At 38.7% G+C, this 115,343-nt stretch carries 102 protein-coding genes, 6 tRNA genes and 1 riboswitch (2 of these 109 running past the window's edge); of the genes, 58 read left to right on the top strand and 50 right to left on the bottom strand.

Going from position 1 to position 115,343, the window contains the following annotated elements:
* Window positions 1-491, top strand: the end of a protein-coding gene (locus WA249_RS04220; protein WP_336166604.1) for a glycosyltransferase. 544 nt of this gene lie to the left of the window's left edge; only the last 491 of its 1,035 coding nucleotides appear in the window; its start codon lies beyond the left edge, outside the window; it ends in the stop codon at window positions 489-491.
* Here the strand turns inward: WA249_RS04220 and ghy are convergent.
* A complete protein-coding gene (gene ghy / locus WA249_RS04215) occupies window positions 488-1,378 on the bottom strand; it encodes a glycosyl hydrolase Ghy (protein WP_336166603.1) in 891 nt (296 codons plus the stop codon). The genes WA249_RS04220 and ghy overlap by 4 nt on opposite strands.
* A 68-nt stretch (window positions 1,379-1,446) precedes the next feature.
* On the opposite strand from ghy, the gene WA249_RS04210 reads away from it, so the two are divergent.
* Together WA249_RS04210 and WA249_RS04205 are read left to right on the top strand one after the other, a co-directional pair.
* Window positions 1,447-2,202, top strand: a complete 756-nt coding sequence (locus WA249_RS04210) for a glycosyltransferase family 25 protein (protein WP_252611871.1) — start codon at window positions 1,447-1,449, stop codon at window positions 2,200-2,202.
* Window positions 2,203-2,231: 29 nt separating this feature from the next.
* Entirely contained in the window at window positions 2,232-3,161 is a 930-nt protein-coding gene (locus WA249_RS04205; RefSeq protein WP_336166602.1) for a lipooligosaccharide outer core biosynthesis glycosyltransferase GtrOC6, read from the top strand.
* 39 nt (window positions 3,162-3,200) lie between these two features.
* Here the strand turns inward: WA249_RS04205 and WA249_RS04200 are convergent, their stop codons facing one another.
* A complete protein-coding gene (locus WA249_RS04200; protein WP_004789113.1) occupies window positions 3,201-3,419 on the bottom strand; it encodes a hypothetical protein in 219 nt (72 codons plus the stop codon).
* 201 nt (window positions 3,420-3,620) lie between these two features.
* On the opposite strand from WA249_RS04200, the gene WA249_RS04195 reads away from it, so the two are divergent.
* Window positions 3,621-4,649 carry a stealth conserved region 3 domain-containing protein gene (locus WA249_RS04195; protein ID WP_336166601.1) on the top strand — a complete coding sequence of 343 codons (1,029 nt, stop codon included), beginning with the start codon at window positions 3,621-3,623 and terminating at the stop codon, window positions 4,647-4,649.
* A gap of 66 nt (window positions 4,650-4,715) precedes the next feature.
* Here the strand turns inward: WA249_RS04195 and aspS are convergent, their stop codons facing one another.
* Both aspS and WA249_RS04185 read right to left on the bottom strand, forming a co-directional pair.
* Entirely contained in the window at window positions 4,716-6,500 is a 1,785-nt protein-coding gene (gene aspS, locus WA249_RS04190; RefSeq protein WP_017392427.1) for an aspartate--tRNA ligase, read from the bottom strand.
* 171 nt (window positions 6,501-6,671) lie between these two features.
* The gene (locus WA249_RS04185; RefSeq protein WP_336166600.1) at window positions 6,672-7,436 is read right to left on the bottom strand and encodes a DUF4184 family protein; all 765 of its coding nucleotides are present in this window, start codon (window positions 7,434-7,436) and stop codon (window positions 6,672-6,674) included.
* A 124-nt stretch (window positions 7,437-7,560) separates the two neighbouring features.
* Between WA249_RS04185 and znuD the strand changes: the two genes are divergently transcribed.
* Together znuD and WA249_RS04175 are read left to right on the top strand one after the other, a co-directional pair.
* On the top strand, window positions 7,561-9,573 hold the full coding sequence (znuD, locus tag WA249_RS04180) for a zinc piracy TonB-dependent receptor ZnuD (protein ID WP_336166599.1): 2,013 nt from the start codon (window positions 7,561-7,563) through the stop codon (window positions 9,571-9,573).
* 74 nt (window positions 9,574-9,647) lie between these two features.
* Entirely contained in the window at window positions 9,648-11,111 is a 1,464-nt protein-coding gene (locus tag WA249_RS04175) for a phospholipase D family protein (RefSeq protein WP_336166598.1), read from the top strand.
* 272 nt (window positions 11,112-11,383) lie between these two features.
* Here the strand turns inward: WA249_RS04175 and WA249_RS04170 are convergent, their stop codons facing one another.
* Window positions 11,384-11,830 carry a hypothetical protein gene (locus WA249_RS04170; RefSeq protein ID WP_133971791.1) on the bottom strand — a complete coding sequence of 149 codons (447 nt, stop codon included), beginning with the start codon at window positions 11,828-11,830 and terminating at the stop codon, window positions 11,384-11,386.
* 163 nt (window positions 11,831-11,993) lie between these two features.
* On the opposite strand from WA249_RS04170, the gene WA249_RS04165 reads away from it, so the two are divergent.
* Window positions 11,994-12,365 (top strand): RcnB family protein, encoded by a 372-nt coding sequence (locus tag WA249_RS04165; RefSeq protein ID WP_336166597.1) that lies wholly within the window; start codon window positions 11,994-11,996, stop codon window positions 12,363-12,365.
* Between the two features lie 47 nt (window positions 12,366-12,412).
* Here the strand turns inward: WA249_RS04165 and WA249_RS04160 are convergent, their stop codons facing one another.
* The 4 genes from WA249_RS04160 to WA249_RS04145 all read right to left on the bottom strand — a co-directional run bounded on the left by WA249_RS04160 (window position 12,413) and on the right by WA249_RS04145 (window position 17,435).
* Window positions 12,413-12,895 carry a phosphate-starvation-inducible protein PsiE gene (locus WA249_RS04160; protein ID WP_336166596.1) on the bottom strand — a complete coding sequence of 161 codons (483 nt, stop codon included), beginning with the start codon at window positions 12,893-12,895 and terminating at the stop codon, window positions 12,413-12,415.
* Between the two features lie 121 nt (window positions 12,896-13,016).
* Complete coding sequence (locus WA249_RS04155) at window positions 13,017-14,798, bottom strand: acyl-CoA dehydrogenase C-terminal domain-containing protein (RefSeq protein ID WP_016137205.1); 1,782 nt, start codon at window positions 14,796-14,798, stop codon at window positions 13,017-13,019.
* Window positions 14,799-14,965: 167 nt separating this feature from the next.
* Window positions 14,966-16,768, bottom strand: coding sequence for an acyl-CoA dehydrogenase C-terminal domain-containing protein (locus WA249_RS04150; RefSeq protein WP_336166595.1), 1,803 nt, complete (start codon window positions 16,766-16,768; stop codon window positions 14,966-14,968).
* Window positions 16,769-17,057: 289 nt separating this feature from the next.
* Window positions 17,058-17,435: a hypothetical protein gene (locus WA249_RS04145; protein WP_336166594.1), complete on the bottom strand. Its 378-nt coding sequence runs from the start codon at window positions 17,433-17,435 to the stop codon at window positions 17,058-17,060.
* A 396-nt stretch (window positions 17,436-17,831) separates the two neighbouring features.
* Between WA249_RS04145 and baeS the strand changes: the two genes are divergently transcribed.
* Together baeS and WA249_RS04135 are read left to right on the top strand one after the other, a co-directional pair.
* A complete protein-coding gene (baeS, locus tag WA249_RS04140; protein ID WP_336166593.1) occupies window positions 17,832-19,490 on the top strand; it encodes a sensor histidine kinase efflux regulator BaeS in 1,659 nt (552 codons plus the stop codon).
* Between the two features lie 21 nt (window positions 19,491-19,511).
* Window positions 19,512-20,198 carry a response regulator gene (locus WA249_RS04135; RefSeq protein ID WP_003655179.1) on the top strand — a complete coding sequence of 229 codons (687 nt, stop codon included), beginning with the start codon at window positions 19,512-19,514 and terminating at the stop codon, window positions 20,196-20,198.
* Window positions 20,199-20,269: 71 nt separating this feature from the next.
* Here WA249_RS04135 and WA249_RS04130 read toward each other — a convergent pair whose 3' ends face one another.
* The 3 genes from WA249_RS04130 to WA249_RS04120 form a co-directional block, all read right to left on the bottom strand.
* Entirely contained in the window at window positions 20,270-20,851 is a 582-nt protein-coding gene (locus tag WA249_RS04130) for a L,D-transpeptidase family protein (protein ID WP_336166592.1), read from the bottom strand.
* Window positions 20,852-20,928: 77 nt separating this feature from the next.
* Window positions 20,929-22,371, bottom strand: a complete 1,443-nt coding sequence (locus WA249_RS04125; RefSeq protein ID WP_336166591.1) for a protein adenylyltransferase SelO — start codon at window positions 22,369-22,371, stop codon at window positions 20,929-20,931.
* 99 nt (window positions 22,372-22,470) lie between these two features.
* Entirely contained in the window at window positions 22,471-23,643 is a 1,173-nt protein-coding gene (locus WA249_RS04120) for an acyl-CoA desaturase (protein ID WP_336166590.1), read from the bottom strand.
* Between the two features lie 208 nt (window positions 23,644-23,851).
* On the opposite strand from WA249_RS04120, the gene WA249_RS04115 reads away from it, so the two are divergent.
* Window positions 23,852-24,385 carry an META domain-containing protein gene (locus WA249_RS04115; protein ID WP_336166589.1) on the top strand — a complete coding sequence of 178 codons (534 nt, stop codon included), beginning with the start codon at window positions 23,852-23,854 and terminating at the stop codon, window positions 24,383-24,385.
* A gap of 29 nt (window positions 24,386-24,414) precedes the next feature.
* Here WA249_RS04115 and WA249_RS04110 read toward each other — a convergent pair whose 3' ends face one another.
* From WA249_RS04110 to WA249_RS04100, 3 genes are all read right to left on the bottom strand, one after another.
* Window positions 24,415-25,128 carry a glycerophosphodiester phosphodiesterase gene (locus WA249_RS04110; protein ID WP_336166588.1) on the bottom strand — a complete coding sequence of 238 codons (714 nt, stop codon included), beginning with the start codon at window positions 25,126-25,128 and terminating at the stop codon, window positions 24,415-24,417.
* Between the two features lie 73 nt (window positions 25,129-25,201).
* Window positions 25,202-25,780 (bottom strand): cob(I)yrinic acid a,c-diamide adenosyltransferase, encoded by a 579-nt coding sequence (locus tag WA249_RS04105; protein WP_336166587.1) that lies wholly within the window; start codon window positions 25,778-25,780, stop codon window positions 25,202-25,204.
* A 96-nt stretch (window positions 25,781-25,876) separates the two neighbouring features.
* Window positions 25,877-27,739 carry a TonB-dependent receptor plug domain-containing protein gene (locus WA249_RS04100; protein ID WP_336166586.1) on the bottom strand — a complete coding sequence of 621 codons (1,863 nt, stop codon included), beginning with the start codon at window positions 27,737-27,739 and terminating at the stop codon, window positions 25,877-25,879.
* 36 nt (window positions 27,740-27,775) lie between these two features.
* Window positions 27,776-27,982, bottom strand: a riboswitch (cobalamin riboswitch).
* 126 nt (window positions 27,983-28,108) lie between these two features.
* Between WA249_RS04100 and WA249_RS04095 the strand changes: the two genes are divergently transcribed.
* The 5 genes from WA249_RS04095 (at window position 28,109) to WA249_RS04075 (ending at window position 32,136) form a co-directional block, all read left to right on the top strand.
* Window positions 28,109-28,777 (top strand): phosphoribosylanthranilate isomerase, encoded by a 669-nt coding sequence (locus WA249_RS04095; RefSeq protein WP_336166585.1) that lies wholly within the window; start codon window positions 28,109-28,111, stop codon window positions 28,775-28,777.
* Window positions 28,752-29,981 (top strand): tryptophan synthase subunit beta, encoded by a 1,230-nt coding sequence (gene trpB, locus WA249_RS04090; protein WP_003655197.1) that lies wholly within the window; start codon window positions 28,752-28,754, stop codon window positions 29,979-29,981. Before WA249_RS04095 ends, trpB begins: the two co-directional genes overlap by 26 nt.
* 9 nt (window positions 29,982-29,990) lie before the next feature.
* Window positions 29,991-30,500: a DUF1543 domain-containing protein gene (locus WA249_RS04085; protein WP_336166584.1), complete on the top strand. Its 510-nt coding sequence runs from the start codon at window positions 29,991-29,993 to the stop codon at window positions 30,498-30,500.
* A 152-nt stretch (window positions 30,501-30,652) separates the two neighbouring features.
* Window positions 30,653-30,868 (top strand): hypothetical protein, encoded by a 216-nt coding sequence (locus WA249_RS04080; RefSeq protein WP_336166583.1) that lies wholly within the window; start codon window positions 30,653-30,655, stop codon window positions 30,866-30,868.
* A gap of 272 nt (window positions 30,869-31,140) precedes the next feature.
* Window positions 31,141-32,136 (top strand): DUF2804 domain-containing protein, encoded by a 996-nt coding sequence (locus tag WA249_RS04075; RefSeq protein WP_336166582.1) that lies wholly within the window; start codon window positions 31,141-31,143, stop codon window positions 32,134-32,136.
* Between the two features lie 8 nt (window positions 32,137-32,144).
* Here the strand turns inward: WA249_RS04075 and WA249_RS04070 are convergent, their stop codons facing one another.
* The gene (locus WA249_RS04070; RefSeq protein ID WP_336166581.1) at window positions 32,145-33,020 is read right to left on the bottom strand and encodes a metal-dependent hydrolase; all 876 of its coding nucleotides are present in this window, start codon (window positions 33,018-33,020) and stop codon (window positions 32,145-32,147) included.
* Window positions 33,021-33,141: 121 nt separating this feature from the next.
* Between WA249_RS04070 and WA249_RS04065 the strand changes: the two genes are divergently transcribed.
* The 5 genes from WA249_RS04065 (at window position 33,142) to WA249_RS04045 (ending at window position 38,469) form a co-directional block, all read left to right on the top strand.
* The gene (locus tag WA249_RS04065) at window positions 33,142-34,191 is read left to right on the top strand and encodes an AraC family transcriptional regulator (protein WP_336166580.1); all 1,050 of its coding nucleotides are present in this window, start codon (window positions 33,142-33,144) and stop codon (window positions 34,189-34,191) included.
* Window positions 34,192-34,437: 246 nt separating this feature from the next.
* On the top strand, window positions 34,438-35,241 hold the full coding sequence (trpA, locus tag WA249_RS04060; RefSeq protein WP_004638922.1) for a tryptophan synthase subunit alpha: 804 nt from the start codon (window positions 34,438-34,440) through the stop codon (window positions 35,239-35,241).
* Window positions 35,238-36,134 (top strand): acetyl-CoA carboxylase, carboxyltransferase subunit beta, encoded by an 897-nt coding sequence (accD, locus tag WA249_RS04055; protein WP_336166579.1) that lies wholly within the window; start codon window positions 35,238-35,240, stop codon window positions 36,132-36,134. Before trpA ends, accD begins: the two co-directional genes overlap by 4 nt.
* Complete coding sequence (folC, locus tag WA249_RS04050; protein ID WP_336166578.1) at window positions 36,131-37,417, top strand: bifunctional tetrahydrofolate synthase/dihydrofolate synthase; 1,287 nt, start codon at window positions 36,131-36,133, stop codon at window positions 37,415-37,417. The genes accD and folC overlap by 4 nt, the downstream gene beginning before the upstream one ends.
* The gene (locus tag WA249_RS04045) at window positions 37,408-38,469 is read left to right on the top strand and encodes an SPOR domain-containing protein (protein ID WP_336166577.1); all 1,062 of its coding nucleotides are present in this window, start codon (window positions 37,408-37,410) and stop codon (window positions 38,467-38,469) included. Before folC ends, WA249_RS04045 begins: the two co-directional genes overlap by 10 nt.
* Window positions 38,470-38,497: 28 nt before the next feature.
* Here the strand turns inward: WA249_RS04045 and WA249_RS04040 are convergent, their stop codons facing one another.
* The 3 genes from WA249_RS04040 to WA249_RS04030 all read right to left on the bottom strand — a co-directional run bounded on the left by WA249_RS04040 (window position 38,498) and on the right by WA249_RS04030 (window position 40,874).
* Window positions 38,498-39,076 carry a dual specificity protein phosphatase family protein gene (locus tag WA249_RS04040; protein ID WP_336166576.1) on the bottom strand — a complete coding sequence of 193 codons (579 nt, stop codon included), beginning with the start codon at window positions 39,074-39,076 and terminating at the stop codon, window positions 38,498-38,500.
* Window positions 39,073-39,885 (bottom strand): MBL fold metallo-hydrolase, encoded by an 813-nt coding sequence (locus WA249_RS04035; protein ID WP_336166575.1) that lies wholly within the window; start codon window positions 39,883-39,885, stop codon window positions 39,073-39,075. The genes WA249_RS04040 and WA249_RS04035 overlap by 4 nt, the downstream gene beginning before the upstream one ends.
* Window positions 39,886-40,232: 347 nt before the next feature.
* Window positions 40,233-40,874 (bottom strand): peroxiredoxin, encoded by a 642-nt coding sequence (locus WA249_RS04030; RefSeq protein ID WP_336166574.1) that lies wholly within the window; start codon window positions 40,872-40,874, stop codon window positions 40,233-40,235.
* Window positions 40,875-41,281: 407 nt separating this feature from the next.
* Between WA249_RS04030 and secA the strand changes: the two genes are divergently transcribed.
* Complete coding sequence (secA, locus tag WA249_RS04025) at window positions 41,282-44,002, top strand: preprotein translocase subunit SecA (protein ID WP_336166573.1); 2,721 nt, start codon at window positions 41,282-41,284, stop codon at window positions 44,000-44,002.
* Between the two features lie 132 nt (window positions 44,003-44,134).
* Window positions 44,135-44,578 (top strand): hypothetical protein, encoded by a 444-nt coding sequence (locus tag WA249_RS04020; protein WP_336166572.1) that lies wholly within the window; start codon window positions 44,135-44,137, stop codon window positions 44,576-44,578.
* Between the two features lie 64 nt (window positions 44,579-44,642).
* Here the strand turns inward: WA249_RS04020 and WA249_RS04015 are convergent, their stop codons facing one another.
* Both WA249_RS04015 and trhA read right to left on the bottom strand, forming a co-directional pair.
* A complete protein-coding gene (locus tag WA249_RS04015) occupies window positions 44,643-45,953 on the bottom strand; it encodes an MFS transporter (protein ID WP_336166571.1) in 1,311 nt (436 codons plus the stop codon).
* Between the two features lie 133 nt (window positions 45,954-46,086).
* Entirely contained in the window at window positions 46,087-46,728 is a 642-nt protein-coding gene (gene trhA, locus WA249_RS04010; protein ID WP_336166570.1) for a PAQR family membrane homeostasis protein TrhA, read from the bottom strand.
* A gap of 127 nt (window positions 46,729-46,855) precedes the next feature.
* On the opposite strand from trhA, the gene WA249_RS04005 reads away from it, so the two are divergent.
* Both WA249_RS04005 and WA249_RS04000 read left to right on the top strand, forming a co-directional pair.
* A complete protein-coding gene (locus WA249_RS04005) occupies window positions 46,856-48,067 on the top strand; it encodes a class I SAM-dependent methyltransferase (RefSeq protein WP_336166569.1) in 1,212 nt (403 codons plus the stop codon).
* Window positions 48,068-48,079: 12 nt separating this feature from the next.
* A complete protein-coding gene (locus tag WA249_RS04000) occupies window positions 48,080-48,499 on the top strand; it encodes a GNAT family N-acetyltransferase (RefSeq protein WP_336166568.1) in 420 nt (139 codons plus the stop codon).
* A 29-nt stretch (window positions 48,500-48,528) separates the two neighbouring features.
* On the opposite strand, the gene WA249_RS03995 is transcribed toward WA249_RS04000, so the two are convergent.
* From WA249_RS03995 to WA249_RS03975, 5 genes are all read right to left on the bottom strand, one after another.
* Window positions 48,529-49,389 (bottom strand): patatin-like phospholipase family protein, encoded by an 861-nt coding sequence (locus WA249_RS03995; RefSeq protein WP_336166567.1) that lies wholly within the window; start codon window positions 49,387-49,389, stop codon window positions 48,529-48,531.
* An 11-nt stretch (window positions 49,390-49,400) separates the two neighbouring features.
* The gene (locus tag WA249_RS03990; protein ID WP_336166566.1) at window positions 49,401-49,658 is read right to left on the bottom strand and encodes a hypothetical protein; all 258 of its coding nucleotides are present in this window, start codon (window positions 49,656-49,658) and stop codon (window positions 49,401-49,403) included.
* A gap of 164 nt (window positions 49,659-49,822) precedes the next feature.
* The gene (locus WA249_RS03985) at window positions 49,823-51,958 is read right to left on the bottom strand and encodes a 3-hydroxyacyl-CoA dehydrogenase NAD-binding domain-containing protein (protein ID WP_336166565.1); all 2,136 of its coding nucleotides are present in this window, start codon (window positions 51,956-51,958) and stop codon (window positions 49,823-49,825) included.
* 18 nt (window positions 51,959-51,976) lie between these two features.
* The gene (locus WA249_RS03980; RefSeq protein ID WP_336166564.1) at window positions 51,977-53,182 is read right to left on the bottom strand and encodes an acetyl-CoA C-acetyltransferase; all 1,206 of its coding nucleotides are present in this window, start codon (window positions 53,180-53,182) and stop codon (window positions 51,977-51,979) included.
* A gap of 170 nt (window positions 53,183-53,352) precedes the next feature.
* Window positions 53,353-54,363: an AraC family transcriptional regulator gene (locus WA249_RS03975; protein ID WP_004789200.1), complete on the bottom strand. Its 1,011-nt coding sequence runs from the start codon at window positions 54,361-54,363 to the stop codon at window positions 53,353-53,355.
* A 210-nt stretch (window positions 54,364-54,573) separates the two neighbouring features.
* On the opposite strand from WA249_RS03975, the gene WA249_RS03970 reads away from it, so the two are divergent.
* From WA249_RS03970 to WA249_RS03950, 5 genes are all read left to right on the top strand, one after another.
* Window positions 54,574-55,692, top strand: a complete 1,119-nt coding sequence (locus WA249_RS03970) for a CaiB/BaiF CoA transferase family protein (protein WP_336166563.1) — start codon at window positions 54,574-54,576, stop codon at window positions 55,690-55,692.
* A 155-nt stretch (window positions 55,693-55,847) separates the two neighbouring features.
* Entirely contained in the window at window positions 55,848-57,080 is a 1,233-nt protein-coding gene (locus WA249_RS03965) for a carbohydrate porin (RefSeq protein WP_336166633.1), read from the top strand.
* Between the two features lie 170 nt (window positions 57,081-57,250).
* A complete protein-coding gene (locus WA249_RS03960) occupies window positions 57,251-59,656 on the top strand; it encodes a glucose/quinate/shikimate family membrane-bound PQQ-dependent dehydrogenase (protein WP_336166562.1) in 2,406 nt (801 codons plus the stop codon).
* A gap of 164 nt (window positions 59,657-59,820) precedes the next feature.
* Entirely contained in the window at window positions 59,821-61,464 is a 1,644-nt protein-coding gene (locus WA249_RS03955) for a nitrite/sulfite reductase (protein WP_336166561.1), read from the top strand.
* Complete coding sequence (locus tag WA249_RS03950) at window positions 61,457-61,942, top strand: DUF934 domain-containing protein (protein WP_336166560.1); 486 nt, start codon at window positions 61,457-61,459, stop codon at window positions 61,940-61,942. The genes WA249_RS03955 and WA249_RS03950 overlap by 8 nt, the downstream gene beginning before the upstream one ends.
* A gap of 53 nt (window positions 61,943-61,995) precedes the next feature.
* On the opposite strand, the gene WA249_RS03945 is transcribed toward WA249_RS03950, so the two are convergent.
* The 3 genes from WA249_RS03945 to WA249_RS03935 all read right to left on the bottom strand — a co-directional run bounded on the left by WA249_RS03945 (window position 61,996) and on the right by WA249_RS03935 (window position 64,370).
* A complete protein-coding gene (locus WA249_RS03945) occupies window positions 61,996-62,439 on the bottom strand; it encodes a VOC family protein (protein WP_016137165.1) in 444 nt (147 codons plus the stop codon).
* A gap of 131 nt (window positions 62,440-62,570) precedes the next feature.
* A complete protein-coding gene (locus WA249_RS03940; RefSeq protein ID WP_336166559.1) occupies window positions 62,571-63,746 on the bottom strand; it encodes a thiolase family protein in 1,176 nt (391 codons plus the stop codon).
* A gap of 108 nt (window positions 63,747-63,854) precedes the next feature.
* Window positions 63,855-64,370, bottom strand: a complete 516-nt coding sequence (locus WA249_RS03935; RefSeq protein WP_336166558.1) for a GspH/FimT family protein — start codon at window positions 64,368-64,370, stop codon at window positions 63,855-63,857.
* A gap of 379 nt (window positions 64,371-64,749) precedes the next feature.
* On the opposite strand from WA249_RS03935, the gene omp38 reads away from it, so the two are divergent.
* Window positions 64,750-65,802 carry an outer membrane protein Omp38 gene (gene omp38, locus WA249_RS03930; RefSeq protein WP_336166557.1) on the top strand — a complete coding sequence of 351 codons (1,053 nt, stop codon included), beginning with the start codon at window positions 64,750-64,752 and terminating at the stop codon, window positions 65,800-65,802.
* Window positions 65,803-65,928: 126 nt separating this feature from the next.
* Here the strand turns inward: omp38 and WA249_RS03925 are convergent, their stop codons facing one another.
* The 5 genes from WA249_RS03925 to WA249_RS03905 all read right to left on the bottom strand — a co-directional run bounded on the left by WA249_RS03925 (window position 65,929) and on the right by WA249_RS03905 (window position 71,481).
* Window positions 65,929-66,087, bottom strand: coding sequence for a hypothetical protein (locus WA249_RS03925; RefSeq protein ID WP_005036254.1), 159 nt, complete (start codon window positions 66,085-66,087; stop codon window positions 65,929-65,931).
* Window positions 66,088-66,090: 3 nt separating this feature from the next.
* Window positions 66,091-67,296: an RtcB family protein gene (locus tag WA249_RS03920; RefSeq protein ID WP_336166556.1), complete on the bottom strand. Its 1,206-nt coding sequence runs from the start codon at window positions 67,294-67,296 to the stop codon at window positions 66,091-66,093.
* Between the two features lie 267 nt (window positions 67,297-67,563).
* Window positions 67,564-69,024: an amino acid permease gene (locus tag WA249_RS03915; protein ID WP_336166555.1), complete on the bottom strand. Its 1,461-nt coding sequence runs from the start codon at window positions 69,022-69,024 to the stop codon at window positions 67,564-67,566.
* Between the two features lie 21 nt (window positions 69,025-69,045).
* Window positions 69,046-70,059: a class I SAM-dependent methyltransferase gene (locus WA249_RS03910; protein ID WP_016137159.1), complete on the bottom strand. Its 1,014-nt coding sequence runs from the start codon at window positions 70,057-70,059 to the stop codon at window positions 69,046-69,048.
* 63 nt (window positions 70,060-70,122) lie between these two features.
* Window positions 70,123-71,481: a uracil-xanthine permease family protein gene (locus tag WA249_RS03905; RefSeq protein ID WP_336166554.1), complete on the bottom strand. Its 1,359-nt coding sequence runs from the start codon at window positions 71,479-71,481 to the stop codon at window positions 70,123-70,125.
* A 177-nt stretch (window positions 71,482-71,658) separates the two neighbouring features.
* Here WA249_RS03905 and typA point away from each other — a divergent pair, with 177 nt between their 5' ends.
* The 3 genes from typA to WA249_RS03890 all read left to right on the top strand — a co-directional run bounded on the left by typA (window position 71,659) and on the right by WA249_RS03890 (window position 74,678).
* Entirely contained in the window at window positions 71,659-73,494 is a 1,836-nt protein-coding gene (typA, locus tag WA249_RS03900; RefSeq protein WP_003655262.1) for a translational GTPase TypA, read from the top strand.
* 256 nt (window positions 73,495-73,750) lie between these two features.
* On the top strand, window positions 73,751-74,182 hold the full coding sequence (gene mscL, locus WA249_RS03895; protein WP_016137157.1) for a large conductance mechanosensitive channel protein MscL: 432 nt from the start codon (window positions 73,751-73,753) through the stop codon (window positions 74,180-74,182).
* A 142-nt stretch (window positions 74,183-74,324) separates the two neighbouring features.
* Window positions 74,325-74,678, top strand: coding sequence for a gamma-glutamylcyclotransferase family protein (locus WA249_RS03890; protein WP_336166553.1), 354 nt, complete (start codon window positions 74,325-74,327; stop codon window positions 74,676-74,678).
* A 10-nt stretch (window positions 74,679-74,688) separates the two neighbouring features.
* On the opposite strand, the gene WA249_RS03885 is transcribed toward WA249_RS03890, so the two are convergent.
* Together WA249_RS03885 and mutM are read right to left on the bottom strand one after the other, a co-directional pair.
* Entirely contained in the window at window positions 74,689-74,979 is a 291-nt protein-coding gene (locus WA249_RS03885) for a peptidylprolyl isomerase (RefSeq protein ID WP_005309756.1), read from the bottom strand.
* An 18-nt stretch (window positions 74,980-74,997) separates the two neighbouring features.
* Entirely contained in the window at window positions 74,998-75,822 is an 825-nt protein-coding gene (mutM, locus tag WA249_RS03880) for a bifunctional DNA-formamidopyrimidine glycosylase/DNA-(apurinic or apyrimidinic site) lyase (RefSeq protein ID WP_336166552.1), read from the bottom strand.
* 76 nt (window positions 75,823-75,898) lie between these two features.
* Here mutM and WA249_RS03875 point away from each other — a divergent pair, with 76 nt between their 5' ends.
* The 4 genes from WA249_RS03875 (at window position 75,899) to WA249_RS03860 (ending at window position 80,828) form a co-directional block, all read left to right on the top strand.
* On the top strand, window positions 75,899-76,465 hold the full coding sequence (locus tag WA249_RS03875) for a DNA-3-methyladenine glycosylase (protein ID WP_336166551.1): 567 nt from the start codon (window positions 75,899-75,901) through the stop codon (window positions 76,463-76,465).
* A 134-nt stretch (window positions 76,466-76,599) separates the two neighbouring features.
* Entirely contained in the window at window positions 76,600-78,729 is a 2,130-nt protein-coding gene (locus tag WA249_RS03870; RefSeq protein ID WP_336166550.1) for a TonB-dependent receptor family protein, read from the top strand.
* 9 nt (window positions 78,730-78,738) lie between these two features.
* Complete coding sequence (locus WA249_RS03865) at window positions 78,739-79,848, top strand: NADH:flavin oxidoreductase/NADH oxidase (protein ID WP_336166549.1); 1,110 nt, start codon at window positions 78,739-78,741, stop codon at window positions 79,846-79,848.
* 56 nt (window positions 79,849-79,904) lie between these two features.
* Window positions 79,905-80,828 carry an AEC family transporter gene (locus tag WA249_RS03860; RefSeq protein ID WP_336166548.1) on the top strand — a complete coding sequence of 308 codons (924 nt, stop codon included), beginning with the start codon at window positions 79,905-79,907 and terminating at the stop codon, window positions 80,826-80,828.
* Between the two features lie 32 nt (window positions 80,829-80,860).
* Here WA249_RS03860 and WA249_RS03855 read toward each other — a convergent pair whose 3' ends face one another.
* The 3 genes from WA249_RS03855 to ygfZ all read right to left on the bottom strand — a co-directional run bounded on the left by WA249_RS03855 (window position 80,861) and on the right by ygfZ (window position 83,449).
* Window positions 80,861-81,685, bottom strand: coding sequence for a tetratricopeptide repeat protein (locus WA249_RS03855; RefSeq protein WP_336166547.1), 825 nt, complete (start codon window positions 81,683-81,685; stop codon window positions 80,861-80,863).
* 185 nt (window positions 81,686-81,870) lie between these two features.
* Window positions 81,871-82,581, bottom strand: coding sequence for a DsbC family protein (locus tag WA249_RS03850; RefSeq protein ID WP_336166546.1), 711 nt, complete (start codon window positions 82,579-82,581; stop codon window positions 81,871-81,873).
* Window positions 82,582-82,726: 145 nt separating this feature from the next.
* Window positions 82,727-83,449: a CAF17-like 4Fe-4S cluster assembly/insertion protein YgfZ gene (ygfZ, locus tag WA249_RS03845; RefSeq protein WP_336166545.1), complete on the bottom strand. Its 723-nt coding sequence runs from the start codon at window positions 83,447-83,449 to the stop codon at window positions 82,727-82,729.
* 212 nt (window positions 83,450-83,661) lie between these two features.
* Between ygfZ and WA249_RS03840 the strand changes: the two genes are divergently transcribed.
* The 4 genes from WA249_RS03840 (at window position 83,662) to WA249_RS03825 (ending at window position 85,567) form a co-directional block, all read left to right on the top strand.
* Complete coding sequence (locus WA249_RS03840; RefSeq protein ID WP_174759921.1) at window positions 83,662-84,114, top strand: SRPBCC family protein; 453 nt, start codon at window positions 83,662-83,664, stop codon at window positions 84,112-84,114.
* A gap of 107 nt (window positions 84,115-84,221) precedes the next feature.
* Complete coding sequence (locus tag WA249_RS03835) at window positions 84,222-84,578, top strand: DUF488 domain-containing protein (RefSeq protein ID WP_336166544.1); 357 nt, start codon at window positions 84,222-84,224, stop codon at window positions 84,576-84,578.
* Between the two features lie 92 nt (window positions 84,579-84,670).
* On the top strand, window positions 84,671-85,015 hold the full coding sequence (locus WA249_RS03830; RefSeq protein ID WP_009389494.1) for a zinc ribbon domain-containing protein YjdM: 345 nt from the start codon (window positions 84,671-84,673) through the stop codon (window positions 85,013-85,015).
* A 210-nt stretch (window positions 85,016-85,225) separates the two neighbouring features.
* Window positions 85,226-85,567: a YegP family protein gene (locus WA249_RS03825; RefSeq protein WP_336166543.1), complete on the top strand. Its 342-nt coding sequence runs from the start codon at window positions 85,226-85,228 to the stop codon at window positions 85,565-85,567.
* 239 nt (window positions 85,568-85,806) lie between these two features.
* Here WA249_RS03825 and WA249_RS03820 read toward each other — a convergent pair whose 3' ends face one another.
* The 4 genes from WA249_RS03820 to WA249_RS03805 form a co-directional block, all read right to left on the bottom strand.
* The gene (locus WA249_RS03820; protein ID WP_336166542.1) at window positions 85,807-87,522 is read right to left on the bottom strand and encodes a proline--tRNA ligase; all 1,716 of its coding nucleotides are present in this window, start codon (window positions 87,520-87,522) and stop codon (window positions 85,807-85,809) included.
* A gap of 58 nt (window positions 87,523-87,580) precedes the next feature.
* On the bottom strand, window positions 87,581-90,679 hold the full coding sequence (locus WA249_RS03815; protein WP_336166541.1) for an efflux RND transporter permease subunit: 3,099 nt from the start codon (window positions 90,677-90,679) through the stop codon (window positions 87,581-87,583).
* 15 nt (window positions 90,680-90,694) lie between these two features.
* Entirely contained in the window at window positions 90,695-91,804 is a 1,110-nt protein-coding gene (locus WA249_RS03810; protein WP_336166632.1) for an efflux RND transporter periplasmic adaptor subunit, read from the bottom strand.
* A 69-nt stretch (window positions 91,805-91,873) separates the two neighbouring features.
* Window positions 91,874-92,509: a hypothetical protein gene (locus tag WA249_RS03805; RefSeq protein ID WP_336166540.1), complete on the bottom strand. Its 636-nt coding sequence runs from the start codon at window positions 92,507-92,509 to the stop codon at window positions 91,874-91,876.
* A 286-nt stretch (window positions 92,510-92,795) separates the two neighbouring features.
* Here WA249_RS03805 and pilG point away from each other — a divergent pair, with 286 nt between their 5' ends.
* The 8 genes from pilG to WA249_RS03765 all read left to right on the top strand — a co-directional run bounded on the left by pilG (window position 92,796) and on the right by WA249_RS03765 (window position 103,948).
* A complete protein-coding gene (gene pilG, locus WA249_RS03800) occupies window positions 92,796-93,179 on the top strand; it encodes a twitching motility response regulator PilG (RefSeq protein ID WP_000389061.1) in 384 nt (127 codons plus the stop codon).
* A 23-nt stretch (window positions 93,180-93,202) separates the two neighbouring features.
* Entirely contained in the window at window positions 93,203-93,565 is a 363-nt protein-coding gene (locus WA249_RS03795) for a response regulator (protein WP_336166539.1), read from the top strand.
* 59 nt (window positions 93,566-93,624) lie between these two features.
* On the top strand, window positions 93,625-94,161 hold the full coding sequence (locus WA249_RS03790) for a chemotaxis protein CheW (protein ID WP_282496270.1): 537 nt from the start codon (window positions 93,625-93,627) through the stop codon (window positions 94,159-94,161).
* A 43-nt stretch (window positions 94,162-94,204) separates the two neighbouring features.
* Window positions 94,205-96,286 (top strand): methyl-accepting chemotaxis protein, encoded by a 2,082-nt coding sequence (locus tag WA249_RS03785; protein WP_336166538.1) that lies wholly within the window; start codon window positions 94,205-94,207, stop codon window positions 96,284-96,286.
* Window positions 96,287-96,434: 148 nt separating this feature from the next.
* A complete protein-coding gene (locus WA249_RS03780; RefSeq protein ID WP_336166537.1) occupies window positions 96,435-100,940 on the top strand; it encodes an Hpt domain-containing protein in 4,506 nt (1,501 codons plus the stop codon).
* Complete coding sequence (locus tag WA249_RS03775) at window positions 100,940-101,407, top strand: hypothetical protein (RefSeq protein WP_336166536.1); 468 nt, start codon at window positions 100,940-100,942, stop codon at window positions 101,405-101,407. The genes WA249_RS03780 and WA249_RS03775 overlap by 1 nt, the downstream gene beginning before the upstream one ends.
* Window positions 101,408-101,665: 258 nt before the next feature.
* Complete coding sequence (locus WA249_RS03770) at window positions 101,666-103,057, top strand: coproporphyrinogen-III oxidase family protein (RefSeq protein WP_336166631.1); 1,392 nt, start codon at window positions 101,666-101,668, stop codon at window positions 103,055-103,057.
* A gap of 9 nt (window positions 103,058-103,066) precedes the next feature.
* Window positions 103,067-103,948 (top strand): alpha/beta fold hydrolase, encoded by an 882-nt coding sequence (locus WA249_RS03765; RefSeq protein ID WP_336166535.1) that lies wholly within the window; start codon window positions 103,067-103,069, stop codon window positions 103,946-103,948.
* Between the two features lie 137 nt (window positions 103,949-104,085).
* On the opposite strand, the gene dapE is transcribed toward WA249_RS03765, so the two are convergent.
* The 3 genes from dapE to WA249_RS03750 all read right to left on the bottom strand — a co-directional run bounded on the left by dapE (window position 104,086) and on the right by WA249_RS03750 (window position 106,492).
* A complete protein-coding gene (gene dapE, locus WA249_RS03760; RefSeq protein WP_336166534.1) occupies window positions 104,086-105,219 on the bottom strand; it encodes a succinyl-diaminopimelate desuccinylase in 1,134 nt (377 codons plus the stop codon).
* Between the two features lie 125 nt (window positions 105,220-105,344).
* Window positions 105,345-105,488: an entericidin A/B family lipoprotein gene (locus WA249_RS03755; RefSeq protein WP_199967538.1), complete on the bottom strand. Its 144-nt coding sequence runs from the start codon at window positions 105,486-105,488 to the stop codon at window positions 105,345-105,347.
* A 122-nt stretch (window positions 105,489-105,610) separates the two neighbouring features.
* Window positions 105,611-106,492: a DUF1853 family protein gene (locus tag WA249_RS03750; protein WP_336166533.1), complete on the bottom strand. Its 882-nt coding sequence runs from the start codon at window positions 106,490-106,492 to the stop codon at window positions 105,611-105,613.
* Between the two features lie 103 nt (window positions 106,493-106,595).
* Here WA249_RS03750 and WA249_RS03745 point away from each other — a divergent pair, with 103 nt between their 5' ends.
* From WA249_RS03745 to WA249_RS03705, 9 genes are all read left to right on the top strand, one after another.
* Entirely contained in the window at window positions 106,596-106,955 is a 360-nt protein-coding gene (locus tag WA249_RS03745; protein WP_336166532.1) for a YbaN family protein, read from the top strand.
* Window positions 106,956-107,113: 158 nt separating this feature from the next.
* Window positions 107,114-107,617, top strand: coding sequence for a cell wall-recycling L,D-carboxypeptidase ElsL (gene elsL, locus WA249_RS03740; RefSeq protein WP_336166531.1), 504 nt, complete (start codon window positions 107,114-107,116; stop codon window positions 107,615-107,617).
* 207 nt (window positions 107,618-107,824) lie between these two features.
* A tRNA-Val gene (locus tag WA249_RS03735) sits at window positions 107,825-107,900 on the top strand.
* Window positions 107,901-107,924: 24 nt separating this feature from the next.
* Window positions 107,925-108,001 (top strand) — tRNA-Asp (locus tag WA249_RS03730).
* A 47-nt stretch (window positions 108,002-108,048) separates the two neighbouring features.
* Window positions 108,049-108,125, top strand: a tRNA-Asp gene (locus WA249_RS03725).
* Window positions 108,126-108,212: 87 nt separating this feature from the next.
* Window positions 108,213-108,288 (top strand) — tRNA-Val (locus WA249_RS03720).
* 36 nt (window positions 108,289-108,324) lie between these two features.
* Window positions 108,325-108,401 (top strand) — tRNA-Asp (locus WA249_RS03715).
* A 66-nt stretch (window positions 108,402-108,467) separates the two neighbouring features.
* Window positions 108,468-108,543: transfer RNA gene (locus tag WA249_RS03710), tRNA-Val, on the top strand.
* Between the two features lie 176 nt (window positions 108,544-108,719).
* The gene (locus WA249_RS03705) at window positions 108,720-108,878 is read left to right on the top strand and encodes a hypothetical protein (RefSeq protein ID WP_336166530.1); all 159 of its coding nucleotides are present in this window, start codon (window positions 108,720-108,722) and stop codon (window positions 108,876-108,878) included.
* Between the two features lie 272 nt (window positions 108,879-109,150).
* Here WA249_RS03705 and WA249_RS03700 read toward each other — a convergent pair whose 3' ends face one another.
* From WA249_RS03700 to yccS, 4 genes are all read right to left on the bottom strand, one after another.
* Entirely contained in the window at window positions 109,151-109,936 is a 786-nt protein-coding gene (locus tag WA249_RS03700) for a YdcF family protein (RefSeq protein WP_336166630.1), read from the bottom strand.
* A 116-nt stretch (window positions 109,937-110,052) separates the two neighbouring features.
* On the bottom strand, window positions 110,053-112,635 hold the full coding sequence (locus WA249_RS03695; RefSeq protein WP_336166529.1) for a sulfite reductase flavoprotein subunit alpha: 2,583 nt from the start codon (window positions 112,633-112,635) through the stop codon (window positions 110,053-110,055).
* 155 nt (window positions 112,636-112,790) lie between these two features.
* Complete coding sequence (locus WA249_RS03690; protein WP_336166528.1) at window positions 112,791-113,366, bottom strand: hypothetical protein; 576 nt, start codon at window positions 113,364-113,366, stop codon at window positions 112,791-112,793.
* Window positions 113,367-113,466: 100 nt separating this feature from the next.
* Window positions 113,467-115,343: the 3' portion of a YccS family putative transporter gene (gene yccS / locus WA249_RS03685; protein WP_336166527.1), read on the bottom strand. 298 nt of this gene lie beyond the right edge of the window; 1,877 of the gene's 2,175 nt are visible here — the last part of the coding sequence; its start codon lies beyond the right edge, outside the window; it ends in the stop codon at window positions 113,467-113,469.

Raw genomic sequence — 115,343 nt, 5'->3', positions numbered from 1 at the left:
TTGGACGTCTAGAGCCAGTAAAAAATATCAGTTTACTGATTGAGTCGATGCAACAGATTGATGCCAATTTATGGATTATTGGTGATGGTTCACTTCGAGCAAGTATAGAAAAACAAGTCAGTGAATTAAACATGCAAGATCGGGTCGCTTTTCTTGGGTTTAGAACGGATGCTCGAGATCTGGTGCAATTAGCAGATATCGTGGTTTTGTCATCAGATCGTGAAGGTTTTCCACTTGTTATGGTCGAAGCTTTACAGGCTGATAAAGCAATGGCTTCAACCAAAGTGAACGGTGTGATTGAGTGGTTGCCAGAGCAATATCTGTCACAAATTGGAGATGCGCAAGGTTTAGCAAAAGCGATTAAATGTGCGCTTCAACCTGAGGCTCAAAAAGACTTTAGACCTTTATATGCAAAAGCCAAGGCTGAACTGACTGTACCAGCCATGGCTGAGCAGACGCTTAATATTTATAAAGGCCTGCTGAAAACTTAATTATTTTTTGGCGTAAGGCGGATGGCATCAAGTACCACGAAGTTATCTTCGACATTAATGGTATGGCAACCATCATCAGCCTGATTCCAGTCTGGCAAAACCACTTCTAGTAACTTTTCTTCGTAAGCTGTCGGGCTAAGCTGAGTAATTGCCTTTAATTCGATATTGCCGCCATAACGTTTTAAAGAATCTTGGCTTGGTCGAACCAGTTGGCCTTTATAAATAAAAGGTTTACCCGCCATACGAAACTGCTGACTGCCTCGGCACACTGGGTTCATTGGGTGCTCTTGCCAGTTCGGATTTAAAATATCTTCGGTAAAGAATAGATCTAAACGATCACCAAATTTCTTACAATCACGCCGCGTTGAAGTAAAAAGATACCATAAGCCTTCATGATAAAAAGGTGTGCTGTCGACTGCTTCGATATTTTCAATAAGATTCGAATGCTTTTCCCATTTCAGTGGAAATTCAGCGCATTTCCAAAGCTCAATCGTTTTGTTGGCAGAGGTCTCTGGAATCATGTACCAAGTATCTTTTACTTTAAATATACAAGGATAAGAAAGGTGATAGTCGAGTTTTAAAATAGTCTCAGGTGGTGTGTAGGTGCCATCTTTAAAAACCTCCAAGACTGAAAGAAAACCCACAGGATGTTTGTCATCAACTTCTTCAAAAAAAATGAAATGACGACCATTTTCATAAGCATAAAAGCTATCTGCAAATGTAAACTTTTTAGGGGAGTGGATCTCAAAGAGAGAATCTAATTGCTCAAGTGTTGTAAATGGTTGTTCTAACCAGCCAAAACGCATATACCAATGAGAGTCAAAAGATTTTGCTTTTTTTGCTTGTTGGTATTTGTACCATTTTTTTTGAATCAGGCGATTTAGCATTAAATTTTACACTCGATATAACTATAATTAGATAGACTATCCCTGACTCATTTTAACATTTGAATGAAATGAAAAAATATTTAATCAGTATTGAATCTGCTAATAGTGAACGTTTAAAAAAGTTGTACTCTCAAGCAACATTTTACAAATATCGCGATGAATTTAAGCAGTTTGGGGTAATCGGTAAAAATTTAAGCGTCAGTGAATATTTTCAACAAGGTGTAGCAGGCAAGAAAAAACCGATGACGCCTGGCGAGCTTGGTTGTGCCATGTCTCATATTGCTGCACTAAAAGATTTTTTAAACTCCGATGAAGAATATGCAATTATTTTTGAAGATGATGTGATCGAACGTTTTGAAATTGATTTCCAAGACTTAGAAAAACATATTAGTTCTTTGAATCTAGGTCCGTGCTTTTTCCTAAGCTTGGGCGGTATTCAAATGAAAATATGCAATCGTGTTCGAGGAAAGTTTTTACCCGAAGAGTTGTATAACCAAAAAATTCTAAAAGTTGATTACGACTATCTCGAAAAACTAGCGTATGCGTATGCCTATGTTGTAGATCGTAAAATGGCACAAATGTTGGTTGATTATCATCAGCCGATAAAAATTTATGATCACTGGCAAGACCTTGTTGGACGAGGTGATTTCAGTTTTTATGTCAGCTTTTTATTCGACCACCCAATCATCGAAAATAATGATGCGTTAAGTTATTTAGAAAAGGAAAGAAGTTTAATTACACCTATTTCACAAGATGATGGTGATTTGTTACGTTACCTAAGAGTTAAACTAAAGAAATATATACTTAATAAATATATAATTTAGTCGTTTTTTTAGATTTTCTTACTAATTTTATGACTAAGCAAAAAAATATTATTATCGGGTCAGCAACTGGGTACAGTGCTGATCTCATTTCTTCTTTTGTATATTCTTTGGAAAAGACAGACTTTGATGGCATTTTGACTTTAATTATCTATAAAGAGCAAATGCCAGAGTTTGTTAATGCATTTTCAGATATCAAAAATTTTAAAATTGAATTTAAAGTTTCAACTATTGGGAAATTTAAATCAAAGTCAAAATACTCAGGTATTTATAAGTTTAAGTTTATAAAAAATATTCTTAAAAAAATTATTGGATTAACTGTTAATGAAGCAGTTCCTGATTCAAAAATAAAAGCCCTTAAAATCACAGGCTATCCGCATGTGAGTCGCTTTTTTGAATATAAAGAAGTTGTAGAAAGTCATCCTGATGCTTCACATGTGCTTCTCAGCGATGTGCGAGATGTTTTTTTTCAGGATAATCCGTTTAAGGACCTCGGCAGAGGGCTCTTCGTAGGTATGGAAAATCCAGATTATACGATAGGTACTGAGCAATATAATCAAAAATGGATTATCGATGCATATGGAGATGGTTTTTATAATAGTGCAAAAGATGAGCCGGTTTCGTGCTCAGGCGTCACAATTGGGGATATGAACTCGATTAAAGTCTATATCAATAAAATGATTGAAGAGTTCTGCAAACAGCCATATCAAAAAATGTCTGAAAGAATCTATGATCAGGCAATGCACAATAAACTATTAATTACCAATAATTTAGCTGATGTAACTCGCTGTCAGCCATTTGAGTCTATTATTGTAACTCTTGGATTGTATCCAATAGATCAAATTACGATTAATGACCAAGGTCTTATTATCAATCGTAATCAAAAGATCATTCCTATTGTCCATCAGCATGATAGACATCCGGAATTGATACAGTTATGCGATAACTATATTGGGAAATAAATTTTAGGATTATCTAAATTTGATGAGGGAAAGCGGATATTAATTTTTATCCGCATTTCCTTTTAAAACCATATAAATCAGCGCAACAAAAATAAGCAATGCACCTGCTAAGCTACTTACGCAGAAATAAAGAATACGTTGATTTGTAGTGATGTTAAATAATTCATTTGCAAGGATATAGCGCATGAAAAACCATTGCGCAAGAGAGAATACAATTACGATTAAAGCATGTCGACGTACATCAGGGCGCATTGCCATAATGAATCACCAAGGGAGAAAAAGTAGTGATATTATGCCATTTGCCCACTTTCATCTCAATAGAGTATGAATTAACGAAATTATTTAGAAAAAATAAAAATATGAATGAATTGTGAATTTTTATTAACATTAATCGATAGTAAAATCCCTTTTGTTTACTAATACTTTCATTACCTTGTTGATTTTGGCTTGGGGAGACTAATGCAGCCTATTGATTTTGTACTGATTTGGGTAGACTCAACTGATACTAAATGGCAGCAACAATACATATATTATAAATCTAAAGAAGCAAATTTACAGATGACTGAACTCGTTAATGAGTGCCGTTATCGTGACTGGAATAATCTTCATTACTGGTTTAGATCTGTTGAGAAATTTTGTCCTTGGGTACGAAAAATTCATTTAGTCACTTGTGGGCATTTTCCTGAATTTTTAGTCAAAAATCATCCTAAATTGAATTTGGTCACACACGATCAAATCATGGAATCAAACTGTTTACCGACATTTAACTCACATGCTATCGAAATTAATATTCATAAAATTGAGGGATTAGCAGAGCATTTCGTTTATTTTAATGATGATACCTTTATCAATAGGCCTTTAGAGCCTGAGTTTTTCTTTAAAAATGGTTTACCTTGTGATGGTGTACGTTTGCAGCCACTTATGGTCGTAGGTGAGGAAAACTTTCTAGGTGCGGTTGCTCTAACTGATGTTGCGATTATCAATAAACATTTTGATAAAAGAAAATTGTTTAAAAACAATCCTTATGCTCTTTTTAATCATCGCTATTCTATGAGCAATAATTGGGGAAATTTCTTAAGTTTATATAATCGAAAATTTTCAAGTTTCTATAGTACTCATTTGCCTCAACCTTTTTTGAAATCTGTATTTGAAGAGGTTTGGAAAATTGAAGAAGCTTATTTAAAAGAAGTATCAAGTCATCGATTTAGACAGCCTTTAGACGTTAATCAGTATCTTTTTCGGTTGTGGCAATTGTGCTCATCCCGTTTTTATCCTGTAAATATATTTGAACGTGGTCAAAACTTTAACTTAAGGCTACAAAATCTTCCTGAAATTAATAATGTTATTAAGAATGAAAGGCTTCCACAAATTTGTCTAAATGACGATGAACATGTGGTCGATTTTGAAAAGCTTAAAACAGAAATTATTCAAATTTTTGATCAAAAATTTAAAAAGCTCTCAAGTTTTGAAAAAGAAGTATCTCATTAAAATTTGAAAATTAATTAATAAAAAACCCTGCATAAGCAGGGTTTTTTAATTTGAAAATCTAAAAAATTATTTAGATTCTTCAGCTTTTGGCTTTTCACGTAAGCGGATGCCCAAGTCACGAAGCTGATTTGCTTCAACAGGAGCAGGAGCTTGAGTAAGTGGACATTCAGCAGTTTTCGTTTTAGGGAATGCAATAACATCACGAATAGAAGTCGCGCCAGTCATTAACATTACTAAACGGTCAAGACCAAATGCCAAACCACCGTGAGGAGGAGCGCCGTAACGAAGTGCGTTAAGTAGGAAGCTGAATTTCTCTTCTGCTTCTTCATCAGAAATACCAAGCGCTTCAAAAATCGCTTTTTGCATTTCTAATGTATAAATACGTAGAGAGCCACCACCAACTTCAGTACCGTTCAATACCATGTCGTAAGCAACAGAAAGTGCTTCACCTGGATTGCTCTTCACTTCTTCTACGCTTGATTTTGGTAGAGTGAATGGATGGTGAACAGAAGTCCATTTGCCATCGTCAGTTTCTTCAAACATTGGGAAGTCAACAACCCAAAGTGGAGCCCACTCACAAGTTGAAAGATTCAAATCATGGCCAATCTTCACACGAAGAGCACCCATTGCATCATTTACAACTTTAGCTTTATCAGCACCGAAGAATACGATATCGCCATCTTGCGCACCAACACGTGCCAATAGTTCAAGTACGATCGGTTCAATGAATTTCACGATTGGAGATTGAAGACCTTCAATTCCTTTAGCGAGTTCATTAACTTTGATGTAAGCTAAACCTTTTGCACCATAGATGCCAACGAATTTGGTGTATTCATCAATTGCACTACGTGGCAATGATGCTGCGCCTGGAACACGTAAGGCAACAATACGACCTTTAGGATCTTTTGCAGGACCAGCAAATACTTTGAACTCAACTTCTTGCATTAAGTCAGCAACGTCAACGAGTTTCAACGGAATACGCATATCAGGTTTGTCTGATGCATAGTCACGCATTGCATCTGCGTAAGTCATACGTTGGAATTTATCGAATTTAACGCCAAGAAGTTCATCGAACATCTTCACAGTCAGGACTTCCATTAAGTCCATAATGTCATCGTCACTCATGAACGATGTTTCAACGTCGATTTGAGTAAATTCTGGTTGACGATCAGCACGTAAGTCTTCGTCACGGAAACATTTCGCGATTTGGTAGTAACGATCAATACCACCCACCATCAACAATTGTTTGAATAATTGTGGTGATTGTGGAAGTGCATAGAAACTGCCATTTTGTACACGACTTGGTACTAAGTAGTCACGCGCACCTTCAGGTGTTGCACGTGTCAAAATAGGTGTTTCAACGTCTAAGAAACCATTATCTTCGAAATAGTTACGAATAAGATTGGTCAATTTAGAACGGAAGCGTAAACGATCCAACATTTCAGGACGACGAATATCTAAGAAACGATATTTCAAACGAATTTCTTCAGAAATATTGGTATTTTCATCATTTAACGGGAATGGAGGTGTTTCTGAAGCGGCAAGAACTTCGATGTCTTTACCCAAAACTTCAATTTGACCACTCACCATATTGGCATTTTCAGTACCTTCATAACGGCGACGAACACGACCTGTAATTTTTAATACATATTCAGAACGTGCTTTATCTGCAGTTGCAAATGCTTCTGGAGTATCCGGGTCAATAACCACTTGAACGAGACCATCACGGTCACGCATATCAAGGAAAATAACACCGCCATGGTCACGGCGACGATGTACCCAACCGCATAGTGTAACGGTTTGGTCGATTTGGGCTTCAGTTAAAGAGCCACAGTAATGAGTTCGCATCATAATGAAGATTATCCAAACTATATTGGCTGAAAAGACGGATGCGTAAACCGCGCACCGTCAAAAAAAATAAGTTTTCGATTATGCCTTGTTGCATGGTTTGTCACAAGAAGTAGATCAAAAAACCGCAGAAATTAACCTGAAAATGAGCAATTTGGCAGCAAATTTTCTGATTCATCCCATTCTTTGTTGCCGATCTAAAAACAAGAATAATAAGCATCCTAAGCTAAAGCTACTTAACCAACCCTGCATAAACTCATTAATAGAGCGGCCTGTAAAATAATAGGTATCAGCATGCCAAACCTCATGGGGAATGTAGCGGGCATAATCCCAAAATGAAAATAAGCCTAAGACTGTAGATAGAATAAACAGAGACCATGCAAAAATTTTAATTTTTGTACTTACTTTCCAATGTTGTTTATGGCCTTGGTAGTAATGAATACTCATCCAGCCTAAAAACGGTAATGCAAGAGCAGAGGAACCGAGTTGAAGAAGACGATGTAATGGATATGGATAACCAAATAAATGAACGGTTTGTGATAAAAATTCTTGGAATATAAAAGTTCTAAAGTCAGAGTGGGTAAGACCATCCCAAATGAGATGAGTGGCAATACCGATAATGAGCGCGAATATAATTCCAATAAAAAACTGGATAAAACGTTTAAAAGAGTCTAATTTCAAATCATGCTGAATACCAAAAAAACGGTAAACAACAGGCCGATAAAGTAAATACCAAATGACACAAAACAATAAACCTAATGCAAGGTTTGGGTAGAGTAGACCTTTCCATTGATGAGTCAGCATGCTGGACTGAACTGTAAATAAGCGGTAAAGATCGGGTGTCATACTCCCAATTGCCAAAGCAGCAATCGGTAAAGTGTTTTGGCTTAATTTAGCAATGGGCGGGGCGATAACTGCATGAGAAATTGTAAAAGGCATTGGAAATCAAAAATTACTCACATCATTTAATTGACCAGTCTAACGAATCATCTAAACAGAAATGTTTTTTATTGCAAAAAGGTTGAAATGTTATAATATAACAAAAAAATATGGGTCATTGACTATGCAGCTCAAAACACAGCTTTTTGTTCTCTCTTTATTATCATTTTCTATTCAGCAAGTGATGGCAGCAGATGATACAAATACGAAGGAAGAGAAACCTGCCGAATTGGCAACAATTAAGATTAAAGCCGAACCTACAGCACCAACTAACAACAGGTCTTTGGCAGAAGGGGCAACCAGTATTGGTAATGCTTTAAATGGTCAGGCAGGGGTCTATTCAGCTCAATATACAGGAGGGGTGAGTCGTCCTGTAATTCGTGGTCAAGATGGTACACGAGTCAAGATTGTACAAAATGGTGGCGATGTAATGGATGTTTCATCTGTATCGCCAGATCATGCAGTTACGGTTGATCCAAACTCTGCACAAGATATTCAGATTTTAAATGGTCCTGAAGCATTATTATATGGTGCAGGTTCAGTTGGGGGACTGGTGAATGTGGTTGATGACAAAATCCCAACCAGCATGCCAGACAAGGGTTATCAAGGGAAAGCTGGTGTTCGTTATAACACTGGTAGTGATGAGTTACTTTATTCAGGGCAGGCGACAGTTGGTTTAGGTGATCATGTTGCGCTACGTGTTGGTGGTTTAAAGCGCGATGCCAATGACTATATCTTGCCTAAAGATTTACAAACAGATGAGCGTCGTCAGGATAGCACTTTTGCCGACTCTAAAAATTATAATGCTGGACTGTCTTGGATTGGGGACCGTGGGTTTATCGGTGCATCATTTAGTCAGCGCCACGATCAATATGGTATTCCTGCTGATAATGAGCTTTTTAGTTCTTGTGGGCGTGATGGTTTGCATCTCGTGTGTGGAACTGGTGACCCATCAGCCGATCATGGGCATGATCACGAACATGATGCTTCATGGATTAATCTTAAAGAAAAGCGTTATGACTTAAAAGGTGAGTTAAAAGACCCGTTTGCAGGTTTTGCTAAAATTGCAGCGCAAGCAAGTTATACCGATTATCAACATGAAGAAATGCATGGCAGTGATGTTGGAACAACCTTTAAAAGCAAAGGTATAGATAGCCGAGTTACATTAGAAAATAATGCTTGGGCTGGTTGGACAGGGCAAGTTGGGGCGCAATATACCCAACAAAAACTAAATATTGTTGGTGATGAGTCCATCATGGACCCAAGTAAAACCCAGCGTTATAGCGTATTTGGTTTGCAACAAAAACAAATCAATAACGTCAATCTTGCAGTTTCTTCACGTATTGATCATCAAACCATCGACATTGAGTCAGATCAAAAAAATTACACGGGTACCGGATATTCGGTTGCTGGTACAGCGAGCTGGGAATTTATTCCACAATACAAATTGTCATTTACAACATCACATCAAGAGCGTTTGCCATTTGCTCAAGAGCTATATTCAGACGGTGTTCATATGGCGACCAATACCTATGAATTGGGTAATGATAACCTGAAAAAAGAACGCTCAAATAATGTTGAGTTGGGTTTGCACTTTGATAATGATCTCTTGAAATATAACGTAAGCGTGTTCCATAACCGTTTTGATAATTTCATTTATGCCAATACTTTGGATGAATACAAGGGCTTCCGCCTCATTCAATATAGTCAAGATGCAGCGAAATTTTATGGTGTTGATGCTGACTTAAGTTATCAAATTTCACCTGTATATAATCTAGGGTTATTTGGTGACTATGTTCGCGGAAAAATTGATAATGAAAATGCGCCACGTATTCCTGGTGGACGTTTAGGTACTAAAGTCAAAGCAGATTTTGGCGATGGTTGGGATGGTTCTGCTGAGTATTATCATGTGTTTAAACAGGATGATATTGCTAATTATGAAACCAAAGGACAAAGTTATAACATGGTGAACTTAGGTGTTGGTTATAACGGAAAATATGGCAACGTTGGCGATTATCGTGTGTTCCTAAATGCGAATAACTTGTTAGATAGCAAAATTTATCAACATGAATCTTTCCTTGCAAATGTTCCCCAAGTCGGACGTAATTTTACGGTAGGGGTGAACTTTAGTTTCTAAGGACTAACACGAAACTAAACTTGAAAAATCAAGCTAAAAGACCTAATTTGAACCTATCAAGTTAGGTCTTTTTTATGCGTATTTTTCAGCGAATTCATCAAAAAATAAATTGGTCAGGGCGTCGTTATATGGCGATATTACTTTGCGTTGTTGCTATTGCATATCTTGCATCAGCAATTTACCACACAGTAAAACCATTGCCACAAGGAATTAACTTTAGTGGCAAGCTTAGACATGCCGATGTTAAATTTTTAGCAGATAAAACCTACCTTGATGCAAAAGGACAGCAACAGGTTGATCAGCACATCTTTGATGAAATCTTGAGAATGATTGATGAGGCAAAAACTACAATTGTGGTGGATATGTTTTTGTTTAATTCAGAGGTGGGTGATTCAAAAATAAAGCAAAGACCACTCATGCAAGAGTTAACCAATGCATTGGTAAGTAAAAAAAGACAAAATCGCCAAATTCAGATTGTATTAATTACTGATCCGATCAACTCGGTATATGGTGGATTAAGCCCGGAACATTACCGTCAGTTACGTCAATCGGGTGTTGATGTGATTGAAACCAATTTAGGCCCTTTACGTGCTTCTAATCCACTTTGGTCAGGTTTTTGGTATATTTGTTGTCAGAGTGTTGGAAACAATCCTGAAAAAGGCTGGTTACCAAATCCGTTTGGTGATGAAAAAATTACACTGCGTAGCTATTTGAACTTATTTAACTTTAAGGCGAATCATCGTAAGACATTAGTTGTTGATACTGATACAGGTTGGAAGTCACTGGTGACTTCAGCAAATCCACACGATGGTAGTTCTAGACACTCTAATGTGGCATTAGTTGTAACAGGAACTACAGCTACTGATGTTCTCCAGACAGAAGCAGCCGTTGCGCAAATGTCAGGCAGTAGCTCTCCATCGCTCATTTTAGGTGAATTTGAAAAAGACGTAACCAAACCTCAAGTTCAGGTGTTAACTGAAGGGGCGATTTATCAATCTGTACTGAAATTGATTAACTCGGCTAAGCCTAAAGAGCATCTTGATTTAAGTATGTTCTATTTATCTGAACGTAAGATTATTCAAGCTCTAAAAAGCGCTCAAGAAAGAGGTGTTATTGTTCGAGTTTTGCTTGATCCAAATAAAGATGCGTTTGGCCGACAAAAGAATGGTATTCCTAACCGTCAGGTTGCCTCAGAGTTACATGCTGCGGGAATTCCAATCCGTTGGTGTGACACACATGGTGAGCAAAACCATAGCAAAATGATTTTGAAATATAACGCCCAACACGCTGAATTAATTGTGGGATCTGCTAATTTCACTGCTCGTAATTTAAAAAATTACAACCTTGAAACAGATATGTTGGTTGTGGGTAATGTTCAAGATCAAGTTTTTAAAGATGCGCAAGATTACTTCAATACCTCGTGGTCAAACCTACAAGATAAACAGATGAGCGTGGATTACGCGAAGTATGCAGATGAGTCTAAAGTGAAGTATTGGATTTATCGTTTTATGGAATGGTCAGGGTTGTCGACTTTCTAATTCTATTTTTTATATAAACGTTGAGGCTATATGTTCACGACGGAGTCTTAATTAGTTTGCTTCTAAACTTGCAACTTATTCGTTGCCAGAATTTTGTACAAAATTGGCAAAGTGATTGGCGACATGGATGTCGCCGTTTCACTGTGTTGCAGGGAAGCAACATCAGTGAAACAAAGGTTTTTGTCACTTTTGACCTCTCAAAAGTGAGGCATTAGCCTATACAAAAGACATTAGAACATCACTGTAAGTAAAGGCTGTGCCATAAGGCCGATTTAAGGCGCTGGAGGAATCAACTGATCCAAAGTCTTATCATCTAACTTTTCCAATTCACTCAAATCAGTCTTAATTTTCCATTGCGACTCATCATCTACAGGATTTGGTAAACGTGCCTCAAGCCAGTCACAGACCACATCTGGGCTAAATTCAGGATGATTACACTGAATAATCCACGATAAAAAATCTTTTGCTTCACCATTCATATAAGGCGGTGGAGAAACAGGGAAGAATAAAGTCGGTAAACGTTCATTTGTCGATAGGTAGTTTAAAACATGTCCTAATTCTTGAACTGTTTGCCATGCCAGCGGATGTTCCACATCAATGCTGAACTTAAACCACCAAGCATGTTCGCCATCTGCTCCATGAGCCATGATACGGGCTTCTTGTACGGTTGGAACTTTGCAAAAAAATTGATGAAGACGTTCAAAACTGATTTCAGACACAGCAATTGACCTAGTTTGAAAAATGGTAATGGTAGCACAGATACAGATTCTTCATATTTTCTTTATAGTCATTACAAACAATATCAATCAAAGCTGTTTTATTCATGGTTTCTCCTTGACTCTCTTTTAATCTAGCTCTATATCAAGACAAAAGAGATACACCATGAAAAAGCCAATCGTTCTTGTACTTTCAACTTTAATGTTAGGTATATCTGCTACTGCGATGGCGGATTCAAATAATCGCTGGGATGATTATCACGGTAGAGATAATCGACATTATGAACAGCGTTACGACCACCGTGATGATCATAGAGCACCTGGTTGGTCAAATTCGGACCGTGGCAAACATTATGATAGATATGCAGCATTTAAACGTGGTGATCGTATGCCTGTAGAATACCGTGATAATCGTTATTTTGTTTCGGACTGGCGTGCACATCGTTTATATGAGCCACCACGTGGATATCACTGGGTGAAGACACCGAATCAATATTTGTTAGTTGATTCACACCACCAAGTTTATCGTGTTCGTTAATTTTGAAATATAGAATATATAAAAGGCCTCAATATTGAGGCCTTTTTTTATGCTAATTCATCATCTTGAGGCTGAGGGGGTTTTAAGGTTGTTGGTGTTTTTGCATGTTTTTCTTTCATCACTGAAGGATAATTCCAAGATGCAAAACGAACAACCAAGATAGACAGAGCTAAAATAAGAATTGAGCCGGTAATAATGACTTGGTCCATATCTGCTTTATGGTCATGTTGGATATCTGAAATGAGTAGGCGGGTTAATGCTGTAATTGCAACATAAATAAGAAAGCGTACAGGCATATGATTCGTTTTAAAGTAAATTCCAACCATTGCTCCAAGTTCTAAGTAAATAAATAATAATAGAATGTCATCAATAGAAGCATACTTCTTGATGGTCAAAATTTCAAAAACAGTATTAGCTGCAGACCAAGCCACCATACATCCAATAATAAACAGGGCTAAATAGTGGAAAGCTTCAACGGCGTAATGACCAAAACGGTCAAGTATTCGCTCGTATTTTTGAGGATCAGGCATAGTAAGATCTTTTTTTGATATGAGTATGCTTAGAAAATAAACAAATTTTATGCCAATAGAAATAGTAAATACAAAATAAAAAAACGCCTGAATATTCAGGCGTTTTCTTAGATTTAAAATATTAAGCTTGATTCGTGAAGTAGTCTTCACTGAAGCCCATAATTAAGTCAGAACCAGCTTTAATTTTAGCAATACGCGCATCAATATCTGGCAAGATACGATCAGCAAAGTATTGAGCTAAAGCAAGTTTGTTTTGATAGAAGTCACCAGACTTATCTTTTGCTGCCGCTGCAATTTTCGCAAACATATACGCAAAGCTGAGCAAGCCAACTGCATGCAAATAATCAACAGCAGCAGCATTCGGGAAGTCTACGTTTTCAGCAGCTTGTTCAATAATAAACTGAGTGATTGCTTCGATTTCAGTTGCAGCATCTAAAGTTGCATCTTTAATGAAGTTCAAATCGGTGTCTAAGTCATTTGCAAAGTCACGAATTTCAGTGATGTATTCAGCAATGAACGCACCGCCACATTTAATGGTTTTACGACCAATTAAATCTTGAGATTGAACGCCGTTCGTTCCTTCGTAGATTTGAGCAATACGAAGATCACGGATACATTGTTCCATACCCCATTCACGAATATAACCGTGACCACCGAACACCATTTGAGCATCTAAAGTTGCTTGGAATGCTGTATCTGTGAGATAAGCTTTAGCAATCGGCGTTAAAAGCGCAACGCGATTATTGGCTTTTTTCACTGCTTCTGCATCAGTTGAGAATTTAGTGATATCGAGCTGTTGACCAACATAGACTGCAAAAGCACGTGATGCTTCATTGTTTGCACGTACGTTTAACAACATACGACGCACATCACCGTGGACTAAAATGCTGTCAGCAGGTTTATTGGGTGATTGAACACCAGCTGCACTACGACCTTGTAAGCGGTCGGTCGCATATTGCGCTGCATTTTGATAAGCAAATTCAGACGCGCCTAAACCTTGGATACCCATAGATAAACGTTCGTAGTTCATCATCACAAACATGGCAGCAAGACCTTCGTTTTCTTTACCAACGAGGTAACCTTTTGCTGCATCAAAGTTCATCACACAAGTTGCAGATGCTTTAATCCCCATTTTGTGTTCGATAGAACCTGGGCCAACGAGGTTGCGTTCACCTAATGAGCCATCTTCGTTCACCAAATACTTTGGTACGATGAACAAAGAAATACCGCGTGAACCAGCAGGCGCATCTGGAGTTTTAGCAAGTACCAAATGAATAATGTTTTCTGCTAAATCATTGTCACCGCCAGTGATAAAGATTTTAGTACCTGTGATGTTATAAGTACCATCTTCATTAGGTTCAGCTTTAGTTTTGATAATACCTAAGTCAGTACCTGCATGTGGTTCTGTCAAACACATAGTGCCTGACCATTCGCCTGAATAAATCTTAGGTAAGTAAGTTTCTTTTTGTTCTTGAGATGCATAGCTGCTTAAAGCCATGCCTGCACCCACAGAAAGAAGCGGGTAGAGCATAAATGATGGGTTAGTTGCAAATAACATTTCATCTGAAAGAACGGTGAGCATTTTTGGCATGCCTTGACCGCCCCATTCTTCATCGGCACCTAAGCCAATCCAACCACCTTCTGCATATTGACGAAATGCATCTTTAAAACCAGCTGGTGTGAACACCTCGCCGTTTTCATAGCGAGCGCCTTCTTCATCACCAGTACGGTTTAATGGATGAGTCACGTTCTGAGCAAATTTAGCCATTTCTTCTAAAATTGCTTCAGCAGTTGCAGCATCTACATGAGCGAGTTTCTCATTAGACTGCCAAAATTGTTCTGCTTTGAATACATCATTTAAGATGAATTTCATATCAGCTAAAGGAGCATTGTAAATTGGCATAATCGTTCACCTTTTTTGTGCACATTGGCCTGTGCTAGATATCCTGTTAAACGAAATGGATATGGAATTTAAAGTGTAAATTTATCATTGATTTTATAAAAAAAGGACCGTCAAAACTGAGCAGTCCTTTTTTGTTTTTTAACATTGCATATCGCAACTAACTATGGTTAGAAAGCGAAATGTTCAGCATCTAATGACATTAATGGATCTACACCACCTGCAATCACGTCTACATGAGAACGTACGCGTGGCAAGATTTTCTTGAAGTAGAAGCGAGCAGTGGTTACTTTTGCGTTGTAGAAATTAACATCGGTAGTACCTTCTGCTAATTTCTCTTGTGCAACAAGTGCCATACGCGCCCATAGGTACGCTAAAGTAATGTAACCTGAGAAGTAGAGGTAATCTACAGCAGCAGCACCTACTTCATCTGGGTTTTGCATTGCGCGCATACCAATTTGCATGGTGAGATCGCCCCATTCTTTGTTAAGAGCTGCAAGCGGCTCAACAAATTCTTTCATGGCAGCGTTGTCTTTATTTGCTTCAACAAATTTGTGAACCATTTTGGTAAAGTCTTTCAGCATTGCACCTTGAGTTTGCAATACTTTACGACCTAACAAATCAAGTGCCTGAATTTCGGTTGTACCTTCATACAAACATGAAATACGTGTATCACGTACGATTTGCTCCATGCCATGCTCAGAGATGAAACCATGGCCACCAAAGACTTGTACACCGTGCTTAGCAGACTCAGAACCAGTTTCAGTTAAGAATGCTTTTGCAATTGGAGTCAATAAAGACAAGATGTTGTCAGCAAACTTACGCTCTTCTTCTGTTTCACCTTTTTCAACGATGTCAGCGTATTGAGCAAGTAAGTAAACAAGTGCACGACCGCCTTCAGCAAATGCTTTTTGAGTTAAAAGCATATTACGTACAGCAGGGTGAACGATAATCGGATCTGCATCTTTTTCTGGAGCTTTAGGACCAGAAAGCGAACGCATTGCTAAACGTTCTTTTGCGTAAGTTAACGCACCTTGGAAAGATGATTCAGATGCTGCTAAACCTTGAACCGCAGTACCAATACGTGCTGTGTTCATGAAGGTGAACATACAGTTCAAACCACGGTTTTCAGGTCCGATCAAATAACCTTTAGCTTGGTCAAAGTTAATGACACAAGTCGCGTTACCATGAATACCCATTTTGTGTTCGATAGAACCACAACGAACCGCATTACGCTCGCCCACAGTTCCATCTGCATTTACATGGAATTTAGGAACGATGAATAATGAAATACCTTTAGTACCTTTCGGTGCACCTGGTAAACGAGCAAGAACGATATGGATGATGTTCTCAGCCATGTCATGTTCACCAGCAGAGATAAAGATTTTCTCGCCAGAAATTGCATAGCTACCGTCAGCATTTGGTTCTGCTTTAGAGCGGATAATACCTAAGTCCGAACCTGCATGAGATTCAGTTAAGCACATCGTACCCGTCCAAACACCTGAAACAAGGTTTGGTAAGTAAGTATTTTTTTGTTCATCAGAACCATGATGTTCTAATGTACGTACAGCTCCGTGAGACAAGCCAGGGTACATACCCCAAGACCAGTTTGCTGTACCAACCATTTCAGAAATTGCAATACCTAAAGAGTTAGGTAAAGCCTGACCACCGTATTGTTCTTCTGCTGATAAAGACGGAAAGCCAAGTTCAATATATTTTTGATAAGCTTCTTTAAAGCCTGTTGGAGTGGTAACTACGCCATCATTCCAAGTACAACCTTCACGGTCGCCAACTTGGTTTAAAGGAGAAAGTTCATTTTCACAAAAGTCTGCCGCAGCTTCTAAATATTGATCAACCAATTCACGGCTTACGTTACCTTGGAAATCAGGTAATTTTGCATAGTGTTCTTCAGCATTTAATAATTCATGCAAAACGAATTGCATATCACGTAAGGGCGCTTTGTATTGTGGCATATCGGGTTCCTCAATACTGGTGAAACCAGAGTTATAATCTTAATCTATGATAATGTGCCATGAGGCACCTTGGACTATTACATCGTGCAACAACTTGCATAACTGCACAAGCACCTCAGGACCTTTACTTTGTGACTGCAAAGTCAAGAAAAAAATGCTTAAACTAGCTAAGTGCTTTGAGTGTAAACACTTTTGGTTATGTTTATATGATACAAATAGTCAAAATCTTAAATAGTTATGTATAAACAAAAGGCGCCTATAGGCGCCTTTTGTTTCATGATTTTTAGAATTATTTTACTTGAGCGGATGCAGGAGCAGGGGCGTTAACTGGTGGTTGAGGGCGTTTTGGTTCAAAGCGAAGGTTACAAGTCCCTTCAATTGTTTTATCGCCAAATTGCACATTTATATTCTGTCCATTGGCCTTGCCATCACACGCTTTTTGGATTTGTTCAAAACGGGCTTGACGTTCTGCACGGTGCTGTTCCCATGCTGCTTTTTGCTCAGGTGTGAAATCACGATGTTTCATACGGTGGTGACCCTCACGTGGGCCATCTTGCATCATACGGTGTTCTGAATTAGACGTTTGTGGAGTTGATTGACAAGCAGCCAAACTGCCCATAGTTACAATTGCTGCACTGAATAATGCGATTTTAGCCGTCATTTTCATATTTAAAGCCTTTTAATGTTGTATTTACCGATGCCTTAAAGATTAGATAATAAAGATGTAGAAACAATGGAGAGTTTTTCTTTTCGTTGTTAGTTACAATGTTCGGGTCTGTTAGTAGTTCATTTTATGAATTGTGTTATAGGCTAAAACCACATAAACGAGGCATGAAGCACAGGCAATGATATATCCTTGGCAAGCTTCATAACGAAGATTATGGCAGTTTTAGCCATAACCTTTCAGGACGGGACTATTTTTCAGTATTTCGTCGTTAAGAGTTACTTGCTTAGATCACTAAGCTTTGTATCTCTTGCCTAGAAATACAAGAAAATAGCCTTCGTCACAATTATAAAATGAAGTACTAGCAGACCCCTTTAGCGTAAAAATGAGAGAGTGCTTTTGAACGTTCTACGTGTTCCCATTGCATTACGGTTATTTTTGACAGTCTTGCTCACCACATTGCTTATTGCGACTGCAAGCTTGAGCGTTTTGCACTGGACAATGCAAAAGAACTTTGCCAAATATGTGGCTGACGTTGAAATGCAGAAGCTCGATCGCCTTATTACCAATCTTGGCGATGTCTATAGGGTATACCATGATTGGGGAAATGCGATTCAGGCACAAATTTTACAAATTGAAGGCACCGCGGCTCCTGATGATTATGATCGCCTCTCACAGTGGTGGCTTCGTCGCCAATATGATATTGCGATACAACAGCATTCTTTCGATGAACATGCCCTCATTAATATTGCGCCTCAAGTTGCACCGACAAATAAAAATACTATTTTTAGTGATGAAGAATTAAGAACACTTGAAAAAAATTTACCCTCTCAATATCAACCCTTTGAAGGGTTAAGATTCCCCTTAAGTGCAAACCAATTTCGCCCACGTGATGATAAAAGTAAATCCAAGAGGGGGAGCTTAAAAGATATTGAAACTCAAAATGGTAAGAAGCGTTTTATTGCTTTACCCGACCGTTTGGGGCTAAGTTCTCGTTTATCTTTGTATGATGCACGGCACCAGTTTGTCGTGGGCGAACCGCCTTCTTCAGATCAGATGTCATTTCGCCCGATTATCTTAAACAATCAAGTGGTCGGATATCTAGGCTTAAAACCCGTTTTAGATAAAGAAGATGCTTTGAGCATTAATTTCTTTAGTAATCAAAAGCGCTATTTACTCTTAATTTATGCTTTAACTTTACTATCAAGTTTAGTTGCGGCGTTATTGATGGCGACTTATTTTAAAAAACCAATTCAGCGTTTATTAAACGCGACAAATGAGTTAACGAAAGGAAATTATCAACATCAGGTAGTCATTAAAAGAAATGATGAATTAGGTGATTTATCGACGCAATTGAACCATTTAGCTGAAATTTTACATAAGCATGAAGAATCACGCCGTCAATGGGTAGCAGATACTTCCCATGAATTAAAAACACCTTTGGCTGTATTACAAGCACAAATTGAAGCCATGCAAGACGGGATTCGAAAAGCAACGCCTGAACATCTGGATGCAATGATGCGTCAGGTTTCAAGCCTGAAAAAACTAACACAAGACCTTGCAGACTTGGCGCAGGCTGATGCCCAGCAACTCAAGTGTTATTTGAGTTCTGTTAATCCATGGGAAGTGGTATTACAAGAGATTGAAAACTTTAAACCGAAACTTGAGCAGGCTGGTCTCGAAATTCAGGTTGAAGGAACAGGTTCTCCGTTATTATTAGACCGTGATCGCTTTAAACAGATTATTGTTAATTTAATTAGTAATTGTATTCGTTACACAGAAACAGGTGGCAAAATTCATATTCATACAGTTCAAACTCCGCAGGAGTGGACTTTGTATGTCGATGACAGTCCATTTGGTTTAAATGATGAGCAGTTATCCCGTTTAGGTGAGCGTTTCTATCGTGTAGATGATTCGCGTACGCGTAGTACAGGTGGAACAGGGCTAGGCTTGGCTTTGTCTTGTAAAATTGCGCAGGCGCTTGGTGGTACACTCAGTTTTGAACATTCACCGCTAGGTGGTTTACGTTGTGTGCTCACTTTTAAAAAGCAGAGTTAAATATAAAAGGAAAAATATCTCATGAAACATGTGATGTTGGTTGAAGATGAAGTCGAATTAGCGCATTTAGTGCGTGATTATCTTGAAGCTGCCGGTTTTGAAGTAAGTATGTTTCATGATGGTCAAGATGCTTATGCGAGTTTCCAACAACGTAAACCTAATTTAATGGTTCTGGACTTAATGGTTCCACGAATGGATGGTTTGACTATTTGCCGTAAAGTTCGTGAACAATCAGATTTACCAATTATTATGGTCACTGCCCGTACAGAGGAAATTGACCGTGTATTAGGTCTGAATATGGGCGCTGATGATTACGTATGTAAACCATTTAGCCCAAAAGAGTTAGTTGCTCGCGTACAAGCTGTTCTGCGTCGTTTAGAGCGTAAAGCGGAGCCTGAACAAAATGATTCTTTTCGCATTGATAAAGCTCAGCAAAGAATTTGGTATCAACAAAAATCATTGAGCTTAACGCCAACCGAATTTCGCTTACTTGAGCTATTTTTAGAGCATGTAGGGCAAGTATATTCACGTGCACAATTATTGGATCATATTAATCCAGATAGTTTTGACGTTGCCGATCGTGTAATTGACAGCCATATCAAAAACTTGCGCCGAAAAATTAGTGAAGCGGCTGAAACTGGTAACCGTCATGAATGGATTCAAGCTGTTTATGGTGTAGGTTACCGCTTCGAATATCCAGAAGAGTAAAACACTCGCGAAAGTTATTCTGTGGATAACCACAATGTTATCCACAGAAAATGTGGATAGTTTTAAAGATTTTATGGATAAATTATAATCTTTGTATGATTCGGCACGAATTGCCAAATCTCATCTATATCTGCATTTCTAACCGCAATACATCCTAATGTCCAATCCTTATGTGGTATATAAGTCGAGCTAAAAGGCATAGATAAAAAGGATTTTGGAACAGATCCATGAATCATGATATCTCCTCCCGTTGGTTGATTATGTTGCTTGGCATAAGCAATATCTTTCGTATCGGGATAGGAGATATGCAAAGATTTATAGTAGGCACTTTGTGAGTTTCGCCAGTCTATCGAATAAACCCCTTCAGGTGTTTTACCATCATTTTCAAAGTGTTTATGCCCTTCAGGGTTAAAGCCAAGACGGATAGGATAACGACGAATCACGTCCTGATTACTCTTGAGCAGAAGTATGCGTTGACTTTTAAATACTTCAATTGATGTGATGGGCTTGGTCTTAATGAGTTCTAAGATCTCTTCGGTTGAAAGAGCTTTATGGGATGATGTAAAAGTCGGTAAATATTTTTCATATTTATAAAAAGCGATTCCCAATGGAATCATGAGAAGTGTACAAATAATGATAGGTTTGATTTTCATATATTATTCTTTGATGCTTAAAAAACTCTCTTAAGCCACTACTAAAGTGATTTAAGAGAGTTTTAGTTTTTAAAGTATTAAGAAGAACAGCTGACAGCTACGTCTGGTACGTCACTTGGTAACGGACCTAAATCTTGTGGCTGTTCGAGCTCTGGTTGTCTTGTATATGGCTGATCAAGCAGCTTAAACAAACGCTCTACTTCGCTAAAATCATCTCGTTCTGCCGCATCAATAGCACGCTGTGCCATATGGTTACGTAAGATATAAACTGGATTGGCTTGTTGCATATTCGCATCAAGTTCATCTGTATCCTGATGTTCGCGAATACTTTGATATTGGCTAAGAAACTCATCAAATTGTCGAATATCAAGACAATCATCTCGTAAAACTTTGTATTCTTTATTTTGAAGTCGGAAAAAGCTCTGAGTGTAGTCAAGTTGTTCAGTTTGTAAGATTTTTAAAAAACTAAAACTACAATCAAGACTGTCTTTATGAAAATGGGGAAGTCCCATTTTTTTACATAAACCCCTTGTGTAATGTTCAATAAAAGTCGGTTCAAATTGTTCTAAGCAATGCGCTAACTCTTCTTTGAACTGATCTTTTTGTTCAGGTTCAGCAAGTGGAATCAAGTTGTTTAACCAAGTCCATAAATTCCAATGGCCTATGCTTGGCTGGTTTTGATAAGTATAACGACCTTGATAATCTGAGTGGTTATTAATCCAGTTCGGGCGAAAGCGCTCCATAAAACCATATGGACCAAAATCTAGTGTTGAACCTGTAATATTTAAGTTATCGGTATTCATCACGCCATGAGCAAATCCAACCAATTGCCATTTCGCAATCATGATCGCAGTACGCTCAATTACCTTTTTGGCAAAGGATAAAATAGGATTCTCAGTTTCTAGACACTCAAGATAATGCCATTCAATACATTTTTGAGTGAATTCTGGCAGCAACTCTGGAGCGTACTGATTAATCCATTCGAAATGCCCTAAGCGAATGTGACATTCAGATGTTCTGAGCAGCATTGCGCCTAACTCTAGTTTTTCGCGCTGTACCCCTTGAGTAGAAGTCGTAAAACCTACTGCGTGACTAGAAGCGACGCCTAAAGCATTTAATGCATGCCCAGCTAAATATTCGCGCACAACAGAACGCAACACTGCGCGTCCATCTCCCATTCTTGAATAGGGCGTCGGGCCTGCACCTTTTAGATGTAGATCTATGGTTTGACCTTTTGTATTGAGTATTTGTGCAATCAGTAAGCCACGACCATCACCGAGTTGTCCTGCCCATTGTCCAAATTGGTGGCCAGCATAGACCATCGCCAGAGAAGGGAATTCAGAGAAAGTACGCTGTCCGCTACAGATTTCAACCCATGCATTTTTTTCGTCTTCTGACCATTGCAGTTCATCTGCTAAAGCGGCATTGAAATGGCCTGCTTTTGCACCACGTAAAGGTGATGGTTGCTGAACATGAAATAATTTAGAAGGAAGTGAAGGGTAGAGCGGATTAAATTGCATGGGCTTGGCAAAATAGAGAGAGCGAATTTCACTATACCATAGTTAAAAAGCAGGCATAAAAATAGCTCCCGAAAGAGCTATTTTAGATCAGAATTTATTTTATTCTGACACCACGTTGGTATTCTTTTTAACACTACGCATAAGTGTTTCTAAGCATTCACGGTGATGACTTAGACGGTGTTCAAGCAATTGAAAATCAACTTTAAGCTTATGATCCATTTTATGAATCTTTTCAGCCATTGCTGCTTTTTTCACTTGTAATTCTTGTTCTTTAAGTTTTGCCCAGTCATTTAAAGTATGGGTAAATGCTTCGTATTCTTGTGCAATACGTTGCTTCATTTGACTAATGTCAGCATTTACATCATGACCATAAATAGCAAGATCTTGCTCGGCATATTTAAACTTCATCGCTAGTTCTGCTTTTTTAATATTAAAGCTTGGAATACGACGTAAATTTTTAGCTAAACCAAGTTTAGAACAAGACCAAATCAACCATTTTGTTGGATCATATTGCCACCATTTCACACCATTACGATAATCGTATTGGAAGATATGGTGATAGTTGTGGTAACCCTCGCCCCAAGTGGCGATAGCTAACCAGAAATTATCACGTGCCGAGTTTTCGTCTGTATAAGGACGTTTACCCCACATGTGACATAGTGAGTTAATAAAGAAAGTCACTTGATGGCTAATGATTAAACGCAATAGACCACCTAAGAGGACTACACCCCATAAATCGCCAGTTGCCCAACCAATTAAACCTAAAATTCCAACATGAACTGCAACTACGAGTAAACCGTAGTATTTATGCTGGAACATGACCAATTTATCATTGAGCAAGTCAGGTGCATTTTTAAAGTCAGGCTCAGATGGTGAATGATCGCGGATCATCCAACCCATATGGGCATACCAAAAACCACGCTCAATTGAATATGGATCTTCATCAACATGATCAACATGTCGATGGTGAGTACGGTGACCAGATGCCCAGAACAAAATACTATTTTGTACGGCAAACGTTCCACCGATCATTAAAAGAATTTTAAGCGGTAACGACGCTTCGTAAGCTCGGTGAGCCCACAGGCGGTGGTAACCAGCAGTAATCCCCATACTACTTAGAGCTAAAAGAAAAAATAAGCTTACCCATGCGCTTACACTAAAATCATAATAATACGCGTAAATCGGGATTATTATTGCGGCAAGAATTGGTAAACCAATTAAGGTAATGCTAGCGGTCCAGTTAATTGGGGCTTTGAGTGGGGCGGAAGTCATATCCGGCAGCGCTCCTAGAATCCTTGTTAGACAAGGTACAAAGACAAAACGACATAGCAAAACCAATCATCAAGATATATTGCTATTCTATCCTTCATATTAACACGTGCTTAGTGAGAGTCACTAAGATTATTGTACAGATGTATTGAAAGAACGGTAACAGATTTAAACTATGTCACAGAGTTTTTCAAGTAGGAGAAGTTGTTTAATGAATGTACAACGATTGAAAAAAAAGAACAGCATTGATATTGCAAGAAAATTATCATTGAAGTGTATTTTGGTCACAATCAGTCTTGTATTAGCCGCATGTCAAAGTGCACCCGATCAAAATACAAAAAAAGTGCAAACAAGAAAAACAGTTCATCATGTGCAACCTCCCGTTATAAAAAAGAGAGTGAGTCCCGATGGTATTCAAGATATTGATTGGCAGATCACTCAAATCAGTGGTCATAAGGCAAAGTTCTTTACACAGTGGCCAACTCTTTCTTTGAATTCAGCTGTCAAAACAGTATCAGGTCATACAGGCTGTAACAAAGTTTTTGGTCGATATACATTTGATTTTAGCCAGCAAAAACTCGATATGCAGGTAAATGCAGGACATTTAAGTTGTAGTGGTGCTTTGGCCCAAGAAGCAGAGCTGGTAGATGCTTTACAACGTATTCAACGCTTCCAGCTCGTGGGTAATACGTTATATTTGCTTGATCAGAGTGGGCAACGCCTCATTCAGACAGAAAAGAAATAAAAGGTGGTTTTACCACCTTTTTTTATATTTTAAAGTGCTTCAAGCATTGTAGTCGGGATATCAGTAATTAAGCCCTGAACATTAAGGTCTCGTAACTCTTTGGCTCTTTCTACATCATTTACTGTCCAGACACTAATGTTCAAACCAGCTTGATGAGATAGTTGAATCATTTCTTCTGTTGCGAGCTGGTCGTACCAACCAATATGACCGCAGCCATATTGTTGAGCGAGCTCAATGGCAGTTGCTCCAACTGGAATTTCAACTAACAATCCGCGTTTAAACTGAGACTTGATATCACGTAAAGCAGTTAAAATTTGAAGATCAAAACTGGTAATAGTCACGACTTTCTCAAAACCTTGTAATTCATTTTCAAGCTTTTGAACGAGCTTTTCTGCGAATGCCATGTCTCTTACAGCTTTGACTTCAACTTCAATATGATCGAAGTTATCAAGCAGGTTTAAAACACCTGTGAGAGTGGGTGTTGGCTCTGAATTGGGCCAGTTGGGCCAATTTTGACGATGATCAAATGACAATGCTTGGGCCAAACTAGATTGTTCAACAATTTGGTCGACTCCAGCTGTACGTAAAAAATTGTCATCATGAATAACAACTAACTCTTGGTCTTGAAGCTGACGAATATCAAATTCGACACCACGAATGCCTAAATTTTTTATGTGCTGAAAACCGCCTAACGTGTTTTCCGGAGCTTCTTTGCGTGCACCACGATGACCAATAATGCGCATAATTTTCTTCTATTCAGTTATTTTTGATTATGGTCTCTTCAAAAGTAGAGACCATTCTTAATCTAATCTATTTTTAAATAATCTCATTAATATTTTTTTGCCAAAGTACTTCTTGTCCACCTTCGGCACGTTGTAAAGCACGAGAAGCGACAAATAACCAATCAGATAGACGGTTTAAAAGCTGGAGCGCCGTGGTTTGAATATTTTGATCACGTGTTTGTACCGATAGAAGTGATCGTTCTGCACGACGGCAAACAGCACGGGCCTGATGGGCATAACTGCAAGTTAAAGAGCCTGATGGTAGAATAAACTCTTTAAGCATGGGTAAGTCTTCATTCATACGGTCAATTTCTTTTTCAAGAAATTCAATACAAGCAGGCTCAAGTAAATTGTAGTTTGGAATACAAACCTCTCCACCTAAGTCGAAAAGCCAATGTTGAACAAGGCTCAGGCTTTTGTCCCAATCAGCTTTATTAGTTACTTGACTGGCTGTGATTTGAGCACGAAGTACGCCAATAATAGCATTCAGTTCATCGACATCACCAAGTGCTGCAATTCGTAAATCATCTTTGGCAACACGAGAGCCATCGCCTAAACCTGTTGTGCCTGAGTCGCCTGTGCGTGTATAGATTTTGCTTAAACGGTGTCCCATGATGGATATCCTGAACATAAAAAAGGGGATAATGTCGGTCAGAACATTACCCCGAAACTGGAGTTAAGAAAATATTTTTATAATTAAAGTGAGATATTAATAACGGAAAGTTACGCCCGCTGATGCGAGACGGCCGCCATTTACGTAATAGATGCCTTTGTCATAGGAAGCAGTTTTATATTTCACATCACCCATATTCTGGATATTGGTAAAGAGTTTAACGTTTGGTGTAGCATTCCAGTAACCATTGAAGTCAACAGTAGTATATCCCGGAGTATCTTGATTATAGTCTTTTGCTTTAGATTTCGCAGAAAGTGAAACACTCAGTCCATAATGTTCATTTTGTAAACCAGTACTTAAAGTAAAGCTTTGACGAGGACGTCGTGATAAATCTTGATCAGTTTCATCATTGATGGCTTTAACGTAGTTATAAGATGATTTAATAAATAAGTCATCTCTGTTCCAGTTTGCATAGACTTCGCCACCGCGCATAGATGCCTTATCAATGTTGATGTTTTGATAAATAGGGAATGTATTTATCCAATCACCATTACACACAGCTATACAGCGTGATTCAATTAAGTTGTCGATTTTGGTGTAATACGCTGAAAGTCCAGTTGAAATGTTGTAGTTTAACTTCTGATCTATACCGACTTCATAAGAAATACTTTCTTCTGGCTTCAGGTTTGGATTACCCCCAGAGCCATACATGTCATTAAGGGTAGGTGCTTTGAAAGCTGAACCAATGTTGGCATAGATACTTGTCAGTGGTAAAAGTTGATAACGGATAGCACCTTGTGCAACTGTATGTGTACCATATTTTTGGTTATCTTCTACACGAACACCAACTTGAGTGTTTAAACCATTATTTTGATATTGGTGTTGTACAAAATAGCCTGTGCTATTAACGTCTTCATCGTAAGGTGAGCCATAAGAGAGTACATCGCCATCAATATTTTGATGAGTTACGCCTGCCAATACATTTTGAGATGAGGTGAATTGCCATTTGCCGTAAAGCTCAGCCTCTTTTGTTGTACTATGTACAAAATCACTTGAACCATTTTGATCAAGTTCATCTTTAAATTGAGATAATCTTGCATTTAGAGAAATATCAGAATTGAGATTTACACGACCACGAATATTAAGTAATTCATTTTTGAAATCTTGAGAAGTCAATGAACCATCATAACGAAAAGTATCGTATTGGCTTGTTCCTTCATTTTGTGTGTAGTCAACAGATGCCCCGAAATCTTCTTTTTCTACCCCAACTTTAGTACTGAAGCCTTTTTGATCATAAGAGGCTTTTTTAATGTCATTACCTTTTAGATCAGTGATGCGTGAACCGTCAGACTCTAAACGTTGACCGCGAACTTGCGCATAAAAACCGTTTTCAGCAAGGTCAGCACCTACAATTGATTTGTAAGTTTTATTTTCACCAATTTCTCCAGTTACAAATGCAGAAGTTTTTTCTGGAGTCTTTGAAATAATTTGTACAACACCCCCAATCGCATCAGTACCATAAAGAACAGATGCTGGTCCTTTCAAGACTTCAATTTGTTTAATATCAGTGGTATCAATAAATGCAAGATTTGCTGCACCAGTTGAGGCAGTATTCAGACGAGCACCATCACGTAAAATCAAAGCATGTTCAGAATTAGTACCACGAATAAAAATTGAAGATGTTTGCCCTAAGCCACCACTTTGAACCATATTAATAGCTGCATCATTCATTAATAAGTGTGGTAATTCAGCAATTGGCGACTGTTCTACAACTTTAGGTTCAACAATAGAAATACGCGCTGGAACTTCACTCGCTTTTTCAGCACTTTTTGAGGCAGTGATTACAATTGGATCGAGCTGAGTTGCGTTCGTTGTATCTTCAGCAAAAATAACAGGTGAACACCCCATCGCAATAGCGATAGCCCCTACCAGACGAGTAGGTTGAAAAGACTTAGACATAACATGCTCCATACATTCACCCCACGTGAATGATCGGGTAGATAGATGAAACAAGTAGGTCTCCGGACTTCAGCGCCATATTTAAGTTATGGACATATTCACCTTCCCACATTACTGCAGTGGTGTAAGTCGATATCGACTTAAAAAATATGCTTTACATTGTTACCGTTGCGGGGGCAGTGCCGGACTTTCACCAGCTTCCCTAAAGCATTAATTGCTTACACTTGCTTCCAATTTTACGCAGTATAAAGTGGCGATTTATTTCATACAATGTCATTTAGCCCAATTCCCAGAGAACTTTTACGCAAGGGGCAAAAATTGCATTACAATGGCGCTTATTTTAAGAAATGGTTGTAGTTTAGGCAGATCATGAGCCCATCAAACCAAAAACGTACACGCGCAAAAATCTGTGGAATTACTCGCATTGAAGATGTTCAGGCAGTTGTTGCTGCTGGAGCAGATGCGATAGGTTTTGTGTTTTTTCTGCCAAGTCCAAGACACGTCACAGTTGCACAGGTTCAAGAATTAGTAAAAAGAATTCCACCTTATGTACAAATAGTTGGTTTGTTTGTAAATGCAAGTGCCACTGAAATTCAGGATGTACTTGATTGTGTTCCCCTAGATGTATTACAACTACATGGAGATGAAACTCCAGAACAATGTCAGGAAATAGCTCGCCATTGTAAACGTCGCTGGTATAAAGCGATTCAGGTTAAACCTGATCTGGATGTAGTTGCTGAAATTCAAAAATATCAGGCCGTTGGTGCCAGTGCTGTATTGCTCGATGCGTGGCATCCTGAGCTTAAAGGGGGCACAGGACATCAGTTTGACTGGTCTAAATTCCCAAAACTTGATATTCCTTTAATCTTGGCAGGTGGTTTAACCCCTGACAATGTCATTGACGCTATTCATACTACCGGTGCTTTTGCAGTAGATGTGAGCGGAGGCGTAGAATCCGCAAAAGGTATAAAAGACCAACAACTCATTGAACGATTTATGCAAGGAGTCCAACGTGGATCAGCAAAACAATGTGATTGACTATACACAGTACCCAGATGCTGCAGGGCATTTTGGTATCCATGGCGGACGTTTTGTGTCAGAAACTTTAATGGCGGCATTAGAAGATTTAGAAAATCTCTATTCCCGCATGAAAAATGATGAACAGTTTCTGGCAGAATTCGACCGCGATCTCGCCTACTATGTAGGTCGTCCTAGTCCACTTTATTATGCTGAGCGATGGTCAAAAGAGTTAGGTGGTGCGCAAATTTACTTGAAGCGTGAAGACTTGAATCATACAGGTTCACATAAGGTAAATAACACGATTGGTCAGGCATTATTGGCAAAGCTTTCTGGTAAAAAACGTATTATTGCCGAAACTGGTGCTGGGCAACATGGTGTGGCAACTGCAACGATTGCAGCACGTTTAGGTCTTGAATGTGTTGTTTATATGGGTGCTGAAGACGTTAAGCGTCAAGCCATGAACGTGTATCGTATGCGTTTATTGGGGGCGACTGTTGTTCCTGTGCAAAGTGGTTCTAAAACACTAAAAGATGCCATGAACGAAGCGATGCGTGATTGGGTAACCAATGTTGATAGTACTTATTATGTGATTGGTACAGTTGCAGGCCCACATCCATATCCTCAACTCGTTCGTGACTTCCAGTCGATTATTGGCCGTGAAGCGCGCAAACAGATCTTGGAGCAGGCAGGTCGCCTACCAGATGCATTGGTTGCATGTGTGGGTGGCGGTTCAAATGCAATGGGCTTGTTCTATCCATTCTTAAACGATGCCAATGTGAAAATGTATGGTGTTGAAGCTGCTGGTTTTGGTATTGAAACTGGTAAACACTCTGCGCCGTTAAATGCCGGCCATGTTGGTGTATTACATGGTAACCGTACTTACCTAATGAGTGACGAACAAGGCCAGATCATTGAGACACATAGTATCTCAGCGGGTCTTGACTATCCGGGTGTTGGTCCTGAACATAGCTTCTTGAAAGATATGAAGCGCGTAGAATACGTGCCGATTAATGATACAGAAGCTTTACAAGGTTTCCGTGATTTAACCAAAATCGAAGGAATTATTCCTGCACTTGAAAGCTCTCATGCGATGGCATACGTTTCTAAGCTTGCACCAACCATGTCTAAAGATCAGATTATTATTGCGACTGTTTCAGGTCGTGGTGATAAAGACTTAATGACAGTTGCACGCATTGATGGCGTAGAAATGGTTGAGATGTAAGAGTACAAAATGCCAAGTTTGTTTATGGTGATGTTGGGTGGACGTCATGCACATGCCAATACAGAAGTCCATGATGTTGTTATGGCGGTAGGGGATACTTTGGAAGAAGTTTATCCTCAACTTAAACAGGCTTGGTTTGGTGAGGCTCAAGGGTTGCATATCGATGCTTGGGCCAAGCTTTCAGGTGTTAGCTCTCAAGGCAAAAACTATCAAATTCAGTTTTCCGATGCAGCTCCGTCAGCTTTGGATCTAAAGTTGTATTTAATTAATCTGGGTGGATATATACCCAATGCTTTCGGCGAGTTACATAGTTACCATTTGGTTGTTGCAACAGATGCTGTGATGGCAAAACAGTTGGGTAAACAGTTTATTGATCAAGAATGGCATAAACCACATACAGACCGTGTTGTAGATGTTGATGATTGTATTCCGATTGATCATATTGCAGGTCGTTATATTCAGTTAGTGCAAGGTGAGTTCAATCGAACAATTTGGGAAAATACTTATATAAATCTCTAACTGTTCTTAAAAAATGCTTAAAGTTAAAAATAAAATATAAAAAATTGCTGATCTCTTGTATAACTCGCTCAAATCGCAACTTTTTTGTAGCACTATTTACAATTCATATGCTTAGACTAGAAGCTCAACATAAGCTCTTTGGAGTAATCAAAATGGGTCTTTTAGATGAAGTAGGTAAAATTGCTGGTGCTATTATCGCGGAACAAGGCGTCGATAAATTAGATCCAGATGCAGGTTTCCTAGAAAAAGCAGCAGGTGCTTTTGCAGGCTATGAAGCCGCAAAGATCGCTGAAAATAAATTGGAAAATAAAGATAGTGAGCAGGAATCAGAGCCAGAACCAGAGCAACAGAGTGATGATGACGCTTAATTTTTAGAAATTGAATTCCACTTAAATCATTATTGGTTGAATTTGATGTTATTAATGAATCGGATCACAACTATTTTAGACAGACCCTTAAAGAGTTTAAGTTGTCGTATATAGATTTAAGTAGATATCAGAGAAAAGAGCATATTCAATATGCTCTTTTTTTATAGCTTAATAAAAGTCATTTGACGATCAAGCAGATGTAGTAGCAAATTGCTCAGTGAACAGTCTATTATTACCTAATAGATGAGTAAGAAATCAACGGATAATAAATAATGGATTTAATTCAAGAAAATGGACAGCCTCGTTATGGGCGTTTTGAATCTGTACCGTCAACTATTCATGTACAACGTTATATTTATAAAACTCCTTATGGTAAAGTTTTAAAAGGTTGGCGTAAGCAACTAAAATATAAAAAATTTAAATTTTGTGGTATTCAGCATAAGCACTATAGTATTGGTCTGGCAATTGCTGATATTGGCTGGGTCGGGCATGGTTTTTTCTATATTTATGATCATGAAACCCAGCAGGTAATTGAATGGAATGCGATTCAGCCTTTAGGTCATAAAACTTATCTTGATGAACAACCACTTTATAATCAAAGCTATTTTTCTAAATCGCCTTATCAATTTGATATTCAGCATGCAAATGGCGTGCGCTACATTCGAGTGACTAAATACGGTGAGATTCAACTTAGCGCTCGGATTTTTTGTGCTGGAACCGATATCTTAAGTTTGTGTACACCGACAGGAATTAATGGCTGGACCTATACTCAAAAGCAGACCACGCTGGGTGTAGAGGGGATATTTATCAATAAACAAAATCAAGTTGTGCAATTTAATGAAAAGACTTTTGCATCTTTAGATGATACTTGTGGTTTTTTGCGACCTGAAACAGCTTGGTTTTGGCTTTCATGTAATTTTTGGGATGAACAAGGCAGACGTATTGGCCTAAATTTAGCTTCTGGTGTTAATGAAAGCTTTGGTAATGAAAATTGTTTATGGGTTAATGGGGGGTTATTTCCACTAACAGATATTTTATTTGAAAAAGTAAATGATGAACTTTGGCAAATTAGCTCTCTAGATCAAAAGCTTAATTTACAGGTTCATATTGGTTGGTGCAGATACGAAAATATTAATTTAAGAATGATTGGAAGCCAGTTCAATCAGTGGCAAGCTAAAATTAGCGGCACGATTGAGCATGAGGCAACCGATATCATCAATTGCAATGAGCAATACGGTTTACTAGAACAACATTATGCAAAATGGTAACAAGCAGGTTATAAACCTGCTTGCCAAAATGCTTCACCAGCTGCAATAGGATCATTCGTTTTTTCGAGTGTTTCAATCCAAACAGGATATTGACGAATGACTGGATGTTGACTCGGGTGGAAATCTTTTTTAAACCAATCTAAATATTGGCTTTTCATGGCAGTTAATGTGCCATTTTTACCAAAGAACCAAGGTAAGCCTCTAAGGCTCATCAAGAGTCGTTCTCTAGAACTAAAGCCATCACATTTCAACATGATGTTGGTTCGGTAAAGCGTAAAACCAAACATAAGTACAGTAGTAAAAACGAGTACAAATCGACGTGTTGACTCTGGTACTTCACCGACTTGTTTCATTACGTCAAAAGCAACATCTCTGTGCTCCATCTCTTCAATGGCATGCCACGCAAACAGCGCTCGGACATATGGATGTGCATTTTCCAAAGTTTTCTTATTGCTATAAAACGTCTCGGCCATTAATGCTGTTAAATGTTCAGCTGCCGCCGTCATTGCAATATTGTATTGCGGTGAGCGTTTGGTGAGTTCAAAGCGGAACATTTTTTTAAGTGTCGTTGTGAATTGATCAACAGGCATACCTTGTTCTTTCATGAGCTGATTCATTTTGTCATGAGCAATACCGTGTTGAGCTTCTTGTTTAATAAAGTCCACAACTCGTTTTTGTAGTTCTGGATCATCAATTTTGTCACGGAACATACGAACACATTCGATAAAATAACGCTCTCCATCAGGAAAGGTTAAGCTGAGTGCATCAAACATACGAGTCAAAAAAGGATCATTATTAAACCAAAAGCGAGGCGCTTCATTTAAATGAAAATCTAGATCTTTACGAACTACTGGTTCGACCTGATAAGGAACATGTGCGTTCATATTTTTATTTCTCGCATCTAACATGTTCATTAGTATGTCGCGACTGGTCGGCTTTGTTTTGACAGTTATTGCCAATTTTTATACAGTTTGCGACAAGATGGCAGTAAAAAAAGGATGCGCCATGCAGGATTTTACGATTTCAAATGGGTATTTTTACCTTTGGAATACTTACTTAAAAGAAAGAAAAATGGACTGGCAGGCATTAAATCTGACGGATGTTCAGGCCCGACAAGTTCAAAATATTTTAGCTTCATCTATTGATGCTCAATCATCTTTAACTTTTTTTCTTGAGCTTTTAGAGCTAACCGAATCTCAGCTACAAGTTTCTAATTTAGCTTTGGAAATGGCCACTTGTATTACACCTGCCAATTTTGGAGTGTTGGGCTATATGGCATCCCGAAGTGGTAGTTTTGCAGAGGTTCTTGAATATATTATGAAGTTTCATCGTCTGGTGATTGACGGTGAGCAAGTGGTGCCTATGCAAATTGAGCAAGATGCTTCAAAAATTCGTTTGTATTGGCCGTTGGTTGATGACAGCAATATCATACTTTGTGAATTGACCTTGGCAGCAATGGTACAGCTTGCTAAACAGATCGCTCCATTACATGATTTTCTCTTGCAACAAGTTGAGTTCGTGCACCGTGCGCGTGGACCGTTAGTGCACTATCAGCGTTTCTTTCAATGCAAATTATCATTTGAAAAACCTTACTATGCATTAACTTTTGCAAGTGAGGGACTAAGTATTCGTCCTCAGCATGCAGACCCAACCTTAATGCAACTTTTAGTGAAACAGGCAGAAGAAGCATTAGCTCAGCGTAAAATACATACAGATTTAGCTCAGCAAATACATTGGATCGTCCATGAATATTTTAAGCAAAGGCAGCAGGCCCCTAAAATAGAAGATATTGCCATCGAGTTGAATATTTCAGTACGAAGCTTGCAGCGTCAGCTACAGTCATTAAACACTTCATTTAAATTAATTTTAGATGCAGAGCGTATGAAGCGCTGTGAGATATTACTTAACCAAAATGCTAGCCTCACTTTAATTGCTGAACAATTGGGATATTCGGACCAGTCAGCACTTGCACGTGCCCATAAAAATTTGACAGGACAAACCCTATTAGCAAGAAAAAGACAATTACAGCTAACAACTAAAAATGCAATAAAATAGACTTTTTATGGCGATTTTCTATTCAGATGACGATCTAATAATGGCTCGAAAATAGGAAGCTTTGATCATTGAGAAAAGTTTCAAAATATTGATAAATGTACGCCATGGGTTGTATGAATCATACAATCGAATATCGCCATAACGTTAGACCTGTTCAATGGACAAAAAATAGCGTTAAAATGCGATGTTCTTGTATTTCTACAAACAACTCCTCAATTTTAAATAATTCAAGGAAAGCACAACCCTATGTCACGTCTTGCCACCCGTTTTGAAAAGCTTAAGTCCCAACAACGTAAAGCGCTTGTATCTTATGTCATGGCGGGTGATCCACAACCGCAAGTAACAGTTCCGTTACTGCATAAAATGGTTGCGGCAGGAGTAGATGTCATTGAGCTTGGTTTACCATTTTCAGATCCAATGGCCGATGGTCCAGTAATTGCGCTTGCAGCTGAACGTGCGCTTGCAGCAGGGACTAACACATTAGATGCTCTTAACATGGTAAAGGAGTTCCGTGAACAGGATCAGGATACACCTGTTGTTTTAATGGGTTATCTGAATCCGGTTGAAGTGATTGGTTACGAGAAGTTTATTTCTCATGCGAAACAGTGTGGTGTAGATGGCTTATTGCTGGTGGATTTACCGCCAGAAGAGTCAAAAGAGTTTGCTGCTGTGTTGAAGCAACATGACATGGATCAAATCTTCTTACTCGCGCCAACTTCTACAGACCAACGCATTCAACATGTGGCAAATCAGGCAAGTGGATTTATCTACTATGTTTCACTCAAGGGTGTAACGGGAGCCGCAACACTAGATACGGCAGAAGCTGCTGCACGTATTCAGAAAATCAAAAATGCCACTGATATTCCAGTAGGTGTTGGTTTTGGTATTAGTGATGCTGCTTCAGCAAAAGCAATGGGTAGTGTTGCTGATGCTGTGATTGTAGGTAGTGCTTTCGTTAAAAATTTTGCAACGTTGGCAGCGGATGACGCTGTTGAACAGACGGTGAATAAAGTCAAGGAGCTTCGAGCAGCGCTCGATGAGTTAGTATGAATCAAGAAGTGAAATCAGGGAAAGTTCTTAGCCCTGCGACCCCATGGACAAAGCGTCCGGTTCCAGGTATTGAAGTCGCAAATGAGCAACAAATTCTCAAAGCAACATTTACTGAGCCAACGATTGAATGCCCTGAATGTCATGCTCTAGTGACACGTACAGCAATCTCTTTCAATGCGTATGTTTGTCCGCAGTGTGATGAACACTTACGTATGAAGGCTCGTGATCGTTTGAACTGGTTCTTCGACAATGTAGTAGCAGAATTAGGGCAAGAATTTAGCGCGAAAGATCCGTTAAAGTTTGTCGATACCAAGCCATATCCAGATCGTATGCGTGAAGCGCAAACCAAAACTGGTGAAACGGAAGCGTTAATTGCCATGCAAGGTAATTTAAATGGCGTTGATTTGATTGCATGTGCTTTTGAGTTCGACTTTATGGGCGGCTCTATGGGTACTGTAGTAGGCGACCGTTTTGTTCAGGCTGCTGAACTTGCTATTGAAAAACGTCAACCATTGATCTGTTTCGCAGCTTCTGGTGGTGCACGTATGCAAGAAGGTATGCTGTCTCTTATGCAAATGGCTCGTACTTCAGCGGCAATCCAAAGATTAAAAGATGCAGGTTTACCTTATATCGTGGTGTTAACACATCCTGTATATGGCGGTGTAACAGCTTCTTTAGCAATGTTGGGTGATATTCATATTGCTGAACCTAAAGCGATGATCGGTTTTGCGGGTAAACGTGTAATTGAGCAAACTGTACGTGAAACATTGGAAGAGCCATTCCAACGTGCAGAATATTTGCTTGATCATGGTGTAATCGATCAGATTGTTCATCGTCATGCTTTACGTGATACTGTATCTCGACTTGTATCGAAATTGATGAACTTACCTTGAATCAACAAGCTCCACTTTCAATAGACTCTTTAGATACATGGCTCAATTATTGGAGCCATGTTCACGTTACAGGGATAGATCTTGGTCTGGAACGTGTAATTCCTGTTGCAGAAAAACTGGGTGTCACTCAGCCTACTGCTAAAGTTTTTACAGTCGCCGGAACGAATGGTAAAGGCTCAACTACAACCACACTAGCTGCTATCTTAAATGAGCAGGGTTATAAAGTTGGGTTATATCAGTCACCGCATATCTATCGCTTTAATGAACGAGTCAAATTAGGTGGAGTTGAAGTCGATGATCAAAGTCTGATTGATGCTTTTGTTCAAGTCGATCAGGCTCGTCGCGATTGTGATTTGAGCTTATCTTTTTTTGAAGCAACCACTTTGGCTGCTTTTGTCATTTTTAAACAACAGCAATGCGATGTATGGGTGCTCGAAGTTGGTTTGGGCGGGCGTTTAGATGTCGTTAATGTAATTGATCCCAACGTTGCGATTATTACTAATATTGGCCTAGATCATACCGATTGGTTGGGCGATACGATTGAAAAAATTGCTTTTGAAAAAGCAGGAATTATTCGTCCACAAATTCCAGTTGTTTTTGCTGGCGAACAGCTTTTACCTCAAGCAATTCAAGATAAAGTAGAAAGCACACAAGCAATTTTATATACCGTTAATCGTGATTATTTTTATAAACTCGCCGATGATGGACAAAACTGGTACTTTGCCTCTGAAGGAACCACTTTAAAGCTTCCTTTAGGTCATTTAGCCATTGAAAATATTGCAGGGGCGGTTGCTGCCATTTTAAATAGCGGACTTGAAATTTCTCAGTCTGCTTTAGAAAAAGGTATTCGAGCTGCACGTTTAGCAGGACGTTTTGAACAGCGTCAAGTTGAAGGGAAAACGGTAATTTTTGATGCTGGACACAATCCACATGGTGTTGAATTTTTGTTAAAGCAATTGCGAAATTTCTTAGAATACAATAAACAGTACACAGAAGTTGTCGCAGTATTTTCAATGCTGGCAGATAAAGATATAAAATCAGTAGTCGATTTATTGAAACCTACTGTTTTACATTGGAAAATTGCTGAGTTGAATGTGCCGCGTGCTGCATCAATTCAGCAACTCAATGATGCCTTGCAAGGTCAGACTGTACAACAATATGGCAATATCAAAGAGGCATTTAAATCAGCGCTTGAGCAAACAAATAACAATCAGCTGATTTTGGCCTGTGGTTCGTTTCATACTTTAGAAGCGATTTGGGAGTATTTGGAAGAATGTCAATGAATAACAAACAACGCTGGATGGGTGGTGTTGTTTTACTGGGAGGTGGTGTTTTATTGGCAGCATTACTTCTAAAAGGAAATGAGGAAATAAAACAGGTTGAAGTTCAACCACACGCTTCCACATCACCAAAAACTCAAACTAAGCCAAAGCAAGCAACCGAAGGCCAAATGGTACAACTACAACCTTTAGCGGTTGATGTTGAAACAGAAAAACGTTTGCTGGAAGAACAGCGACGTTCGCGTGAAAAAGCTGTTGCAGAACAGGAAGCACGTGCAGCTGAGTTTTTAGCAATGCAACAGCAAGCTGAAGCCGATGCTGCTCGTAAAGCAGCAGCAGAGTATGCTGCGATTAATGCACGTCGTACAGCTGCTCAAGAAAGTTCAGACAATATTCCACCGGAAGTTGTCGGTAGCGATGGTAAAGTTAAAAATTCACAAGCTGATGTGAATAAAAAATCTGTAGATAGTACAAAAGCAGAAGCTGATAAAAAAGCAACTGAAGCAAAACGCCAAGCGGAAGCTGATAAAAAGGCAGCTGAAGCAAAACACAAAAAAGAAGCTGATAAAAAGGCAACTGAAGAAAAACGCCAAGCAGAAGCTGATAAAAAGGCAGCTGAAGAAAAACGCCAAGCAGAAGCTGATAAAAAGGCAACTGAAGCAAAACACCAAGCAGAAGCTGATAAAAAGGCAGCTGAAGCAAAACACAAAAAAGAAGCTGATAAAAAGGCAGCTGAAGCAAAACATAAAGCAGAACATGAGAAAAAAGTTGAGGCTGAAAAAGCGCGTGAACTGCTGGAAAATGGTGATAAAAAGTGGATGGTGCAAGTTGCATTGGCTGCTAACCAAGCAAATGCAGATTCAGTTGTTTCTAAATTACGAGCTAAAGGCTATAAGGTAACTACGAGCCAAACTAGCAAGGGAATCCGTATTATGGTAGGACCCGCGAAAGACCGTGATACAGCAGATGCAGCCCGTAAGAAAATTACGTCTGACTCAAGTTTAAATATGAAATCGGCTTGGGTCATTGACTGGGTACCGTTAGACCAACGCTAGTCACATTAAAGTTTACACTCAAAAGTCATTAAGATGGATTCGACAGTTGCTGTTGAATCCATTTTACATTTTTAGGGGTAAATAAATGGTCAATATTTTTCCATATAATATGGTAGCCATAACCACCTTCTTTCATTTCTTTAACCGCATCATCAATTGCCCAATTCTCAAAAATAATGCGATACATGGCAACGCTGGCGCCTGTACGGTCTGAACCATGGTAGCAGTGCAATAAAACACGTTGATTATTCTGCTTGGCAATCTTAATTTGTTGCATGACCTCTAATAGATCTTGTCGGTCAATTGCCCAAGTATTGATAGGAATATGCACAAGTTTAAATTTTTCATTTTTAAATACTAAATTATCTGATTCTTTAGCTCTTAAATTAATGATCGTTCCAATTTGATGGTTCTTTAACTCGGGAATCATAGCTGCATCAGGTTGTTCACTGCGAAAAACATCACTACTCACTTGATAAAAATTATGACTCTGAGAGACTAAAGTACCCCAGTCTTTTGGCCTATTTTCATAGGCAATACTTTCATGTTGCATACATCCTTGTAAATTTATACATATGACAAGTGTGATGAGCGATAATTTTTTCATATTTGATACCGATTAAGCTCATAAGGATCATGAGCACAAATTATTTCAATGGTTGGCTCATGTTGAGCTAAATGCTGTAAGCGTTTGAGGTTAACATGACGTTTCTCATTATCCTCTGCAAATGTTTTTTCCAGCAAACTGAGTGATCTTAATTTATTTCTAGGGTTTAACTCTAGATGTGAGTAGTAAGCATCTCCACAAAATAATAACCATTGATTTTGTTGCTTTATGGCAATACCACAATGACCAGCTGAATGCCCCAATAGAGGTATCATTAAAATTTCATCTTGGAACAGAGGAAAGCCTTTTACCTTTTCGAGGTTAAACCATGCTTCACCTTGCTGATATTCAACAAAGTTCCAGTAGCGATGATCTTTATATTGATTGGTTCTATAACGAAGTTTTCCCTTAAAATTTGGAAGTTGCGCTGCGTTATATTCTGCAGCTAAAACATGCACAGTGGCATGTGGAAAATCTGAAATTCCACCTGCATGATCAAAATCAAGATGAGTGACAAAGATGTGTTGTACATCCTTCGGATTAAACCCGAGCTTTTGGATTTGTTGAATGGCACTAAACTCAAGGTTAGGCTCAATTTTACCTAACCGTTTAACTAATGAGCCTAGGCGCTGTTTCATATGTAAGTAATCTTGCAAGCCAAAGCCTGTATCAATAAGCACTAAGCCTCGATCAGTTTCAACCAGAAGGCAATGACAGACGACTTCAGCTCGAAAGCCTTTTTGTCCAAAGAGTGGGGCGCAAACTGGGCACATGCTGCCACACTTTAAATGATGAATTTTATAGATCATGATTTTTATTTTTTATACCGAATCGCTTCGAGTTATAACTGATCTGAGCAGTAAAAACCATGTGTATTCAATACATAAAAAAAGCCATCGCGTTGGATGACTTTTTAAAGTGAGAATATTTGCCTACGTACTTCGTTTGTCTTGTAGGGAGTCTTTCAGATGCTTGCCTACGCACTTTGCTTGTCTTGCAAGGAACCTTTCAGATGCCTGCCTACGCGCTTCGCTTATCTTGCAAGGAACCTTTCAGATGCTTGCCTACGTGCTTCGCTTGTCTTGTAGCCAACTTTTCAAGTGTTTGCCTACGCACTTCGTTTGTCTTGCGCTTCGATTAAAGCCTTTAAAAGGCTTTAATCTTGCTCAGGTTGTGGTGTTAGGCGTAAATAAGGCTTAACCGCTGTATAACCTTTAGGGAAGCGTTGTTTAATTTCTTCTTCATCTTTAAGTGATGGCACAATCACTACATCTTCGCCGTGCTGCCAGTTCGCTGGTGTAGCGACTTTATGCTTGTCAGTTAATTGTAATGAGTCAACCACACGTAAGACTTCATTAAAATTTCGACCTGTTGAAGCAGGGTAGGTAATAATTAAGCGAACTTTTTTATTAGGATCAATAATCACTAAAGAACGCACTGTGAGTGTTTCACTGGCATTAGGATGGATAAAACCATAGAGCTCAGATACTTTACGATCTTTATCCGCAATGATTGGAAAATTTACCGTTGTGTTTTGTGTTTCATTAATATCGTTGATCCAGCCCTTATGAGACTCTACATCGTCTACGGACAAAGCAATCGCTTTAACATTACGCTTCGTAAATTCATCTTTTAATTTTGCTGTGTAGCCTAATTCTGTTGTACATACTGGCGTATAGTCGGCTGGATGTGAAAATAAGATTCCCCAACTATCACCTAAAAAATCATAAAAATGAATAGTACCTTCGCTCGATTCTTGTTGAAAATCGGGGGCAGTGTCTCCTAATCGTAGTGTCATGGTCGTTCCTTAATTGCTCATAATTTGTTATGTGTTCTAATAAATATGCAGCATTTACTTTATGATTAAAATTATTGTTTTTGTATTTTATTATGAACTTTTTATATAAGTGTAAATATATATGACTAAAACTCATTATTTTATGTGCTTAATCAATGTAACTTTAAGGTAAATTTGCTAAATTAGATTTCTCGGAAGTTATGCTTAATAGATGAGCGTTAATGCTACGTTTTTAGGTGCAAGGCGCATTACGGGGGACTAGATGAATGATAAAACCATTCGTCTAACTATCAGATTTTTTTTAGGGGTTTTGTGCAAACCCCTTGTACTTCAAATTTCTGGCACCATAATAAACGACTGAGAAAAAGTTTATTCATTTGACCAAGCAAGATTTAGAGAGTTTATCCATGTTGGCAAGTCTGATCGGAGGTATCTTCGGTACAAAAAATGAGCGCGAACTCAAACGAATGCGCAAAATTGTTGAGCAAATCAATGCGCTCGAGCCGACGATATCAGCTTTAAGCGATGCAGACTTATCTGCAAAAACTCCAGAATTCAAACAACGTTATAATAATGGCGAAAGTTTAGATAAATTACTTCCAGAAGCGTTTGCAGTTTGTCGTGAAGCAGCCAAACGTGTAATGGGCATGCGTCACTACGACGTTCAGCTTATTGGTGGTATTACCTTACATGAAGGTAAAATTGCCGAAATGCGTACCGGTGAAGGTAAAACCCTGATGGGTACTTTGGCGTGTTATTTAAACGCATTAAGTGGCGAAGGCGTTCATGTCATTACTGTGAACGATTATTTGGCACAGCGTGATGCTGAGTTAAACCGCCCATTATTTGAATTTTTGGGTTTATCAATTGGTACAATCTTTTCAATGCAAGGCCCGTCTGAAAAGGCGGAAGCTTATCTTGCTGATATTACCTATGGTACCAATAACGAATTCGGTTTTGACTACTTACGTGACAACATGGTGTTTTCTTTAGCAGAAAAGAAACAACGTGGTTTGCACTATGCCATTATCGATGAAGTTGACTCAATCTTGATTGATGAAGCACGTACACCATTAATTATTTCTGGTCAAAGTGAAGACTCTTCGCATCTATATTCTGCAATTAATTCGATTCCCCCTAAATTAAAGCCGCAAAAAGAAGAAAAAGTGGCAGATGGTGGGCATTTCTGGATTGATGAAAAGCAGCGTTCAGTTGAAATGACCGAAATTGGTTATGAAACTGTTGAGCAAGAACTTATTCAAATGGGATTGTTGGCTGAAGGTGAAAGCCTATATTCAGCAACAAATCTGAGCCTTGTTCATCATGTGTCTGCTGCTATTCGTGCACATTTCTTATTCCAACGCGATGTTCACTATATTATTCATGATGGTGAAGTCGTGATTGTTGACGAACACACTGGCCGTACAATGCCAGGTCGTCGTTGGTCAGAAGGTTTGCATCAAGCAGTTGAAGCGAAAGAAGGTTTAGAAATTCAGCCTGAAAACCAGACACTAGCGACCACAACATTCCAGAACTATTTCCGTCTATATAAAAAGCTTTCAGGTATGACAGGTACTGCTGATACTGAAGCTGCGGAAATGAAAGAAATTTATGGCCTTGATGTTGTGATTATTCCAACTCATCGACCAATGGTACGTAATGACCAAAACGATTTAATTTATTTAAACCGTAACGGTAAATATGACGCGATTATTCAGGAAATTACGAATATTCGTGAGCAAGGTGTAGCACCGATTCTTATTGGTACAGCGACCATTGAAGCCAGTGAAATTTTATCTTCTAAGTTAATGCAAGCAGGTATTCATCACGAAGTGTTGAATGCAAAGCAACATGAGCGTGAAGCCGATATTATTGCTCAAGCGGGTAGCCCGAATGCAGTAACGATTGCAACCAACATGGCTGGTCGTGGTACGGACATTATCTTGGGTGGTAACTGGAAAGCGAAACTTGCCAAGCTTGAAAACCATACGGCTGAAGATGAAGCACATCTGAAAGCACAATGGGAACAAGACCATGAAGATGTATTGAAATCAGGTGGTTTGCACATCATTGGTTCTGAGCGCCATGAATCACGCCGTATTGATAACCAGTTACGTGGTCGTGCGGGCCGTCAGGGTGACCCAGGTGTTTCTCGTTTCTATTTGTCTCTTGAAGATGACTTGATGCGTATTTTCGCAGGTGACCGCGTAGTTGGAATGATGCGTGCGATGGGTCTCCAAGAAAATGAAGCAATTGAACACAAAATGGTGAGTCGTTCAATCGAGAACGCTCAGCGTAAAGTTGAAGCGCGTAACTTTGATATTCGTAAAAACTTATTGAAATACGATGATGTGAATAATGAACAACGTAAGATCATTTATTCACAACGTGATGAAGTGTTAGCTGAAAATACTTTAAAAGAATACGTTGAAGAAATGCATCATGAAGTGATGAAAGGCGTGATTACTAACTTTATTCCACCTGAGTCAATTCATGACCAGTGGGATGTTGAAGGTTTAGAAAACGCTCTACGTATTGATTTGGGTATTGAGCTTCCAATTCAAGAGTGGTTAGACCAAGATCGTCGTCTAGATGAAGAAGGTTTAGTTGAGCGAATCAGTGATGAAGTGATTGAGCGTTATCGTCAGCGTCGCGCTCAAATGGGTGATGAATCAGCAGCAATGCTAGAACGTCACTTCGTTTTAAACTCTCTTGATCGCCATTGGAAAGATCACTTAGCTGCAATGGATTATTTGCGTCAAGGTATCCATTTACGTGGCTATGCGCAAAAGAACCCTGAACAGGAATACAAGAAAGAAGCTTTCAACCTGTTTGTAAATATGCTGAGCATTATTAAAACTGATGTTGTGACTGATTTGTCTCGTGTACACATTCCAACACCAGAAGAACTTGCAGAAATGGAAGCTCAACAGCAGCAGCAAGCTGAATCAATGAAGCTTTCTTTTGAACATGATGACGTAGATGGGTTAACTGGTGAAGTTACACTTTCTCAAGAAAGCATGAACGAGTCTAACGATCAGCAAGCTTTCCCTGTTCCAGAAAGCCGTAATGCACCATGCCCATGTGGGTCTGGACTAAAATATAAACAATGTCACGGTAAGATTTAATCTGCCTTAACGAAAAAAAGCAGAACAATTGTTCTGCTTTTTTTATGTTTGTAGTAAGCCTGTGAATAATGTTTGCAGTTTTAAGTATTAAATGCTATTTACTTCTCATCCAGAGTGTATGTTGGAAAGACAATGAAAAAAGTATTACAACCTTTATTTTTAACTGTTCTTGCTGTGCCTAGTTTGGTTTTTGCAGCAGAAGCAGCTTCAGCCCCTCAAACGACAACGGTTGATAAAGTACTTGCAGCAAAAGGCCCAACTTCGGCTCAAGCTGTAGTGAAGCAAGAAAATACAACAGTGATTAGTCCGCGTACAGGCATTCGCTATACGTTAGGCAATACAGGTAATCGCCCAATTATTTTACAAACGACTGCGATTGCTCCGGCAAACTCAGCAAATATTAATCGTATTGTGGCAACTAACCCTGCTTTATCTGCGAAGAGCCAAGAGAAAGCTAAAGTTGCACTCATTGGTGAAGCTGCTGTAGCAGGATCAGCGGCAGTTGCAGCAAGCAATGTAGCAGCTCCAGCTGTAACAAATAGCGTTGCAGCTGCGAACCCAGCATCAATAAATTAAGTCATATATTTATAAAAAAGCCGGTCAATTATGAACCGGCTTTTTTATATGAGAATTTCTAATTTTAGATCTGATTATTCACATCATCATTTTTTGTTTCACGAATGAATAAGAAAGCGACGAGTGATAAAAGTGATGCAGCAGTAAGATAATAACCAACAGCATATAAACCATAAGTTTCAGCAAGCTTAGTAGCAATGAGTGGTGCAAATGATGCACCAAAAATGCCTGCCAAGTTAAACGTTAATGCTGAACCTGTGTAACGAACTGAGGTTGGGAAAAGTTCAGAAAGAACTGTACCAATCGGACCATAGGTCAACCCCATAATCGCCAAGCCTGTACATAAGAACAGGAAGACGATTAACGTATTTCCAGACTCTAACATACTAGAGAAGAACAAGCCGAAAATTGCAGCAGCAATACAGACGCCAATAGACGTGGTTTTACGACCAAATTTTTCTGCAAAAATAGCTGATAAAGGAATGAATGCAGCAAAGCAAAGGGTGGCAAAGAGTTGAAGTTCTAAGAATTCACCACGCGCATAGCCAAGCTTAGTGGTTCCCCAGTTTAAGGCAAATACGGTCGTAAGATAGAACACGACGAACGTACAGATTGCTGCAATCGTGCCAAGAATAAGTTTACCTGTGTGTTTGGTTAAGACTTCTTTAAATGGAATATTTACTTCTTTTTGTTTATCTAAAACTTTTTGGAATGCTGGAGTCTCATGGAGTTTTAAACGGATATATAAGCCCACAATCACTAATACAGCACTTGCAATAAAGGGAATACGCCAGCCCCATTGCATGAATGCTTGCTCAGGAATAGTCGCACTCAATAATAAAAATGAACCAGTTGCCAAAATAAAGCCAATTGGAGCACCGAGTTGCGGGAACATACCATACCAGGCTCTTTTGCCTTCAGGTGCATTTTCAGTCGCGAGTAAAACGGCACCACTCCATTCGCCCCCTAATCCTAAACCTTGTCCTAAACGGCATAAAGCCAATAGTAAAGGCGCAGCAAGACCAATTTGTGCATAGGTTGGAAGTAAGCCAATACATACTGTTGAAATACCCATGGTGAGCAAAGCTGCAACCAATGTGGCTTTTCGGCCAATACGGTCTCCTAAATGGCCGAATATTGCTGCACCGATGGGGCGTGCAATAAAGGCAATTGCGAAGGTTGCTAAAGATTGTAAGACTGCGGCACTGCCACTACTAGCAGGGAAAAACAGGTGAGGAAAAATAAGAACGGCAGCAGTTGCATAGATATAAAAGTCGAAGAACTCAATGGTTGTACCGACTAAGCTTGCAAACAAAACCCGCGTTTTTGAATTAGTGGCTACTGCCGGAGCAGCCGCCGCAGAGGTTGAATCCATATAAAACCTTATATCAGTTAAAATTTATTTTTAATTTACTATTCCTTTTAAAGACGTATTTTTCTAAAAGAATAGCGTGAAAGAACATCATCCATGACTCTTTCAGGATCACTGAATAAGAGTGAAAAATGAACTAAACTATGTACCAATAGATCGCAAGAAAATGTGCTCCTGCACCTAAAAGCACAAAAATGTGCCAGATCGCATGGGTATATCTTACCTTTTTTAACGCGTAAAACAATGCTCCAACCGTATAAGCTAATCCGCCAATAATCAAGAAAATCAATGCGTCTTTACTTAAATAAGTGCGCATGTCATCCATTACAAAAACGGCGAGCCATCCCATTAAAATATAAGCCAGCAAAGAAATTTTTTGAAAACGATGAATAAAAACTAACTTGAAAAGTGTACCAATTGCAGCGATGCTCCAAAGTGCAATTAGCAGATAGTGAGCTTTTGTAGTAGGAATTGCGATACTTAAGAAAGGGGTATACGTTCCGGCAATTAAATAATAAATAGCTGTATGGTCAAGCTTTTTATACCAGTAGCGTAGATTTTGTGTTTGAGCAAAGTGATAAAGTGTAGAGCTGGTGAAAACCAGAATGAGACTAAATGAATATACCCATAAACCAATCCATTGAGCAGTTGAAAGATAAGACCCCTTCATAATTAAAAAGATAGAAGCAACAACTGCCATAACGACACCAGCCCCATGGCTGTAGGCATTAAATAGTTCTTCTTTAGGATCGTAAGTTTCCAACATAGATTTACTCATAAGTTTAATTTTTTTGATTAAAAATACGAATGTATAGAAATACAAAACAGTCGTAAAGTTATTTTATTTTTAATCCTAGACCCTTTAAACTTCTATCTTATATGAGTCTTCATTTTTAGGTATATCCGTGTCGGTTTTTTCCTTTGAGCAAGAACAGCAATTCTTCCATGAAATTAAGCAAATGCTTGATCAACAAACTTTTGAGCGTTTGATCTTGAGCCAATATAAGGGAGAGTTGGAACAACTGGAAAAAATCACTTTCCGCGTTGTAGAGTTACATGGGCAAAAACAGCTTTCAGCTTTATATCATCATACTACCCAAGATGTGACTAAAAATTATTCATTTGAAGAAGGCTTGCAACAGATTGAGCAATTAATCATTCAATGTAAACAAGCGAATTTATTCTCAACTAATCAAGAAATTCAACTCAAGAAAAATAAGAAAAAAGCCCTATTAAATATGGGTAAAAAGCAGGCAGTAAATGCGACACAAACGATTCAGGCACATGATCGTGAAAAGCAACGCTATGTACAGCAGGGTAATGCATTTTTAAAAGAGCTTGGTATTACCGATGAAAAAGGCCAAATCATTCCAAGCATGGCGCGTAAATGGAAACAGATTAATAAATTTATTGAAATTTTTGCGAGCGCTTATGAACAAATTGATGCATCTCAACAAGAATTACGGATTGTCGATTTTGGTTCGGGGAAAGGTTATTTAACTTTTGCTTTGTATGATTATTTGCAAGAGCAGCAGAAAACCCCATTGATTACTGGTGTTGAATTGCGCCCGAATCTGGTTGAGTTTTGCCAGAATGTTGCAGACAAAGTGCACTTTAACCATCTAGACTTTTTTGAAGGTGACGTACGTAGTTATCAGCCAGAAAAACTAGACGTTATGATTGCCTTACACGCGTGTGATATTGCGACTGACTTTGCCATTCATACTGGAATTCGTTTAAATGCTTCAATGATTATGTGCGCGCCGTGTTGTCACAAAGAGTTACGCCCACAATTACATAGTCCAGAAGTTTTACAACCAATGCTACAGTTTGGTATTCATGCGGGGCAACAAGCCGAGATGCTGACCGATACGTTGCGTGCATTACTTTTAAAAGCGTATGGCTATGAAACTAAAGTTTTTGAGTTTGTATCGCTTGAACATACCAGTAAAAATAAAATGATTTTGGCGACGAAACGCAAAAACGTTTCTGAACCTGATGCCAAGATTATGGCTCAAATCCAAGCACTCAAAGCGATGTATGGAATAGAAAAACAAAGTCTTGAATTGTTATTACAAGACCAGCTACCAATCGAAAATATTGGGTGTAAATGCTAGGAGGGTGAACGGATGTTGAGAATTATAGCGGGTAGTTGGGAACAGCTTGAGCAAGATGCGAAATACATCCGTGAGCAAGTCTTTATTCAAGAGCAGGGAATTGCGCCTGAAGATGAATGGGACGATTTGGATGCTGTGGTTCTACATTTTATTATCTATGACAAAGAGCAGCCTATCGCTACAGCACGTTTGTTGCCACAGCATAGCGTGGGGCGTGTTGCTGTTTTAGTGCCTTATCGAAAGCAGGGTATTGGTAAAATTTTAATGCAGCATATTATTGACTATGCACGTAGTCATAAACTGCCTTATTTAAAGCTTTCAGCACAAACGTATGTGACTGCTTTTTACGAAGCTCTAGGTTTTCATGTGCAAGGTGAAGTTTACGAAGACTGCGGTATTCCACATATTGATATGATTTTAGAGTTAAATTGAGACTTCTTTTTAGAAATCTCAATTTGGATTTACTTCATGGCATTCCAGCTTTCAATTGCTTGTAGCCCTGTTTCTAAGCCGACTTCATAACTGTAACGAAGCTTTTTAGGATTAGTGCTTAAACGACCAGCCATATTTTTAAGTAGCGGTGGGCAAACTTCTAAAATTTGCTGTTCTGGGTTGGAACCACGGACAAAATCTACTGAAGCATTATATCTGGCACAACGGCTACGTAAGCTGTTTGCAAAACCATAATGATGTTTAAACGCATATTTCGCGAGGAATTGATCCCCTCTACTACTGGCTTTAAAGTAATTTTTCGGGCGAGTGCGTAAAACTAATAGTTTTTTGACATCACTTTGCTGAGCCGTCCAGCGAACAGGTAAGGCATCTGCAACACCGCCATCAAAGTATGGTTCACCCATAATATCGACGGGATGACGTGTTAAAACCGGAATCGAGCTAGACGCACGAAGCGCATTTAGCAAATTGTCTTTACCCGCACGAAGATATTCAGCATGACCTGTTTTGGCATGCGTCAACACCATATAAAAATCAGGATTTTTAGCAAACAGACTTTGCTGATCAAGTGGATGTTCTTTTTCACCAACTTCCCACATCCATTCTAAATCAAGTAAATCTCCGCCTTTAAAAAAGCGTTTGTAATCGATAAATTCAGGACGGAGGGAGTGATCAGTGTAAAACGTTAACGTGCGCCCTTGTTGACCTGCTAAGTAATTTGCAACGTTGGTTGAACCAGATGATACTCCAACGTATAGATCGAAAGGATTGAACTGTTGCTGTAAAAAAGCATCAAGTACGCCACTGGTAAAGGCACCACGCATGCCTCCACCCTCTACAACAAGTGCATTACGGGAAAAATCTGTCATTTGATATCTAATTACTGAGTTGAGTTCTGATGTTCTTTCATATCCATTCCAGGCATGTTGTCACTATGTTGAGCGTGTTGCTCTGTAGAATTTTCAGCTTTTTTCTGCATTTGCTCTTGTTGTGCTTTGCGCTGTGCTCCTGGCATATAGTCAGGTTCATTGCTCATTGCTAAATAGAAAAAGCCAAGGAAAATCGCACTCAAAACACCAACAATCAGAACAAATTTCCAGCCTAAAATTGCTGACTCGGAAGAATTTTTATCGGACATAAGGATTTCTCGAATGTGCTTTAGAAGCACAAAAATGAAGTCTATTTATAGCATATTTAGGCGTGAGGCTGAAATCTTAAAGGTCATAAAGAAAAACCCATATAAATAAAATATATTTATATGGGTAAGGTTTATGCAGTTTTTAAATATTTAATAAGTCTAAGTTATTGAATATTTTGTTTCTGCTCAGCTTTAGTTTTTAGCAAGGTTGGAGGTGTAAAACGTTCACCATATTTGGCAGCTAATTCTTCAGCTCGTTTTTGTGCTTTATCAGTACCATATTGGTTGAGGAACTGGATCGCACCTCCCGTCCAAGGAGCGTAACCAATACCAAAGATAGAACCGACATTGGCATCAATCACAGACTCCAATACGCCTTCTTCATAGCAGCGTAAAGTATCTAAGGCCTGTACAAACAGAATGCGATCGATTATATCTTGTTCAGAAATGTCGTGATCTTTTTGCCAGCGGTTTAAACCTTCCCATAGATGCTTTTTACCATTTTCTGGATATTCATAGAAACCTGCTCCAGCCGCCTTACCTTTACGGTTTAACTCATGAATCATGGTGTGAACCACTTCATCTACAGAAGTTTTAGGTAAATCTTTTCCTTCAGCTTGCAGGGCTTTACGTGCTTCACTAGCAACATGTTCTGTTAATGTTAAAGACACTTCATCTTGAATAGCGAGTGGTCCAACTGGCATACCAGCTTTCAGTGCTGCCATTTCAATACGTGCTGGGTGAACGCCTTCTGCAAGTAAACGCATACCTTCTTGAATGAATGTACCAAACACACGACTGGTAAAGAAACCACGGCTATCATTGACAACAATCGGCGTTTTTCCAATTTGTTGTACAAAATCGTAGGCTTTAGCAAGTGTCTCTGCGGAGGTATTTTTACCTTTAATAATCTCAACTAACTGCATTTTGTCGACAGGGCTAAAGAAATGCAGACCGATAAAAGCTTTATCATCCTTACTTGCTTGAGCTAAACCTGTAATTGGCAGGGTTGATGTGTTTGATGCCATTACGCCATTAGGCGCTAGATATTGCTCGGCTTCTTGAGTGACTTTAGCTTTGAGCTCTTGGTTTTCAAATACTGCTTCAATAATTAAATCACAGCCTTGAAGATCTTGAGCTGAAGCTGAAGCCGTAATTAGTGATAAAACCTGATCACGTTTTTCTGCGGTCATGCGGCCTTGTGAAACACGTTTATCAAGAAGCTTTTGTGAATAAGCTTTGCCTTTCTCTGCATTTTCAACAGATACATCTTTAAGTACAACAGAAATGCCTTTAATTGCAGTTGAGTAAGCAATGCCAGCACCCATCATGCCAGCACCCAACACACCAACTTTAGTGGCTTGCCATTTTGCAACGTCGGCAGGGCGGCTAGCGCCAGATTTAATTGCATTTAGACCGTGCCAGAAAGTACCGATCATATTTTTAGAAATTTGACCTGTTGTAAGCTGAGTAAAGTAGCGGGACTCAATACGCAGTGCAGTATCGACATCGACTTGAGCACCTTCAACTGCGGCAGCCATAATCGCTTCAGGGGCAGGGTAACAACCTTTAGTTTTGTCTCTTAACATGGCTGGTGCAATTGCAAGAACTTGTGCAACTGCCGGCGTTTTGGGATCGCCACCTGGGATTTTGTAGCCTTTTACATCAAAAGGCTGCTGAGATTTTGGATTTGCTTTTACCCATGCAATTGCTTTATCTAAAAGCTCTTGTTCATTTTCAGCAGTATCGTGAATTAAGCCTAAAGATTTTGCTTTATCAACACCGAACTGTTTTCCTTCCATTAGGAAAGGAAATGCATTTTGAAGCCCAAGCAGACGTACCATACGGACAATACCGCCGCCACCTGGTAGCAAACCTAAAGTGACTTCTGGTAGACCAAATTTGCTTTTTGGGTCATTGATTGCAATACGGTGATGGCAACTTAATGCGATTTCCCAACCACCGCCAAGTGCAGTGCCATTTAATGCTGCAACAACTGGAATGCCTAGCGTTTCAATTGTACGTAAATGACCTTTTAGCTTTTCAACCATATTGAAAAAGTCAGTCGCATGTTCAGGCTGAACTTGAATCAGCTCATCTAGGTCACCGCCTGCAAAGAAAGTTTTTTTTGCTGAGCGGAAAATAACACCTGAAAGCTCTATTTCTGCTTTAAGTTTCTGATTTGCCTCATCGAGCGAGTCACGAAACTCAGCATTCATGGTGTTCGCAGATTGGCCTGTTGAATCAAGCGTTAAAATGACAATATTGTCGGCATTTTTTTCGTATTGAATTGCACTCATCTTTTATATCCCTAATTTTTATACGCGTTCAATAATGGTGGCAATACCCATCCCACCGCCAACACAGAGCGTCGCTAAACCGCGCTTTTTATCTTGTCGTTCAAGCTCATCAAGTAATGTGCCTAAAATCATGGCACCTGTTGCCCCTAACGGATGTCCTAAAGCAATAGCACCGCCATTTACGTTGACTTTTTCAGCAGGGACGTTGAGCTCATTAATAAAACGCATAACGACAGCTGCAAAGGCTTCATTGACTTCAAATAGGTCAATGTCATCAATAGTAAGGCCAGCTTTTTCTAAAGCTTTACGTGCAGCAGGAGCAGGGCCAGTCAGCATGATGGTTGGGTCAGTACCGACTAATGCAGTCGCCAAAACTTTAGCGCGTGGTTTTAAATTTTGTTCTTTTACAGCTTTTTCAGAAGCCAATAAAACTACAGCTGCTCCATCGACAATACCTGATGAGTTACCTGCGTGATGAACATGATTTATTTTTTGTGCTTCCGGATATTTTTGTAAAGCAACTGCATCAAAACCCATTTGCCCCATCATTTCAAAACTTGGGTTGAGCTTCGTTAGACCTTCGAGTGTAGTGCTGCCTTTAATAAACTCATCTTTATCTAAAATCACCACGCCTGCGTGATCTTTTACTGGCACAACTGAGTGATTGAAATAACCATTTGATTGAGCCGCTGCTGCTTTTTGTTGTGACTTTACAGCGAAATTATCTACATCTTCACGGCTATAGCCATCTAAGGTTGCAATGAGGTCAGCGCCGATGCCTTGTGGAACAAATGATGATTTAAGATTTGTTTCTGGATCTAGCGCCCATGGTCCACCATCGGAACCCATTGGAATGCGTGACATTGATTCAACGCCACCAGCAACCACTAAATCTTCCCAACCAGAACGAACTTTCATTGCTGCCATGTTGACTGCTTCTAAGCCTGAAGCACAAAAACGATTGATTTGAACGCCAGCAACATCATCATTCCAGCCAGCTGCAATCGCTGCGGTTTTAGCAATGTCACCGCCTTGATCACCAATAGGAGTTACGCAGCCCAAAACAATGTCGTCGACTTTAGATGTATCGAGTTGATGGCGCTGCTGTAATTCATTTAATAAAGTGGTGAGTAAGGTAATTGGTTTTACTTCATAAAGAGAGCCGTCTTTTTTTCCTTTTCCGCGTGGTGTGCGAATGGCATCAATAATATAAGCCTCGCTCATAACAGTTCCTTTTTTATTGCTTAAAATTTATTTGTGTTTTGAGTGTACTGGTTTTAATAGCGAGTGCAATGACGATAAGCGCACCAGTCAGGTGATGATTTTTGCCAATAGAAATACAAAAAAGCCCAAGTTGAACTTGGGCTAAATGTGAAACTAAAGAGATTTAAGAGTTAGTGATAACCGTGTAGCTGGCGATATAGGCCAGGGGTTACACCCGTCCACTTTTTAAATGCGCGGTGGAACGTACTCGTTTCACTAAAACCAACTTGTTGAGCAACGTCTTCAAGTGTTAATTCAGGATTGAGTAATAAGTGAATTGCAGCATCTCGACGTAAGGCATCTTTTACGCCTTGATAGCTTTTACCTTCAGCAGCCAAGCGACGACGTAAGGTTTGAGGAGATAAATACAACATTGATGCAACGTCATTAAGCGTTGGCATTTCTTCACCAATCTGGCTTTTGAGTACTTCACGAATACGAGAAGTTAGCGAGTTGGTATTTTTGAATTTTACTAAAAGCTGAGCAGGTGCTGCTTTTAAGAATTCTTCTAGCGTTTTTTCATCTTGGCGGATTGGCAAATCAAGATAATCAGCCGCAAAGGTTATTTCAGTACGCGGTGCATCAAACTGCATGACTGGTGCAAAAAATAATGCATCATATTCATCTGCATGCGCAGGACGTGGGTAGCTAAAATGAACACGCTCTAATGGCAAACGGCGTTCAATGAGCCATGATGCTAGACCATGCCAAATCATAAGCATACTTTCGGTAATGAAATGATCTGGATCTAAAGTTTTTGGAATGAGCGGAACTAGACGTGCTTCATGCTTGTCACGCTCTAGGCTGACAGACCATTCATCGCCAAATAATTTGTAAAATTGAGATGACAGTTCAAGGGCTTGGCCCAATGTTTTTGCGTGAATAATCAACTGACACATAATGGCAAAAGTGCCCAGACGACGTGGTTGTACGTCAAATCCAACGTGTTCATCCTGTGTGACCATCCACAACATTTTTATAAAACGAGTGTATTGTTCTGGTGAGATTCGAGCTTTAGGTTGACGTAATAATTCCGCTTCAATGCCCACATGTGAAAGGAGCATTTCAACATCCATGCCAAGGCGCTTTACGCCTGTCAAAGCCGCATTGACGAAGTGGATGCTAATCGTATCGCGACTCATATTGAATCCTTCAGTCTCTTTGATGTTCACTTTAAATTGACCTAAATGACCGTCTAAAAAAATAAATTGGCGATTTACAACAGAGTAAAAGCACTTTTTACATGTTAAATTGCCGAAATGATCAAGGTAAATGGCTGAACATGACATTGTTTTAGAATATTTGCTTAACTAATATAAAAGAAAATATGAATAATAGTGGTTAAAAAAACGATGACGACAGCATTAAATGGACTTAAAGTTCTCGATTTCTCGACACTCTTACCCGGACCTTTTGCCACAATGTACTTAGCCGATATGGGTGCAGAGGTCATCCATATCGAATCTCCATCGCGTCCAGATTTAATTCGGATCATGCCGCCCTATGCAAATGGGCAAGCAACGGCACATAGTTATCTAAACCGCAATAAACAGTCGATTGTTCTCGATTTAAAAGATCCGGCGAGCATTGAATTAATTAAAGCCAAAATTTCCGAGTTTGATATTGTCATAGAGCAGTTTCGACCTGATGTCATGCGCCGTCTAGGATTAGATTACTCAACACTTGCCGAAATTAATCCGCGCTTAATTTACTGCTCAATTACAGGTTATGGACAAACAGGGAGCTATAAAGACAGAGCTGGGCATGACATTAACTATTTAGCTTTAGCCGGTATTGCTGGGTATAGCGGCCGACAAGACAGTGGTCCGCCACCGCTGGGTATTCAAGTTGCAGATATTGCAGGTGGTTCACTTCATGCTGTTATTGCTATGTTAGCCGCAGTGGTTGAACGCGGGCGTAGTGGTATGGGGCAATATATTGATATTTCCATGACCGATTGTGTTGCTAGCTTAAATAGTATGGCTGCATCAGCGACACTTGCTGCACAGGTCGAGCAGGCCCCAGAGCATGGAATGCTTAATGGTGGCATTTTCTATGATTACTATATGACTCAAGATGGTCGTTATCTTTCAATTGGTAGTCTTGAACCACAATTTATGTCAGGTTTATCAATCGCGCTTGATTTGCCACTATTATTACAAAAAGGTGCTTCATTAGATGTCGAAGATCGACAAGAAGTTAAACAAGCCATTCAAGAAAAAATTAAAAGTAAAACATTTAAAGAATGGCATGAAATATTTGCAAATCTTGATGTGTGTGTAGAACCTGTCTTAAGTCTAAATGAGGCGTTAAATTCACCCCTAGCACAACAACGTGGATGGATTGTGGATGTACCTTTGCAAAATAATACAGCAGATACAGAACCACAATTAGCTTGTCCAATTAAGTTTTCAAGATCAAAAATGAGATATTCCTTTATAGGTCAAAAGCTTGGTGAAGGACAATGGTAAAGAGCAGAGTCCTTTTCTTATACAATGTGTATTAAGATTATTATTAGATTAATCAATTGATTAACATTTTGAATAATTTCTTTACATAAAATTAGCGTACCCTTTATAAACAAAGACATAAAAGGTACTTAAACATGAAAACACATAAATCCTTGATGGCTTCCTGTTTATCCGTTTTATCAATTACTCTTTTTATACAGCACGCACAAGCTGCTGCTGCATTCGACCCAAATAGTCCGTGGATGTTGGGTGATTGGAACGGTCAACGCACTGCGTTACAAGCACAAGGTTATGATTTTTCTTTTGGATATACCGGTGAATATGCCGGTATTTTAGATTCAAAAAATACCTCTTCGCATGGTAGTGCTTATACGGGGCAACTTGCCTTAGGAAGTCATTTTGATTTAAACAAAATTTTAGGGTGGCAAGATACTGAAGCTCAAATCACATTAACTTATCGTGATGGGCAATCACTTTCTGAACATTCGCCAGCTTTAGCAGGACATTTGAGTTCTGCACAAGAAGTGTGGGGGCGTGAGCAAACTTGGCGTTTAACAGATTTGTGGATTAAGAAGAAATTCCTTGATCAGAAGTTAGACGTTAAAGTCGGTCGTTTTGGGGAAGGTGAAGACTTTAATAGTTTTGACTGTGATTTCCAGAACTTGGCGCTTTGTGGCTCGCAAGTCGGTAACTGGGTCGGTGATCAGTGGTATAACTGGCCCGTGAGCCAATGGGCTATGCGAGTTAAATATAACTTGCAACCCGATTTATATACGCAAGTGGGTGTATATGAATATAACCCTGAAAACTTAGACCGAGGCAAAGGTTTTAACCTAAGCACGGATGGTTCGCACGGTGCAATTATTCCAGCCGAAGTGGTGTGGTCACCTAAATTAGGTGCTCAAAGCATGGCTGGTGAATACCGTTTAGGTTATTACTACAGTACTGCTGATGCCGAAGAAATTACGAATCCAACCAAGACATCTCACAAGCAAGGTGTTTGGGTAACTGCAAAACAAAAATTATTCCAGCCTGCGGATCAAACAGACCGTGGTTTGACTGGGTTTGTGAACCTGACGTTCCACGACTCTGATACCAACAAAATTGATAACATGCAAAATGTAGGCTTAGTCTATAAAGGTTTGCTCAATCAACGTCCTCAAGATGAGTTGGCACTTGGTGTTGCTCGTATTCATATCAATGATGATTGGAGCGATATTCAAGCCAAAGAATATGACACTGAATACAATACCGAGCTTTACTACGGGATTCATGCCACTAACTGGCTGACTATCCGTCCAAATGTGCAATATGTTCGTCATGTTGGTGCATTAAAAAATGGTGATAACACTTGGGTAGGCGGTATTAAATTCTCAACTGCATTCTAAGCGTAATTACTCTGAAAACGGATTGTCGAGGGCTAAATCATTGATTGACGTAACTTGACCTTCCGTTTTTTCTTTATGCCTGAGTTTTGTTTTAGATGTATTGATAGGCCGATTTTTGATTAAAAGCTTGGCCTATCTTTCCGATAAAAATGATTGATAAGAGGTGGTTTATGACTCAACCTACTTCAAGATCAGGTTTAACGACTTTTACCGTAATTATTATTGGGTTATTAGCGTTATTCCTGTTAATTGGAGGTATTTGGCTCGCTACATTAGGCGGTTCAATTTACTATATTATTGCTGGTGTATTACTTCTCATTGTTACGTGGCAACTCTATAAGCGCGCATCTACAGCATTGTGGGTGTACGCTGCTTTAATGCTAGGCACCATTGTTTGGGGTGTCTGGGAAGTTGGAACAGACTTTTGGGCGCTTGCACCTCGTTTAGATATTTTAGGTATTCTTGGTTTATGGTTATTGGTTCCAGCCGTAACTCGTGGAATCAGCAACCTTGGATCAAGTAAAGTTGCCTTATCTTCAACTTTAGCGATTGCAATCGTGTTGATGGTTTATTCTATCTTCAACGATCCGCAAGAAATTAATGGTGAGATCAAAACACCTCAACCAGAAACAGCTCAAGCTGTGCCTGGTGTGGCAGAGAGCGACTGGCCAGCTTATGGCCGTACTCAAGCGGGTGAACGTTATTCTCCATTGAAACAGATTAATGATCAGAACGTAAAAGACCTAAAAGTGGCTTGGACACTGCGTACTGGTGATCTCAAAACAGATAATGATTCTGGCGAAACAACCAATCAGGTTACACCGATTAAAATCGGTAATAACATGTTTATCTGTACGGCTCACCAGCAATTAATTTCAATTGATCCAGCTACAGGTAAAGAAAAATGGCGTTTTGATCCGAAGTTGAAAACGGATAAATCGTTCCAGCATTTAACTTGTCGTGGTGTGATGTACTACGATGCAAACAATACAACTGAGTTTGCAACGAGTCTTCAAGGCAAGAAATCTAGCTCTACACAATGTCCTCGTAAGGTCTTTGTACCAGTCAATGACGGACGTTTAGTTGCTGTGAATGCTGACACAGGTAAAGCATGTACTGACTTTGGTGAAAATGGTGAAGTGAATTTACAAAAATTCATGCCATATGCTTATCCAGGTGGTTATAACCCAACATCTCCGGGTGTTGTGACAGGTTCAACTGTAGTCATTGCTGGTTCAGTCACTGATAACTATTCAAGTAAAGAGCCATCTGGTGTAATTCGTGGATACGATGTTAACACTGGTAAGCTTCTTTGGGCATTCGATACAGGCGCAGCAGATCCAAATGCAATGCCAGGCGAAGGTACAACCTTTGTTCATAACTCGCCAAATGCTTGGGCACCTTTAGCATACGATGCAAAACTTGATATCGTTTATGTTCCAACAGGTGTAGGTACTCCAGATATCTGGGGTGGTGACCGTACTGAGTTAAAAGAGCGTTATGCAAACTCAATGTTAGCGATAAATGCTTCAACTGGTAAATTGATATGGAACTTCCAGACAACTCATCACGATTTGTGGGATATGGATGTACCATCGCAACCATCTTTGGCGGATATTAAAGACAAAGCAGGTAAAACCGTTCCAGCAATCTATGTATTGACTAAAACAGGTAATGCCTTTGTTCTTGATCGTCGTAATGGTCAACCAATTGTTCCTGTAACTGAAAAACCAGTTCCACAAACAGTTAAGCGTGGACCACAAACCAAAGGCGAGCATTATTCAAAAACTCAGCCATTCTCTGACTTGAACTTGGCACCACAAGATAAATTGACTGATAAAGATATGTGGGGTGCCACAATGCTTGATCAGCTCATGTGTCGTGTATCTTTCAAACGTCTTAATTACGATGGTATTTATACCCCACCATCTGAAAACGGTACTTTAGTTTTCCCTGGTAACTTAGGTGTGTTTGAATGGGGTGGTATGTCGGTTAACCCTGATCGTCAGGTTGCTGTCATGAATCCGATTGGTCTGCCATTCGTAAGCCGTCTAATTCCTGAAGATCCAAACCGTGCAGAAACTGCAAAAGGTGCAGGAACTGAGCAGGGTATTCAGCCGATGTATGGCGTACCTTATGGTGTAGAAATCAGTGCATTCTTATCTCCACTTGGTTTACCTTGTAAACAACCAGCTTGGGGTTATGTTGCTGGCGTAGATTTGAAAACGCATCAAGTTGTATGGAAAAAACGTATTGGTACTATCCGCGATAGCTTACCGAAACTGTTCCAATTACCAGCTGTGAAAATTGGTGTTCCTGGTTTAGGTGGTTCAATTTCTACCGCAGGTAATGTCATGTTTGTTGGTGCAACTCAAGATAACTACATCCGTGCGTTTAACGTTACTAACGGTAAGAAACTTTGGGAAGCACGTTTACCAGCAGGTGGACAAGCAACACCAATGACTTATGAAATTAATGGTAAGCAATATGTTGTGATTATGGCCGGTGGTCATGGTTCATTTGGTACGAAAATGGGCGACTATTTAGTGGCTTATGCATTGCCAGATAACAAATAAACGTTTGCTATAAAAAAAGCCCAGATTTATCTGGGCTTTTTTTATGTCGATTTATATAAGCTTATCAATAAAACCGTTATTAAATATGCAAAAAAAGCATTTTATTGATGAATGAAAGCTCGCTATGCTATCTGCCTTAATAATGAATCTACTAGCCATACGCCATGTATTTATATACCGATTTCGACCAGCAGCTGGTTAATGAACGAGTTGCTCAGTTCCGTGATCAGACTGAACGCTATTTAGCTGGCAAACTTTCTGAAGATGAATATCGTCCGTTACGTTTGCAAAATGGTTTATATGTGCAACGCTATGCGCCTATGCTGCGTATTGCTGTGCCGTATGGCTTAATGAATTCTAAGCAATTACGTAAAGTTGCTGAAGTTTCAACTACTTATGATCGTGGTTATGCACACGTATCTACACGTCAAAACATCCAGTTGAACTGGCCTGCACTTGAAGATGTGCCAGATATTTTGGCTGAACTTGCAACTGTACAAATGCATGCCATTCAAACCAGTGGTAACTGTATTCGTAACACAACGACTGACCAATATGCAGGTGTGGTTGCTGGTGAAATTGCAGACCCACGTCCAACATGTGAATTGATTCGTCAGTGGAGTACATTCCACCCAGAATTTGCATTCTTGCCACGTAAGTTCAAAATTGCTGTTTCTGCACTTGAAGAAAAAGATCGTGCGGCAACTGCATTTCACGATATTGGTGTTTATATCGTGCGTAATGAAGCGGGTGAAATCGGCTATAAAATTATGGCTGGTGGTGGTTTAGGCCGTACTCCAATCATTGGTAGCGTTATTCGTGAGTTTTTACCACGTGAAGATTTAATTGCTTATTTAGAAGCGGTTCTACGTGTTTATAACTTGCATGGCCGTCGTGATAATAAATACAAAGCGCGTATTAAAATTCTAGTTAAAGCATTAACTCCTGAAGTATTTGCACAGAAAGTTGAAGCTGAATTTGAACATACACGTGAAGCGTTGAAAATTCAGCCAGAAATCTTGAAAAAATTGGATGAAGAATTCACCCCGTTTGATTATCAAGATTTAGCTGATGAAGACTTTACAGCTTTATTTGCTGAGCATCCAAAATTCAAACAGTGGTTCAACATCAACACGCATGCGCATAAAGTGAAGGGCTATCGTATTGTTACGATTTCTCTAAAACGTGCAGGTATCGCACCGGGCGATATGACCACTGAAGAAATGAACTTTATTGCAGATCTTGCTGATAAATATACTTTCGGTGAACTCCGCACGACTCATGAGCAAAACATTGCTTTGGCAGATGTGCCTCAAAAAGATTTGTTCGATGTATGGCAAGCGCTTGAACAGCAAAATATGGCACGTGCACATATTGGTTTTATTACCGATATTATTAGTTGCCCGGGCGGTGATTTCTGTTCACTTGCAAATGCGAAATCAATTCCAATTGCTGAAGCAATTACACGTCGTTTCGATGACTTAGACAAAGTTTATGACCTTGGCCATTTAGACTTAAATATTTCTGGTTGTATGAATGCTTGTGGTCACCACCACGTAGGTAACATCGGTATTTTAGGTGTAGATAAGAAAGGTGCTGAATTCTACCAAATTACATTAGGTGGTAATTCAGACCATGATGCATCAATCGGTGACATCTTAGGGCCATCATTTGCAGCAGATGTTGTGCCTGATGTAATTGAGGAAGTATTAAATACTTATCTTGATTTGCGTACGGAAGGTGAGCGTTTTGTTGATACATATCGCCGTGTAGGAATTCAACCATTTAAGGAGCGTGCATATGCTTAATACAGCTCTACCAGTGCTTTATAAAGATGGCACGATTGCAGACAATACTTATCAAATCATTGCTGAAGATGGTGTTATTCCTCAAGGTGACGTTGTTGTAACAACGGCTCAACTAGACCAATTAACTAACGTTCAAGGCAAAAAAGCTTTGTATGTGACTGTGAATGATTCACCTGAAAATCATACTTTCCCATTAAATGAACTTGATGCAATTTTCATTGACTTTGCGGGTTTTGGTGATGGCCGAGGCTACTCATTTGCAGCACTATTACGCCGCCAAGGTTTTCAAGGTGAGTTACGTGCAACAGGTGATGTGTTTAAGGATGTCTTGAACTACTTAAAGCGTTCTGGTTTTGATAGCTTTATCGTAAAAGAAGGCAAAGACGTACAAGAAGCTGCGGCAGGTTTGCAAGACTTTACCAATCCGTATCAAGCTTCAACTGGTGTGCCAGAAGCGAGTTATCAAACAGGTGCTTAATAAACCCTGAAATAAAAAATCCCGCAATTTGCGGGATTTTTTTATATTGAAAATTATGTATCAAGTTGGCAGTTAACCATCCACTTTATACCAAATTGATCGGTAAATGCTCCGTACAATGCTCCCCAGAATGTTTTTTCTAGAGGCATTTCAATTTGACCGTTAACAGACAAAGCATCAAAAAGTTGTTTAGCTTTTTCTTGCTCGTCCTTTTCAAGATTAATTGCGATGTAGTGATTATTGCCTTGGGTAAAAACACTGTTAGGCGCACAGAATTGATCATTTGTATCTGATGCCATAAGTACAGTGTATTCATTAATGGGTAGAGATACGTGAAGAACCAGATTTTTATTCGCTTCTGATAGGGTCACACCTTCTGTGGGTGGCATATCACCATAGCGACTCAACATGGCGAACTCGCCGCCAAAAACTGATTTATAAAAATTAAAGGCTTGCTCTGCCTGACCTTGAAAGTTGAGATAGTGATTGAGTTGCATTGTTATTGTCCATTGTTGTTTTCGTTTAAAAGAATAAGTTAAAACTTAAAAGTGATTTTGTGGGTCATTTTTTGTAGTTTTTTCATAAAAAAAACCCACCGAAGTGGGATTTTAAAAATAGTTAATTTTAATTAAATAAGTTCAATCGCAACTGCTGTTGCTTCACCACCACCAATACAAAGTGCTGCAATACCTCTTTTACCGCCAGTACGTTTCAGCGCATGAATCAGCGTAAGAATAATACGAGAACCTGTTGAACCTACTGGATGGCCTAATGCACAAGCCCCACCATTGATATTGACTTTTTCAGCATCAAGTTTGAAATCATCAATTGGGCACATGGTAACCATGGCAAAAGCTTCATTAATTTCCCATAGGTCAACATCTTGCGCATTCCAACCCGCTTTTTTCAGAACTTTCTCGATGGCACCAACAGGGGCAATGGTAAATTCTGAAGGATGCTGAGAGTTTGAAGCTGTTGCAATAATTTTTGCCAGTGGTTGTAAACCACGTTGAGTAGCAACCTCACTTGAAGTTAATACTAATGCAGATGCACCATCTGAAATAGAGCTTGCATTTGCTGCGGTAATTGTACCGTCTTTTGCGAAAGCTGGTTTAAGTGAAGGAATTTTGTCTATCTTTGCATTTAGAGGTTGTTCATCTTGATCAACGACAACATCGCCTTTGCGACTAGGTACGGTAACTGAAACAATTTCATCTTTGAAATAACCTTCGGTAATTGCCGTTTGAGCACGTTTCAAAGAACGAATTGCAAAGTCATCCATTTGCTCACGTGTATAACCACGTGTATTTGCCATATCTTGGGCAAAAGACCCCATTAAACGACCAGTTTCGGCATCTTCAAGTCCATCAAAAAACATATGATCCTTAATTTCACCATGGCCCATACGATAGCCAGCGCGTGCTTTTGGTAAAACATAAGGCGCGTTTGTCATAGATTCCATACCGCCAGCAACAACAATTTCAGCACTGCCTGCTTTAATCATATCAGTTGCTTGCATCACGGCTTTCATGCCAGAGCCACAAAGCTTATTAATAGTTACCGCACCTGTAGAGTCAGGTAAGCCTGCTTTGCGCATTGCTTGACGAGCAGGGCCTTGTTTTAAGCCAGCAGGAAGAACACAGCCCATAATGACTTCTTCGACATCCGTAGGTTGTAAACCTGCTCTTGCGATTGCTTCTTTAATGGTTACTGCACCTAATTCGGGAGCAGTCAGTCCTGATAATACTCCTTGAAAACCACCCATAGCAGTACGAGCACCATTAATAATTACGATGTCAGTCATTGTTGTAATCTCCGATTGTTCTTTATCTCAAATTAAGAAAACATTAAAACTTAAGCAGTATATTGCAAAATGGGGGATGGCTTGGATTCTGTATTAGACTGTGGAGTTCTAACATTTTTTAAGGTCTTCTAAACGAATATGCCCCATTTTGCTGAGAACTAATTTAAAGTTTTTAAGCTGGTCATAAGAACAATACGTAAAACTGCCATTAGATTCGCGTGGCAGTCCTGTGTCTCCCTGAAATACAATACTATTTATTTTTTTGCCGAATTTTTGAAATTTTAAAGAACCATAACGATGATTAAGTTCCACATTGGCCAATATCACTTCATTGCTTTCTCTTTGAAGATTATGATTTGTGTCTACAAAGCTTATAAGGCTTGTATCCCAATTACTATTACACCGCATCAAATCAACACTTGGGCACAGTACAATACTCTTATGTCTTAGAATTGCATCGTATTTGGCTTTTTGTATATGAATTGTGAGTAGTCGAGGAGTGTTTTTTAATTCTACAGAAGCCATAAATTGATGGTATAAAGGAAATGCTATAGTAAGCACAGTTATAAGGATTGTGAGCGTTATAGTGAGTTCAATTAGGGTGAAACCGAGAGATTTAAACATTAACATTCCTTAATATATATATAAATATTTTGATTTTATACGTTCTATCAATGATTTATAAGAATTTTTATAATAAGGAAACACAAAATTAAATAAAGGTTATCAGAAAGCTAGAATACTGGTAAAATCACCCTAAGCGAAACAACGAAGTTGTTCATATTTGCTAGTTGAGTAAAAAATTACCGAATTACAACGGAAATTGTAAGTAATTTTGTCAATAATTTACTTGATTAAAATTATCAAGCACTTGGAAAGTTTATCAAGTGTTTGTATGATTCAAATGTGAATAGCTTAAAAATAATACTGGGGTAAAAATATCTCAGGGGCCAATAAATTTAGGCTGAGCTTGAACAACAATTGTTATCTCTGGAGGATATCCATGAAATTGAGTCGTATTGCACTTGCTACTATGCTGGTTGCTGCTCCATTAGCTGCTGCTAATGCTGGCGTAACTGTTACTCCATTATTGCTTGGTTACACTTTCCAAGACAGCCAACACAATAATGGTGGTGATAAAGGTAATTTAACAAATAGTCCAGAGCTTCAAAACGATTTATTCGTTGGTGCGGCTCTTGGTATTGAGTTAACACCATGGTTAGGTTTCGAAGCTGAATATAACCAAGTTAAAGGTGATGTAAACGGCGCTTCTGCTGGTGCTGAATACAAACAAAAACAAATCAATGGTAACTTCTATGCTACTTCTGATTTAATCACTAAAAACTACGACAGCAAATTTAAGCCGTATGTATTATTAGGTGCTGGTCACTATAAATACGACTTTAATGGTGTAGATCGTGGTGCACGTGGTAACTCTGAAGAAGGTACTTTGGGTAACGCGGGTATCGGTGCTTTCTATCGCTTGAACGATGCTTTATCTCTTCGTACAGAAGCTCGTAGTACTTATAACTTTGACGAAAAATTCTGGAACTACACGGCTTTAGCTGGTTTAAACGTAGTTCTTGGTGGTCACTTGAAGCCTGCTGCTCCTGTAGTAGAAGTTGCTCCAGTTGAACCAACTCCAGTTGCTCCACAACCACAAGAGTTAACTGAAGACCTTAACATGGAACTTCGTGTGTTCTTTGATACTAACAAATCAAACATCAAAGACCAATACAAGCCAGAAATCGCTAAAGTTGCTGAGAAGTTAACTGAATACCCTAACGCTACTGCTCGTATCGAAGGTCACACAGATAACACTGGTCCACGTAAGTTAAACGAACGTTTATCTTTAGCTCGTGCTAACTCTGTTAAATCAGCTCTTGTAAACGAATACAACGTTGATGCATCTCGTTTGTCTACTCAAGGTTTCGCTTGGGATCAACCGATTGCTGACAACAAAACTAAAGAAGGTCGTGCTATGAACCGTCGTGTATTCGCGACAATCACTGGTAGCCGTACTGTAGTAGTTCAACCTGGTCAACAAGCTAAATAATTTTAGTTTTTGAACAGTAAAAAAGCGACTCGTTAGAGTCGCTTTTTTACTGCGCTTTTTAAAGTATTTATTCATTTGTATATCTCCTTGATGGTGGTTATTCAGTCAACTGGTCATAAGTAGTTTTTACCAATCACCTTTTCTTAATTGCTGTTTAGTATCTTGTCTATCTCTACGATGTTGGGCACGAGGTTTTTCCGTTTCGTGCATTCCACCTTTGTGAAGTAAAGGGGAGAGGGCAACCTGATTACGGACTTTGATTTTTGACATTTCTTTAATTTTCATGTTTTAACCTTTAATACATAAAACTTGTTTAAGTGTGTGAGCAACTTCAATGAGGTCAGCCTGATTTGCCATGACTTCATCAATATCTTTATAAGCACTGGGGATTTCATCGATAACACCACTGTCTTTACGACATTCAATACCTTGGGTTTGTTCAATAAGATCTTGTTGGTTAAAAAGAGTCTTTGCCTTGCTTCGGCTCATCTTACGGCCTGCTCCATGAGAACAAGAACAAAATGACTCAGGATTTGCTTTACCTCTGACGATATAAGAGCGTGCTCCCATTGAACCTGGAATAATGCCTAATTCATCTAAGCCTGCTCGAATTGCACCTTTTCGGGTAATCAATAAATTTTCACCGAAATGTGTTTCACGACTTACGTAATTATGATGACAATTAATAGCCTCTTTTGTCATTTGAAAAGAGGGAAGAATTGGACGAATCGCCTCTAAAATTAAACGCATCATTTCTTTGCGATTTTCAAAAGCATATTCTTGAGCCCACTCTACAGCTTCTACATAATCATCGAAACTGTTTGAGCCTTCAGCAAAATAACTTAGATCTTTATCAGGTACATGACCAAAACGATGCTGAGCTTCTTTTTTGGCTAACTCAATAAAATAAGTGCCAATAACGTTACCCAGTCCTCTACTACCTGAATGTAGCATCACCCATACGTCTTGATTTTCATCAATACATAGTTCGATAAAGTGGTTGCCACCCCCTAAAGTACCAAGTTGCTTTTGCCATGTGGCATCAAACTGTCGAAGCATTCGAACAAGGCCAGGATGCTTTTTGATAATGGGCTCTAAGCGTTTTTCAAGTGGAATAATGCTAGAAGCTTTTGCTTTAACTTGTTTATGCAAAGCAAATCCGACCGGTACTTTACGTTCGATTGCATCGCGTAAACGACTCAAGTTATCAGGCAGTTGTGAGGCCTTTAGGCTTAAGCGAATTGCATTCATTCCACAACCAATATCTACACCGACTGCAGCAGGAATAATGGCGTGTTTAGTTGGAATAACACTACCTACAGTCGCGCCTTTTCCTACGTGAACATCTGGCATTACTGCAATATGTGAATAGATAAATTGCAGTTGAGCCATTTTCTTGAGTTGTTCGATACTTTCACTATCTATATCTTGAGTGAAAATTTTAACGGGAACACCGTAAAGTGCTTCCTTGTTTAATATTTTTTGTATGCCCATAATTTTTCTCTTATTTTTGTCCGAGCAGGCATAAAAAAAACCTAGCGAATGCTAGGTCTTAAATTTGAGCATTCGGACAAGTGAAGTGAATTTGTACACTTGTCCGTGAGCTGACATCGTGCCAAATTATTTAATCTGTTTTACCTTGTAGTGTTGGCATGATGTCCTCCTTATTTAAAAGCGCCGTTGAAAATCTGAACGGCATTTTACGCCTTTTAAATCAAAGATCAAGTTTTTGATCTTTGATTTATTTTTAATTACTAATTTTTAGTCTTGCTCTGGCTTCACATTCATTTGGTCGTAAGGAATCAGTTTAGTTTTATATTTCCACTTGTAGCCTAACCAAATAATTAAGAACAATGGCAAGCTAATATAGGTTGAAAGTAGACCTAACCAGTCAATTTTCCCACCTAAAATAGCTTGATAGTTTTGTCCTAAAATAATGATTGAACAGAGGATAAATGCAAACCAAGGGGCAAATGGGAAAAATTTGGCGCGATAAGCTAAATCTTCTAATTTATATCCTTGAGCAATATAACCTTTGCGGAAACGATAGTGCGAAATCGCAATTCCTAACCAAACAATAAAGCCGCACATCCCTGACATATTAAGTAGCCAGTTAAATACTTGTTTTTCACCAATAAAAGTTGTTAAGAAACAAAAAGCGGCGATAAATGTTGTGGCATATAATGCATTCATTGGAACGCCACGACCATCAAGTTTTGCAAACCACCTTGGCGCACGGCCTTCCTGAGCCATTTTAAACAACATACGAGTTGAAGAGTACATGCCAGAGTTACCTGCTGATAAAATAGCAGTAAGAATGACAGCATTCATTAAGCCAGCTGCAAAAGCAAAGCCAACTCTTTCATAGAGCAATGTAAACGGAGAAAGCGCAATATTTTCAGTGGTAGCAGCTTGCAGTAGATTTGGGTCATCATAGGCAATCAGAGTACCGATAATGAAAATACATAAGACATAAAATAATAAGATTCGCCAGAAAATCTGTTTGATTGCAAGTGGAATCGTTTTCTTTGGATCTTTAGATTCGCCAGCAGCAACCCCAACCATTTCAGTCCCTTGGAAAGAGAATCCGGCAATCATTGCTACACCGATCATGGCCTGTAAACCACCCACAAAAGGTGCATCTTTATAGGTCCAGTTTCCAAAAGCTGCGACACCTGGAGTTAGCATAATCTTAATGATCATAGCTAAACCAATAATAATGAAGGCAATGATGGCGATCACTTTGACCATTGAGAACCAGAATTCGCTTTCGCCGAATCCTTTTACTGTCATGGCATTGATTGCAAAAATTACGACAAGGAACAGAGCACTCCAGTAGAACCCTGGAATATCAGGGAACCAGAACTTCATAATAAACTGAACTGCAACAAGTTCGAAGGCAACCGTAATTGCCCAGTTATACCAATAGTTCCAGCCTAAAGCGAAGCCAAAGCCTTCCTCGACATAACGACTGCCATATGTAAAAAAAGCACCAGAAGTTGGATTATGGGTTGCAAGTTCACCTAAACTGGTCATTAAGAAGTAAATCATAATGCCAATGAGAGAGTAGGCGAGTAGTGCTCCACCTGGGCCAGCATTTGCAATGGTTGAGCCAGAAGCAAGGAAGAGGCCTGTACCAATGGAACCACCAATGGCGATCATATTCAGATGACGAGCCCCGAGCTTACGCTGGAGTTTTTCAGGAGCATGTGTTTCGCTCATGGAGATTCCTTACATAGTTTGTTATGCACAGGCATATAACACCTTAAAGCCTTGAAGATCAGTTTTAATCTGGCACTGACCAAAGTGCTTCTCAATTAAGATCGGATAGTTTAAAAAACGGTTTGCTACAATCCATAGCTCGCCTGATGCCTTTAAATGTTTTTTAGCGTTCTGGCAGAGTCCTTCACTTGCATCATAGTCGGTATGAATACCTTGATGGAAAGGGGGATTACTAACAATGGCATCGAGTTCTGTTGGAGCGTCTGCAATACCTATGACAGGCTGCAATCTCAACTGGTCTGAACTTATTCCATTTCGACTAAAAGTCATTTCCGTTGACCGTAAAGCAAAAGCATCAATATCTAGAGCATGAATAATATTACTTGAATTTATTTTTGCCAAATAGCAACTGATAATTCCAGCACCACACCCGAAGTCGGCAATTCTACCTGATTTCACCTGATTAAGATAAGGGAGTAAAACAGCAGTTCCGATATCTAGATGATTTTGGCTAAAAACACCGGGTAGGGCACAAATCGTAAGCTCTTGTTCATTAACTTGAACGGTATAAGTTTTAAGCCATTTTTCTAGAGGTTTAATCTGTTCTGTTTTCTCAATCTTTAAGTGCCATAACTGACAGTGGCGAGCACTATCAAGTTTTAGTACTTTGCCGAAGCTTTGTAATTGTTTAGCGGCTCTTTCTACACCACCTTTTTTTTCACCAACTAAAAAAACAGATTGATTGGTTTTAAGATGGCTCATTACTACATGCAATATGTAATTCAAGAGCTCTTTAGATTTTGGAACAAAAATAATTGCTTGGTCGAATTCTTGTGATGGAAACTCAACTGAGAAGTGCGCTTTTGTTCCACTATTTATAAATCCCTGATAGTCGGCATGATTCCATGTCCAGACTGACGCATCAGTCCCAGCGGGTAATTGACTGACTAAGGCATCATTCGGTGCATTAATTAACAAGATTCTACCTTTCAAATAGTCTTGCTGTCTTAATACCACTTCACTTCTAGGATCCATGTACATCTCTCATGAAGAAGAATGCCCAGTGGGAGCTGGGCAGTAATCAAAATTAAAAGTTAGTTATTTATGCGTTTCAGGAAGCACAACATTTAAAATTAATGCTGCGATACCACCTGTTGCCACGCCAGAGCTAAAAATATTTTTAAATAATTCTGGAAGGTGCTCTAAAATTTGAGGAACTTGAGCAACACCTAAACCTAATGCAAGTGAGATGGCAATAATTAATAATGCTCGGCGGTCAAGGTGAACTGAAGAAAGAATATTAATGCCTGATGCAGCTACTGCACCGAACATGACCATAACAGCGCCACCTAATACGGCTTGAGGAACTGCTTGTATAACACCAGCTACTGCAGGGAATAGACCTAATAAAATAAGTAATCCAGCAATCCAGATGCCTACATAGCGGCTAGCAACCCCAGTGAGTTGAATTACACCATTGTTTTGAGCGAAAACAGAACTAGGGAAAGTGTTAAAAAGACCAGCGAGCAAAGAGTTTGCACCATTCACTAATACACCACCTTTAATGCGTTTCATCCATTCAGGACCATTAACAGGTTGGTTGGAAAGTTTACTGGTTGCTGTTACATCACCAATTGCTTCTAAAGAAGTCACCAAATAAATGAATGCCATTGGGATGAATAATCCCCAAGAGAAACTCAAACCAAAGTGCATTGGTGTGGGAATTTGTACGAGTGGCGCGTCTTTAATACCAGAAAAATCTAGATGACCCATAAATCCAGCAAGAACGTAACCACTCACTAAAGCGATTAAAATAGCTGAGCTTTTAATCCAAACCACTCGAATACGATTGAGCACAATAATAATAGCAAGTACCGTACATGACATAATAAGGTTGTCTGCACTTGCAAAAGTATGATCTTGCATGGCTTGATAGCCACCACCCATACTAATCAAGCCTTCTTTAATAAGCGTTAAGCCAATTAATAGAACAACAATACCTGTCACCAAAGGAGTAATGAGTCTTTTTACCCATGGAAGAATTTGCGAAACACCCATTTCAATGAAGGAGCCGGCAATGACCACACCAAATATTGCAGCCATAACTTGGTTTACAGGTGTTCCTGCGGCCACCATTGCACTACCGATACCAATAATCGGGCCAATAAAGTTAAAGCTTGTGCCTTGAACAATAAGAAGACCTGCACCAAACGGACCAACTTTTTTACATTGTAGAAATGTAGCAATACCCGAAATCACCAAAGACATCGATAAAATCATGTTAGTTTCGGTGCTTGAAACGCCTAAAGCTAAGCAAATTAAAAGGCCAGGTGTAACAATTGGTACAATAATCGCAAGCAAATGCTGGAAAGCTGCTAAAAAAGCGATCAAAGGTTTTGGTCGATCATTTAAACCATAAACAAGGTCTAAATGGTCTTGAGAGTGTTGATTGGACATGGGTGTAGGTCCGCCGCAATTTTGCAAATTGGCGCTATTCTAATCGAGATAACTATCTTTACAAAACGAAATACAGGCTATTAGAAATTTTTTTGTCAATGTCAATAAACTGTCACTACTCAAGAGTAGTGTTTTTCTGTATAATTTGCCCTCAAACTTTAGGCGTATCGAATTTACATGTCAGATATTAAAACACTCCGTAACATTGCCATCATTGCGCACGTCGATCATGGTAAAACGACTTTAGTCGACAAACTTTTACAACAATCAGGTGCATTAGGTGATCGCGCGGGTGAAATCGAGCGTGTGATGGATTCAGGTGCAATTGAAAGTGAACGTGGTATTACCATTCTTGCAAAAAACACTGCAATTAAATGGACTGATGCGCGTACAAATACAGAATACCGCATTAACATCGTGGACACCCCAGGACATGCTGACTTCGGTGGTGAAGTTGAACGTGTAATGTCGATGGTTGACTGCGTACTTCTTCTTGTCGATTCTCAAGAAGGTCCAATGCCACAAACTCGTTTTGTGACATCGAAAGCCTTTGCGAGCGGTTTGAAGCCAATTGTGATTATCAACAAAGTAGATAAGCCAAGTGCGCGTCCTGATTGGGTAATTGACCAAGTATTTGATTTGTTTGATAACTTAGGTGGTACTGACGAACAGTTAGACTTCCCAGTTGTTTATGCTTCAGGCCTTCGTGGTGTTGCTGGTCCTTCTCCAGAAGAACTTGCTGACGACATGACTCCATTGTTCCAAACAATTGTAGATATCGTTGAACCGCCAGCAGTTGATGTTGATGGTCCATTCCAAATGCAAATCTCTTCACTTGATTATAACAGCTTCGTTGGTGTAATCGGTGTTGGTCGTATTCAGCGTGGTTCAGTTAAATTAAACACACCTGTAACTGTTATCGACAAAGAAGGTAAAACACGTAACGGTCGTATCTTAAAAATCATGGGTTACCATGGTCTAGATCGCGTTGACGTTGAAGAGGCAAATGCTGGTGATATCGTTTGTGTAACAGGTATCGATGCACTTCATATTTCTGACACGATTTGTGATCCGAAAAATGTTGAAGCTTTACCGCCGTTATCTGTAGATGAACCTACTGTTACGATGACTTTCCAAGTAAACAACTCACCGTTTGCGGGTAAAGAAGGTAAATTTGTTACTTCACGTAACATTCGTGAACGTTTAGATCGTGAATTGATTCACAACGTAGCATTACGTGTTGAAGATACTGACAGTCCAGACCGTTTCAAAGTGTCTGGTCGTGGTGAACTTCACCTTTCAGTTCTTATTGAAAACATGCGTCGTGAAGGCTTCGAAATGGGCGTATCACGTCCACAAGTAATTTTGAAAGAAGTTGACGGCGAAAAGCAAGAACCATACGAAAACGTAACATTTGACGTTGAAGAACAGCACCAAGGTTCGGTAATGGAACAAATGGGTTACCGTAAAGGTGAAATGACAAATATGGAAGTTGACGGTAAAGGCCGTATCCGTATTGAAGCAACTGTTCCTTCACGTGGCTTAATTGGTTTCCGTTCTGAATTCTTGACCATGACTTCTGGTACAGGAATCATGACATCAAGCTTCTCGCATTACGGTCCAATGAAACAAGGTACTGTTGCGAAACGTCAAAACGGTGTGTTGATTTCTATGGTTCAAGGCGTTTGTTTGGGCTATGCATTATTCACATTGCAAGACCGTGGTCGTCTATTCGCTAAACCTCAGTTAGAAGTTTACGAAGGTATGATCATTGGTATTAACTCTCGTTCAGATGATATGGTTGTTAACCCAACTAAAGCGAAACAGTTAACAAACGTACGTGCATCTGGTACAGATGAAGCGTTAACGTTGACACCAGCTGTTGAATACACGCTTGAACAAGCGCTTGAGTTCATTGAAGATGACGAATTAGTTGAAGTTACTCCAAAGTCAATCCGTATCCGTAAGCGTTACTTGACTGAAAACGAACGTAAACGTAACCGTGATAAATAATTTTTCTTAAATGAAAAAGAAAAAACCGCTAAATTAATTTAGCGGTTTTTTTAATCGTTCTATTTAAAATTAAACTAAGCTTAAAATCATATTTTTCTTATCAGAGAATATGTTGTTAAAGTGTGAGATAGTTTTCTTTTTTTTGATAAAAATATTAAATTATCAATATCATGGCGAGTACTATCTAAATCGATAAGATGCCAATGAAAAAGAAAAATATGACGTGTTTCGACCCCCGACATCTGGAGATGTTTAGATGAGTATTATTCAAGAATTTAAAGAATTTGCCATTAAAGGCAATATGATGGATTTAGCCATTGGTGTGATTATTGGTGGTGCTTTTGGCAAAATCGTAGACTCTTTGGTAAAAGATATTATCATGCCAATTATCAGTGTGATTACTGGTGGTGGTGTTGATTTTTCACAGAAATTCATTGTTCTAGGATCAAATCCTGCCAACCTGCAATCTTTAGATGCTTTGCAAAAAGCAGGTATCAATGTTTTAACTTATGGTAATTTCCTCACCATTTTAATTAACTTCCTGATTTTGGCTTGGGTCGTTTTCTTAATGGTGAAATTATTAAATAGACTTCGCCGTGATAAGAATGAGCCAGAAGCTCCAGCTGCAACTCCTGAAGATATTCAGTTATTGCGTGAAATTCGTGATGAGTTGAAAAAGCAAGCTTAACAATATTCTGAAGTAATAAAAAACGGTACTAAAAGGTGCCGTTTTTTATTACTAAGTATTTTATGTTGAGCTAAAGGTATTGATAAAATTGGAAAGCTATCGATAAGCTCAGCTATGCATATTGTAAAAGGGGTATAAATAAATGAATCAGCTTTTTGTATATGGAACCTTATGCCCAAATAAAGCAAATGCTCATATATTAGAGCCGATTGGTGGTCAATGGACAAAAGCCAGTGTGCGTGGTGTGATTCACATTTTAGATTGGGGACCAGACAAAGGCCTAAAAGCGCTAGAGTTAGATTTAAAATCAGATTGGATAGAGGGCTATCTGTTTCGCACAGAAAAGCTAACTGAAAACTGGCAGATGCTTGATGATTTTGAAGGTTTTCAATACCAGCGTGTCATCGCAGATGTGAAGCTTGAGTCAGGAGAAATGGTTAAGGCTTGGACATATCAACTGAATGTGCAGGCTCAAGCTTCTGAAAACCATCATTAAAATAATGGAATCAACGTAAGCTGCCCATTCTGAATTTAACTTCTAAAAGATGATAACCAAACTGGCTTTTGATTGGACCTTGTAACACACGTTCAGCGGCGGTAAATACCACTTTATCAATCACTGGAACCAGTTGCCCTTTTTTGACTTCGCCTAGTTCTCCACCGCGTTTTGCTGAATTACAAGTTGAATATTGCTTGGCAATTTTGGCAAAGTCAGCGCCATTTTGTAGCTTCTTTTTTAACTGTTCGGCTAAGTCTTTATCTTTGACCAGAATATGTCGAACGATAGCTGTTTGCATTGTAACTTCCTCTGAAAACTAGAGCTTATTGGGCTTTTTGAGGGGTTGGCATTCTGGGCAAAATACACTAGCACGTTGACCAAGTTTTAAATTTTCTAAAGGGGTTTCACAGTTAACGCACATTTCTCCAGCACGACCATAAGCGAGAAGTGTTTGCTGAAAATAACCATTTTCACCCATGGCATTGCTATAGTCTCGTAAAGTCGAACCACCTAAATCAATCGCCGATTTTAAAATTCGTTTAATCTCGATAACCAGTTTCTCGATCTGCTGAAAACTTAAGTCCCCAGCTGGCTGAGCAGGATGAACTCCGACATTAAACAAACTTTCAGTTGCATAGATATTGCCAACACCCACCACAACATGATTATCCATAATTGCAATTTTTGTGCCGACAGATTTATTTTTAAGTTTTGAAGCTAAATATTCTGTATTAAAGTCTGTACTTAAAGGTTCTGGCCCTAAAGTATCAATTAACTTTCCTTGTGTTTCGGAATTTAGCCAGAGAATACAGCCAAAGCGACGCGGGTCATGGTAGCGTAATTCATGTTCTTCAAAGCGAATGATGAAATGATCATGTTTTCTCAGTTCATCATTTGATTGACACAAGCGGAAGCTTCCTGACATTCCTAAATGCCAGAGCATTTGATCTTGTTCAAATTCTGCCAAGATATATTTAGAACGTCGGTTTAGGCCAATAAGACGTTGCCCAACAAGTTTTTGAACATCATCTGGTATTGCCCAGCGTAAACTTGGGTTACGTACTTCAACACTTAGAACTTTTTGATTCAATAGGGGAAATAAACTGGTTTTGGTTGTTTCGACTTCGGGTAACTCAGGCATCGCCAACTCGCAGAATTAACAGATATACTGGATTAATCAAGTATAACGTGTGGTATGTAATATTTCAGAGATTACTATGTCAGATATTTTACCATTAAGCTGGTTTCAACGTGAAACCTCAGAAGTGGCTTATGACTTAATTGGCTGCGTATTATGTAAACGACAACCCGATGGTCAAGTCATCCGTTGCACAATTAGTGAAACAGAAGCTTATTTGGGGGTTCGTGATAAAGCTTGCCACAGCTACAATGACAAGCGCACAGCACGAACAGATGTAATGTATCGCTCTGGCGGTACGATTTATGTCTACTTAATTTATGGCATGTATGAAATGCTCAATCTCATTACTCAGACAGAAGGCATTCCTGAAGGAGTAATGATTCGTTCTGCATTTTTAAGTGATGCTTCAACTAAAAAAGAATATAAGCTTCTAGCTGGACCCGGCAAACTGACACGTTATTTAGGCATTGATCGGAATTTAAAAGGTCAAACCTTGGGAGACGAATCTGGACTGTGGATTGAAGCAGCTTCAATACAGCCAGAAGTGGTCATGACTCCACGCATTGGAATTGACTATGCCGAAGAAGCAAAAGACTGGCCAGAGCGATATTGCTGGAAAGATCATCCATCTTTGAGTCGATAATACTAATTTGGAAATCAGTTTTTAGATATTGATGAAGAGTGTTCTAGATTTACAACAATGCAAATCGAATTCAATATCCAGACAAGACATTACTTTTTGTTATCATAACTACAATATAAATAAAGGAAATAAGCATGTCATTATTACGCTTAGACCGACTTCACTACTGTATTTTGATGAGTATGGGCTGCATTTCTAGCCCATTTGTTTGGGCAGATGACTCAGCTCAAAACATTGCGGTATTGCCAACTTTACATGTTGAAGCAACCCGTACCGATACAACCTACTTGCAAACACCAGCTTCAGTTTTTAGAGTTGATGCGCCTCAAGCGGATACTTCTTCACAAGTAAATTTAACCGAAGTTGTGAAGGGGATACCGAGTTTACAGCTTCGCAATCGTGAAAATTATGCTCAAGATTTACAGCTTTCCATGCGTGGTTTTGGTGCACGCTCTACTTTTGGTGTTCGAGGCATTCGTCTATATGTAGATGGTATTCCTGCAACAATGCCAGATGGACAAGGTCAAACATCTAATATTGATTTAAGTAGTCTGGACCATGTTGAAGTTCTAACCGGACCTTTTTCATCGCTATATGGAAACTCATCTGGCGGGACGATTTTAACTTCCACAAAAGAAGGTCAAGGGAAAGACTCAATCGAGCTGAGCTATTCGGGAGGCAGCCACGATAAAAGCCGAGCAGGACTCGTGCTACAAGGTGGGGCAAAAGGTGCGAATGAACCAAGCTATGTCATTAGCTCATCATACTTTGATACCGATGGTTACCGAGAACATAGTGGTGCAGAAAAAGTATTAAATAATGCAAAACTCAGTTGGAGTCTTGATGATGGTAGCAAAATCAACTGGATAACCAACTATGTAAAAATTCATGCAGACGACCCGCAGGGTTTAACGCATGACCAGTGGAATGCTAATCCAAAGCAACAAGTTCCATTTTTAAAGCAATTCGATGTCCGTAAAGATATTGAACAGACTCAAACGGGTGTGACTTGGTCTAAACCGATTAATGACCAAAATGAACTCTATGCCATGGCATATTTAGGTAATCGCCAAGTCACTCAATATCAATCTATACCTAAATCAACACAAGATGCCAGCATCAATCATGCAGGCGGGGTGATTGATTTTGAGCGTAATTATTATGGTGCTGACTTCCGTTGGACGGGCAAAGAGTTACTTCCAAATACTACTCTAAGTATTGGTGTTGCACTCGATGCAATGGATGAAGATCGTAAAGGTTTTGAAAACTTTAATTTAGTAAACGGACAGCCTTCTTATGGCGTCAAAGGTAATTTGCGCCGTGATGAAGATAATACTTTGTGGAATATCGACCCCTATTTACAAGCTTCATGGCAGTTCTTACCAACGTGGCGTTTAGATACGGGCGTACGCTATAGCAATGTCCATTACAAATCTAAAGATAACTATTTAAGTAATGGCGACGATAGTGGTAAGACTGATTACAGTAAAGTTTTGCCTTCTGCTGCTTTAAGCTGGCAAATTTTACCTGAACTGATGGCCTATGTGAGTTATGCCAAAGGATTTGAAACGCCAACTTTTACTGAAATGGCATATCGTCCAGATGGAGAAAGTGGCTTTAATTTTGATTTAACCGCATCCACAAGCGATACCTATGAAACAGGCTTAAAATCACAAAACCAATTAGGTGATTTTACTTTGGCAGTTTTTCAAACTAAAACCAAAGATGACATCGTCTCTGCCGGCAACTCAAATGGTCGATCAACGTTCCGTAATGCAGATAAAACCTTACGTGAAGGCGTAGAGTTTGCATGGAATAAAAAGTTGTGGCGAGATTTAACAGCGACTGCTAGCTATACATATTTAGATGCAACTTTTGATGCTGATATTCCAGCTTTGGGAAGTATTGCTCAAATTCCATCGGGTAATGCCATTCCAGGAATTGCTAAAAACCAAGCTTATGCCTCTTTGGCTTGGCAGCCATCACATGGTCTATATGGCGGGGTAGATGTACAGTATATGGATAAAGTATACGTGAATGATACCAACAGTGACGCAGCGCCAAGCTACAGTGTAACCTCAGCTAATGTGGGTTATGCATGGGTAATGGGCGACTGGAAAGTGAATAGCTTTGCCCGTGTTGATAACCTATTTGATAAAAACTATGCAGGTTCAGTGATCGTAAATGATGGTAATGGACGCTACTTTGAACCAGCGGATGGACGTAACTGGAGTGCAGGTTTACGTGTAATTAAGCAATTCTAGGAATTAAAAATGGCAAAATTATTTGAAACGGTTAACTTTGGTTCACTACAACTGGTCAATAGAATTGTAATTGCTCCGATGTGCCAATATTCGGCAACAGACGAAGGTGAAATTACCTATTGGCATGAACAGCAATGGGCAAATTATGCATTGTCTGGTGCAGGACTTTGTATTGTAGAGGCGACTGCTGTACAAGCTGAGGGGCGTATTAGTTATGCTGACCTTGGGCTCTGGAATGATCAGCAACGTGACCAAATCAAAACTTTATTGGAGAAAGTTAAAACACTTTCTCCAATGCCATTTGGAATTCAGTTAGCGCATGCTGGTCGTAAAGCATCGACTGAAAAGCCATGGTTGGGTAAAGGCCAAATTGCAAAAAATCAACCCCATGGCTGGCAAACAGTTGCTCCAAGTGAAAGCACTTTTTCTGTTCATGATGCAGCGCCACATGCTTTAACCATTGCTGAAATTAAACAAGTTCAACAAGACTTTGCAGCAGCTGCAAAACGTGCCGTAGAAGCTGGCTTTGAGTTAATTGAAGTTCATGCTGCGCATGGTTACTTGCTACATCAATTCTTATCGCCAATTGCGAATCAGCGTACAGATGAATACGGCGGTTCTTTAGAAAACCGTATGCGTATGACTCTTGAGGTTCTTCAGGCAATTAAACTCGCTGTTCCTGAAGGTTATCCTGTTGGCGTTAGATTATCTGCGACCGATTGGTTGGAGAGCATCGAGCATTGGAACGTTGAGTCTACAGTGGGTTTATCAAAAGCTTTGGAGCAATTGGGCACAGCCTATATGCATGTGTCTAGTGGTGGTTTACACGAGCATCAATCTATTACGATTGGGGCTGGTTACCAAGTTCCATTTGCTGAACAAGTCAAAAAACATGTGTCTATTCCAGTCATTGCTGTAGGGTTGATTACCGAGCCAGAACATGCTGAACAAATTTTGGAAAACCAGCAAGCTGATGCTATTGGTCTTGCTCGTGCAATGTTATATGACCCAAGATGGCCTTGGCATGCAGCAGCAGCTTTAGGTGCAGAAGTTAAAATTGCGCCTCAATATTTACGTTGCCAACCTCACGGGGTAAAACAGCTTTTTAATTCTTTTTAACTGTATCGGGCAAAGTCATCTTTGCCCGTTTTTCTTTAGATGAGTGAGGACGGTCAGTGGTTTTTCAGGTTATTTTACCTATCTTGATATTGCTATTGATGGGCTATGTTTGTGTCCTCATCAAATTGGTAACACCTGAACAGATCAGGGCACTTAGCGCATTCGTCATTAAAATTTCCTTACCAGCTTTTTTAATTCATTCTTTGGCAAATAAAAATTTACAAGACATTTGGCACCCTGCTTATTTTATTGCGTATGGTGGCGGCTCTTTAATTTTATTTTTCTTGGCTTTTATTCTCTATCGAAAATATTTTAAAAATAGTTTAACCCATAGCGCCGTAATCTCGATGGGCGCATCTATGTCCAATACTGGATTTATGGGAACTGCTATTTTGACCATGTTGATAGGTAATCATGCAGCAATCTATATTTCTTTAACGTTGATTATTGAAAATTTATTGATTGTGGCACTCATGCTCATTTTGGCTGAAGCGGGTTTACATCAACAACAGAATCTTTTGCCGCTTTTAAAACAGACTTTTTTAAATTTACTCAAAAATCCTGTCATTATCGCTATTTTGGTTGGGATGGGATGTATTATCTTAGACCTTCATCTTCCTGCGGCCCTTAATCAGTCTCTAGAGTTACTCGGGCGCACGGCTTCGCCTTTGGCGTTGTTTGCCATTGGCGGAAGTTTAGTGGGTATTGGAATCACAACAGTAAATATGCAAAGCGTTTTATTGGCGACATTTAAAGTCATCTTGATGCCATCTGTTATTTTCACGCTCTTTTTAATAACTCCAGATGTAAGCCGCGAAATGCTTTACGCTGGAACATTAATTGCTGCTTTACCGATGCCGATTGCTTTTGGAATTTTTGGACAAGCATATGGTCTAAATGAAAAAGCATTAACGCCTCTCATGATTAGTACAATTGTTGGATTTATTGGGGTGAGCGGGCTTATTGCTTTATGGTGGTAAAAGAAAAGCCCCATAAGAGGCTAAATCATTCACTACTTTTTGGGTGCTGGCTGTGTGGGAGCATTTGTAGCTTGTTTACTTTTTTCTGCAATAATCTTATCAACTGAAGCTAAAGACGCTTTAGCGTTAGGAACATTTTGATTGGCAAGTTCAGTAAAGATCTTTTTGGCCTCAGGTAAATTTTGCGGAATGATATTGCCATTCGCCATCATGGTCGCTAAAGCCATAGACGCAGGGGCATAACCTTTTTGTGCAATTGACTGTAGGGCTTCTATGCCTTGGCGTTTCATGAGTGGATTTTTATTTTCAACACCTTGGCTAATATCATAAAGTGCTTTCACCTGAGTAGCAGGGTAGTTCCCCTTTCTAATTAAAGGTGCCAATTTTTGAATAGCAATTTGATGCGATTGCGGCTTTTTCTGAGCAAATAAAATCGTAGCAATTTTTACAGTTGCATCATCGGAACCTTGAGCTGAGGCTTTTTGAATATATTGACTGAATTTGTTGCTGTCTTTGGCAACGCCTAGTTCACCTGTCTCATAAATTTGTGCAAGCGTATAACTGGCTTGAGCATAACCTTTATTAGATGCGTCTTCATAATATTTGAGGGCTTTGGAAGAATCTTTTGCTGTTCCTTGTCCCATTTGGGTCATATAACCTAGGTTATAGATCGCTTGGGCATTACCAGTTTGGGCTAAACGTTGCATTTCCTGAAATGCAGCAGAATAATTTTTTGCTGCATAAAGTTGTTCGGCTTGTTTAAACGCATCTGTTTTAGCAGTGGCAGGGGGGGTATCTGCTGCAAAAATTGATGCACTTGAAAGAGTGATTAGGCTTGCGATTAGTAATTTTTTCATTTCTTTTTAACCTTTTACTTCGTAGCTACATCATTCCATTGATGCATTAAAATAGTTTCAATTTCTCATCATAAATATTGATTGCTGAAAGTAAACAGCCGATTTGTATATAAAGCACTGCACTTTGGGTAAATTGTGGAGAAAAAACACCCACTCACATTCATCAAATGGAGTGGGAAATATTCTTATTTTGCTGAATTGAGTAATGCTTCAATTTGCTTGGCATCACTTGGCACGCCAGAGAGTCTTTGGCCATCTTGCAAGAACAGAGTCGGTGTTCCATCTATATTTAATTTTTGACCTAAAGCCATATTCTTCTGAATTGGGCTTGAGCAACTTTTGCTATTAGTCGGCAATTTGCGGTTAAGCATATAGTTTGTCCAAGCTTCTGCCGGATTTTTTGAGCACCAAATTTGATTAGATACTTTTTCAGCATTTGGATGCAAACTGGTCAGAGGGTAAAGGAAAACATATATCGTTACGTTATCAACACCAACCATATTTTGTTCTAGGCGCTGGCAATATGGGCAGTCAGGGTCACTAAAGATATAGATTGTACGTTCGCCTTTTCCTTTTACATATTTAATTGCTTGATTGAGCGGCAAGCTTTTAACATCAATCTTACCTAATTCGGCAATTCGTTCGTCTGTCATATTTTTTTGTTGTTTAATGTCCACTAAATTACCGACAAAAAAATACTTCGCATCTTGGTTGGTATAGACAATACGACCACTTGTATACACTTCATAAATGCCTTGTACTGGCGACTGATAAACACCTTTTACAGGCAAATCTGGATAATTCGTCTTAAGATTTTGTTCAAGCGCTTTAACATCAGCATGAGCAGAACCGAAAATAGCCAGACTCAACATGAGTGTAGCAAGTTTAGTTTTCATCTTTTTTCTCTTTAATTTCAACCTGGATTATGATGGCATAGAACAATTAAAAAATTGATGCCCTAATTTAATGAATTTATTAGAATTTTGTATCTATAAAAAAGCCCGTGGAGGCATCCACGGGCTTTTTATTTATTAAATATAATTATTGTGGTCTAGCGACATCACCACTTAAGGCTTCTGGTAAATTTAGTACTTGAAGACCCAGTTCTTGAAGAGCAGCAGGTTTGGCAACAACTAAAGCAAGATAACCTTCATCATTTGCAATGCTATTAACGACTTCTATATCGTTATTTAATTGAGTTGCTGAAGCAGGCGCCTCACCTGTACCTTGAATCAAGTGTAACCAATGTTTTGGTTTTGCTTTAAACCAAAGACGCGCCACAATTTCTTGACCTAGGTAACAGCCTTTATCGTAATTGACGCCTTCACGTTGGTGTAAACGTAATTCTTGTGGCTGGAATTCATGTTCAGTCGCCTGTGTAATCCACGCTTGACCAGTCATAATGGCTTGTTTTTGCCATTCAGAAATATCAGTTTCAGTAGCAGAGAACTCAGTTTGATGACCAGAGATCTTTGGAAAAGCAGGGCCTTGTTCACTCAAGGTCATTTTCGAAAACGCACCAAATTTTTTAACATGTTTGGCAAATTCTTCTGCTTGATCTTGAGCAACTACAATTTCAAAACTTTCAGGATTAATCTTCTTTAGCCACAAGCCAAAGTGAATACGACCTTTAAGATCACAAATGGCTGTATAGCGAGTTTCATTTTCAGCTAAACGTTCAGTATCTACAGTAACTTGGCCTTGTAAAAACTTCTGTGCATCTACACCGTTTAAAGCATATGAGGAGAAAGCGAGCAGACTCATGATTAATCTCAAATTCAATATGTTTCTTTATGATTGCTGACTATTTTGCTCCATTTTTACTAAAAAATCAGCCATAGTTTTCGTAATTTGATCCCGTCCGAACAAAGAGTTTTGTTTGAAAAAAAACCAAAAATATACGTTCGCATAAATATGAGGGTTTAAGCTAATAAACATAATTTCGATAATTTAAAAGAAATTAAAATAAGGAGAATATGATGGCAACAGGAACAGTGAAATTTCATCGCGTGTTTAAGGCTCCAGCCGAGCGAGTTTATCGTGCATTTTTAGATCCAGACGCTTTAGTAAAGTGGTTGCCGCCGCACGGCTTTACTGCCAAGGTTCATAGTTTTGATGCAAATGTTGGTGGCTCATATAAAATGAGTTTTACCAATTTTTCGACAGGTTCAACACACGCTTTTGGTGGAACATATGTTGAATTAGTTCCAAATGAATTAATTCGATATAACGATCAATTCGATGACCCAAATTTACCGGGCACGATGCAAGTCACCATTACATTGAAAACGGTAATGGTGGGTACGGAAGTACATATTACGCAAGAAGGTATACCTGAAGTTATTCCCGAGGAGGCGTGCTATTTGGGATGGCAAGAATCTTTATCTTTACTGACTTTGTTAATCGAAGCGGATATCCCTGACCAATAAGCCTTCTAAAATTTTAATTAAATATTTAAAAAGTGAGTGGAGCTAAATCTACTCACTTTTCTTTTATAAGATCTATCTAAAATGTAAACCTTACTCAGAGAAAGACAATGGATATACACATTAAAAGAATTTATGAAAATGCAGACCCTAGTGATGGGAAGCGAATTTTGGTTGACCGCCTATGGAGTAGGGGAGTTAGTAAGGAAAATGCTCATTTAGATTTATGGCTAAAAGAAGTGGCTCCTTCAACTGAACTTCGAAAGTGGTTTCATGCAGCAACGCCAGATCATTGGGAAGAATTTAAGCAGTATTATTTGGAAGAGCTTGAGACCAACTTGGCAGTTAAAGAATTACAAGAGGTTGCATCAAAGCATAAAGTCACACTCTTATATTCGGCAAAAGATGTTGGAAATAACCATGCAATTATTTTAAAAGAATATCTATTAAATAAAAAATCGAAGTAAATATATAAATTTTTTTTTGGTAAAAGTCTTTTATTTAAAACTTTAAAAAATGAGTCATATCTCGCATAATATACTTTTTTGAGATTTTTTTCATGTCTTTGCCAAATTGCCCAAAATGCCAATCAGAATATACTTACCAAGATGGCGACTTATTGATCTGTCCTGAATGCTCAAACGAGTGGAAAGAAGGGGAGGCATCGCTTACTGAAGAACAAGAAATTATTAAAGATGCTAATGGCAATGTTTTAGCTGATGGCGACAGCGTGACTGTCATTAAAGACTTAAAAATTAAAGGCTCATCCTCAGTGGTAAAAGTAGGCACGAAAGTAAAAACAATTCGTTTAGTTCCAGATGCAAGTGATGGTCACAATATCGATTGTAAAATTGATGGTATTGGTCAGATGAAGTTAAAATCTGAATTTGTAAAAAAAGCTTAAACTGTTAATTTTCATTACATTTCGGTAGAGATATACATTTTATCTCTGCCTTTTAAATTTCTAATATCATTATAATTTTATTACGAAAAAGTATAAAAAATGGGCTATTCAAAGAATGATTGCCCATTTATATTGTCATAAATAACAAATAACTTTCGTCCAGAATAATAACGAAAGTCATACCCACACCAACAAAAAAATGAGGTTTTTATGGCAGGATGGTACGAAATTTCACTAGCGAGTGATGGACAATATCGCTTTATTTTAAAGGCAGGAAATGGTGAACCTATTTTAAATAGTGAGCTATATAAGGCAAAAGCCTCTGCTGTAAATGGTATTGAATCAATTCAAAAAAACAGTGGTGATGATGCACGATATGAGCGTTTAACTGCAAAAAATGGGAAACCTTATTTCAATTTAAAAGCTGCAAATCATCAGGTTATTGGAACCAGTCAGCTTTATGCGAGTGAAGCTTCACGAGATAAAGGAATTGAGTCTGTTAAAACTAATGGCTCATCGACAGCTATTAAAGATTTAACGGTTCAGGCATAGATTTTTATGGTGATTTAAAAACTGTTTCTTTTAAGGGGCAGTTTTTTTATTTGAGCAGAATAGTACGAAATTTACTATTGTGATAGCGGCATGGATGCCGCTCGTATGGCTGCGGTAGCATGGACGTACCGTCAGTCATACAAATGGTTTTGTTACTTTTGCCGAAACAAAAGTAAGGTATTGCCTACATAAATAACATTTGCATGCCTCTACCATTTGAGGCAGTGACATGTATTTAATTAACGCACTAACTTCGCTAAAAGTTCTTCTTTGGTTAAATTGCTCGCTTCAGCATCTCGGCGGCCTTTATATTCAAAAGTACCAGCATCAAGACCTTTTTCACCAATCACAATACGGTGTGGAATACCCATTAACTCAAGGTCAGAGAATTTAACGCCTGGACGTTCGTTACGGTCATCAAGCAACACATCAAAACCTTGAGCTTGAAGTTCTGCATAAAGTGCTTCTGCAGCTTCAAGAGTACGTGGTGATTTGTGAGCATTCATTGGAACAATTGCAATTTCAAAAGGTGCAATAGCTTGTGGCCACATAATACCTTTATCATCGTAGTTCTGCTCAATTGCAGCTGCAACAACACGTGTTACACCAATACCGTAGCATCCCATGGTTACTGTAAACGGTTTGCCATCTTCACCTAGAACTTTACAGCCTAAAGCTTCAGAGTATTTAGTACCAAGCTGGAAAATATGTCCTACTTCAATACCGCGTTTAATTTGTAGTATGCCTTTACCATCTGGAGATGGATCACCTTCAACGACATTGCGCAAATCAAAAACTTCAGTAATTTGTGCATCACGTTCCCAGTTTACGCCTACTGCATGTTTATCAATTTCATTTGCACCAGCAACGAAATCTGAAAGAACAGATGCAGCGCGGTCAACAATGACAGTTAAGCTTTTTTCGACTAAACCTTGTGGACCTGTAAAGCCAGCAGTTAAGCCAGACGTTTGAAGTTGTTCCTCAGTTGCAAAAGTAAGAGGAGCAGCCACTAAAGGATGTTTCTCAGCTTTAATTTCATTAAGTTCGTGGTCGCCACGTACAAATAGAGCAACGACAGGAACATTACCTTTTTCATCAGTAATACCTTGAACCAATAATGCTTTCACAGATTGCTTAGGATCAGCATTTAAGAACTGACATACATCATCAATCGTTTTCTGGTTTGGTGTTTCAACCAATTTAAATTCTTGTGTAGGTGCCGCACGTTCACCAACTAAAACAGCTTCAGCCATTTCAACGTTTGCTGCATAGTCCGATTCAGTTGAAAATGCGATGTCATCTTCACCACTTGCTGCCAATACGTGGAATTCGTGTGAAGCTGAACCACCAATAGAACCCGTATCAGCTTGTACTGGGCGGAAGTCTAAGCCTAAGCGAGTGAAAATACGGCTATAAGTGTCGTACATCACGTCATAAGTTTCTTGTAATGATTCTTGAGTTGCATGGAAAGAATAAGCATCTTTCATGATGAACTCACGTGAACGCATTACACCAAAACGTGGACGAATTTCATCACGGAATTTGGTTTGAATTTGATAGAAATTTACAGGAAGCTGCTTATAACTTTTAAGTTCGTTACGCGCCATGTCTGTAATAACTTCTTCATGCGTTGGCCCAAGTACGAATGGGTTCGTATGACGATCTTTAAAGCGTAATAATTCAGGACCGTATTGTTCATAACGACCCGATTCTTCCCAAAGACTTGCGGGTTGGGTCACGGGCATGAATACTTCCATTGCGCCTGAGCGGTTCATTTCTTCACGAACAATCGCATCTACTTTTTTAAGCACACGTGTTCCCATCGGCAGCCATGTATATAAACCAGATGCCAATTTACGAATCATCCCCGCACGTAACATGAGCTGGTGTGAAATCACTTCAGCATCATTTGGGGTTTCTCTCAACGTTGCAAATAAAAAGCGGCTTGCGCGCATGGAAAAAGTCCTAAAAGTTAAGCGTTATAAAAACGCAGATTATACGATAATCGCTGCATTATGACATGAATCGTCGAGTTTGACGCAGCATAAAGTTTTTCAAGTCATCTAGATAAGTGAAAATGACGGGTACAACCACAAGAGTCAACAGGGTAGAGGTAATCACTCCTCCAATCACAGCGTGAGCCATTGGTGCACTTTGCTCACCGCCTTCACCAAGACCTAAAGCTAAAGGAACCATCCCCATCACCATAGCACTTGTCGTCATTAAAATTGGACGTAAACGGGTTTTGCCAGCTTGTAAAATAGCATCATAACGGCTTATCCCCTGATCCATTGCTTTCTTAATAAAATCGATCAGCAAAATCGCATTTTTGGTGACCAGCCCCATCAGCATAATAATGCCAATAATTGAAAATAAGTTTAGGGTACTATTGAACAAGAAAAGAGCAAGAAAAACGCCAATCAGTGACAATGGTAAAGAGGTCATAATTGCAGCTGGGTGAATAAAACTATTAAACTGAGAACCCAAAACAATATAAATAAATACAATGGAAAGAGTGATTGCAGTTAATGCATAACCCGCCGATTCAGCCATATCAGCATTGGCACCTTGGGTATTGAAGGTATAACCAGCAGGCAATTTAAATGCTTTTTGCATTTTATCAATGTCTTGACCAATGTCGCCGCTAGGTCGTCCAGATGTATTGGCTTTGATGAGTACTTCTCGTTCAAGATCACGTCGATTAATTTGTGATGCGCCGAGTTTTTCCTCAGTTGTTGCAACTGCGCTAAGTGGAACTAATATCGGTTGTCCATTTGCACCCGTTTTGTTTGAGTTGAAATATAGGTTTTGTACATCTTGCGGAAGCATGCGTTTGTTTTCATTTAATCGAATATTAACGTCATACGTTTCGCCGTCACGATCTTCCCAAGTTGTGACATTATCACCCGCAATTAATGGGCGAATCGCATTGGCAATCTGAGAAACGGATAAACCTAAGTCACTTGCCAGTACACGATTAATATGGACACCCAGAGTCGGTTTAGGTTCTTTCAATGAGCTTTCTAAATCAACCACACCTTTAATTTTACCCATTTCAGTCATAAATCGATTTGAAATTTTTTGCAGCTCATTAAGATCAGTTCCTTTAATCGAAATCATGATTGGCTTTTGCCCACCAGATACTGAATCTTGAGCAGCAGCTACAGAGGTTACTCGAATACCGGCTACTGTTTGCAAACGTTCACGGAACTCATTGTTGAGTGTGTTGATGTCTTTATTGCGCTGTTGTTTGGGCTTTAAAGTCACTCCTAAGCCTGCATTGTTTTTACCTGAATCTACTCCACTGTTTACAACGCCATAGGTGGAAACGACATCTGGGAATTGTCTAATAATCTGATCAACTTGATGTAGTTTAGCTTGTGTATATTCCAAAGAGGCGTCTACAGGAGTTTCGAACTGAATGCGGACTTCACCTTTATCCGGAGTAGGTACAAATTCAGTTCCAATCAGTTTAGATAATCCTAATGCAGCAAATAATGAAACAATTGCGATAGTGACCGTGATCAAACGAAAATGTAAAGCCAACTTTAATAGCTTTTCATAAACATGAGTAAGTCGATCTAACACATTAGAAATATGGCCAAAAAACCGCTGTAGCCAACTATCTTTTTTCTTTACAGGATCTTTCCAGTGAGCAGAAAGCATTGGATCGAGCGTAAAACTAATAAACATTGAAATTAAAACAGCAGTACTGACCGTTACACCAAACTGATAAAAGAAACGCCCGATCAGTCCGCCCATAAAGGCAACAGGTAAAAATACGGCCACAATGGTAAGCGTGGTGGCGAGTACTGCTAAACCAATTTCTTTCGTGCCTTCTAGGGCAGCAGTTACATGATCTTTGCCAAGTTCAGTATGTCTTACAATATTTTCTCGAACTACAATCGCATCATCAATTAAGAGGCCAATACTGAGTGATAAGGCTAATAGCGTCATCATATTAATGCTGAAACCAAAAGCCCAGATGAACGTCAAGGTTCCTAGTAGCGTAATCGGTAAGGTTAAGCCTGTGATGACGGTAGATCGGAAAGAACCTAAAAATAATAGAACAATTAAAACTGCTAAGGCAGCACCTTCAATAATGGTGCGAGTCACATCTTTAATTGAAGCACGAATTCCTTTAGAGCTGTCGGCTACGACTTTGTAATTTAAGCCCACAGGCATTTGTGTTTTTAATTTCTCTAAAGTTTGGTAGGTTTTATCGACGACCTGAATTACATTGGCATCGGAACTCTTTAAAATATCAATAGAGACCGCTGTTCTTCCATTATAAAATGCACTCGATTGGAGTTCAGCTTGTGTATCTTCAATTGTTGCCACTTGCTTTAGAAATATTGGTGAACCATTTTTATTGGCAATTATCAAATCGCCAAATGCAAGTGGATGAATGACCTTTGATTGAATCTGCACAACCAGTTCAGAATTCTTCTGTTGTAAGGTCCCCGCAGGAACTTCAACATTTTCATTTTTTAGCGTATTAATGATCTGATCAATGCCAATGCCGTAACTTTGTAATTGCTCAGGAAGAATTTTTATTCTTATTTGCCGTTTTGCATCCCCCAATAAATTCACATTACCGACACCAGAAACGGTTTTAAGCTGCGGCACGATACGTTTATCTACATATGAACTTAGCTGAGCCAGACTCATACTATTTGATTCAAATACCACCGACATGATCGGGCTAGAGGAAGGATCGTAGCGTTGCACAATCGGCGCATCAATTTCATCACGGAATTGGGCTGAGACAGGTGCAATTTTGTCACGAACATCTTGGGCAGCAAGAGCGGATGACGTATCGAGATTAAACTCCGCCACAATCATTGAAAAGCCTTCACTTGATCGTGATGTGATTTGTTTAACCCCTGAAATTGTATTGATCTGATCTTCGAGTTTTTTTGTAATATCTGATTCGACAGCTTCAGGTGAAGCACCAGCATATTGCGTAGTCACTACGACGAATGGGAAATCGACGTTTGGAAACTCTTCAACCGTCATACGTTTCCAAGAAGCTAACCCGAGTACCATTAAGCTGATCATCATCATAATAGTAAAAACGGGGTATTTCACACTGATTCGAGTAAACCACATATGCTATTTGCTACCTTATTTATTTTTTTCGGTTGTAACCGTCACTTTTTTATTAATGTCGGAATCTTCAAATTGAATACGGCTCACCAGATCTGTGCGTTGTAAACCATCAACTAAAGCAATATTGTCGTTATAGCGCTGTTCAATTACTCGAATTTTAACTTTTTGAATGGTGTGATTACGTACTACCCATACAAAAGGATCATGTTGCATATTTTGAATGCTATCTAAAGGAATCGTTTGACCTTGCTGAGTGTCATTCCGTAGAATATTCCCATTAATGAAAGCCCCTATGCTTAACGAATCAATTTTTTCCTTAGGAACTGCAAAAAATTCGATTTGTCGACTGTCTTGATCTGCAACAGGTGAAATACGCGTAAGAGTCGCAGTTAATTGTTTAGAATTTCCCTGAATCTGATATTGAATGCTGCTACCTACTTTAAGAGCAGACTGTTGCTCAATGGGTAACTTGGCTTGTATTTCAAGTTGGTCTGGATTTACGATTTCAAATAATGTTTGGCCAACTGATACAGTCTGACCAGGTTCTACTTGTCGTTTAGTAATTACGCCTGAAATTGGGCTGGTAATAATGCCATCTTGATCAGCCTTACGAGCAATATCTACATTCGCTTGTTGAGCTTTTACACTTTCAAGTTGACCTTTATAGTCAACCTGACTCTGTTCAAACTCGACACGAGCAATAAATCCTTGGTTAAACAGTCTTTGCTTTCGATTCATTAAATTGCGTGCAAGTTCAGCTTGTGATTGAGCTGAAGCAAGGTTGGCGCGTGCTTGTGCTAATCGTGCAACATTGTCCTGATTATTCAATCTTACTAAAACTTGGCCTTTTTGTACTTGCTGGCCGACATTTGTAGTGACAGTGTTCGTCGTGGCGCTCACTTGAGCCTGAATTGAACTTTGCTGAACTGCACGAATGGTTCCTGTAAATGCAGTTTGAGAGTCAACAGCTCCTTCTTTAACTGCAATTAAGTCTTGAGGAATGAGTTCAATTTTTACGGGAGCTGATGCTGTAGTTTTGGGTGTTTCTTGCTGATTACATGCAGCTAAAATCAAACATAAACTAATAATACTCAGTTTAAAAACAGTAGAAGGGGTGAGATGCATTTTCTGCATACAGCATCATCCTATAATTCAAATTTTATTTTGCCCCCTATTCTTGATAAACCTTTACAGTTATTCAAGCTTTTTTAAACGTTCGATAATATTTTCATACTCGCTATTGGTACGTTTGTAGGTCTTGGAAAGTGTTTCAATTGTTTCTTTGACCCTGTAAATATTATTTAGATTGTTTTCAATCAAAGTCTTATGTCGCTCAGGAATGACTTCTCTCTTTCTGAAATATTCCATTTCTTGACGCTTAAATAAAATTTTGTCTTGTTGTAACTGATCAAGTTGTTCTTGTTGATAGTTAATTTGCTTCTTTATCGCAAGTAATGCTTGATCTCTTTTAATCATGGCTGTCTTACTATTGCTATAGGCGTTTTTTAATTTGATATCTAGTTCTCTATGCCGTGTAGACAATGCTCGTTGACTTGATTGATGTAAATCAGCCTCGGCATTATAAGAGTGATTTCTTTTAATCACTTGCATATTTTGATCTAGAACTTCATAACCGTAACGAATATGAGCAGGCGTGACAGATGTACTAATATTGGCCGTACCTTGTTGATCATAGTAACGATACCAGACGACTTTAGACGTATCGGCTATAGCAAAGGTCGTTGAGAAACAGAGCGAACCGAAGGAAATAATGCCTACAGATACAGACAAGCAGCTCCTATAAAAGGCATATTTCATCCGATTATTCATTGAAAATCCCCAAAAAACAGAAAGCTAAATCGCTTATTTTTAAATAATTAATCTTTATTATATTAGTTATTATTTAGCTGAATAAAAATATAGTCATTATAAAAAAAATGATAATTTTGATTAAAGTGTGATGAGGTTAAAAGTTATTGTTTATAAATGAGAAAGTAGACAGAAATGCCTCATTGAAAATAGACCATGAGATATGTTAAAAATGCTTATAAATGCGTAAAAACAAATTTAAGTTAAATTGCATTTATATTTTATATTTATGGGGATGGAAGATTAAATGGAAGATGCATTCCAAAATCTGAAAGTAATGGTGATTGATGACTCAAAAACCATTCGCCGAACAGCCGAAACTTTATTACAGCGAGAAGGCTGTGAAGTGATTACTGCGGTGGATGGATTTGAAGCTTTGTCCAAAATTGCAGAAGCGAATCCAGATATTGTTTTTGTCGATATCATGATGCCTCGTTTAGATGGTTATCAAACTTGCGCTTTGATTAAAAACTCTCAAAATTATCAGAACATTCCCGTTATCATGCTCTCTAGTAAAGATGGTTTATTTGATCAGGCAAAAGGGCGTGTGGTAGGTTCAGATGAATACTTGACGAAACCTTTTAGCAAAGATGAATTGTTAAACGCAATTCGTAATCATGTAAGTTCATAATTAAGTAATTTAGGGGCAAAGAAATGACACGTATTCTCATTGTTGATGACTCACCAACAGAAACTTTTCGTTTTAAAGAAATTCTAACCAAGCATGGTTATGACGTACTTGAAGCATCGAATGGTGCAGATGGTGTAACTTTAGCAAAAGCAGAACAGCCTGACTTAGTGTTAATGGATGTTGTAATGCCAGGCGTAAATGGCTTTCAGGCAACACGCCAAATTACTCGTGATGAAGAGACTAAGCATATTCCTGTGGTCATTGTGAGTACTAAAGATCAGGCAACTGACCGAGTATGGGGCAAGCGTCAAGGTGCAATCGACTATCTGATTAAACCTATCGAAGAAAAGCAATTGATTGATGTAATTAAACAATTTCTAAATTAACTCATCCATCCATAAAAACATAAATAACGGGATTATGTGCCCGTTTTATAGGATCGAGTATGGCAGCGAATGGATTTATCGAGTTACTTCGTTTGTCTAAACGGGGTAATAAGAATTACGCTTCAGTTCAAAATGAAGCACAGCGATGGTCAGGGATTGCTTTTGAAATGAGAGGGCAATACTTCGTCGCACCACTTGGGGAAGTGTCAGAAGTTATCTATCCGCCGAAATATACGCCAGTTCCAAATGCTCAAAGTTGGGTGAAAGGTTTGGCGAACATTCGGGGAAGGTTGCTTTCGGTTTCTGATTTGGCTCATTTTATTTCAGGGCAACGAAGTACATTTTCGTCTGCCCAAAAAGTGTTATGTATTAGCTATCACGACCAGTATGTGGGGTTGGTTGTGGATCAGGTCTTGGGGATTCAGCACTTTAATAAAAAAAGTTTTTTTTCTCAAAGCTTAGACTTAGAGGAAAATCTAAAAGATTATTGCCAAGGTTATTTTCACCAACATAACCAGCATTGGCATGTCTTTTTATTTAGTCGGTTATTGCAAAACCCACATTACATGAATGCATCGACAAAATTTATAAACTAATTTTTTACGCTGTGAAAAACAGAGTATTTTCTGGGGAGAAGCTATGGGCTTTAAGCTTAAAAAGAAAGGCAGCAATCGTGTTGCGTCCGAAAAATCAGGGCTCAATTTTATTGCAAAAATCCAATCGCAAATTGAGCAATATGCCAGTTTATTTGGGGAAAGTAAAAAGTCCAAGCCTATCCTTTATGTAGCGTTGTTAAGTTTAGTATTTGCTTTAACTACGCTCGTTTATTTGTTTTATAGCGTACCTCGACATAACGAATTAACCCATAGTTTGGGTGAGTTGCGTTTATTGTCGCAAACTATTCCTAGACAGGCTACGGAAGCAACGGCTTCTGGATCACCTCAAGCTATGAAAGACTTAGTTGAATCGCGTCAACTTTTTGCAAAAAATATGAAAAATGTTGAAAATATTTATGGTACATCTTCAAAAGAATACAAAAAGGTTGCGGTTCTGTGGAAAGCTTTGTCTTATGACGTTGACTTGATTTCGTCACATCAGGACGTAATTAACCAGTTATATAATGTGAATATCTCGATTGGTGACTCTATTCCTGAGATTCAAGCTGAATATAACTTGATGGTTGACAAGATGGTTCGCGAAAAAGTATCGAGTAGTCAGGTCGTCATTGCTAAAAACCAGGTATTTATTGCAGAACGAATTCTACGTTCTATTAACTCCGTTTTCGTTGGTACAGAGAATTCTGAGAACTCCGCGCATGACTTTAGTGTTGATATTGAGACTTTTGGTGTGTATTTAAATGCACAGCTAAACGGAAATGATGGATTGGGGGTGGCTAAAGTTGAATCTCCTGAAGTACGTGAATCTTTGGAAGGTATTAAAACTGAGTATGATAAAGTTTTAAAATCTGCAGCGGCATCAGTTCTCAAGCATACAGATAAAATTGTAAACGTACGTCAATCATCTAGTGAGATCTACTCGCAATCTGATTCAATGTTATCTGCTTTAGGTGATCTTTCTGAGCAAACCCAATATGGCTGGCAGGCTTATGCTTTAGTTGCGTTACTGACATTATCACTTATTGGCTTAATTAGTTCTGTTTTAAAGCTTTTATCACTTCGTAGTAAAGCAGATAAACAACGTGTAGCGACATTACAAGAAGAGTATGACCGTAACCAAAACGCGATTTTACGTTTACTGGATGAAATCGCCGACTTGGCTGATGGTGACCTGCGTTCATATGCAACGGTATCTGAAGACTTTACCGGAGCAATTGCCGACTCGATTAACTTTGCGATTGACCAATTACGTGATCTTGTATCCCGAATTCATGAAACGTCTCAGGAAGTTGCCCGCTATACGCAGGATACACAAAATATTACTAACAAGTTGGCAGAAGCATCCGAGCATCAGGCACAAGAAATTGCCGGCGCATCAACCGCAATGAATGAAATGGCGCAATCAATTGACCAAGTATCTTCAAATGCATCGGAATCAACCGAGGTAGCAGAACGTTCGGTAGAAATTGCTTCTAATGGAGCACAAGTGGTAAACCGTTCAATTGAAGGTATGGACACGATTCGTGAACAGATTCAGGAAACTTCTAAACGTATTAAGCGTTTGGGTGAGTCTTCACAAGAAATTGGTAACATCGTATCGTTAATTAATGACATTGCGGACCAAACAAACATTCTTGCATTAAATGCAGCAATTCAAGCATCTATGGCAGGTGAAGCAGGACGTGGTTTTGCCGTGGTCGCAGATGAAGTACAGCGTCTTGCGGAACGTTCAGCATCGGCAACTAAACAGATCGAAACTCTAGTTAAAACAATTCAGACCGATACGAATGAAGCTGTTATTTCAATGGAACAAACAACCACTGAGGTTGTGCGCGGAGCGAACTTGGCAAAAGATGCGGGTATTGCCTTGGATGAGATTCAAAAAGTATCTGGTGACTTGGCAAACTTAATGGCCAGTATTTCTGATGCAGCAAAACTTCAGTCGGCATCTGCGAGTCACATTGCGACAACCATGACCGTCGTACAAGAAATTACTTCGCAAACGACAACTGCAACATTCGATACAGCGCGTTCTGTTTCTGAATTAGCAAATATGGCAGAGTCATTACGTGAATCGGTAACGGACTTTAAATTACCTGATTAAATTGGGGACGAGGATAGCTGTTTCTATACTAGCTATTCTTCTAAAAAGTATTAACAACACCAGATAAATATTGGGGACACAGCTATTTATCTGGTGTTGACTCTGTCGTTTTTCTCCATTTAGGGGACAAGCAAAAGAAGCCTTTGCTATGAAAGAAATATTAAAAACTTTAACTGAAGCAATGATGCTACCGGAAGATAGCTATTCTCAACAAGATGACGAATTTCTTGATATTTTTGTTGAAGAAATTGAAGAAATTTTTGTTGAATTGCAATCTTTGATTCATGAATGGATGCAATCTAAAAATGTTGCTACGCTGACTGACATCCGTCGCCATTTTCATACCTTGAAAGGTTCAGGGCGAATGATTGCAGCGAAATCCTCTGCTGAGCTTGCTTGGACTGTAGAAGATACGCTCAATCGGGTAATCAATGAGAGTCTCACATTAACTCCTAACATCCAACAATATGTTCAGTTGGTATTTAAGTTCTATTTCTTTAAATTAGTAGGTGACTTTAAATCTAAAAAGGAACATGCAGTAGATTTTAGACCTCTTATTTTATTGGGACAACAATTACAACAACAGCAAAGTTTAGAGCCTGCTTTAGAAGAACTTTTATTATTATCGGATACTCTCACTGCGGAAACTGAGACTGGTTTAGAGATAGATAGTTTAGAACAGGAATCAAATAATTTAACTCTAGAAACCACCATAGAAAGTGAACATAACCTTGCTGAAACCTTAGTTTTATTTATGGAAGAAGCGGAAGAGCACTTAGCGACTATCGATCAGTTCTTAGAACAAGAAATACATCAGCATGAGAGTTACAATGCGCTCATCCGTGCATTACATACGTTGCGCGGCAGCTCGGCAATGGCTCAGGTAGAAGCAATTTTTGATGCTAGTACCAAGGTTGAGCATTTATTCAAAATCTTATTACAAGAAGAGCTTTCTTCTCATTCAGAAGAAATTTTGCTACTTCGTGATTACCGTCAGTTTATTCGAAATAGTTTAGATCTATTAGCTGCACATTGCTCTAATGCGCAATTAGATTCTAACCTGAAACAATTCAATCAGGTTTGGGATGCTTATATGGAGCAGCATGGTGAGCATTCAAGTCCGCTCACGGCTCCACATGGTCTAGTCTCTCAGCTGTTACAGCTCGATGTTTCAGAATTACTTGATGCAGAGTTAGATTTTGAGAAGGGGATTCGTTCTGAGTTTCCTCACTATCTTGAACGTTTAAGTGGACAAGCTGATGTGCTATTGCAACATACTCAGTCTCAAGCCATGGTTGGTTTATATGAATATACGAACCAGCTGAAAGATAGCTATGACGTATTGCTTGATCGCCCTGATTTATTGCAATCAGATTATGTTTTTGAAATTTATCAAAAAGCACATCAACAATTAATTCAGTTATTTGATGCATTAGCTGCGGGTCAAAGAGTTAGCATTATTGAGCAACACCAAAATGTGTTGGAAGAGCTAAAACTATATACCCAACATATTCCAAGCCTTAATTCTGAACCATTAGATACTCATCAGGACGTTGTTGAGGCGCTATTTGGTGCTGATGTAGAACAAACATTACATGAATCTTCGGCTTCTATCGAAAGTGTATTAACTGATCATGTAGCAATGAGTCAGAGTGTACATTTAGATCGCCAGTTTATGTCTACTGAACATGTAAACCGTCATTTCGATCCAGAACTGTTAGACATTTTTCTTGAAGAAGCCGATGAGTTGCTTGAAGGAATGGATACAGATCTTAATATTTGGGTGAATGAGCAAGAGAACTTTGCTGCTCTTAATAATCTGATGCGTTATTTGCATACCTTAAAAGGTGGAGCAAATATGATTCAGGCAAATTATATTGGTTTAATCGCGCATGAATTAGAAAGTATTTATGAGCGCCTAATTCAAAAACAGTTAATTGCTTCATCTGCTCTCATTGATTTTATTCGTCTGGTGCAGGATGATTTAGCTGATCGTCTACAAATAGTACGTGAACAGCACCTAGATTATGCTGCTTCTCATACTATTCAAGCGCTTAAGAGTGCAGCTAAGGTCTATAATTCACTTGGATCTACTGTTAAAGAGATGCAAGCAGAGTCTGAAACAGATGTTATACCGGAATTAAATGTTGAAGTAGTACAACAAGAAGCTATAGATAATACTGCGTTAAATCTTGATGAGTTAACTTCTAATTTTGAGCAGATTGTTGAGTCAAATATTAGACTTGTTGAACACACAGAATTACAAGTTTTTGATGCAGACAGCGATACAGATAGTATCCAAGATCAAGATATTAACTCTGTTGTCGAACAAGCATTTATGGAGGAAGCGGCCGAACTATTAGAGGCGGCCGATCACCTCTTAAAGCAGTGGTTTGAGCAGCGTACCAATCGTAGTATCTTGCTTCAGCTACAAAGAGCAGTGCACAGCTTGAAAGGTGGTTCCCGTATGCTGGGACTTGAAACCGTACAAGCGATTGCTTATCAACTTGAAAATGCTTTTGAAAAATTTGCACTTTATCATTTTAGCTCAAATATTTATGACAACTTGCTTGAGAGCGCGATTGTTTGGCTGAAAGAGGCAATTTTCAAGCAAAATTATCAACATTTCGATGGTTTACAACAAAGTTTAGAAAATATTCAGTTTATTGAAACTGCAATACAAATTCCAAGTAAATTGACTAGAACGGATCTATTTGGTTCAGAACCTGTCATGAGCTTCGTGCAAGGTGATGGAGCAGAACCACCGCCAATGTTGGGGGCATGGGAACAAACACAGCATCTTGAACAAAATAATGAGATGATTCGTGTTTCAGCAGATTTAATCGAGAAAATGATTGATTTGTCGGGTGAAAATTCGATTAACCGTTCACGAATTGAAATGGATCTCAGTCAATTTGGTCATACGCTAGTAGAAATGGAATTAGCCATTCAACGACTAGCAGACCAGTTACGTCGAATGGAAGGCGAATTAGAAAGCCAGATTATTGCAAAACACGGTATTGAACATTCTCGTTATACAGAATTTGATCCTCTAGAGATGGACCAATATTCTTCATTGAATCAATTATCGAAATCGCTTGCCGAATCTGCATCGGATTTAGTAGATTTCAAAAATACATTATCAGAAAAAATCAGAGACACCGAAAGTTTGCTGGTACAACAATCACGTATTCAGGCCGAAATTCAAGAAGGGCTAATGCGAACGCGATTAGTACCATTCTCTCGATTGCTACCTCGTTTACAACGAATTGTGAGACAGACCTCTACGGCATTGGATCGAACAGCAGAGCTTTTTGTTAATAATACCGAAGGTGAGCTAGACCGGACAATGCTAGAGCGTTTGGTTACACCACTTGAGCACATGCTTCGAAATGCAATTGACCATGGTCTAGAAGATCGTGCACAACGTGAACAAGCGAAAAAACCAGAAACTGGACGTATTGAACTGAATATTAATCGTCAAGGTACGGATGTTGTTGTTACCTTTAAAGATGATGGCCAAGGTATTGATATCGAGAAAGTCCGTCAAAAGGCCATCTTGTCTGGTTTGATTAATCCTGAACAAGTGTTAGAACATCAAGATATTTTACAGCTGATTTTCCATCCAGGGTTAAGTACAGCCGATCAAATCACTCAGATTTCAGGTCGTGGTGTCGGGCTAGATGTCGTACAAAGTGATATTAAAGCTTTGGGCGGACATGTGAGTGTTGACTCTGTTTATGGACAAGGAACAATATTTACAATACGTGTTCCAACCACAGTAGCTGTTAGTGATGCCTTAATGGTTAAAGTTGCTGATCAACAATTTGCAATTCCGTTGGCTCAAATTGATCGAATTGTTCGAGTTTCACCAACATCATTAGAACAGTATTTTGCAAGCGCACAAGAATTTTTTGAATTTGAAAATAAACGTTATCCATTGCGCTATTTATCTGAGTTTGTTGGTAATCAGCCTATTCCACGTTTAAGTGGGATGATGTATTCACTACCAGTATTAATGATTAAGACAAATAATGGACAAACCATTGCATTATTGGTTGATCAGCTTATTGGTTCACGAGCGCAGATTGTAGTTAAGCCAATTGGGCAGCAGTTCTCTAGTATTGGTGCGATTGCTGGTGCAACTATTTTAGGTGATGGTCAAGTTTGTCTCATTTTAGATGGACAAAATATTGCTCGCCAAATTCAATCTACTCGCCGACATAAGCCACTTAATGAAGCTATCTATAGACAACGCGAGTCTGACGAACGCCGTCTCATTATGATTGTAGATGACTCTGTCACAGTGCGTAAGGTAACGACTCGTTTACTCGAACGTCAGGGCTATGACGTAGTAACAGCTAAAGATGGTATTGATGCAATTGAGCAGTTGGAAAATATTAAACCAGATCTGATGCTGCTTGATATCGAAATGCCGCGAATGGATGGTTTTGAGGTACTTAACCTCGTGCGACATCATGATCTACATCAAGATATGCCAGTCATTATGATTACATCAAGAACTGGTGAAAAACATCGTGAACGAGCATTTGCTTTAGGGGTCAACCAATACATGGGTAAACCTTTCCAAGAAGAAGACTTACTTCACAACATTGATGCTTTTTTCATGACACGTGAAGAGGAATTTGCCTAATGAAGAGCCATATAAGTACATCATTAATTAGTGAAATGGATCAGCAAGAACTTCAACATTTAATTACTGTTTCAACTGGTTTTATTGATGCATATATTATTGAATGTGATCAGCAAGTACCGATGCTATTGCCACAAAACATTGTATTATCTGCGATGGATGTTAAAAATGGGATCAAGCATATTGAATGGCATGACGTAAAACTCCCTGTCTATTCAGTGCATGGTGAAATTGATTCACGAGCAGTGGCATTAGTTATTGAAAGTGAAGATATCAGCCAACGTTTTGCACTCATCTGTCAATCGATGCCAGTTTCAGTTCGTTTACGTATTTCTGAAGTCGTAGATGAAAATGAAGATATACAAGAAACGTTGCAGCACCCAACTGTATTTAAATATGTGCGTATGGAGAATCAACGCTACCACGTTCCTAATTTGCAATATATTCAAGACTCGCTTCATCTTTAAAAAAAAGGAACTCAAATGAGTTCCTTTTTTTATGACAACTCAATAATTTTTGAGAATATTTAAAGATAGATCAAGATTTATAAAAAAATCTAAATTTTTTGATTGAGTTTTATATTTTAAATTTAGATTTTTACTCTAGATTGAAATAGTTGAGAGAATGAAAAATATAGTAAGAGGAACTATTAAGCAAATTAATTGCATTATTCATTATATTTAAATACAATATATTTGTTGATATATAATGATAATATTGTGGCTATGGATATTGTTTCAATTAAAAATTTCATACAAAAAAATAAAGTAAGACATTTGTCAAATAAGGTTCTACATACTCATCCTTCTCCTAAAATCTGGAAAACAGATTTAAAGGAGGAAGAAAAGAACCACTTGCTATTAAATACAGATGCTAAATATAAGTCTATAAATTTATATTTAGGTATTCCATATTGTATTCCTACTGATCCACCTCATTGTGGTTTTTGTCTTTTTCCTACTCAAAACTATAAAGGTAAGAAAGAAATAGACTATTATCTGGATTTTTTAGCTAAAGAAGCCCATTTATATAAAGAGTTTTATCAAGACGCTAAAATTGAAAGTTTATATGTAGGCGGAGGTACTCCCAATTTACTTCCACCTAATAACTATATAAAACTTATTAACATTGTATCTTCTCTTTTTCCAGATGCTGGGATATCTAAGCCTATAGAAATGACATTAGAGGGCATTCCTCAGCTTTTTAATGAAGACAAAATAAGAGCAATTAAAGAAGCTGGTTTTAATCGTGTGAGTATGGGAGTACAGCAGGTTAATGATGAATTGATTGCTACCAGTGGTCGAAAACAAACAAGAAAGCAGGTTTTTGAAGCAATTGAATTATTTCATAAATATTCTTTATCTTGTAATGTTGATCTGATTTATGGCTGGCCAAATCAGACAATTCAAGCCATGTTAGGAGATCTGGAAAGTATTGTTCAATCAGGAATAAAACATATTACTCATTATGAGCTTAATATCGCTGGTCGTTCTGACTTTGCGACAAAACAAAAGCAGAATACACCATCAATTGAGAAGAAAATTGAAATGTATAACATTGCAAAACAATTTTTAATCAGTAAAGGCTATAAACAAAGAACAGTGTATGATTGGGAAAAAATAGATAATAACCAATTAATCTCAGAAAAATACATATATGAAGATAATCTTAGAGATTGTTTATATGCAAATGGCCAAAGCAAAATGACGACAATGAGCGGATTGGGCTATGCTGCCGTTAACATGAGATTGCAACCCAACTCCTCAGAGATCAAGTCTGTTTCAGCAATGAACCATCGGAACTTAAATGAATACTATCAAGCGGTATCTTTGAATAAGCTTCCTATCGAACGAATGTTTGTTCATGATACTGAAGATGTAAAGTTAATTTGGATCTTTCAAGCATTGCAAGAAATGAAAATTAATATTAAAAAGTATGAGAACATTTTTAATAGTGATATCAAACTCGATTATAAGCCTATTTGGGATGCATTAGTTGAAGAGGGTTGGATCGTGTATAGTGATGAATATATTAAACTTGTTAATGAAGGTGAGTTTTATACTCCACTTATTCAGGCATTATTAAGCCAACCTAGAATAAAATCTTTACAACAGTAGATAAAATAAATGTCAATTCATAAAGAAATACATATTTTAGATACAGGTGACGGAAGTGAGTTTGCCTTGTGGGAAATTTCAAAAATAAAGAATCCCACGATAAAAAAAGAAGCAATTTTCCTATCTCATGGTGCATTTTCAGACAAAACTGTTTGCATGGGTATTGCTGATTATTTGGCAAGTCATGGTTATATATGTTTTATTTTAGAATGGAGAGGTCATGGTAACAGCCCTCCAACAGATATCCCATTTAATTTTGAAACAGTAGCTTTATATGAATATAAAGCCGCGTTTAATTATATTCATCATCATTTAAGTATATCATCGTTACACTGTGTAACCCATAGTGGAGGAGGATTGTGCTTAACAATGTTTTTGGTGAATCATTCTGAATATTTAAATTTTATCCAAAGTATTACTTTTGTCGCTTGCCAAGCATTTGGAGCAGTAAATAGCCGATTTGATTTTCTTAAGTTACTTTCTGCAAAGCTGATTGTTAAAAGCCTAGGACAAATTCCTGCTAGTAAATTTAAGTTAGGACGAGTAAATGAAACCTATTACACAATGAAACCTTGGTTTAATTGGAATTTAAAGAAAAATTTCATAAGTGAATTTAAAAATATTGATTATAAAAAAACTATGAGTTCTATTAGAGTTCCAATATATTCCATCTGTGGGGCAGGTGATAAATTCATTGCACCAGTTAAAGGATGTTATGACTATTTAAAAACTTTTGAAAATGAAAATAATATATTTTGTGAGTTTGGAGTTTCTAATAATAACCTAGAAGATTATTCTCATAGTAGAATCGCACTTAGCCAAAATGCTGCTAAAGAAGTCTGGCCTACTATATTGCAGTGGATAGGTAAGCATTCAGAAAAAGCTCTTTAAGTATTTTTATAAAGCCAACTATCTAAATTAGTGAATACGAATCGTATTCTAAAATTCCTAAAGAATGTACTCAAAATTGAAGATAAGAAAAAGCACCCTAGAAAGGATGCTTTTTTTATTGCTTGAGTTTTAAGATTTTAAGCTAATAAATTTTCTAAAATTTGCTCATAAATATCAGTCAGTGGATCGAGGTCATGCACGTCAACATGTTCATTAATTTGATGAATTGTTGCGTTAAGAACGCCTAGTTCCAATACCTGTGCGCCTGTTGGAGCAATAAAACGTCCATCAGAAGTACCGCCACTTGTTGAAAGCTCAGTTTCAGTACCGGTTACATTTAAAATAGCAGTTTCAGCAGCATTAACGAGCTCACCGACTGGAGTCAAAAATGGCAGACCAGATAAATTCCAGTCAATCTCATATTGCAAACCATGCTTATCTAAAATTTCATGTACACGTTGTTTAAGCTGTTCTGCTGTAACTTCTGTCGAATAGCGGAAATTAAAAGTAACTTCTAAATTACCTGGAATGACGTTGGTTGCACCAGTTCCAGCATGAATATTAGAAATTTGAAATGATGTTGCTGGAAAATATTCATTTCCATTGTCCCAAACAGTTTGGCATAGCTCTGCTAAAGGTACGGAAGCTTCGTGAATTGGGTTAAGTGCCAAATGTGGATAAGCCACATGACCTTGCTTACCATGCACATTTAATACGCCATTTAAAGAACCTCGGCGTCCATTTTTAACGATATCACCTAATTTATTTGTACTTGAGGGTTCGCCTACCAAACACCATTTAATTTTTTCATTACGTTCTTCAAGAGTCTCAATAACCTTGACCGTACCATTAACCGCAGGACCTTCTTCATCGGAAGTAATCAGAAATGCGATAGAGCCTTTATGGTCTGGATGTTTTGCTACAAAACGCTCAGATGCGACAACCATAGCAGCCAAAGCTGTTTTCATATCTGCCGAACCACGACCATATAATTTTCCATCGCGAATTTCTGGTGCAAAAGGGTCTGAATTCCACGATTCTAACTTGCCTGTTGGGACAACATCAGTATGGCCTGCAAAACAAAATACAGGCTCTTCAGTTCCGCGACGTGCCCAGAGATTATCTACATCACCAAAGCGCATTGGCTCAATATGAAAACCAACTTGGCTTAAACGGTCTGCCATGATGGTCTGGCAAGTGTGATCAATTGGAGTAACAGAAGGTTGTTGTAAAAGTTCTAGACTAAGCGAGAGAGTATCTGAATGGTTCATACCGGAAATTGCGTGCTGATCAGGTGAAATATAGTCCGATATAATAGGCGAATCTCTATGCGATGGGTACGTAAAAATAAAAAAACCTTATCAGAATGATAAGGTTTTTTAGAGATAACTCGAACTTACATTTTATCTTGTGTTTTTTCAGCAGTATTTGTTACAGCATTACCTGCTTTAGAAACATCTTTACCAAAACCCTTAAACGTATTACAGCCTGTTAAAACAACAGCAATCATCACAGAAGCAGCTAAAACTTTTTTCATCATTTTCTCCGTTTAAATTTAATAATGAAGTAAATTTAGATTAAAAAACAAACGTAAAAAGAAACATGACTATTTAATAGTAAAAACGTTATAAAATGTTTCTGGAAGCTTAAAGTTATTGTTAATTATTTAAATTTCTGCATGTCGGACTTAAATTTTAAGTGTGAAGGATGTCTAAACATATAAAACAGAATTTTTTCACTATTTTTGCAATATAAACCATCTGTCCACCAATGCGCTGAATTCGAACTAGGTTGTTTATTGGGACACAGCCATTCGTGTCTTTCTAATCGATAAAAAGAAGAATGAGGAATTGTGGTGCCCCAATATCCCAAACGACGCTTTAAATTTACCCAGTCAGGTAGCGGCTGCTGCAAATTTAAATCTAAAGGAAGATAAAGTTGGCCCTTTAAAACGGCAAAACGCTGTTGAATTTCGAAGTTTAATGCTTCAGGAAACTGAAATTGTTTGTTCGTAAAGTGATAAAGCTTTTTGCTTAAAGTATCCTGACGGTTCAGGCCAATCCACTGTTCTAAATATAAATCTGCCTCACCCAGATAATATTTTAAGGCTACCTCCCAATGTTCAATTTTTTGAGTTTCTTTATTTAAAATTAAAAAATCCAGCTCACCTAAGGTTTTTGCCCCCTCAATTTTTTGAATACTATGTCCTAATAATTGATAGGGGTGATACCGATCCTCTTGTAACCAAAACCAAAGTAGATGTTCAAAGCGTAAACCTAAGCGTGTACTTTTAAGCTGAGATAAAAACTGAACTAAAGGCTCAGGTGACTGATCAAGCTCTTTCAAACGTGGTAAATAATTTTGAAAATGATCTTCCCAAAGCTCACTTGGATGTAGCTTAAAGTGATGTTGTATACATAGACTTTTCGGTAGCTGACAAAGTAAATTTGGACTCGCAATACAAAATGCGAGCTGTCGAACTATAGGATGTTGAAATTGAAGCCATGGCTCGAAATAGGAAGTTTTAACTGAGGCAATATTCATACATTTAATACTCGAAGTAATTCATCCTAATTTCATAACGGATCAACAAAAAATATTAGAAAAACACTTTATACTAACGCTAACAGCAGGTTAAGGTTTATATATGCGAACATTGTTCTGGCGCACTTTAGTTGTGATTTTTATCACGCTAGGCATTATTGGAGCAATTTTACCAGGTATGCCGACAACAGTGTTTTTGATTCTGGCTGCGTGGGCTGCTTCAAAAGGCTGGCCACAAATGGATAATTGGTTGTTAAATCATCCTAAATACGGTCCAACATTGCGTGCTTGGCGAGAAAATGGCACTGTGCCTCGTAAAGCGAAGTGGATTGCAAGCATAATGATGGCGATTAGCGGAGTTATCATGCTATTTACTTCAGCGCCACTTTTAGTCAAGGCTTTTACTGATATTACTATGTTCTTGGTTGCAGTTTGGTTATGGCTACGCCCTGAGCCAAAATAAAAGATTGATAATCTTTTATTTTGGCGTAAGACAAGCAGTGAAACTGCGCGTAGATATAAGAAGATTGATAATCTTTTATTTTCAGTGAAAGACAAGCCCTTACAATAATTTTTTAATTAAACTCAAAATATTTGAGTTGATATAAGAGAATCAGTTCAATGTCTCAATTTAAGCTCGAAGATGCTGATGTTCTCATCGATTTAGCAAACCAAACATTAACTTTACCTAAACATAATAAGTTTTATGTCATTTCTACAGGAAAGAATGGAATTGGTGAGCAGGAAAATACGGGTAGAACACCACGCGGATGGCATAGAGTAGCCAAGAAAATTGGAGCAGAGTCTCCTCAAAATGCAGTTTTTATTGCACGAAAGCCAACAGGAGAGGTTTATAGCACTGAGTTAGCTGCCCAATATCCTGAACGAGACTGGATCCTTTCTCGTATCCTTTGGTTAGATGGCCTAGAGGCTGGGTTTAATAAAGGGGAAGGCTGCGACACGATGCAGCGTTACATCTATATTCATGGAACTCCAGACACGCAACCAATGGGGGTGCCAATGTCACATGGGTGTGTTCGAATGCGTAATGAAGAAATCATTGAGCTATTTGATTTAGTTGCTGAAGATGCATTAGTTTATTTGTCTGAACAATCTTTAACCTGAGTGTGAGTTTTATCTATTTTTGATTAGCTGTGTAAATGTGGAAAATATTGAAATAAGTGTTTAAATAAAATACAAAAAATTGTTTTTTACTTAATAATGACTTATTTTTAATCATTCATTCGCATTTTTTCAAAAAGAAGTCGAAAAGCGTTTGACACCTGTTAAAGATTCTCTATAATGCACCTCACAAACGATGAAGACGTTAAAGGGCGCTTAGCTCAGTTGGTAGAGCGTCTGCCTTACAAGCAGAATGTCGGCGGTTCGATCCCGTCAGCGCCCACCAAGCCTTTACGTTAAGCTCTCAAGTGCAGCGGTAGTTCAGTTGGTTAGAATACCGGCCTGTCACGCCGGGGGTCGCGGGTTCGAGCCCCGTCCGCTGCGCCACTTAAGACTTAACATCGTTTACCCCACAATTTCAACATTGTGAAAGTGCAGCGGTAGTTCAGTTGGTTAGAATACCGGCCTGTCACGCCGGGGGTCGCGGGTTCGAGCCCCGTCCGCTGCGCCACTTTTCAGTTCGGGTTGTGTTTGGAAGATGATTTAAGATGTTAAAGTCTTATATCAAGGAATTAATGAATAATTAGTTTTTCTTCTGGGGCGCTTAGCTCAGTTGGTAGAGCGTCTGCCTTACAAGCAGAATGTCGGCGGTTCGATCCCGTCAGCGCCCACCATATATGTGACCATACTTTATTTTAAAGTATTGTAGTGCAGCGGTAGTTCAGTTGGTTAGAATACCGGCCTGTCACGCCGGGGGTCGCGGGTTCGAGCCCCGTCCGCTGCGCCATTCTCTTGATTCCCTTGTCTAGAGAATGTAGAGTATAAAGATACATTCGCTATCTTTTCTCATTAAGGGCGCTTAGCTCAGTTGGTAGAGCGTCTGCCTTACAAGCAGAATGTCGGCGGTTCGATCCCGTCAGCGCCCACCATGATTTCTTTCAGAAAATTAAACTCTTTTCATATTCAAATCGCTTATTTTCTTATACTTTTAATTTTCATGTAAAATTATTTGTTATATGAAAAATTCTAAATTTAATTTTTCTATTGTGAAATTAAAGTGTCGATATCTTTAGGTGAATAATTTTTAAATTATTATTTTCATTCGTTGCTTGTCTTATCGTTATATACACTTGAACGACTTGAACGACTTGAACGACTTGAACGACTTGAACGACTTGAACGACTTGAACGACTTGAACGACTTGAACGACTTGAACGACTTGAACGACTTGAACGACTTGAACGACTTGAACGTGTAATTTGAATTATTTAATAGATAAACGAATTATTTAACTGATTTAAGCATTATAGTCTGAGTTATGAATTAAAAATATTTTCCAAAAATTTTATTAAGACCTTTATTTTAGACCGATTAGGCACTTTATTCTCATTAAATTCATCTTACTCGCTTGTGCATAAAGATCTATCTTTATGCACATTATTTATAATTTTTATTAAATTCATTTGTGGCAAGAGCGAATATTTCTTAGATAAAAAAACTGCTATTTTTAATAGCAGTTTTGAAATTAGTTCATCTTAATATTCTTTTAAAAACCATCCACTCGCAAAAGCAAAGTATTCTCGTAACCAAGAGTTGTAGCGAGTAGCTAATGGTGTTTCTGCCGCCACCGTATAAACTTGCGTATAACCTTGTTTTTTAGCAATAGCCGCTGCTCGTGGAGTGTGAAAGTCACTTGTTACAATAGCTATTGGTTGGTTAATGGTAATGTTTTGCTGTGCTAATAGGGGCTTACTATTTTTTAAATTAAGTTCAGTACTGGTACTTTTATCTTCGAGTATCATTCGTTCTTTTGCTAAATGATACTTTTGCTCTAGATAATGAGACATCACTAATGCTTCGCTTTCCTTTTCTGAAAAATCAAGACCACCAGTTAAAACAACTTTTGCTTGAAGCTGTTTTAGAGCAATAGGGGCAGCTGCATCTAAACGTTTTGCAAGAGTTTTGGATGGTTGACCATTTTCAACACCACTACCTAATACAATGATGGCATTTACTGGAGGAAGGTTTTGGCTTGTTTCTTTATTCTCTTTAATAAAGTCAAAGAAATAGCCTAAGCTAATTAGCCAGATCCAGAGGCATAACCAACCGAAACGCCAAAATGTATGTAAGCGGTAATGATAGAAGAAAAAACGCTCTAAATGATAATAAAATAAAGAATAGAGGCAGAAGAAAGCGCCCAAAATTAAAGGGATAATTGTGCCAAGATTAATTTTATTGAGACAAATTAGAACTAGCCCATCTAGAAATAAAATTGAACCAATGATTGCTAGGAAAATACGGATCCACTTACTGACTTGCATTGTGTTTAGAGTTGCAATTTGAATTGCAGACAGTGTATGCAAAATCATTCTGAATGCAATAAAAAAACCGAGTAAAGCATTTGCGTTATTACTCGGTTTTTTTTATTTATTAGACTTTAATAAACATCACGGCGATAACGGCCTTGTTGTCTTAATTCATCTAGCTGTTCATCACCTAGAATTTCAACAAGCGCTTGGTCGACTCCGCTTGCCATGCCATCAATACTACCGCATACATAAAGAATAGCACCGCGTTCTATCCAGCTTACTAATTCGGCTGCATTTTGACGGATTACATTTTGAACATACACGCGTTGTTCTTGATCTCTGGAAAATACTAAATCTAAGCGTTTTAACATTCCTGTTGTTTGCCATGCTTCAATTGTTGATGCATAGAAGAAATCACATACTCTTTGACGTTCACCAAAGATTAACCAGTTTTCAGTGTAATCATGACGAGTACGTGTGTGTAGTAGGCTCATTAAGCCAGCAATACCGGTGCCGTTACCAATACAAATAATAGGGCGGTTGTCATCAATAAGATGGAATGATTCATTAGTACGAATACGTAAAGCAACTTCATCATTAACTTGCGTATGTTGAGTCAGCCATCCAGAACCTAAACCTAAGTTATTAGATGCATCATATTGTTGACGAATAACCAAACGAAGGACTTGCTGGGAAGGAATACTTGCAATTGAGTACTCTCGTGTTGGTAAGTTAGGAAGCTGCTCTAATAAGTGATCCAGATTAGCAAATGGTTCAATTTCACCAGTTAAGTCCTTATTCCAAAGTGCTTTCTCAATTGAAATCTCTAATGATTCAACTTTTGAATTTTTAAGAATATGATGTTTCTGCAAAAAATCTTGAATACGTTCAGCGCTATTACCAGGTTGAATTTCAGCAATATCACCCGCTTGCCATATCGCCTCATGACTTGCTTTAAGTTCAATATTATAAGCAGGTTGGCCTAAGCTGTTTGGATTGAGTAAGTCACGTTGTTGCAATATCCATGTATCAAAGACTTTTTCTAAATTTACAGCATGCAAATCTAACTTAGTTGCTTTGGCGAGTGTCTGATTCCAATTTTGAATATCCGATAGGTTTGCATTATCAACTTCAATTGTATTAAAGAGGGCATGAGCACCATTAGTTTTAAGCCAAACATCTACTGCATGTCCAAAACTACAATAAGTATCAGGATATTCTTTAGAACCCAATGCCAAAACAGCATAGTTGATGTGTTTAAGATCTAGATTTGCTTTTAAAAGCTTTTTAGCAAAGCTTGTGGCGAGATCAGGTGCATCACCAGTACCATAAGTACTGATCACAAATAGAACCTGCTCATGCTGTTCTAAATCAGATTGGGTTAGTTGCTGTACAGGTTTAACCTGAACGGGTTGATGAGCTTCTTGTAAACTTGTCGCTGTACTCCAAGCGAGTTGCTCAGCGACGCCAGTTTGAGTTGCATAGGTAATAAGCCAAGGTTTTGCATTTGGATCAATGTATTGTCCAGCTAAAGACTGACGAGCAGCCTGTGTCAATTTTTTCTGTTTACGACGTTTAAGATAAAGCATCAACCCTGTAACCAAAAACAGAGGCATTGCCAATGAAGCAAGCATTGCAACAAATTGATAAATTGGTCCAAAGAAGCTACCACGATGCACGGGTAACATACTGCTCATGATCTTTTGATTAAGCTTTTTATCTTCGTAAAGCTCCATATTCTCGATATTGCCATTTTTATAATTATAGATGGCTTGGTTGCGTGCACGTTCATGTTGTGGTGTAGCATCGACAAAGCTTAACTCAATTTTTCCATCATCTTTTTTAGGTAAGCTCAATGTTAGTATCGAATAATCACGTCCGACCTGACTATTGAAGCCACTCCATGTTTGATTAAGTGCCGTAATGACCTGAGTATTATCTAATTGAGGTTCTGATTTTTTATCATTATTATGGTCAGATCGTTTGCCTTGTTGCATTCCGCGATTTTGAGGAGTAGCGCCATGGCCTTGTGGTTTAGGTTGTTCAACGCCCATCACTTTGAACATGCCACTACGCCACCAGTCATAAGACCAATATAGACCCGTACATGCGAAAAGAAGATAAAAAACAATGACCCATGTACCAACAACAGCATGTAGATCCCAGATGAAATTTCGGCCTTTCAATTTAGGTTTAACAGCGAGCCATTGACGGGCAGAATGCTTTTTAGGCCAGCGTAAATACAATCCACTGAGTACGAAGTAAATTAACATGAGTGCACAGGCACCAGTAATTTGTTTGCCAACTTCACCAGCGGTTAAATTACGATGAATTTGTTGTATGAGTAACAACAACTTTCGGCCTTTAACATCGGGCAGAACTTGAGCGTTATACGGGTTAACCATCATATTGTAGCCACGACGTTCACCTTCTTTTTCAATATTTACAACAGAAGAAGAGGTGGGGTCCTTGGCAATCGTAATGCTATTAATTTTAGTTTCAGGCTGAGTTGTATTGAAATGTTGATATAGCTGAGCAGGCGTTAATTTTGGTGTGTTTTCAGCTTGAACAACATAACTATCAGAATTCACCCATTTTAAAATCTGTTGGTCATAAGAATAAATTGCACCTGTTACACCCATAATTGATAAGATGAGGCCAGCAGTAATACCCAGAAACCAATGAATTTGAAATAAAATTTTTTTAAACATGGTCGAAAATGTAAATATGATGGAGATCTTGTAACGAAGTATAGCCGAAGATTGAGTAGATAATATGGATTTTGGAGATAATATTAATTTTCATTATCATTTGTTTTTACTTTAATAAAAAACCTCCATAAGGAGGCTTTTTATAAAATCAAAACTTACAGGGTTTTCGGTTCGCCTACAGCTTCTTTTAGATGTGTACGAATCGTATTGAACGAGAAGTTTTTAGAATCCATGCGCTTAGGTAAAATATAAGCACCTTGTTGTTCTTGGCCTTTTGGATCTTTTACTTTGAAATTTACCAAAATGAAATCAGGTGCATTGTACCATTCATAGATGTTTTTCCATCCAATTGTACCAACACCTTCTTGATGGCCCATTTGTTGGCGCATCACGATGCCATGAGGCTGCACGCCTAAACGAATACCTTTGATTTCCTGTACCGGAAATTCATTCATTTTGCGTTTAACGTACCATTCTAATCCGTATTTACGACCTAGGTAGTAAAGTACTACAGACACAATAGCAACCCAGCAAATCACTGTAGAGTAGTTCTTAATAAAAATAAGACCTAAAATCGCAAGGGCTAAAATTACGCCCATAATTGCCCAGATTTTTGTGCTGATTTTATTAGTGCTGCGCCAGATAAGAAGCTGTGCATTACGTTGTTCAGCTTCTGACACGTCATAAGGAACAGGCTGAAGCGTATAAGCGTATAAAGTTTTCGCGGTCATAGTGCAAATAACAAATTGTAAACTGCTTTAAGTTTAGCACTAATTGGCATAAGTCAGGAAAGGATATTATGCCAATTTAATACTAAATTCCGACTCAAATTTATAATGATGCAAGCTCACTGGCATCATCATCAAGATCATGACTTAAGCGTTGTTTCAACATACTAAATTGGTTCAATACACCAAGCATGAGCGAGAGTTGCTGTAAAATAATGAGTGATTTTTGGTCATCTTCATCATTTTGGCTTAGACGTTCACGAATCGTTTGGAGCATATTTTGTGCTGTAAGATCAGGCATTTCGTCTCTTAATAGAGCTCCTTGAATATCATCCAGCGCTTGGTCTAATAACTTAAGGACAGCTTGATCCTGAATATTTTCTCGATGTGCCCCCAGTGCCGCGATATAGCTTAAAAAAGTATGGTTTAAACATAAAAATTCAAAAATATCAGATTTACGAGTCGGATCAAAGTCTGGTTCAGTCGCTAAAGTTGAAATAAGCGAAGCAACTTCAGCATCTGTATTATGTGCAGCTCGACGTACAATTCGGTAATTTAGCGCATGATTGCGACCTTCATGATATTGTTTGACGACTTCGGCTAAATAATTACATTGGGCTTGTAGTGAGCGTCTGATGTTGCGAGGCAAGCGTCGGAATTTCCAGTCAGGCCAAATAAAGGTCACGCCAAACCAAGCTAAGGCACATCCCATTAAAGTATCTACAAATCGAGGAATGGCAGCAGCCATTGCTGAACCGTCTAGATTAAAGTTAATTAATGCCAAAATTGTGATGAAGGCAGTTGCCTGCGCATATTGTTTACTGCGTAATTCAAAAAACAGGACTCCACTTAATATCAACATGAATAGTTGTCCTTCGGTTGAAGGAATTAAGAAGATAATCGCAAGGCCAACAATAATACCAACTAATGTTCCAACAATTCGTAAGCGTAAGCGGCGCTTGGTCGCGTTAAAGTTGGGTTGGCTTACAAACAGAGCCGTAAGCATAATCCAGTAACCATATTCAATATGGGTCATTTGAATAAAGACATATCCAATAAACAGAACAATCGAGACGCGAATCGCATGGCGGAATAGCACAGATTCGGGAGTTAAATTCTGTTTTATTCGGATGACAATATCATTCCATCCTTGTAAATCATCATCTTTAAGCTGGTTTTCGGCTTGTTTTACTTTGTCAGATTGAATGTGTTGCTCTGTTTCTAAGTTGAGTAACTGGGAATCGATAGATTTTAAATTTTGGTATAAAGCGAAAAGAGCATTCACCCATAAAAGGTCATAATGTTGATCACGACGTAACTTTTCTAAAGAGAGTCGTAGGTTTTCAAAGCTTTGTTTAAACCTTTTATTATGGTTATACGGTTTACGTTGCAAAATACATTCATTTAATTCTTGGCAAGCTTTGCCTTGAACCGCCAAAATTCGTTGGAATCTAAATAAAATATCACTGTGCTGAAAAATTTTGGCTAATTTTTGATAGTCGATATGAGCAGAGTCAGCACGTTCGTGAATATCTTGAGCGACAAAATAATAATGTAAGCTTCGGCGCGTATCTTTTTGTCCACGGTCACCTTTTAAACGAGTCAATAAAGCCGTTTTTAAGTCATTAAAAATTGTAATTAACTTACCGTTTTCTAACGATAGCTCGATCATACTTTGCTGATAGCTGGCAGGAGTCATATCTACATCAAACAAATTTGATTTTGCAAAAAGAAAATCACCTAAAGATGCATAAGACGCAGCCAGTTTGTCTTGAAGTTGACGAACTGGGAATAGTAAAAAGCTAATAGTGGCAATGAGGCCGTACCACGCAGCGCCTGCAACTAAAAGGGCAGGCTGAATATACCAATGATCAAAAAGGTGAACACCTAGCATGGTATAGACTGAAACAACCAAACAGCCATAAGAAATGGTTGCGTAACGACGTCCTAATGAACCTAGTAAAATCCAGCCAATACATG

Source organism: Acinetobacter sp. 161(2023) (assembly GCF_037027805.1).
GTDB lineage: Bacteria > Pseudomonadota > Gammaproteobacteria > Pseudomonadales > Moraxellaceae > Acinetobacter.
Note: the sequence above shows the minus strand (reverse complement) of the source record. Positions and strands in the feature narration are given on the sequence as shown.

Excerpts from the sequence above, each read along its gene's own strand:
- ghy (WP_336166603.1), bottom strand. The coding sequence starts at position 1,378 with ATGCTAAATCGCCTGATTCAAAAAAAATGGTACAAATACCAACAAGCA.
- WA249_RS04210 (WP_252611871.1), top strand. The coding sequence starts at position 1,447 with ATGAAAAAATATTTAATCAGTATTGAATCTGCTAATAGTGAACGTTTA.
- WA249_RS04205 (WP_336166602.1), top strand. The coding sequence starts at position 2,232 with ATGACTAAGCAAAAAAATATTATTATCGGGTCAGCAACTGGGTACAGT.
- WA249_RS04200 (WP_004789113.1), bottom strand. The coding sequence starts at position 3,419 with ATGGCAATGCGCCCTGATGTACGTCGACATGCTTTAATCGTAATTGTA.
- WA249_RS04195 (WP_336166601.1), top strand. The coding sequence starts at position 3,621 with ATGCAGCCTATTGATTTTGTACTGATTTGGGTAGACTCAACTGATACT.
- aspS (WP_017392427.1), bottom strand. The coding sequence starts at position 6,500 with ATGATGCGAACTCATTACTGTGGCTCTTTAACTGAAGCCCAAATCGAC.
- WA249_RS04185 (WP_336166600.1), bottom strand. The coding sequence starts at position 7,436 with ATGCCTTTTACAATTTCTCATGCAGTTATCGCCCCGCCCATTGCTAAA.
- znuD (WP_336166599.1), top strand. The coding sequence starts at position 7,561 with ATGCAGCTCAAAACACAGCTTTTTGTTCTCTCTTTATTATCATTTTCT.
- WA249_RS04175 (WP_336166598.1), top strand. The coding sequence starts at position 9,648 with ATGCGTATTTTTCAGCGAATTCATCAAAAAATAAATTGGTCAGGGCGT.
- WA249_RS04165 (WP_336166597.1), top strand. The coding sequence starts at position 11,994 with ATGAAAAAGCCAATCGTTCTTGTACTTTCAACTTTAATGTTAGGTATA.
- WA249_RS04160 (WP_336166596.1), bottom strand. The coding sequence starts at position 12,895 with ATGCCTGATCCTCAAAAATACGAGCGAATACTTGACCGTTTTGGTCAT.
- WA249_RS04155 (WP_016137205.1), bottom strand. The coding sequence starts at position 14,798 with ATGCCAATTTACAATGCTCCTTTAGCTGATATGAAATTCATCTTAAAT.
- WA249_RS04150 (WP_336166595.1), bottom strand. The coding sequence starts at position 16,768 with ATGCCACAATACAAAGCGCCCTTACGTGATATGCAATTCGTTTTGCAT.
- WA249_RS04145 (WP_336166594.1), bottom strand. The coding sequence starts at position 17,435 with ATGAAAATGACGGCTAAAATCGCATTATTCAGTGCAGCAATTGTAACT.
- WA249_RS04135 (WP_003655179.1), top strand. The coding sequence starts at position 19,512 with ATGAAACATGTGATGTTGGTTGAAGATGAAGTCGAATTAGCGCATTTA.
- WA249_RS04130 (WP_336166592.1), bottom strand. The coding sequence starts at position 20,851 with ATGAAAATCAAACCTATCATTATTTGTACACTTCTCATGATTCCATTG.
- WA249_RS04125 (WP_336166591.1), bottom strand. The coding sequence starts at position 22,371 with ATGCAATTTAATCCGCTCTACCCTTCACTTCCTTCTAAATTATTTCAT.
- WA249_RS04120 (WP_336166590.1), bottom strand. The coding sequence starts at position 23,643 with ATGACTTCCGCCCCACTCAAAGCCCCAATTAACTGGACCGCTAGCATT.
- WA249_RS04115 (WP_336166589.1), top strand. The coding sequence starts at position 23,852 with ATGAATGTACAACGATTGAAAAAAAAGAACAGCATTGATATTGCAAGA.
- WA249_RS04110 (WP_336166588.1), bottom strand. The coding sequence starts at position 25,128 with ATGCGCATTATTGGTCATCGTGGTGCACGCAAAGAAGCTCCGGAAAAC.
- WA249_RS04105 (WP_336166587.1), bottom strand. The coding sequence starts at position 25,780 with ATGGGACACCGTTTAAGCAAAATCTATACACGCACAGGCGACTCAGGC.
- WA249_RS04100 (WP_336166586.1), bottom strand. The coding sequence starts at position 27,739 with ATGTCTAAGTCTTTTCAACCTACTCGTCTGGTAGGGGCTATCGCTATT.
- WA249_RS04095 (WP_336166585.1), top strand. The coding sequence starts at position 28,109 with ATGAGCCCATCAAACCAAAAACGTACACGCGCAAAAATCTGTGGAATT.
- WA249_RS04085 (WP_336166584.1), top strand. The coding sequence starts at position 29,991 with ATGCCAAGTTTGTTTATGGTGATGTTGGGTGGACGTCATGCACATGCC.
- WA249_RS04080 (WP_336166583.1), top strand. The coding sequence starts at position 30,653 with ATGGGTCTTTTAGATGAAGTAGGTAAAATTGCTGGTGCTATTATCGCG.
- WA249_RS04075 (WP_336166582.1), top strand. The coding sequence starts at position 31,141 with ATGGATTTAATTCAAGAAAATGGACAGCCTCGTTATGGGCGTTTTGAA.
- WA249_RS04070 (WP_336166581.1), bottom strand. The coding sequence starts at position 33,020 with ATGAACGCACATGTTCCTTATCAGGTCGAACCAGTAGTTCGTAAAGAT.
- WA249_RS04065 (WP_336166580.1), top strand. The coding sequence starts at position 33,142 with ATGCAGGATTTTACGATTTCAAATGGGTATTTTTACCTTTGGAATACT.
- trpA (WP_004638922.1), top strand. The coding sequence starts at position 34,438 with ATGTCACGTCTTGCCACCCGTTTTGAAAAGCTTAAGTCCCAACAACGT.
- accD (WP_336166579.1), top strand. The coding sequence starts at position 35,238 with ATGAATCAAGAAGTGAAATCAGGGAAAGTTCTTAGCCCTGCGACCCCA.
- WA249_RS04045 (WP_336166577.1), top strand. The coding sequence starts at position 37,408 with ATGTCAATGAATAACAAACAACGCTGGATGGGTGGTGTTGTTTTACTG.
- WA249_RS04040 (WP_336166576.1), bottom strand. The coding sequence starts at position 39,076 with ATGAAAAAATTATCGCTCATCACACTTGTCATATGTATAAATTTACAA.
- WA249_RS04035 (WP_336166575.1), bottom strand. The coding sequence starts at position 39,885 with ATGATCTATAAAATTCATCATTTAAAGTGTGGCAGCATGTGCCCAGTT.
- WA249_RS04030 (WP_336166574.1), bottom strand. The coding sequence starts at position 40,874 with ATGACACTACGATTAGGAGACACTGCCCCCGATTTTCAACAAGAATCG.
- secA (WP_336166573.1), top strand. The coding sequence starts at position 41,282 with ATGTTGGCAAGTCTGATCGGAGGTATCTTCGGTACAAAAAATGAGCGC.
- WA249_RS04020 (WP_336166572.1), top strand. The coding sequence starts at position 44,135 with ATGAAAAAAGTATTACAACCTTTATTTTTAACTGTTCTTGCTGTGCCT.
- WA249_RS04015 (WP_336166571.1), bottom strand. The coding sequence starts at position 45,953 with ATGGATTCAACCTCTGCGGCGGCTGCTCCGGCAGTAGCCACTAATTCA.
- trhA (WP_336166570.1), bottom strand. The coding sequence starts at position 46,728 with ATGAGTAAATCTATGTTGGAAACTTACGATCCTAAAGAAGAACTATTT.
- WA249_RS04000 (WP_336166568.1), top strand. The coding sequence starts at position 48,080 with ATGTTGAGAATTATAGCGGGTAGTTGGGAACAGCTTGAGCAAGATGCG.
- WA249_RS03995 (WP_336166567.1), bottom strand. The coding sequence starts at position 49,389 with ATGACAGATTTTTCCCGTAATGCACTTGTTGTAGAGGGTGGAGGCATG.
- WA249_RS03990 (WP_336166566.1), bottom strand. The coding sequence starts at position 49,658 with ATGTCCGATAAAAATTCTTCCGAGTCAGCAATTTTAGGCTGGAAATTT.
- WA249_RS03985 (WP_336166565.1), bottom strand. The coding sequence starts at position 51,958 with ATGAGTGCAATTCAATACGAAAAAAATGCCGACAATATTGTCATTTTA.
- WA249_RS03980 (WP_336166564.1), bottom strand. The coding sequence starts at position 53,182 with ATGAGCGAGGCTTATATTATTGATGCCATTCGCACACCACGCGGAAAA.
- WA249_RS03975 (WP_004789200.1), bottom strand. The coding sequence starts at position 54,363 with ATGAGTCGCGATACGATTAGCATCCACTTCGTCAATGCGGCTTTGACA.
- WA249_RS03970 (WP_336166563.1), top strand. The coding sequence starts at position 54,574 with ATGACGACAGCATTAAATGGACTTAAAGTTCTCGATTTCTCGACACTC.
- WA249_RS03965 (WP_336166633.1), top strand. The coding sequence starts at position 55,848 with ATGGCTTCCTGTTTATCCGTTTTATCAATTACTCTTTTTATACAGCAC.
- WA249_RS03960 (WP_336166562.1), top strand. The coding sequence starts at position 57,251 with ATGACTCAACCTACTTCAAGATCAGGTTTAACGACTTTTACCGTAATT.
- WA249_RS03955 (WP_336166561.1), top strand. The coding sequence starts at position 59,821 with ATGTATTTATATACCGATTTCGACCAGCAGCTGGTTAATGAACGAGTT.
- WA249_RS03950 (WP_336166560.1), top strand. The coding sequence starts at position 61,457 with ATGCTTAATACAGCTCTACCAGTGCTTTATAAAGATGGCACGATTGCA.
- WA249_RS03945 (WP_016137165.1), bottom strand. The coding sequence starts at position 62,439 with ATGCAACTCAATCACTATCTCAACTTTCAAGGTCAGGCAGAGCAAGCC.
- WA249_RS03940 (WP_336166559.1), bottom strand. The coding sequence starts at position 63,746 with ATGACTGACATCGTAATTATTAATGGTGCTCGTACTGCTATGGGTGGT.
- WA249_RS03935 (WP_336166558.1), bottom strand. The coding sequence starts at position 64,370 with ATGTTTAAATCTCTCGGTTTCACCCTAATTGAACTCACTATAACGCTC.
- omp38 (WP_336166557.1), top strand. The coding sequence starts at position 64,750 with ATGAAATTGAGTCGTATTGCACTTGCTACTATGCTGGTTGCTGCTCCA.
- WA249_RS03925 (WP_005036254.1), bottom strand. The coding sequence starts at position 66,087 with ATGAAAATTAAAGAAATGTCAAAAATCAAAGTCCGTAATCAGGTTGCC.
- WA249_RS03920 (WP_336166556.1), bottom strand. The coding sequence starts at position 67,296 with ATGGGCATACAAAAAATATTAAACAAGGAAGCACTTTACGGTGTTCCC.
- WA249_RS03915 (WP_336166555.1), bottom strand. The coding sequence starts at position 69,024 with ATGAGCGAAACACATGCTCCTGAAAAACTCCAGCGTAAGCTCGGGGCT.
- WA249_RS03910 (WP_016137159.1), bottom strand. The coding sequence starts at position 70,059 with ATGGATCCTAGAAGTGAAGTGGTATTAAGACAGCAAGACTATTTGAAA.
- WA249_RS03905 (WP_336166554.1), bottom strand. The coding sequence starts at position 71,481 with ATGTCCAATCAACACTCTCAAGACCATTTAGACCTTGTTTATGGTTTA.
- typA (WP_003655262.1), top strand. The coding sequence starts at position 71,659 with ATGTCAGATATTAAAACACTCCGTAACATTGCCATCATTGCGCACGTC.
- mscL (WP_016137157.1), top strand. The coding sequence starts at position 73,751 with ATGAGTATTATTCAAGAATTTAAAGAATTTGCCATTAAAGGCAATATG.
- WA249_RS03890 (WP_336166553.1), top strand. The coding sequence starts at position 74,325 with ATGAATCAGCTTTTTGTATATGGAACCTTATGCCCAAATAAAGCAAAT.
- WA249_RS03885 (WP_005309756.1), bottom strand. The coding sequence starts at position 74,979 with ATGCAAACAGCTATCGTTCGACATATTCTGGTCAAAGATAAAGACTTA.
- mutM (WP_336166552.1), bottom strand. The coding sequence starts at position 75,822 with ATGCCTGAGTTACCCGAAGTCGAAACAACCAAAACCAGTTTATTTCCC.
- WA249_RS03875 (WP_336166551.1), top strand. The coding sequence starts at position 75,899 with ATGTCAGATATTTTACCATTAAGCTGGTTTCAACGTGAAACCTCAGAA.
- WA249_RS03870 (WP_336166550.1), top strand. The coding sequence starts at position 76,600 with ATGTCATTATTACGCTTAGACCGACTTCACTACTGTATTTTGATGAGT.
- WA249_RS03865 (WP_336166549.1), top strand. The coding sequence starts at position 78,739 with ATGGCAAAATTATTTGAAACGGTTAACTTTGGTTCACTACAACTGGTC.
- WA249_RS03855 (WP_336166547.1), bottom strand. The coding sequence starts at position 81,685 with ATGAAAAAATTACTAATCGCAAGCCTAATCACTCTTTCAAGTGCATCA.
- WA249_RS03850 (WP_336166546.1), bottom strand. The coding sequence starts at position 82,581 with ATGAAAACTAAACTTGCTACACTCATGTTGAGTCTGGCTATTTTCGGT.
- ygfZ (WP_336166545.1), bottom strand. The coding sequence starts at position 83,449 with ATGAGTCTGCTCGCTTTCTCCTCATATGCTTTAAACGGTGTAGATGCA.
- WA249_RS03840 (WP_174759921.1), top strand. The coding sequence starts at position 83,662 with ATGATGGCAACAGGAACAGTGAAATTTCATCGCGTGTTTAAGGCTCCA.
- WA249_RS03835 (WP_336166544.1), top strand. The coding sequence starts at position 84,222 with ATGGATATACACATTAAAAGAATTTATGAAAATGCAGACCCTAGTGAT.
- WA249_RS03830 (WP_009389494.1), top strand. The coding sequence starts at position 84,671 with ATGTCTTTGCCAAATTGCCCAAAATGCCAATCAGAATATACTTACCAA.
- WA249_RS03825 (WP_336166543.1), top strand. The coding sequence starts at position 85,226 with ATGGCAGGATGGTACGAAATTTCACTAGCGAGTGATGGACAATATCGC.
- WA249_RS03820 (WP_336166542.1), bottom strand. The coding sequence starts at position 87,522 with ATGCGCGCAAGCCGCTTTTTATTTGCAACGTTGAGAGAAACCCCAAAT.
- WA249_RS03815 (WP_336166541.1), bottom strand. The coding sequence starts at position 90,679 with ATGTGGTTTACTCGAATCAGTGTGAAATACCCCGTTTTTACTATTATG.
- WA249_RS03810 (WP_336166632.1), bottom strand. The coding sequence starts at position 91,804 with ATGCATCTCACCCCTTCTACTGTTTTTAAACTGAGTATTATTAGTTTA.
- WA249_RS03805 (WP_336166540.1), bottom strand. The coding sequence starts at position 92,509 with ATGAATAATCGGATGAAATATGCCTTTTATAGGAGCTGCTTGTCTGTA.
- pilG (WP_000389061.1), top strand. The coding sequence starts at position 92,796 with ATGGAAGATGCATTCCAAAATCTGAAAGTAATGGTGATTGATGACTCA.
- WA249_RS03795 (WP_336166539.1), top strand. The coding sequence starts at position 93,203 with ATGACACGTATTCTCATTGTTGATGACTCACCAACAGAAACTTTTCGT.
- WA249_RS03790 (WP_282496270.1), top strand. The coding sequence starts at position 93,625 with ATGGCAGCGAATGGATTTATCGAGTTACTTCGTTTGTCTAAACGGGGT.
- WA249_RS03785 (WP_336166538.1), top strand. The coding sequence starts at position 94,205 with ATGGGCTTTAAGCTTAAAAAGAAAGGCAGCAATCGTGTTGCGTCCGAA.
- WA249_RS03780 (WP_336166537.1), top strand. The coding sequence starts at position 96,435 with ATGAAAGAAATATTAAAAACTTTAACTGAAGCAATGATGCTACCGGAA.
- WA249_RS03775 (WP_336166536.1), top strand. The coding sequence starts at position 100,940 with ATGAAGAGCCATATAAGTACATCATTAATTAGTGAAATGGATCAGCAA.
- WA249_RS03770 (WP_336166631.1), top strand. The coding sequence starts at position 101,666 with ATGGATATTGTTTCAATTAAAAATTTCATACAAAAAAATAAAGTAAGA.
- WA249_RS03765 (WP_336166535.1), top strand. The coding sequence starts at position 103,067 with ATGTCAATTCATAAAGAAATACATATTTTAGATACAGGTGACGGAAGT.
- dapE (WP_336166534.1), bottom strand. The coding sequence starts at position 105,219 with ATGAACCATTCAGATACTCTCTCGCTTAGTCTAGAACTTTTACAACAA.
- WA249_RS03755 (WP_199967538.1), bottom strand. The coding sequence starts at position 105,488 with ATGATGAAAAAAGTTTTAGCTGCTTCTGTGATGATTGCTGTTGTTTTA.
- WA249_RS03750 (WP_336166533.1), bottom strand. The coding sequence starts at position 106,492 with ATGAATATTGCCTCAGTTAAAACTTCCTATTTCGAGCCATGGCTTCAA.
- WA249_RS03745 (WP_336166532.1), top strand. The coding sequence starts at position 106,596 with ATGCGAACATTGTTCTGGCGCACTTTAGTTGTGATTTTTATCACGCTA.
- elsL (WP_336166531.1), top strand. The coding sequence starts at position 107,114 with ATGTCTCAATTTAAGCTCGAAGATGCTGATGTTCTCATCGATTTAGCA.
- WA249_RS03700 (WP_336166630.1), bottom strand. The coding sequence starts at position 109,936 with ATGCAAGTCAGTAAGTGGATCCGTATTTTCCTAGCAATCATTGGTTCA.
- WA249_RS03695 (WP_336166529.1), bottom strand. The coding sequence starts at position 112,635 with ATGTTTAAAAAAATTTTATTTCAAATTCATTGGTTTCTGGGTATTACT.
- WA249_RS03690 (WP_336166528.1), bottom strand. The coding sequence starts at position 113,366 with ATGACCGCGAAAACTTTATACGCTTATACGCTTCAGCCTGTTCCTTAT.